Annotated in this window: 97 protein-coding genes and 1 tRNA gene (2 of these 98 only partly in view); 18 read left to right on the top strand and 80 right to left on the bottom strand. The window is 56.6% G+C overall.

The window, feature by feature from the left end:
- From GT003_RS01320 to GT003_RS01205, 24 genes are all read right to left on the bottom strand, one after another.
- A protein-coding gene (locus GT003_RS01320) for an FAD-dependent oxidoreductase (protein WP_161693616.1) crosses the window boundary here: on the bottom strand, window positions 1-2,290 show its 5' portion. The gene continues 1,064 nt to the left of window position 1, outside the view; 2,290 of the gene's 3,354 nt are visible here — the first part of the coding sequence; the start codon lies at window positions 2,288-2,290; its stop codon lies beyond the left edge, outside the window.
- A 47-nt stretch (window positions 2,291-2,337) separates the two neighbouring features.
- A complete protein-coding gene (locus GT003_RS01315) occupies window positions 2,338-4,470 on the bottom strand; it encodes a Sip1-related alpha-galactosidase (protein ID WP_161693614.1) in 2,133 nt (710 codons plus the stop codon).
- 143 nt (window positions 4,471-4,613) lie between these two features.
- Window positions 4,614-5,585 carry an ROK family protein gene (locus GT003_RS01310; RefSeq protein WP_239565652.1) on the bottom strand — a complete coding sequence of 324 codons (972 nt, stop codon included), beginning with the start codon at window positions 5,583-5,585 and terminating at the stop codon, window positions 4,614-4,616.
- Complete coding sequence (locus tag GT003_RS01305) at window positions 5,582-6,211, bottom strand: D-sedoheptulose-7-phosphate isomerase (RefSeq protein ID WP_161693612.1); 630 nt, start codon at window positions 6,209-6,211, stop codon at window positions 5,582-5,584. The genes GT003_RS01310 and GT003_RS01305 overlap by 4 nt, the downstream gene beginning before the upstream one ends.
- Before the next feature lie 244 nt (window positions 6,212-6,455).
- The gene (locus GT003_RS01300; protein ID WP_161693610.1) at window positions 6,456-7,868 is read right to left on the bottom strand and encodes a four-carbon acid sugar kinase family protein; all 1,413 of its coding nucleotides are present in this window, start codon (window positions 7,866-7,868) and stop codon (window positions 6,456-6,458) included.
- Window positions 7,865-8,548: a class II aldolase/adducin family protein gene (locus tag GT003_RS01295; RefSeq protein WP_161693608.1), complete on the bottom strand. Its 684-nt coding sequence runs from the start codon at window positions 8,546-8,548 to the stop codon at window positions 7,865-7,867. Before GT003_RS01295 ends, GT003_RS01300 begins: the two co-directional genes overlap by 4 nt.
- Before the next feature lies 1 nt (window position 8,549).
- Window positions 8,550-10,982 (bottom strand): alpha-mannosidase, encoded by a 2,433-nt coding sequence (locus GT003_RS01290; RefSeq protein ID WP_161693606.1) that lies wholly within the window; start codon window positions 10,980-10,982, stop codon window positions 8,550-8,552.
- A 191-nt stretch (window positions 10,983-11,173) separates the two neighbouring features.
- Window positions 11,174-12,094, bottom strand: coding sequence for a class II fructose-bisphosphate aldolase (locus GT003_RS01285; RefSeq protein ID WP_161693604.1), 921 nt, complete (start codon window positions 12,092-12,094; stop codon window positions 11,174-11,176).
- A 32-nt stretch (window positions 12,095-12,126) separates the two neighbouring features.
- On the bottom strand, window positions 12,127-12,825 hold the full coding sequence (locus tag GT003_RS01280; protein ID WP_161693602.1) for an aspartate/glutamate racemase family protein: 699 nt from the start codon (window positions 12,823-12,825) through the stop codon (window positions 12,127-12,129).
- A 6-nt stretch (window positions 12,826-12,831) separates the two neighbouring features.
- On the bottom strand, window positions 12,832-14,202 hold the full coding sequence (locus tag GT003_RS01275; RefSeq protein WP_161693600.1) for an FGGY family carbohydrate kinase: 1,371 nt from the start codon (window positions 14,200-14,202) through the stop codon (window positions 12,832-12,834).
- 94 nt (window positions 14,203-14,296) lie between these two features.
- Window positions 14,297-16,327 carry a YyaL domain-containing protein gene (locus tag GT003_RS01270; protein WP_161693598.1) on the bottom strand — a complete coding sequence of 677 codons (2,031 nt, stop codon included), beginning with the start codon at window positions 16,325-16,327 and terminating at the stop codon, window positions 14,297-14,299.
- A 20-nt stretch (window positions 16,328-16,347) separates the two neighbouring features.
- Complete coding sequence (locus GT003_RS01265) at window positions 16,348-17,601, bottom strand: amidohydrolase family protein (protein WP_161693596.1); 1,254 nt, start codon at window positions 17,599-17,601, stop codon at window positions 16,348-16,350.
- Window positions 17,602-17,671: 70 nt separating this feature from the next.
- On the bottom strand, window positions 17,672-19,024 hold the full coding sequence (locus GT003_RS01260; protein ID WP_161693594.1) for an ABC transporter substrate-binding protein: 1,353 nt from the start codon (window positions 19,022-19,024) through the stop codon (window positions 17,672-17,674).
- A 131-nt stretch (window positions 19,025-19,155) separates the two neighbouring features.
- Complete coding sequence (locus tag GT003_RS01255; protein ID WP_161693592.1) at window positions 19,156-19,977, bottom strand: carbohydrate ABC transporter permease; 822 nt, start codon at window positions 19,975-19,977, stop codon at window positions 19,156-19,158.
- Window positions 19,978-19,989: 12 nt separating this feature from the next.
- Complete coding sequence (locus GT003_RS01250; protein ID WP_161693590.1) at window positions 19,990-20,862, bottom strand: carbohydrate ABC transporter permease; 873 nt, start codon at window positions 20,860-20,862, stop codon at window positions 19,990-19,992.
- A gap of 15 nt (window positions 20,863-20,877) precedes the next feature.
- Window positions 20,878-21,882, bottom strand: coding sequence for a substrate-binding domain-containing protein (locus tag GT003_RS01245; RefSeq protein ID WP_161693588.1), 1,005 nt, complete (start codon window positions 21,880-21,882; stop codon window positions 20,878-20,880).
- A gap of 470 nt (window positions 21,883-22,352) precedes the next feature.
- Window positions 22,353-22,955, bottom strand: coding sequence for a class I SAM-dependent DNA methyltransferase (locus GT003_RS01240; protein WP_161693586.1), 603 nt, complete (start codon window positions 22,953-22,955; stop codon window positions 22,353-22,355).
- Between the two features lie 267 nt (window positions 22,956-23,222).
- The gene (locus GT003_RS01235) at window positions 23,223-24,260 is read right to left on the bottom strand and encodes a Gfo/Idh/MocA family protein (RefSeq protein ID WP_161693584.1); all 1,038 of its coding nucleotides are present in this window, start codon (window positions 24,258-24,260) and stop codon (window positions 23,223-23,225) included.
- Window positions 24,261-24,697: 437 nt separating this feature from the next.
- On the bottom strand, window positions 24,698-25,468 hold the full coding sequence (locus tag GT003_RS01230; protein ID WP_161693581.1) for a sugar phosphate isomerase/epimerase family protein: 771 nt from the start codon (window positions 25,466-25,468) through the stop codon (window positions 24,698-24,700).
- Between the two features lie 2 nt (window positions 25,469-25,470).
- On the bottom strand, window positions 25,471-26,526 hold the full coding sequence (locus GT003_RS01225) for a Gfo/Idh/MocA family oxidoreductase (RefSeq protein WP_161693579.1): 1,056 nt from the start codon (window positions 26,524-26,526) through the stop codon (window positions 25,471-25,473).
- 87 nt (window positions 26,527-26,613) lie between these two features.
- Window positions 26,614-28,188 carry a DUF3502 domain-containing protein gene (locus GT003_RS01220; protein WP_161693577.1) on the bottom strand — a complete coding sequence of 525 codons (1,575 nt, stop codon included), beginning with the start codon at window positions 28,186-28,188 and terminating at the stop codon, window positions 26,614-26,616.
- Between the two features lie 68 nt (window positions 28,189-28,256).
- Window positions 28,257-29,027, bottom strand: a complete 771-nt coding sequence (locus GT003_RS01215) for a carbohydrate ABC transporter permease (protein ID WP_239565654.1) — start codon at window positions 29,025-29,027, stop codon at window positions 28,257-28,259.
- A gap of 144 nt (window positions 29,028-29,171) precedes the next feature.
- Window positions 29,172-30,116 (bottom strand): ABC transporter permease, encoded by a 945-nt coding sequence (locus GT003_RS01210; RefSeq protein WP_204798874.1) that lies wholly within the window; start codon window positions 30,114-30,116, stop codon window positions 29,172-29,174.
- Between the two features lie 456 nt (window positions 30,117-30,572).
- Complete coding sequence (locus GT003_RS01205) at window positions 30,573-31,556, bottom strand: substrate-binding domain-containing protein (protein ID WP_161693575.1); 984 nt, start codon at window positions 31,554-31,556, stop codon at window positions 30,573-30,575.
- Window positions 31,557-31,934: 378 nt separating this feature from the next.
- On the opposite strand from GT003_RS01205, the gene GT003_RS01200 reads away from it, so the two are divergent.
- The 4 genes from GT003_RS01200 (at window position 31,935) to GT003_RS01185 (ending at window position 36,369) form a co-directional block, all read left to right on the top strand.
- Complete coding sequence (locus GT003_RS01200; RefSeq protein WP_161693573.1) at window positions 31,935-33,254, top strand: extracellular solute-binding protein; 1,320 nt, start codon at window positions 31,935-31,937, stop codon at window positions 33,252-33,254.
- A gap of 208 nt (window positions 33,255-33,462) precedes the next feature.
- Complete coding sequence (locus GT003_RS01195) at window positions 33,463-34,344, top strand: carbohydrate ABC transporter permease (RefSeq protein ID WP_161693571.1); 882 nt, start codon at window positions 33,463-33,465, stop codon at window positions 34,342-34,344.
- 5 nt (window positions 34,345-34,349) lie between these two features.
- Entirely contained in the window at window positions 34,350-35,198 is an 849-nt protein-coding gene (locus GT003_RS01190) for a carbohydrate ABC transporter permease (protein WP_161694263.1), read from the top strand.
- A gap of 520 nt (window positions 35,199-35,718) precedes the next feature.
- Window positions 35,719-36,369, top strand: a complete 651-nt coding sequence (locus GT003_RS01185; RefSeq protein ID WP_161693569.1) for a transcriptional regulator — start codon at window positions 35,719-35,721, stop codon at window positions 36,367-36,369.
- A gap of 608 nt (window positions 36,370-36,977) precedes the next feature.
- Here the strand turns inward: GT003_RS01185 and GT003_RS01180 are convergent.
- From GT003_RS01180 to GT003_RS01140, 9 genes are all read right to left on the bottom strand, one after another.
- Window positions 36,978-38,633 (bottom strand): hypothetical protein, encoded by a 1,656-nt coding sequence (locus GT003_RS01180; protein WP_161693567.1) that lies wholly within the window; start codon window positions 38,631-38,633, stop codon window positions 36,978-36,980.
- A 130-nt stretch (window positions 38,634-38,763) separates the two neighbouring features.
- A complete protein-coding gene (locus tag GT003_RS01175; RefSeq protein ID WP_161693565.1) occupies window positions 38,764-41,199 on the bottom strand; it encodes a family 78 glycoside hydrolase catalytic domain in 2,436 nt (811 codons plus the stop codon).
- 83 nt (window positions 41,200-41,282) lie between these two features.
- Window positions 41,283-42,866 (bottom strand): ABC transporter substrate-binding protein, encoded by a 1,584-nt coding sequence (locus GT003_RS01170; protein WP_161693563.1) that lies wholly within the window; start codon window positions 42,864-42,866, stop codon window positions 41,283-41,285.
- 58 nt (window positions 42,867-42,924) lie between these two features.
- Window positions 42,925-43,830 (bottom strand): carbohydrate ABC transporter permease, encoded by a 906-nt coding sequence (locus GT003_RS01165; RefSeq protein WP_161693561.1) that lies wholly within the window; start codon window positions 43,828-43,830, stop codon window positions 42,925-42,927.
- 19 nt (window positions 43,831-43,849) lie between these two features.
- Entirely contained in the window at window positions 43,850-44,776 is a 927-nt protein-coding gene (locus tag GT003_RS01160) for an ABC transporter permease (protein ID WP_161693559.1), read from the bottom strand.
- A 104-nt stretch (window positions 44,777-44,880) separates the two neighbouring features.
- Window positions 44,881-46,452 (bottom strand): response regulator, encoded by a 1,572-nt coding sequence (locus GT003_RS01155; RefSeq protein WP_161693557.1) that lies wholly within the window; start codon window positions 46,450-46,452, stop codon window positions 44,881-44,883.
- 13 nt (window positions 46,453-46,465) lie between these two features.
- Window positions 46,466-48,226, bottom strand: coding sequence for a sensor histidine kinase (locus tag GT003_RS01150; RefSeq protein WP_161693555.1), 1,761 nt, complete (start codon window positions 48,224-48,226; stop codon window positions 46,466-46,468).
- A 141-nt stretch (window positions 48,227-48,367) separates the two neighbouring features.
- Window positions 48,368-49,900 (bottom strand): RICIN domain-containing protein, encoded by a 1,533-nt coding sequence (locus GT003_RS01145; RefSeq protein ID WP_161693553.1) that lies wholly within the window; start codon window positions 49,898-49,900, stop codon window positions 48,368-48,370.
- Window positions 49,901-50,360: 460 nt separating this feature from the next.
- Window positions 50,361-51,452: a CapA family protein gene (locus tag GT003_RS01140; protein ID WP_161693551.1), complete on the bottom strand. Its 1,092-nt coding sequence runs from the start codon at window positions 51,450-51,452 to the stop codon at window positions 50,361-50,363.
- 706 nt (window positions 51,453-52,158) lie between these two features.
- Here GT003_RS01140 and GT003_RS01135 point away from each other — a divergent pair.
- The gene (locus GT003_RS01135) at window positions 52,159-52,506 is read left to right on the top strand and encodes a putative quinol monooxygenase (protein ID WP_161693549.1); all 348 of its coding nucleotides are present in this window, start codon (window positions 52,159-52,161) and stop codon (window positions 52,504-52,506) included.
- A gap of 158 nt (window positions 52,507-52,664) precedes the next feature.
- On the opposite strand, the gene GT003_RS01130 is transcribed toward GT003_RS01135, so the two are convergent.
- The 12 genes from GT003_RS01130 to nrdR all read right to left on the bottom strand — a co-directional run bounded on the left by GT003_RS01130 (window position 52,665) and on the right by nrdR (window position 64,019).
- Window positions 52,665-53,759, bottom strand: coding sequence for an endospore germination permease (locus GT003_RS01130; RefSeq protein WP_161693547.1), 1,095 nt, complete (start codon window positions 53,757-53,759; stop codon window positions 52,665-52,667).
- Window positions 53,760-53,996: 237 nt separating this feature from the next.
- Entirely contained in the window at window positions 53,997-55,175 is a 1,179-nt protein-coding gene (locus GT003_RS01125) for a Ger(x)C family spore germination protein (protein ID WP_275589141.1), read from the bottom strand.
- Between the two features lie 13 nt (window positions 55,176-55,188).
- A complete protein-coding gene (locus GT003_RS01120; protein ID WP_161693543.1) occupies window positions 55,189-56,733 on the bottom strand; it encodes a spore germination protein in 1,545 nt (514 codons plus the stop codon).
- Between the two features lie 317 nt (window positions 56,734-57,050).
- On the bottom strand, window positions 57,051-57,728 hold the full coding sequence (locus tag GT003_RS01115; RefSeq protein ID WP_239565656.1) for a Crp/Fnr family transcriptional regulator: 678 nt from the start codon (window positions 57,726-57,728) through the stop codon (window positions 57,051-57,053).
- A gap of 26 nt (window positions 57,729-57,754) precedes the next feature.
- A complete protein-coding gene (locus GT003_RS32785; protein WP_275589130.1) occupies window positions 57,755-57,889 on the bottom strand; it encodes a hypothetical protein in 135 nt (44 codons plus the stop codon).
- Between the two features lie 92 nt (window positions 57,890-57,981).
- The gene (locus GT003_RS01110) at window positions 57,982-59,361 is read right to left on the bottom strand and encodes an FAD-dependent oxidoreductase (RefSeq protein WP_161693539.1); all 1,380 of its coding nucleotides are present in this window, start codon (window positions 59,359-59,361) and stop codon (window positions 57,982-57,984) included.
- A 123-nt stretch (window positions 59,362-59,484) separates the two neighbouring features.
- Window positions 59,485-59,844: a nuclear transport factor 2 family protein gene (locus GT003_RS01105; protein WP_161693537.1), complete on the bottom strand. Its 360-nt coding sequence runs from the start codon at window positions 59,842-59,844 to the stop codon at window positions 59,485-59,487.
- Between the two features lie 356 nt (window positions 59,845-60,200).
- Window positions 60,201-61,772, bottom strand: a complete 1,572-nt coding sequence (locus tag GT003_RS01100) for an MDR family MFS transporter (RefSeq protein ID WP_161693535.1) — start codon at window positions 61,770-61,772, stop codon at window positions 60,201-60,203.
- On the bottom strand, window positions 61,769-62,158 hold the full coding sequence (locus tag GT003_RS01095) for a MarR family winged helix-turn-helix transcriptional regulator (protein ID WP_161693533.1): 390 nt from the start codon (window positions 62,156-62,158) through the stop codon (window positions 61,769-61,771). Before GT003_RS01095 ends, GT003_RS01100 begins: the two co-directional genes overlap by 4 nt.
- A 384-nt stretch (window positions 62,159-62,542) precedes the next feature.
- Window positions 62,543-63,061, bottom strand: a complete 519-nt coding sequence (locus tag GT003_RS01090; RefSeq protein ID WP_161693531.1) for an S-layer homology domain-containing protein — start codon at window positions 63,059-63,061, stop codon at window positions 62,543-62,545.
- Window positions 63,062-63,238: 177 nt separating this feature from the next.
- A tRNA-Ala gene (locus GT003_RS01085) sits at window positions 63,239-63,311 on the bottom strand.
- Window positions 63,312-63,554: 243 nt separating this feature from the next.
- Window positions 63,555-64,019: a transcriptional regulator NrdR gene (nrdR, locus tag GT003_RS01080; protein WP_161693529.1), complete on the bottom strand. Its 465-nt coding sequence runs from the start codon at window positions 64,017-64,019 to the stop codon at window positions 63,555-63,557.
- 131 nt (window positions 64,020-64,150) lie between these two features.
- Between nrdR and GT003_RS01075 the strand changes: the two genes are divergently transcribed.
- Complete coding sequence (locus GT003_RS01075) at window positions 64,151-64,366, top strand: alpha/beta-type small acid-soluble spore protein (protein WP_161693527.1); 216 nt, start codon at window positions 64,151-64,153, stop codon at window positions 64,364-64,366.
- Window positions 64,367-64,426: 60 nt separating this feature from the next.
- Here GT003_RS01075 and GT003_RS01070 read toward each other — a convergent pair whose 3' ends face one another.
- The 14 genes from GT003_RS01070 to GT003_RS01005 all read right to left on the bottom strand — a co-directional run bounded on the left by GT003_RS01070 (window position 64,427) and on the right by GT003_RS01005 (window position 82,242).
- Complete coding sequence (locus tag GT003_RS01070; RefSeq protein WP_161693525.1) at window positions 64,427-65,011, bottom strand: lytic transglycosylase domain-containing protein; 585 nt, start codon at window positions 65,009-65,011, stop codon at window positions 64,427-64,429.
- Complete coding sequence (gene coaE, locus GT003_RS01065; protein ID WP_161693523.1) at window positions 65,008-65,604, bottom strand: dephospho-CoA kinase; 597 nt, start codon at window positions 65,602-65,604, stop codon at window positions 65,008-65,010. The genes GT003_RS01070 and coaE overlap by 4 nt, the downstream gene beginning before the upstream one ends.
- Window positions 65,605-65,682: 78 nt before the next feature.
- A complete protein-coding gene (ytaF, locus tag GT003_RS01060; protein ID WP_161693521.1) occupies window positions 65,683-66,384 on the bottom strand; it encodes a sporulation membrane protein YtaF in 702 nt (233 codons plus the stop codon).
- Window positions 66,385-66,480: 96 nt separating this feature from the next.
- A complete protein-coding gene (gene mutM, locus GT003_RS01055) occupies window positions 66,481-67,386 on the bottom strand; it encodes a DNA-formamidopyrimidine glycosylase (protein ID WP_161693518.1) in 906 nt (301 codons plus the stop codon).
- Between the two features lie 65 nt (window positions 67,387-67,451).
- The gene (polA, locus tag GT003_RS01050) at window positions 67,452-70,112 is read right to left on the bottom strand and encodes a DNA polymerase I (protein ID WP_161693516.1); all 2,661 of its coding nucleotides are present in this window, start codon (window positions 70,110-70,112) and stop codon (window positions 67,452-67,454) included.
- Between the two features lie 177 nt (window positions 70,113-70,289).
- On the bottom strand, window positions 70,290-71,492 hold the full coding sequence (locus tag GT003_RS32340; protein WP_161693514.1) for an EAL domain-containing protein: 1,203 nt from the start codon (window positions 71,490-71,492) through the stop codon (window positions 70,290-70,292).
- The gene (locus GT003_RS32945; protein WP_161693512.1) at window positions 71,489-73,078 is read right to left on the bottom strand and encodes a diguanylate cyclase domain-containing protein; all 1,590 of its coding nucleotides are present in this window, start codon (window positions 73,076-73,078) and stop codon (window positions 71,489-71,491) included. Before GT003_RS32945 ends, GT003_RS32340 begins: the two co-directional genes overlap by 4 nt.
- Before the next feature lie 235 nt (window positions 73,079-73,313).
- Window positions 73,314-75,983 (bottom strand): carbohydrate binding domain-containing protein, encoded by a 2,670-nt coding sequence (locus GT003_RS01035; RefSeq protein ID WP_161693510.1) that lies wholly within the window; start codon window positions 75,981-75,983, stop codon window positions 73,314-73,316.
- Between the two features lie 7 nt (window positions 75,984-75,990).
- A complete protein-coding gene (locus tag GT003_RS01030; RefSeq protein WP_161693508.1) occupies window positions 75,991-77,019 on the bottom strand; it encodes an SGNH/GDSL hydrolase family protein in 1,029 nt (342 codons plus the stop codon).
- Window positions 77,016-77,861 carry a carbohydrate ABC transporter permease gene (locus GT003_RS01025; RefSeq protein ID WP_239565657.1) on the bottom strand — a complete coding sequence of 282 codons (846 nt, stop codon included), beginning with the start codon at window positions 77,859-77,861 and terminating at the stop codon, window positions 77,016-77,018. Before GT003_RS01025 ends, GT003_RS01030 begins: the two co-directional genes overlap by 4 nt.
- A 14-nt stretch (window positions 77,862-77,875) precedes the next feature.
- The gene (locus GT003_RS01020) at window positions 77,876-78,769 is read right to left on the bottom strand and encodes a carbohydrate ABC transporter permease (RefSeq protein ID WP_161693506.1); all 894 of its coding nucleotides are present in this window, start codon (window positions 78,767-78,769) and stop codon (window positions 77,876-77,878) included.
- 81 nt (window positions 78,770-78,850) lie between these two features.
- Complete coding sequence (locus GT003_RS01015) at window positions 78,851-80,206, bottom strand: extracellular solute-binding protein (RefSeq protein WP_161693504.1); 1,356 nt, start codon at window positions 80,204-80,206, stop codon at window positions 78,851-78,853.
- A 135-nt stretch (window positions 80,207-80,341) separates the two neighbouring features.
- On the bottom strand, window positions 80,342-81,238 hold the full coding sequence (locus GT003_RS01010; RefSeq protein ID WP_161693502.1) for an NAD-dependent epimerase/dehydratase family protein: 897 nt from the start codon (window positions 81,236-81,238) through the stop codon (window positions 80,342-80,344).
- Window positions 81,235-82,242 carry a zinc-binding dehydrogenase gene (locus GT003_RS01005; protein WP_161693500.1) on the bottom strand — a complete coding sequence of 336 codons (1,008 nt, stop codon included), beginning with the start codon at window positions 82,240-82,242 and terminating at the stop codon, window positions 81,235-81,237. Before GT003_RS01005 ends, GT003_RS01010 begins: the two co-directional genes overlap by 4 nt.
- Before the next feature lie 178 nt (window positions 82,243-82,420).
- On the opposite strand from GT003_RS01005, the gene GT003_RS01000 reads away from it, so the two are divergent.
- Window positions 82,421-83,272 carry an AraC family transcriptional regulator gene (locus GT003_RS01000; RefSeq protein ID WP_161693498.1) on the top strand — a complete coding sequence of 284 codons (852 nt, stop codon included), beginning with the start codon at window positions 82,421-82,423 and terminating at the stop codon, window positions 83,270-83,272.
- Between the two features lie 107 nt (window positions 83,273-83,379).
- Here the strand turns inward: GT003_RS01000 and pstB (GT003_RS00995) are convergent, their stop codons facing one another.
- From pstB (GT003_RS00995) to GT003_RS00980, 4 genes are all read right to left on the bottom strand, one after another.
- On the bottom strand, window positions 83,380-84,138 hold the full coding sequence (gene pstB / locus GT003_RS00995) for a phosphate ABC transporter ATP-binding protein PstB (protein WP_161693496.1): 759 nt from the start codon (window positions 84,136-84,138) through the stop codon (window positions 83,380-83,382).
- 17 nt (window positions 84,139-84,155) lie between these two features.
- Complete coding sequence (pstA, locus tag GT003_RS00990; RefSeq protein ID WP_161693494.1) at window positions 84,156-85,043, bottom strand: phosphate ABC transporter permease PstA; 888 nt, start codon at window positions 85,041-85,043, stop codon at window positions 84,156-84,158.
- On the bottom strand, window positions 85,040-85,900 hold the full coding sequence (gene pstC, locus GT003_RS00985; protein ID WP_420831415.1) for a phosphate ABC transporter permease subunit PstC: 861 nt from the start codon (window positions 85,898-85,900) through the stop codon (window positions 85,040-85,042). Before pstC (GT003_RS00985) ends, pstA (GT003_RS00990) begins: the two co-directional genes overlap by 4 nt.
- A 192-nt stretch (window positions 85,901-86,092) precedes the next feature.
- Window positions 86,093-87,073, bottom strand: coding sequence for a phosphate ABC transporter substrate-binding protein (locus tag GT003_RS00980; protein WP_161693490.1), 981 nt, complete (start codon window positions 87,071-87,073; stop codon window positions 86,093-86,095).
- 187 nt (window positions 87,074-87,260) lie between these two features.
- Here GT003_RS00980 and GT003_RS00975 point away from each other — a divergent pair, with 187 nt between their 5' ends.
- Window positions 87,261-88,151: a LysR family transcriptional regulator gene (locus GT003_RS00975; protein WP_161693488.1), complete on the top strand. Its 891-nt coding sequence runs from the start codon at window positions 87,261-87,263 to the stop codon at window positions 88,149-88,151.
- Here the strand turns inward: GT003_RS00975 and GT003_RS00970 are convergent.
- The 15 genes from GT003_RS00970 to GT003_RS00900 form a co-directional block, all read right to left on the bottom strand.
- Window positions 88,129-88,470, bottom strand: a complete 342-nt coding sequence (locus GT003_RS00970) for a hypothetical protein (RefSeq protein WP_161693486.1) — start codon at window positions 88,468-88,470, stop codon at window positions 88,129-88,131. The two genes, GT003_RS00975 and GT003_RS00970, sit on opposite strands and share 23 nt — an antisense overlap.
- Before the next feature lie 136 nt (window positions 88,471-88,606).
- Complete coding sequence (locus GT003_RS00965) at window positions 88,607-89,284, bottom strand: DUF559 domain-containing protein (protein WP_161693484.1); 678 nt, start codon at window positions 89,282-89,284, stop codon at window positions 88,607-88,609.
- Between the two features lie 242 nt (window positions 89,285-89,526).
- Window positions 89,527-90,186 (bottom strand): phosphate signaling complex protein PhoU, encoded by a 660-nt coding sequence (gene phoU / locus GT003_RS00960; protein WP_161694259.1) that lies wholly within the window; start codon window positions 90,184-90,186, stop codon window positions 89,527-89,529.
- A gap of 93 nt (window positions 90,187-90,279) precedes the next feature.
- Window positions 90,280-91,050, bottom strand: a complete 771-nt coding sequence (pstB, locus tag GT003_RS00955) for a phosphate ABC transporter ATP-binding protein PstB (RefSeq protein ID WP_161693482.1) — start codon at window positions 91,048-91,050, stop codon at window positions 90,280-90,282.
- A gap of 186 nt (window positions 91,051-91,236) precedes the next feature.
- Window positions 91,237-92,322, bottom strand: coding sequence for a methyl-accepting chemotaxis protein (locus tag GT003_RS00950; RefSeq protein WP_161693479.1), 1,086 nt, complete (start codon window positions 92,320-92,322; stop codon window positions 91,237-91,239).
- 188 nt (window positions 92,323-92,510) lie between these two features.
- The gene (gene pstA, locus GT003_RS00945) at window positions 92,511-93,422 is read right to left on the bottom strand and encodes a phosphate ABC transporter permease PstA (protein WP_161693470.1); all 912 of its coding nucleotides are present in this window, start codon (window positions 93,420-93,422) and stop codon (window positions 92,511-92,513) included.
- Window positions 93,419-94,384: a phosphate ABC transporter permease subunit PstC gene (gene pstC, locus GT003_RS00940; protein WP_239565659.1), complete on the bottom strand. Its 966-nt coding sequence runs from the start codon at window positions 94,382-94,384 to the stop codon at window positions 93,419-93,421. The genes pstA (GT003_RS00945) and pstC (GT003_RS00940) overlap by 4 nt, the downstream gene beginning before the upstream one ends.
- Before the next feature lie 117 nt (window positions 94,385-94,501).
- The gene (locus tag GT003_RS00935; RefSeq protein WP_161693468.1) at window positions 94,502-95,365 is read right to left on the bottom strand and encodes a phosphate ABC transporter substrate-binding protein; all 864 of its coding nucleotides are present in this window, start codon (window positions 95,363-95,365) and stop codon (window positions 94,502-94,504) included.
- A 40-nt stretch (window positions 95,366-95,405) separates the two neighbouring features.
- Window positions 95,406-96,809 carry a stalk domain-containing protein gene (locus GT003_RS00930; protein ID WP_161693466.1) on the bottom strand — a complete coding sequence of 468 codons (1,404 nt, stop codon included), beginning with the start codon at window positions 96,807-96,809 and terminating at the stop codon, window positions 95,406-95,408.
- Between the two features lie 361 nt (window positions 96,810-97,170).
- The gene (locus GT003_RS00925; protein WP_161693464.1) at window positions 97,171-98,706 is read right to left on the bottom strand and encodes an MDR family MFS transporter; all 1,536 of its coding nucleotides are present in this window, start codon (window positions 98,704-98,706) and stop codon (window positions 97,171-97,173) included.
- A 178-nt stretch (window positions 98,707-98,884) separates the two neighbouring features.
- The gene (locus tag GT003_RS00920; protein ID WP_161693462.1) at window positions 98,885-99,508 is read right to left on the bottom strand and encodes a PadR family transcriptional regulator; all 624 of its coding nucleotides are present in this window, start codon (window positions 99,506-99,508) and stop codon (window positions 98,885-98,887) included.
- A 264-nt stretch (window positions 99,509-99,772) separates the two neighbouring features.
- Window positions 99,773-100,624 carry an amidohydrolase family protein gene (locus tag GT003_RS00915; protein ID WP_161693460.1) on the bottom strand — a complete coding sequence of 284 codons (852 nt, stop codon included), beginning with the start codon at window positions 100,622-100,624 and terminating at the stop codon, window positions 99,773-99,775.
- Between the two features lie 102 nt (window positions 100,625-100,726).
- Window positions 100,727-101,635: a fumarylacetoacetate hydrolase family protein gene (locus tag GT003_RS00910; protein WP_161693458.1), complete on the bottom strand. Its 909-nt coding sequence runs from the start codon at window positions 101,633-101,635 to the stop codon at window positions 100,727-100,729.
- Between the two features lie 55 nt (window positions 101,636-101,690).
- Entirely contained in the window at window positions 101,691-102,464 is a 774-nt protein-coding gene (locus GT003_RS00905; RefSeq protein ID WP_161693456.1) for an SDR family NAD(P)-dependent oxidoreductase, read from the bottom strand.
- Between the two features lie 21 nt (window positions 102,465-102,485).
- Window positions 102,486-103,244: an IclR family transcriptional regulator domain-containing protein gene (locus GT003_RS00900; RefSeq protein WP_161693454.1), complete on the bottom strand. Its 759-nt coding sequence runs from the start codon at window positions 103,242-103,244 to the stop codon at window positions 102,486-102,488.
- A 319-nt stretch (window positions 103,245-103,563) separates the two neighbouring features.
- Between GT003_RS00900 and GT003_RS00895 the strand changes: the two genes are divergently transcribed.
- The 8 genes from GT003_RS00895 (at window position 103,564) to GT003_RS00860 (ending at window position 111,116) form a co-directional block, all read left to right on the top strand.
- Window positions 103,564-104,460 (top strand): AraC family transcriptional regulator, encoded by an 897-nt coding sequence (locus GT003_RS00895; RefSeq protein WP_161693452.1) that lies wholly within the window; start codon window positions 103,564-103,566, stop codon window positions 104,458-104,460.
- 94 nt (window positions 104,461-104,554) lie between these two features.
- Window positions 104,555-105,547, top strand: coding sequence for a phytanoyl-CoA dioxygenase family protein (locus GT003_RS00890; RefSeq protein ID WP_161693450.1), 993 nt, complete (start codon window positions 104,555-104,557; stop codon window positions 105,545-105,547).
- A gap of 383 nt (window positions 105,548-105,930) precedes the next feature.
- On the top strand, window positions 105,931-106,317 hold the full coding sequence (locus GT003_RS00885) for a DoxX family protein (protein WP_161693448.1): 387 nt from the start codon (window positions 105,931-105,933) through the stop codon (window positions 106,315-106,317).
- Between the two features lie 120 nt (window positions 106,318-106,437).
- The gene (locus GT003_RS00880) at window positions 106,438-107,388 is read left to right on the top strand and encodes a ring-cleaving dioxygenase (protein ID WP_161693446.1); all 951 of its coding nucleotides are present in this window, start codon (window positions 106,438-106,440) and stop codon (window positions 107,386-107,388) included.
- Window positions 107,385-107,996, top strand: a complete 612-nt coding sequence (locus GT003_RS00875) for an alpha/beta hydrolase (RefSeq protein ID WP_161693444.1) — start codon at window positions 107,385-107,387, stop codon at window positions 107,994-107,996. Before GT003_RS00880 ends, GT003_RS00875 begins: the two co-directional genes overlap by 4 nt.
- A 19-nt stretch (window positions 107,997-108,015) precedes the next feature.
- Entirely contained in the window at window positions 108,016-108,630 is a 615-nt protein-coding gene (locus tag GT003_RS00870) for a flavin reductase family protein (RefSeq protein ID WP_161693442.1), read from the top strand.
- A gap of 167 nt (window positions 108,631-108,797) precedes the next feature.
- Entirely contained in the window at window positions 108,798-109,988 is a 1,191-nt protein-coding gene (fabV, locus tag GT003_RS00865) for an enoyl-ACP reductase FabV (protein WP_161693440.1), read from the top strand.
- Between the two features lie 447 nt (window positions 109,989-110,435).
- The gene (locus GT003_RS00860) at window positions 110,436-111,116 is read left to right on the top strand and encodes a hypothetical protein (RefSeq protein ID WP_170312089.1); all 681 of its coding nucleotides are present in this window, start codon (window positions 110,436-110,438) and stop codon (window positions 111,114-111,116) included.
- 663 nt (window positions 111,117-111,779) lie between these two features.
- On the opposite strand, the gene GT003_RS00855 is transcribed toward GT003_RS00860, so the two are convergent.
- Both GT003_RS00855 and GT003_RS00850 read right to left on the bottom strand, forming a co-directional pair.
- Window positions 111,780-112,793: a Gfo/Idh/MocA family protein gene (locus GT003_RS00855; RefSeq protein ID WP_161693438.1), complete on the bottom strand. Its 1,014-nt coding sequence runs from the start codon at window positions 112,791-112,793 to the stop codon at window positions 111,780-111,782.
- Between the two features lie 58 nt (window positions 112,794-112,851).
- Window positions 112,852-113,736, bottom strand: a complete 885-nt coding sequence (locus GT003_RS00850; protein WP_161693436.1) for a sugar phosphate isomerase/epimerase family protein — start codon at window positions 113,734-113,736, stop codon at window positions 112,852-112,854.
- 191 nt (window positions 113,737-113,927) lie between these two features.
- On the opposite strand from GT003_RS00850, the gene GT003_RS00845 reads away from it, so the two are divergent.
- Both GT003_RS00845 and GT003_RS00840 read left to right on the top strand, forming a co-directional pair.
- A complete protein-coding gene (locus GT003_RS00845) occupies window positions 113,928-114,812 on the top strand; it encodes a helix-turn-helix domain-containing protein (protein ID WP_161693434.1) in 885 nt (294 codons plus the stop codon).
- Window positions 114,813-114,846: 34 nt separating this feature from the next.
- Window positions 114,847-115,343 carry the 5' portion of an NUDIX hydrolase gene (locus tag GT003_RS00840; protein ID WP_161693432.1) on the top strand. 61 nt of this gene lie beyond the right edge of the window, so 497 of the gene's 558 nt are visible here — the first part of the coding sequence; the start codon lies at window positions 114,847-114,849; its stop codon lies beyond the right edge, outside the window.

The raw sequence follows: 115,343 nt of genomic DNA, 5'->3' as shown, positions 1-115,343 counted from the left end.
TCGCCGGCAGCGCGTCGTGCGTCGCCGAGACGGCCTTGCCCGCGACAAGCAGGCCGTCGAGTCCTTCCGGCAGCAGCATGCGGTACGGAATTTCGATTTCCAGGTTCGGCGGGATGAGGCCCACGTTCACCCAGTCCGCGCCGCTGACGCCTTTGACGTCGTGATTGCTGAAGTGGACGTTGATCGCGTCCGGCCAGCGCCGGTGCAGCAGCTGATCGGACAGCTTCATGACGACGTCGCCTTTGACGTGCCGGCTCTCGCGGGTCGCGATATACGAACCGTGATCGTGAACGCCGGTCCCGCGCCTGCGCCCGGCCAGAATAGCCCGGGTATAGTCGAGCACGTCCGAGACGTCGACCATGCTCGTGAAATTGTTCTGGATCTTATCCGGAGCCGTGTACTGCGCCAGCGAGTACCACATGACCGTGTGGTCCCGCTCCGAGCCGTACACGTAATCGGCCCCGGCGAAGGCCGCAAGATCGCCGTCGCCGGTCGCGTCGATGACCGCTCCTGCCGTAATCGAAACCGGCCCCCATCGCGTGGCCGCGATGGCGCCGGACACCTTGCTTCCCCGCATGACAGCGCCGAACGCGACGACGTTCAGGAACAGGTCGACGCCGCTTCCGGCGGCCTGCTCGAGCAGCGCGTGCATTTTGGCTTCGATGTTCCACTTATGACCCTTGTAGCGAAGCTCCCGCTGCCGCGCCAGCACGGCGTCCTGAATGCGGGCGGCATAGCCGGCTTTCCGGCCGAACCAGTAGCTGTCTACCCCGCCGAACGTTCCCGTCCCGCCAAGCCCGGGATTCAAATCGACGAGCGCGGTGCGGACGCCTTCGCCGGCCGCCGTGAACGCGGCGCACGCACCGCTGGTGCCGCCGCCCGCGACGAGCACGTCGACGGCAGCACGCACCGGGATCTCCATGGCTCCGACCTCGCGCATGGGGAATACGGCGTCTTGACCACCCAAGACGGGAATGCGCACGGCGAGCTCCGTTTCTTCGGCATGGACAACCGAGGCGCCCAGTACGTCCGCGAAGGCGTCGTTTGCGGCCGGCACGAGGGACGAGCCGGCCGGATGAACGGTCTCGGCGCCGTCTATGGTACCGCAATCGGTTCTTTGCTCTCGGCCTTCCCCGATCGCGGAATCGCCTTCGAATGCCCGGGCTTCGCCGGGTTTAATGACGGCATCGGCTCGGCCGGCAATCGTTGAACCCGCGCCAGCTAACGCCCGGCCAAGCCGCTCGCCCTCGGCAGCCGCGCCGATCGGATCGAGCAGCTCCGTTGCGCCGTGCAGATACACGGCGCGGAATAAAGACCATACGCCCGACGCGACCGTCTCGGCCGTACGTTCGGGCGATGCCGCGGCGATAGGCCTCGCTTCGATCGGCAGCGGTCCCGACAGCTCGTTCGACGATGCGCTGAGCACCGCCTTGACGAAAGCCGGCTCCCGCTGCATCAGGTGGACGGCAAGTCCCATGCTCCTGCGCCTCGCTTCAAGCTCGCGGTTCCGCGCGGCTTCGAGCGTGTTGCCGCTCGGCAGCGTCATCGCGAATTCGGCGTAAACGTGGCCGCGTCCCCGATAGCCCTGTCTCAGGCGGATCTCCCCGCCGTCCGCCCCGATATCGGCGGGTACTGCCATTATTAACGGCTTGGAAACGCCTGGCGCAGAATGCGAGACTTCGTCCAAATCGACATCGACGCCGACGAATTCAAGCGTCCGCATATAACGCGCTTCCCCGCCGCCGCGGTACTCCGTGACCTCTTCGCCGCAGAGCGAGGCCGCGAGGGCCGTCTCCGTCGCGTCGACGACCAGCGGGCCGGCGATCAACTGCCTGCCGGACTTGTTCGCGATCACGACGCCCGCGGCCCGTCCGTCCAGCCGCTCGATACCGACCGGAAGCGAAGCGTACAGGAATCGCACGCCCGCCGCTTCCAGCGCATCCTCCAAGCTCAGCTTGAGCCGGTCCGGATGGAGCGCGGCATACCCGGCTCCTCCCGAATCGGCCGCTCGAATCGAATCCGGTGCTTCATCGTCCTGCCGCTGCGCGTCGAGGATCCGCCCGATCAGCGCAGGGAGCGATTCCCCGGCCGGCGGCAGCTCCAGCCATGGGCGCAGCGTCGCCGTCAGCTCGCTCCCCATGTAGGTTCGCGGCTCGATCAGCCAGACGCGTTTCCCCGCCGCCGCCAGCTCCAGCGCGCAAGCTATGCCCGCCAGCGATCCGCCGATAACGACCGCGTCCGCTTCGCCCAGCACAGGAACCGCCGCGCGCTCCAACTTCAGCTTGTTCATCCGTTCCGCTCCTCCCCGTTCCGCTTCAACGATCGCGGGTTATGCCTTTATGCCGTGACGATCTCGATACGCACGGACCGGTCCGGCGAACCGCCGTCGATCTCGTAGACATAGTCGCTGATCTGTTTGATCGCGGCGGGTTCCCCGTTCACGCTCGCGCGCTCCGGATGCGCCTTGGCGGCAAACGCGAACCGTCCGCCTTCGCGCAGCGTGACGATCGTCCTGTCGCCATCCGCTGCACATGCCGCGATCGAAGCCGGCGAGATGTATTTGTCCGCGAGACCGATCGGCGTCACGCTCCCGGCGACCGGCACGACCGCGAACAGAGCATAGCCGTTTTCTTCCAAACGGATGGCTTCGCGCTGGCCGGCCTTCATGAACGAGCAGCTTTGGGTAAAATGCTCGTACACGGCGAACTCTTCGCCCGCGAGGCCCGGCACGTCGCCAGGTCCGATGAAGCCGTCGACCGGCGCCGCATCCGGATGGATGTGGAACGCCGCCACGACGCCCGCGCCTCCGGCCGTATTCCACAGCTTGAGCGGTACCGGCTGCACGGCCGGATCGGCGAGCAGGCAGTCCGGCGTCGGATTCGCCGTGCCTTCGCAGCGAATGATCGTCCCGCCCGCGTAGATCAACGGCCAGACGTTCGCGGGATTCGTGTTCCCCGGGGCGTCGCTGATATAGATCGGCCCCCCGCTGACCGAACGAAGAACCGCGTTCTGTTTGTCGTCATGGTTGTTGGACCAGTACATATCCCAGTCGCCCCAATAGAACGCTCCGTGGTAATAGGAATTGTAGCCGTTCTGAAGCGCATGCTCCGGGAAGCCCCGCTTCTCCTGGGGAACGAAGTCGTCGCTGTTGCGCGAGATCGCCGATTTCGGCCGGTGCCATACGTTCTCGGACGCCATGCCCATGCAATTGATGATCGTGTCGTTGAAATGCAGCGCGACCGAAGCTTCGAGCGCTTCGTGCGCCGCCGCGGTCGCTTCGCCGACGGAACGGCGTTCCTTCATATAATTGAGCACGGAGCTTTGTCCGTCCACTTTGACGAAATCGATGCCTTGCCGGCGCAGGAAACCATGCCACGCATGCCAGAAGCCGAAACCCCGGCCCGCGTCCGGATATGGCACGAGGTTGCCCCGAGGCACTTGATACAACGACTCGCGGCTCGTCTTGGCGATGCCGCTTTCCTCGTGGATGCCGCCCCAGTACCCGACGATCGTATGCCAGACGCCGACGTGGCGGATGCCGAAGCGCGATTTAAGCGCGGATACGGTCCGCTTCAGTCCGCCTGGAAATTTGACGGGATCGGCTTCGAACGCCATCAGCTTGCCGTCCTTCGTATCGGACCAGCCGTCGTCGATCATCACCCAGCCGACTGGAAGTCCGAGTCCTTGCAGCTCCTCGGCTTTCGCGAGCAGCCCGGCTTCGTCGACCTGATGATAGAACGCGTCCCAGCTGCACCAGCCGAGGCGGTCGAGCGGCTCCGGGTACGTTTTGCCTTCGCGCGAGAGCGTCGGGTAGTCCAGCGCCTTCAGCGCGGCGTCGAGGTTCGACTGCACGAGCCGATAAGGATCGTCGCCGGCCGCTAATGCGAACGCCAGCGTATCGCATCGCCGATGGCCGCTCTCGTAGGCGGACAGCCGCAGCGCGAATCCGCCGTCCGCGCCGGCGGCGTCCGTGCGCCAAGCTGCGCCGACGACCGGCAGCAGATGATAATAACCGCCGGCCGTTTGCCAGACGATAGACTGCGTCCGTGCCGGCAGACGCGCCGGGTCCGTATCGAAGTGGGGACGCGTCCACCAGTCTTTGTGCTGATAATTGGCCATCAGGCCATCGATCGCTTCCAGCGGACGGATCGTCACGACGATGGCGTGCTCCGCCGCGAACGCGCGCTGACTGCCGAAATCGTTGTCGTTCATCGTCTCCGCGCTCACGCTCGCGAGCACGGCGCCATTATCGGCCACGGACACGCGCAGCTGCGCGCGGACCGTGTCGGCTTCGTTTGCGAAGCGGTAGACGACCGCTCCCTGCCCGTTCTCCTGCTCGGTCCCTCTCGGCATCAGCGCCTCCGGTCGATCTTGGCCATCCAGCTTGACAGCGATGTCAAACGGGCCGAACGCGGCCCTCGCAGGTTCCGGGGTTACGCGAAAAGCGCCTTTCTCGTTAAACTCAAACATGGCTGTCGGTCCCTCCTGCCTCTTCCGAATTCATTTCTATGTCTATCTGCAGTTCCATATTGATCTACATTTCTATGTCTATCTGCATTGCTATTCCTATCTGCGCCGCTGCCTCTGGTTCATGCTTTCTTCCCGATTGGCGCCTATCCCAACGCGTATAAGGCCACCGATAAACTCGCCGCGTCGCCGACATGCTCGCCGAGCCCGGAAGGCACGATTTCGCACGCCGCCAGCGACAGCGGCAAGGCTTCGCGAGCCAGCTCTTCCATGACGATCGGTCGCAGCAAGGCTTCCTGCCTCGCGTAAATGCTTCCGATGACGATGCGCTCGGGATTGAGCAGATCGATCAGAAGCGCAAGGCCCCGACCGAGCTTCCGTCCGACGATGCCGACGACCTCAAGCGCCAACGCATCCCCATCGTTCGCGGCGTCGAACACCGCTTTGGCCGTAATGCCTTCCAGACCTGCGGCATCCGGGCAGATCGCGGTCGTCCCGCCCTCCCGAATACGCCGTTCGGCCATGGCGCGTCCCAGCCGCGCGATGCCGCCGCCGCTGCAGAACCCTTCGAAGGAGCCCGCCTTGCCGTACCCGACGGGGCCGTCGTTCTCGAGCCGCATATGGCCCGCTTCCCCCGCCATGTCCGTAATGCCCGCGTACAGGCTGCCGTTCAGGATCAACCCCGCGCCCATGCCCGTTCCGAACGTCAGGAAGACCATGTTCGCGACGCCCTGTCCCGCGCCCCAGCGCCATTCGGCCAGCGCGCAGGCGTTGGCGTCGTTCTGCAGCGCGACGGGTACCCCGAAGCGCTCCCGCAGCGGCGTCACGACATCGATGCCGTCCCAGCCGGGGAGGTTCGGCGGAGACAGCACGAGGCCGCGGCGGCTGTCGAGCGGCCCGCCGCAGCTGATGCCGATTGCCTGCAGCGGACCCGTTTCCGTATGCTTGGACAACAGTTCCCCCAGCGCTTCGCCGAACTGCCGGATCGCCTCGGCCGGCGTCGGCGGCGTCGGGAAGCCGCGCTTCGCCAGGATGTCGACCCTGCCGCCCTCGGCGATGCCGAGCACGGCTGCGCATTTGGTCCCGCCGATATCGAACCCTCCTAGCAGCATGCTCATGCGAAGAAAGCCTCCTCGAGCAGCATGCAGAGCACGTGATAGATCGGAAGATGCCGCTCCTGAATGTCCGGCGTGCCGTCGTACGGGACGCACACCGTAACGTCGCACAGCTCCTTCAGCCGGCCGCCGCCTTGACCCGTCAAGCCGATCGTCGCCATGCCGAGCGATTTGGCCACTTGCACGGCGCGGACGACATTGGCCGAGTTGCCCGACGTGCTGAACACGACGAGCGTGTCTTCCGGTCTTCCATAGCCGTACACCTGCTGCGCGAACACCATGTCCGCGGCGACGTCGTTGATGTACGCCGTCGCGAGCGCGCTCTGGCTGACCAGCGAGATCGCCGGCAGCGCGCCCTGCAGCCGGTCGGCGATATACGCGCCCTCTTCGCCGTGAACGAGCATTTTCTCCCGTTCGGCAGCCGGCAGCGGGCGCTGCGACATGAAGCCCTTCATCAGCTCGCCGACGACGTGCTCGCAGTCCGCGGCGCTGCCGCCGTTGCCCGCCAGCAGCATTTTGCCGCCCTTGCGGAAGGAGGCTTCCATCGCCTCGAACGCCTGCCGGATCTGCTCCCTGCAGGGCTCAAGATCGGGGTATTTCACGAAAAGTCCGTTGAACGTTGCGCTCATCGCAATCCCTTCTTTCTATATAATCGTTAAAGCGCCTAGTCGCTATAGGCGTTGTTATCGTTGCAGTCTGTAGTCGCAGTAAAAAATACAATCATGGCAATCAATGCAATCAATTCAAGCACCGCGATCACTGAATCAATGCAATCACAGCAATTACTGCAATTACTACAATTACAGCAATTACTGCAATTACAGCAATCACAGCAATCACAGCAACCACAGCAATCGTCAACCGCCGGAGCTTTTATTCCGCCGCTTCCTTCAAATGAGCGATCGCCTTGACGAAGAACGGCTCGCTGCCGAAGCTGCCGGATTTGAGCACCAGCCGATACGGCTCGCCGCCTAGCGCGAGGCACGAAGGCAGGCCGGGCTCGATCTCCCTCAGCAGCCGCAAGCCCGCGACGCCAAGCGCGGCGCAGACCGCCGCCGACGTCTCGCCGCCCGCGACGAGCAGCTTCCGCGCGCCGGCCCGCTCCGCGACGGCCGCCACGACCGACGACAGCGCCTCGGATACGTCGCGCGAAATGTCCGTATTGCCGCTGCCGAGCGTCTTCGCGATCCGTTTCGTTTCCGCGACTTTCTCCGGGTCGTTGGAGGCATGCAGCAGCACGTCCCGTCCCGCCCGCAGCTCCGCGCTCGCCTGCTCGATCAGCAGCGCGAGATGCGATTCTTTCTCCGACGGCCGCAGCAGGACGAGCGAGTCGAGCTCGAACGCCGCGATGCCGCTTCGTTTCGCGTACGCGACCTGCGCAGCCGTCTGCGGCATCAGGCTTCCGGCCGCGCACAAGACGCCGCCTTCGGCCGATTTCGGCGATGCTTCGCCGCTCCGAACCGCTTCGCCCGATCGACTGCCTATTGCGTTTGCAGGCGCATCGCTTTCGCCGAGCGCCTCGCTCTTCCCATCGTTTCTCGCTGCTTCGCCGGCCGTTTCACCGTTTCCGGCCAAGCCCTTCCCCGCAAGCAGTACCGCCGACTCCTCCGACAGCGCGGAGCTCCCGCACAGGATCGGTTCATCCTGCGCCGCTTCGGCGATGATCCGCAGCGAGCGTTGGTCGCGAACGTCGAGAATCAGATACGCGCATTCCGAGCGCATCCGGTCGATCTCCGCGCGCAGCGCCGCGGGGCCTTGTTCGATCGTTTCGATCGGCACGAGCGCCACGGGACGTTTCGTCTGCTTCCGCAAAATCGATACGAGGTTGGATTCGGTCATCGGGTGAACGGGATCGCGCCGGAACTCCGATTCCTCCAGCAGCTTGCCGTGGACGTAATGCACGCCGCCGAGCGTCGTCCTGCCGTTCTTCGGGAAGCCGAGCACGACGACGGCGAACGAGGCGCCGAGCGTATCCAGCATGGCATCGAACTCCGGTCCGATATTCCCGCGGAACACGGAGCAGGTTTTATTGACGAACCGGTCGCAGCCGGCCTCCCGCAGTTCTCGCGTCGCGGCTGCGACTTTGCGATAAGCGATCTCCGGGCTGTCGAGCCGGGAGTTCGTATCGATAACGAGCACGTCCGGCCGGTCCGCGGCATCCGCCGCTGCCGGATTCCACGAGTCGAGCGGGTACACGTCCGTCCGCAGGCCAGCCTTCGCGTACATGATGCCGATGTCGTTCGCGCCGGTAATATCGTCCGCGACGATGCCGATCATCGCTTTCATGGCTGCCACGTCCTTCTTGCGCGATAGCCGGAGCGCTCCAGGAAATCGCGTTCGACCGTCTTCGGCAGCCGGTTCAAGGAGATGCCCGCTCCCAACGCCTCCACGACCATCCGGCACGCCATTTCCAGCGTCTGCAAGGCCATCCGCGCTTCCTTCACGTTCACGTCGTACACAAGCACGCCGTGATTGTTCAGCAGCAGCACGTTCGCCGACTTCGCTTTCTCCCGAACCGCCTCGCCGAGCGCGGCCGACCCGGGATGATGGTAGCCGACCCGTTCGATCCGCTCCAGATAATACATCGTCTCCACGAACAAGCCGGATGGAATCGGCTCGGCCGCGCAGGCGAACATCGTGCTGTAGAACGGAGAGGCATGCAGGACGGCGCCGATCTCGGGCCGTTCTTCATATATCGCCGCATGCATCGGCACTTCCTTGGACGGCTTCTTGCCGATTGCGGCCGCCGCTTGCGATGCCGCCCCCGACATGCCGGAAGACAGGGAACACTCGGCGAAATCATCTTCACCGAGTTCTCCCAGAAACGTGCCCGTCGCCGTGATGAGGAAGCTTCCGTCATCGAGGCGCGCGCTGATATTGCCGGCGTTTCCCCACGCCAGCCCGTTGTCCATCATGTACTTCCCTGCCGCGCGAAGCTCGGCGGCCGTCTTCTCCCGCCCCGTCATCCTACTCGAGCTCCCATTCCAGCATGCTCGTCTCCGTTACCGGAAGATCGGCGTTCGCCGGCACGCGGAACGTCTTGATATCCGACGGCTTGAAGTCGGCACGGATCGAGCGGTTCCACTTCGGCAGCTTGATCTCGGCCGAGGTCGCCCGTTTGTCCGTCTCGTAGCAGCGCACGATCAGATCGTCGTTGTCTTCGGCCTTCTTGATGGCGCTCACGATGATGTTGACTTTGTCGACGGAAACGTACGAGTCCGTCTGCGGCAGCTTGCCTTCGTGGAACGTCTCGATGACCGCGACCGGTTTGCAATTCAGCTCCGAAGCGCGGCGCGCCGTGCCCGCCTGCTCCCACGTGCCTTCATGCGGCAACAGCGAATAGTTGAACTGCTGGATGCCTTGGTCGATGAACGCATATTCTCCGTCCGCGTCCGGGACATAAGGGACATGATGCGCGTAGATCGGGCTTCGCAGCACCGTAAGCGCCATTTCCTTGCTGTGCATGCTGTAGCTGTACTTCGCGTCGTTCATGAGGCTGAGGCCGTAGACGTCGTTCGTCGCCTGCACGATGCCCGTGTAATCGACCCAGTTCTGACCCGGCTCTTCCTCGCCGTTATGCTCCCGTTCGATCGTGCCGTACGGAATCTCGTAGGTTTGCTTGCTGAAGATCACGTTCACCGGGAACACGAGCTTCAGCATCTTGAACTTCTCGCGCCAATCGACCGTTACGCTGACGTCGATCTGCTTGCTGCCGGGATACATCGCAAAATCCTGCACCAGCTTCGAGCTGCCGTATTCGCTGACGACGCGGATGACCGACTTGACCGGTCCGTGCTCGATCCGGAGCACCTTCGCCGCCTTGAACGTTTCCGACGGCCCGTTGAAATGAAGCACGTCATGGCTCCACGTATCCGACGTATCTTCGATGACGACCGGTCTCGCGCCGTCCTTCATGACCTCGAAGTCGAGCGCCTTGTCCTTCAGGCTCTTGATGAAGCCCGTGCTCTTGTCGAATTCAAGGCGAAGCAGGTCGTTCTCCAGCACGAGGTCGCTGGCCGTGATCGGCTCGCCGACCGCTTTGATGGAAGCGGACTCCTTCACGAGCTTGTAGACGCGGTAGCCGAGCGGCGGCAGATCCGCCATGAAGCTCAGCCGGAAGCGGCCGCGAGCGGCTGCCTGCGATTTCACCGTCTGGAACGGCACGGGCTTGCCGGAATCGTCCAGCAGCACGCTCGTATCCTTCATGCCGCCGACTTCGAGCTCCACGTTGACGCGGCTCTGCCACGCATGCGGGTTGAACGCGACGATCGGATGCATCGACTCGTCCTGCTCGATGCCGATGTTCCACGACAATGATTGAACGGCATAATTCAAGGAACGGTCCGCGATCGCCATCGCTTCGCCGAACAGATAGCGCGCGTCGTCGTAGGCTGCCTCCAAGCTCGTGCCGGCGAGAATATCGTGGAACTGGTTGAACAGCACGTTCTTCCATGCGCGGCTGAGATCGGCAAGCGGATACGGCTGACCCGTGACCCACGAGGCGAGCGCAGAGAATTTCTCCGCCGCGATCAGCCGGTTCTCCGCCTGGCGGTTCCACTGCTTAATGCCGGAATGCGCCGCGTAGCAGCCGCTGGCATGATGCTGCAGATCGTCGTGCACGACCGGGAACGATAGGCCGGACTTGACCATATCGTCGAAATATCGGTCAGGCGTCGCGAACTCCAGCTTCGGCAGGTCCGCTTCGCCGTTCATTCTGCGGATGCTCTCGATGTTCTCCTTCGTCGGTCCGCCGCCGTGGTTCCCGACGCCGTAGAACAGCATCAGGTCGTTCAGCGGCTCCTTGAACTCGCCGAGACAGCGGCGCACGTGATTCTCCAGATCCTTGCCCCAGGACAAGTATTCGTACATGATGCGGAACGTCAGCACTTGGGAGCCGTCGTCGGACTGCCACCAGAACGTCCGGCCGGGCAGGCCTTTCTCGTTCGGCATCGGGCGCATCATGACGTAGTAATCCATGCCGCTCTTCTTCAGAATCTGCGGCAGCATGCCGTTATGCCCGAAGCTGTCGACGTTGTAGCCGACCTTGGCCGTCACGCCGAGCTTCTCCTTGAAGTAGCGCTGGCCGTACAAGCCCTGCCGGACGAACGATTCGCCGCTCGGAATGTTGCAGTCGGGCTGGATCCACCAGCCGCCGACGATGTTCCAGCGCCCTTCCGTCACGCGCGCCTGAATTTCCTTGAACATGCCGGGATCGTTGTTCTCGATCCATTCGTACATCGCGGCCGAGCTGGACGTGAAGATGAAATCCTCCGATTCCTTCATCCGGTCGAGCGCGGAGCGGAACGTCGCTTTCGCCTCTTGGAAACCCTCCTGCCATTGCCACAGCCATACCGGATCCAGATGCGCGTTGCCGATCATATAAAGCTTCTTGTCTTTCATCTATGAATGTCATCTCCTATTGAACGAGTTGAAATGAATGCGGTACTGCGCCGTCGATGCGGCTGCTGTCATAGGACGACAGCCGCAGTGGCATAATTACGGCCGCCGTTATACAGGTCTACGACCTCGCTTGCGACTCTACGGCTGCTCTTTCAAGCCGCGGCCTCTCCCTTGCAAGACTAGGACCTCTCTTACAGGACGAATCGTCCGGCTTCGCCTGCGCTGCAGACGAAGCCTTCCATTTTGCCGATGACGGTGCGTTTGACCGCTTCGCGGCCGATCGCCAGACGTTCCGGGGAAAGCGACAGGCATTCCAGGTTCGACATCCGCTCTTCGCGGCCGAGCGCCGACAGCAGGGACAGCTCCAGGTCCGTCGCGATATTGACCTTGCTCACGCCGCCGCCCGGCAGACGGAACGCCTGCTGCATCATCTCGGCCGGAACGCCCGAGCCGCCGTGCAGCACGAGATGAACCGGCGTCAACGCACGGATCGCCGACAGGCGCGCATAGTCGATTTTCGGCAGCTTCACGTTGTAGACGCCGTGGGCCGTGCCGCAGGAGACGGCCAGCGCGTCGACGCCGGTCAGACGGACGAATTCCTCCGCTTCGCGCGGATCGGTGTACAGCTCCTCGTCCTTGTCGGTCTCGACGAAGTCCGTCGTGCCGATCATGCCGAGCTCGGCTTCGACCGATACGCCCTTCGCGTGCGCGTACGCGACCACTTCCTTGCTGTCCTTGACGTTGCTGTCGAACGGTTTCTCGGACGCGTCGATCATGACCGACGTGAAGCCGGCATCGATCGCCTCCGCGATCGTCGCCAATTCCTTCGTATGGTCGAGATGCAGCACGACCGGCACCGTGATGTTCAGCTTGCCGACCTGATCGTAAAACTCATCGCCGAATTCCGCCGGCGTAATGCCGTACCGAATCAGCTCTTTATGCGAGATTTGCACGATGATCGGCGAGTTCGCCTCTTGGCCGGCTGAAAGCACGGCCGCGATCATCGGCGTGTAGCGCGGCGAGAACGAGCCGATCGCGAACCGGCCCGCCTCCGCGAATTCCAGCGCCTTCTTCAGCGTAATGACGTTTCGAGGTTTCGTATGGTTGTTCATATGGTTTCTCCATCTCCCGTTTATCTGTCTGTTTAGTTTCTTGCCGCAGCCGCGGCGATCGTTTCCTTCACGCGCTTCATGCCAAGCTCCGGGCTTGTCAGGAATCGCTGGCGTTCTTCCGGTGAGAACCGTTCTGCGACCCGAGCCATCGACGCCTGCGCCAGCACCACGACGTCCGTATCGGCCGCCAACCGGCGCAGCGTCTCCGCCAGCTCGTTGTCGTGGCCGTCCTTGTCGCCTGCGAGCAGCAGCTGATAGGCAGTCGAAGCGACGACCGGCACGAGCTCCACCGTCCTGCCGGCCTGCTCCGCCTTGGCGCGCAGCTGCCGCTGGGTCGGCTCCAGCGTCGTCGCGAGCGTCGCGGCGACGCCGATTTTGGCTGCCGTACCGACGGCGAATTCCGCTACCGCTTCGTCGATGCGGACAATCGGTACGCCGATCTCCGGCTGCACCTGCGCGCACAGCTCGCCGATCGACGAGCAGGCGTTCAGGATGCAGTCGGCGCCGAGACGCTCCGCGATGCGGGCGTACTCGCTCCAGCGTTCGCGAACGTCCGCGATGCGTCCTCCGTTCGCCGCCAGCTGCGGCAGGACGGAGTCGTCGACCAGGTTCACGACTTCAATGCCGGGCATCTGCGCCAGCGCCAGCCCTTTCAACGGCTCCACCGTCAGCGGCGTCGTATGAATAATGACCAGCTTGCGGCCGGTCCAATCCGTTCTGCTCTCTCCCATGATCACTCATCCTTTCTTCATCGCGGCCATCGCCGCGTTCAAATCCGCGCAGGCGCCCGTCGCCGCGGCCGCATGCACGGCAGCGCCGAACGCCGCCTCTTCCTTCGCCTCCGCCAGATGCAGCGGCAGGGTCAGATGCTCGCGAAGCAGCCGCTGCATGACGGGATTGCGGCGAATTCCGTTGCCCGAGCCCGCGGCGCCGGTAACGGCATTTAGCAGCCTTCCGGGCAAAAGGTGAACGAAGCCCATCAGCTCGTCGACGATTCCCGTCAGCACCGCTGCCGCGAAATGGCCCGGCGTGAAATTGTCCGGGCCGATGCCGGCAGCATGCCCGAGTCCTTGCGGATCATAACGTGTGCCGTAAAACTGCGTGCCGAACCGGAGCTGTCCCATGCCCTCTTCAAGCGCTTGCCCGGCCATCGCGTTCATGCGCTCGTAGATATCCGCATCGTCGATCGCGGCATCGCCGAACGACCGGCAGACCGCTTTGAAGAATTGCTCCAGCAGCGCATACGACTTGCCGCCGCTCAGCGGCGCTCCGACGAGCAGGAAGCCGCCGCCCGGGAACGGACGCGTCTCCAATCCGGGGATTTCCTCGTATTGTTCCGTATACACCGACATCTGCGAGCCGGTGCCGATGTTGACGAGCATCGTTCCCGCTAGCTTCGGCACCGCGCCGATGAAGCTCGCTTGGTTGTCGCCGATCGCGCAGGCGACCGCCTTGCCGTCCGGCGTCCTTCCGGCGATGCCGCCTGCCTGGGCGACCGGAGGCAGCATCGACGCGTCCATGCCGGCCTTCGCTACCGCGGCGGCATCGAAGGCCGCCAGCCGGTTCGCGAACAGGCCGAAGCCCGCCGCATTGGACGGGTCCATGACCGGCGACGTGGCTCCCGTCAGCTTCATGGCGATATAATCGCCGATCGTGCAGAGAAACGCCGCATCCTTCGGCACTTCGCCGTTCAGCGTATTGTAGTAATGCGTGACGAGCCCGTAGCCGCTGCTCGCCGAATGTCCCGTTAACCTGCCGAGGTGCTCGGCGTACGTGCCCACGCCGTGCGCCATCGGCAGGTCGCCTCGCCCGTCCTGCCACGTATAGAGCGGGCTGACGCTTCGGCCGTCCAGATTCACGTACAGCATGCCATGCATCTGGCAGGAGATGCCGATCGCGGCAACGTCAGCCCAATAGGGTTCGCTGGCTTCGATCAGCTCGCGGACGATCGCGGCGATCCGCTCCGGCTCCTGAGTCCGCTCCCAGCTCCGTTCGCTTCGCAAGAATGCGTCATTCGCTTTCGTAACTACGCTGATCGTCTCGCCCGCGGACGAGGCGATGACAATGCCGATGGATGTGGTCCCGATATCGATACCTGCAAATTTCACGCTGCGTGAACCTCCGTTCGATGGGTAGAAATCGTATTCGCATTCCCCTGAGCGCGGCTGACTGCCGTCAAGATCGACCAATGTCTTAGCGGGATTACAGCTTCAGGGCATCCGCGTAAGCTTCCGCTTCCTGCGCGGCATACAGAATGAGTCCGATGCACCAGGAATGCGACAGCGTCAGCATCATGCCCTTCGGCTGGAAGCAATTCGTATTATAGAAGCGTTCGGTGACCATGCCCTTGTACGCATTGAAGTCTCCGTCTTCCCGGGCGATGAACTGCAGGAAGCAGGCGATATGGTCCCGCGTGCGGTCGAGATAATAATCGTCCTTCGTGTACGTCCACAGCCGCAGCATCTCCGGCACGCAGAACAGGCCGTAATTATGCAGATGCTGATTGGAGGTCGACGCCTGATCCGCGCCCCGCGATCGAAAATCGTACCGCGCGAGCAGCGTATGCTCCGGAAATTGCAAATTGTACGTCCACCGGAACGTCATCATCCAGTCCGCCGCGCTGGAGGCGAGCGCCAGCCAGCCCGGGCTGCGGTCGAATTCGTACAAATGAACGTACGAGGCAACCGCGTTGTACGCATCCTCGGAGGTCGGCGTCAGATGCACGTCCTCCGGGGCGCCATATATATATTCGTCCTTGATGAATGTCTCGTAATAGCCGCCGGCAAGCACCGCCGCTTCCGAGTAGCGCTTCTCTTCGAAATAAGCCGCGCCCGCAAGCAGCGCGGAGATCCAGAGCATGCCTCCGGCGCCGTCCCATTCCTCGACCTCGCCGCTCCGGCAGTTGTAGTAGGAGCCGAAATTACCGTCCTCCCGTTGACGGGAAGCCGCGAAGTTCAGGTTGGACGACACCGCCGCTTCCCATTCGGGATGCGCGACGCCGCGTTCCCGCTCGAACGCGAGCGCGCGCGTCATGAACAGCGTCGCTTCGGCGATCGTGCGCGCCTGTAGCCAGTCCGACTTCGGATTCCATCCGGCGGTCCAGCCCTTGCCGGCCACCCACGACGCCCAGAAAATGCCGCTCGGCGAGACGCCGCTTGCGATCTTGTCGAGCACCGCGGCGCCCGCTTCCGCGTAAGCCGCGATGCCTTTCTTCCGGCCGTAAGCGAGCAAGGCATATGCGTACGGCGCGCCGCTGACCCAGCCCACGTGCATATGGCGGCGGTCGCCCATGCCCTTCACGTTGTTGTTGAACTCGCGGTCGAACGCCGCCGTCTCGTTCAGAATGCCTTCCTCGGCATCGTAATGCCACGTATAAAGCCCGTGCGCGGTCAGCTCCGCCGCCTCTCCCAAGCCCATCCAAGGGTTCAGCCGGTGCTCGGCGCCATGCAGCCGGTACATTCGGCGCACGAACGGATCGTAGGCATGCGGATCGGCTCCCGCCGCATAGACGTTCAGCTTCAGCGTCGCCTGCTGTCCCGGCTCAAACCGGGCGCAAACGATATCCGCCGGACGCGGAAGCGCGTCTCCGACGAAGGTTACCGGTTCCTCGCGGTACGGGTAGTCCAGCCAGATCGCCGTGCCCGCCTCGTTCCCGCGGAAGCCGATGCCCGTCAGGCCGAGCTCCGACATCTCGTCCGTGCAGAGCGCGCCGCATGCGCCGTCATTCCAGGTGAACACCGCCGGGAGCGCCGCGCGGTCCGAACGGAACGACCAGTAATCGGACACCATTTCATCATGCTTCCCGCCTCGATAGTCGTAACGGGGATACATGCGCAGGTTCTTCTCGAACCGGTTCTCCTTGTAGAACGCGCCTGGAATCATCCAGTCCGGCCGTCCCGGCCCGATCAGCTCGCAGCCGAACGTCAGCCCGAATTCCGCCGGCGCCTCTCCTTTATAAACAAACCGCAGCGTGACGTCGTAGACGCCGGGCTCCTCCGGATCGGCCTTCCAGCGGGCTTCCGCCTCGTACAGCTCCGACGCGCCCGCCATTCGCAGCCCGCCCTCGCCGTCGGAGACGATCTCGCCGATCGGCAGCTCGCCGATTTCGCGCCCCTCGGCATTCCACAACCCGAGCAGCCGGCCGAAGCGCATATAGGCCGCGCCGCCGTCGTTACCGGGCTCGAACACCCGGAGCTCTCTGCCCCTGCCGGTCGATTCCGTTCTCCATCCCATGTGCCATCCGTCCTTTCGGCCTATAGATCCAGTTGATACAGCTCGATCAGATTCTCCCTGAAGATCCGGTCCGCGAAACGCATCGCGTCCTTCTCCTTCAATGCGCCCTCCGCGATCTTCTCGGCCAGCGTGTCGGCGACGATGCCCCGCGCGAGCTTCAAATGCGCGTACGTGCCTTCGACGTGGTTATAATCGCCGCCGAAGCCTTGGATTTTCGTCTGCGGCACCATCTCGATCATCTGGTGAAGAATCGTTTTGGCCGCCGTCGGCGATATGATATACGTCCACGTGAAGTCCGTATACACGTTCGGGTAATTCTTGGCGATGCTTAGATACGTCTCATGATAAGGGAAACCGCAGTGCAGCAGCACGAACTTGGCATCTTGATATTCGGCGAGCAGCGGCAGCAGCAGCGCCGCGTTGGAATTCGGAATCAGGTTGCCGTTGCTCGAGACGCTTGTCTCGTGGTGGCCGGTATGAATTTGAATCGGCAGCTCGTAGGCGGCGGAACGCTGAATGATGAAATGTATGAGATAATCCTGCAGCGATTCCGTCTCCGACTGGGACAGCCCTTCTTCGAGCGTGCAGCCCAGCAGCCGGTTGAAGACCGATTCCGCTTCCTGGAAGGTCGGCTTCCCGCTGGCCAGCGAACGCCAATAGGCGTGCCCGAGCTTCGTCGCGACCATGCCTTCCGTTTTGAATCTATGCAATAAGGCATCCACCGCGTCCAAATAGGCCGAGAACGTGTGCACGTTCGCGCCGGCGTTTCTTTCCACGTCGCGGATATCCTTCCGATTTCGAAGTTTAAAGGTAAAGTCCATGAACATGATCGGACGGAACCGGTCATAGTCCAGCTTCGTCGTCTGAATGAGGGTGAAGGCCAGGTCGATGCCCGACTTCTCGTAAAGCACCTTGTCGTACCAATTCGGGTCGTGCGTCGCCGCCTTGACCTTCTCGTTCACGGCCAGGATTCCCGGAACGCTCCAATCTTGAAAGCCGTACAAATCCTCCATCGCCGTCCGGAACATGCGCGCGTACGTCGTGTTGCGGGTTCGCTCCCAATGCTTCAGAAACGCCGCGGCCCGCTCTTCGTCGCTGCCGGCCTTTCTGCCTAAAGCGTCGCGCGCCATCCCGGCCGTGATCAGATCCGATTCCAAATAATGCATGAGCGAGAAAAAGTCCTGGTTTTCCTTCTTGCGAATTTGCGGGGTCGCCAGATGTTCATGTCCGTCGATGATCCGAAGTTGATTTACGTATTCATGAATGCTGCTCATCGGGCCGATTCTCCTTCCAAAAATGGGCGACTGCCTCTCCGCGAGAAGCAGCCGCGCCTTGTACTGTCGATTAGTCCAGCTTCAATTCGGGGAACGTGTTTTTCACTTCTTTCTTGAAGTCCTTCACGACGTCGTCGTAGCTCTTGTTGTTCGTGATGCCGTCGCCTGCGGCTTTTCTCCATTTGCTGAGAATATCCTCGCCGTATTTATCCGCTTTGATGGCCGGCATTTGTTTCACGGACTCGTAGTAAGGCTTCAAAATGTTTTGATCGCCGAAGAACGCGGATTTGTACGTATCGACGTTCGCCTCGTATACTTTGCCGCTGCCCGGCATGTTGCCCGTTTTCTCCAGGTTGTGCTGCTGCCATTCCGTGCCGGCGATGTACTTGATGAATTCGTACGCCAATTCTTTGTTGTCGGATTTGTCGTAGATGCCGCGGTACGTGCCGCCGACGTAGAAGCCCTCCGGCGTTTTGGCCACGCCGTATTTGCCTTTGGCCTTATCGTCTTTGTTGTCGATCATGAAGCCTGCCCAAGCCGGCATCGACGTCAGTACGACGCTGCCGTCGTTAAGCGCGTTGCCCCAGCCCGCCGACATGAACGGAAGTTTGGCATCCACGTTGTTTTGGCGGATTTTTTGCTGCGTGTCGTACACCGTTTGCCATTTCGGATCGATGTTCAGCTTGCCGTCTTTGACCCACGGCTGCGTGTTGTACGCTTCGATGTCGAACAGGTCGCCGGCGTTTTGGATCAGATGCTCTTTGCCGCCGCTGTCCGCCGCGACTTTTTTGCCGAGCTCGACGATTTTATCCCAGGAGCTGACCATGTCGCTGATTTTGTCCGGGTCGTCCGTGCCCAGGTATTTGGCGGCGATGTCCTTCTGGTACCAGAAGCCGCCCGGCGAAGAGTGGTCGGAAATCGCGCGCAGCTTGTTATCGGACGAGCGTCCGAGCTCTTGCACGTACGGAATGTAGTCCTTCACCAAATCGTCGCCGCCCATTGCGGTCAGGTCCGTCAGGAATTTGGAGTCGATGAATTTGCCGATGTAGCCGCGCTCCAAGTCGAAAATATCGGGGACGTCCCTGCCGGACTGAAGCGCCGTCAGCAGCTTGGTCTGGTATTGGTCGCCAGGGAACATCTTGACGTCGACCGTTACGCCCGGATTTTTCGCATGGAATTGGTCCGCCATGTCCTTGACTTGGTCGAAGAACGTCCAGATGACGAGCTTGCCCGACAGCTCCTTCGTGCCGCCGCCGTTCGCCGCGCCCTCGTTTGCGGAACCGCCGTTATTCGCGGCGCCGTTCGTATCGCCCGCCGTGTTGCCGCCGTTATTTCCATTGCTGCCGTTGCTGCCGCAGCCCGCCAGCAGGCTTGCAGCCAACACGACGGATGTGCCCATCGTCAACCAATTTTTCGTTTTCAAAACCGATCTCCCCTTTTGTCGTAGATTGTAATCGAGACGTTTGAAATGAAACCCCATGATTGCAAAACTCCCTGCCGTCTAGTCGCCGTCGTTAACGAGCATCACCTCTTTCAATGACATGCCATGAAGCATCAGCCTTTCACCGCGCCCGCCGCAACGCCGTCGATGATGCGCTTCGACATGAACGAGAAGAATACCAGCACCGGCACCACCGCGATCACGATGCCGACGTACTGCGCGCCGAAGTCGGAGGTGAACTGCGACTTCAAGCTCGCGATCATGACCGGCAGCGTCTGCAGGTTGTTGTCGAAGAGAATGATGAGCGGAGTCAGGAAGTCGTTCCATTTGCCGATGAAGGCGAAGATGCCCAAGGTCGCCAGCGCGGGACTCATGATCGGAAGCACGATCCGATTGAAGATTTGCAGCTCGTTGTAGCCGTCCATGCGGCCCGACTCGATGATCTCCGTCGGCACCGACGAATCCGCGAACTGGCGCATCAGGAAGATCCCGAAGGCGTTATGAATCGACGGCAGAATGAGCGGCCAGTACGTGTTGAGCATGCGGAACGAGTCCATCAGCTTGTAGAAGCCGATAATGCCGAGCTGACCGGGAATCATCATCGTGCCCAGTACGAGCAGGAACAGCGCGTTGCGGTATTTGAAGTTGTATTTCGAGAAGCCGTAGCCTGCCAGGGCAGCGAAATACACGTTCAAAATCGTCGAGAGTACCGTAATGAAAACCGTATTTCCGAAACCGCGCCAAATGTTGACCGTATCCTTCAGCCGGTTGTAATTGTCGATGAACTGATCGCCCGGAATGAGGAGCAGCTTCCGCGCAATATCCGAATTGGTATGCGTCGAGGTAATGATCATGCTGTAGAACGGGATGAGGCAGGTTGCTGCCACGACGATAAGAAACAGATACAGAATCGATTTGGAAATGACTTTAGCCATGTGCTGCGCCCCCTATTCCTTCAGCCTTGAGGCTCTGGCGGTAATTGCCGTGAAAAACATGACGACGATGAAGATACCGTAAGCGACCGCCGCGCCGTAGCTGTAATCGAAGTTTTTGAATGCCGTCTCGTACAAGTACATCACCATCGTCCGCGAGGTGTTCCCCGGGCCGTCGCCGAGCATGAGCGGCGCGTCGAACAGCTGCAGCCCGCCGATGACGGAGGTAATGAACACGAACAGGAAGACCGGCCGCAGCAGCGGAAGCGTAATATGAACCGCCGTTTGCCTTTTCGTTGCGCCGTCCATCTCCGCCGCTTCGTAAACCTCGTTCGGAATGGACTGCAAGCCGGCGATGAACACGATCATGTTGAAGCCGAAGTACTGCCAGCAGATGACCGCGGAAGCAATGATGCGCGACCACCACGGACTGTTGAACCAGTTGACCGGATCGTGCACGATGCCGAGGTTCATCAGCAGCTTGTTGATGCTTCCCGTCTGCCAGTCGAACATGAGGCTGAAGATGACGCCGAGCGTGACCGGCGTGATGATGTGCGGGAAGAAATAAACGGCTCGGAAGAAATGCTTGCCTCGAATGAATTTCTCGTTCAGGATCAGCGCCAGCAGCAGCGCCAGGATAAGCTGCGGCGTATTCGAGAACACCCAGATGATGAGCGTGTTCCAGATGGTTTGATAGAAGAAGCTGTCATGCAGCAGCCGCGTGTAGTTGGCTACGCCGACATAGACGGGATCGGTGAAGCCGTCCCATTTCATAAAACTTAAGTACAAGGTATACAGAATCGGCGCCAAACCGAATACGGCAAACCCAATAAAGAAAGGCGCGATGAAAAAGTAGCCGTAGTGCGATTTGTTTACCTTCGAGCCCATTCCCCTCACCTCTTTCTACAATTTTCCGCATGAATCGCGAATGATAAGCTTTGGTTTCAATAAATAATGATCGTCCGGATCGGCGTCCTTGACGTTCTCGATCTTCTGGAACAGGCCGTGAGCCGCCTTCATGCCGATATCCTGAAAGGGCTGCCTGACGGTCGTGAGCGATGGATAGACCCATTCGGATATCGTAATGTCGTCGTAGCCGACGATCGACATCTGCTTCGGCACGTTCATCCCATGCTCTTGCGTCGCGCGCAGCGCTCCGATCGCCGTCTCGTCGTTCGAGGCGACGACGGCGGTGAAGCCTTTCGCCTGCAGCAGCTTCTGCATCGCCCGGTACCCGCCTTGATTGCTCCAATCGGACTGAACGACCCATTCGGGATTGTATGTCAGGCCAAGCGTTTCCATCGCCTGCAAATATCCCTTGAACCGGTATTTGTTCGCGGCCGCATGATCGGGACCGGAGATATAGGCGATATCCCGATGGCCGAGGCCATGCAAGTATTCGACGATCTCGTAGATCCCCGCGGCGTTGTCCACGTCGACGGAGAAAATATCGTCCATCTCGCCATGGTCGCCGACAAGCGTAATCGGATACTCGGAATCCCGGATGAGCGCCAGATCTTCCTTGGTCCTCTTCTGGAAGCTGACGAGAATGACGCCATCCACCTGGCCTTCGTACAGCAGGTTAAGAAACGAAATCTCATCCTCGTAGTTGGACGTCCAGCTCAGAAAGATACAGTTGTAACCTTTCATATTCGCAACGTTTTCAATTCCCCGAATGATGCCGGAATAGAAAATGTTAGAGATGTTGTCGACGACGACCGCAATGATGTTCGTTCTGTCCAGCACCAGCCTGCGCGCATTGGCGTTGCGGTGAAAATTCAGTTCCTTGATCGCTTTCTCCAGTGCTTCCTCGGTTGCTTTCTTCACCTGCTGTCCATTCAAATAACGGGACACGGTGCTTTTGGACGTTCCGGCCAATCTGGCCACGTCGTGAATCGTCGGCGCCACGGCTATCACTCTTTTCTGTTATCGTTTCCCTAGATCGCTTAATACTTTCCATCAATTTTGGGAACGTTCCCATTTTAACAAATAACGATGGCCGGAAGATACCATTATTAGTGGGAACGTTCCCGAAATGCATAATGACCCGTACAAGCAGTCCACTTACATGGAATACGCTTGAGCATGCGCAAGCTGCTAACCGATGATTTATAACCGCAGTCCTTTGGAATGAACCAGGATCCGTTTTGGGAACGTTCCCAAAATGGAGAAAAAATAAAATCGTTTCCTCCGTCATGGTCGGATTCGTTACCTTCGCGTCTTCGTATACCGATGACTCCTCGAAATGGGAACGTTCCTATTCACAACTTAAATGATATTGATGTGACAATATTAGCGCTTACATCATGCGCTGTCAACCTTTAATTTGAATTCGGTTCCAAATGTAAATTCCCGGAAATCCGCCCGTCGCCAGGCGATTATTTTCTGGCATCCGCTATAAACATAGTGGCATCTTGATTCATGAAGATTTTGCTGCCGGTATAGATGTTCTTGGACGCTGCGTCCCTATAACCGATCTTGGTCATCAGACCGATCAGATCGTCCTGATCGAAGCCAGGATGGACGAGATCCGATTTTACGTTGTCGTTCTTATCGAAATCGACGATCAACAAATGCCCGCCGGGATTCAGCACCTCGAATAATCGGGTCAATACGGGCTCCACCTCTTTGATGTGAAGCAATACTTGCGCCATGAAAATATAATCGGCCCGCAGATCGGATGCCAATCCGGTCTCCAGATCCAAGCATAACGTCCGTGCATGCCGAATATTGGCGTCAGCCGTCTTCCGATCGATGCGATCCAGCATATTGCGTGAAGTATCCACGAAGACGATGCTGCTGAATGCATCGATCAAATTCAGCCCGACGAGTCCCGTGCCGCATCCGAAGTCGATCGCGATTTTCCGTTGACCGTCCTCGATAAACTCCCGAATCGCGTCCGACGCGATCTTCGCGATTCGAATTCTTTCCGGGGTGTCGTAACCGTGCGCCATCGCTTCGAAAATATCCGTGTTTCCCATGCCCGACCTCCAGTTTTCCGGTTCCCTATCCATGTATGTCCTCCCCTGGCGCTCCCGAAGAATTCGTCAGCATGGGGTTGCAAATGAATTCCATTATAACAAACCGAATGGTCGTAGCAAACAAACGCGTTCGAATTATCCCCCCGCTTCCGTTCGTCGGCACAAGCTCGTGCATAGAGGTTCGTGCAAACCGGTCATCACCTTCAACCCTGACGTAAAAAGGTCCACGAATAATCGTGGACGTGAACGCCATTGGGAATAGAGCCGTTACCGCGCTGCCTTGTCGGCGAATCGCTCCACGATGCCGTCCTCGAACCGGCGGGGCAGTTCGACCTTGCCGCCGTATTCTGCCGTATGGTAGATGGCCATGATGACTTGAAACGACAGCATCGCGTGCGCCAAATCGCAGATGTGGCCGCCCTCGGGATTCGCCAAGTATTCGGGAATGGAATTGACGTAAGCAAGCAAAGCATCGAAGTGATGTTCATCCCAGCTCGACTTCTCGACCGTATGCTCGCCCGTGATATAATTTCTTACTTCCAACGTTTGATTAAGCGCGATCTTCAAGTGGCCTTCCGTGCCGTAAGCATCCACTCCGATATGATAGAACGGGTTCGTCTCGCCTTGAAGCGACCGGGCGAATGCGCCGCATTCCACGGTAGCCCGCACGCCGTTGGCGAACAAAATCGAGGCCATGGCTTCGTCCGGCGCGACGATCGACGAGCTGTCCTTGCCCTCGTAAGGACCGGTCTGACCCATAACCCAAGCAATGGGGCTGAAATCGTTAAAGTACATGACCATGTCGATGACATGCGAGCCTTGCTCCATGATATTGACCTTGGTGGAAGCGCGAATGAACTCGATCTCTCCGATCGCGCCGGCGCGCAGCAATTGCTGCGCCTTATGCCAGGCCGGCAAATATTTATGCTGATGATTGACCAGCGCCAGCTTGCCGTGCGCCTTGCAAAGCGCTTCGATTTCGTAAGCTTCCGATGGGGTCAGCGCCATCGGCTTCTCGATGTTGATCAGCTTCACGCTCGGAAACCGGACAGCCGTCTTGACCAGTTCGAGGCGAGCGTCTGGACTGCTGACGATATCGACGATATCCGGATTCGTCTCGCGCAGCAGCGTTTCCAAATCCAACGTACGGGCCGCGATTCCGTAGCGGTCGGCAAGCGCTTTCAATCTTTCCGTATTCGAATGCCCGCAAATCCCCACGAGCTCGATACGCTCGCTTGCTTGATAGGCCTTGGCATGCGCATCGGCCCAGCCCTTCGTTCCCGCAAGCACGGCTTTCAATTTCATCCTTGGAATCCCCTCTCCGATGTAACGCTCGGCAATCCGCGTCTCATCGTTCGATTGCTTTCATAATTCCACTTTACCATAATTCACCGGATTCGGAGTTCGGAAAGTTAGTTAATCGCCTCCGAAATGCAAGCGCTAACCTTCGCTGAACGAACAGATCCTTATCGGAAAGGCATACTGGAGGAAGAGGCTTTGGGACGCCTGGAGGATGGACGGGGTACGCAGCGGGATCCGCGATTGGCGGGCGTTTTTATTCGGCTCCTGTCCCAGGAAGCCCTCGAGAATGGTACTGCTAAGACCATGCTGACGGCCGGCGTATAGTCGGACAGGAAAAGACCTCTCCCTGCGCCGATGCGCAAGGAGAGGCCTTTTTTTATTTTTCGCAAGCCGTATCGATTCGTTTCTTCGGACTTGGCTTTCATTGTGCCTGATGCAGCCTAAAGCAAGCCCCGCTCTTTTAGGTTCAAATAACTGACGGTCGCCGTCTCGAGCCCCGTAAGGTTGCGAAGCTGGTCCTGCTCCACCGTCATCCATTCCACGCCGATTTCCCGGGCCGCTTCGATGGATTCCTCGATCTTTACGACACCCGTGCCGACCGCCGTCCACTTGCCGACTTCATCCGTTCCGTAGACGTCCTTCAGATGGATAGCCGGCACGCGCCCCGCCATCTTACGGAGGATATGGGCCGGATCTGCGCCGCCAATCGTAATCCAAGCGACATCCAGACGGAAATAGAGATGCGACGGATCGGTATGCTCGGCTAAAATATCCAAGGCGTATACGCCCTTGAAGACGCGTTGGAACTCATGCGCATGGTTATGATAGCAAAAACGGAGACCCTCCGACTTCAATCTGGCTCCCGTGGCATCGTACAATTCCGCATCGCGAAGCAGCTGCTCCCGCGAATCTGCCACGTCCCACCAGAAGGTGACATCCTTCGTTCGGAGCGCGAGCGCCTCGCGGATCACCTTGTCGAGTTCCTTCCCGTCGCGCAGCTGTTCCTTGTTCACGCTATGCGTCGCAACTTGGAGTCCCAATTCCCGGAACCGCGCTGCATTCGCTTCTACGTCGCCTCGAAGCAGCTCGCCTCCGCCCTCGATGCCCTCATAGCCGATCTCGGCTACACGCTGCATCGTTCCCCAGAAATCCTGCTTCGCTTCCTCGTTCACGATTCCGATTAAACCAAGCTTAGGTCTCGACGATGTCATGTTCATGCTCCTTCTTTGGCAAATTGGCCTTGCTCCAGCATCGTGATGAACGGACTGTCCGTTATGCCTTCAAGCGGCAGCTGCACCCGTGCGTGCCGGCGCACCGACTCATAGATCGCGAAGATCATTTCCGAGGCGCGAAGCGCTTTGACATGCGAAACCTCGGGTTCTTCGCCCGTCCCTAAACAATCGATGGCATGGCGGACGTAGCCCTCCATCTGATCGGACATCGAAGACAATTCCATCTCGGGCTTCCAGGACGGATCGTCGTAACGGACGGCTCCGACAAGCTGTCCGTCCCACATGACTTCGATAATGCCCTCGGTGCCGTAGACCCGAACGCCCGCCCATATCTTCGCCTTATCCGCAGTCGGCTCCCACGTATCGATATCCCCGGAGATGACGTTGGCCTGAACGCCATTGGCGAATACGATTCGCCCGGATGCGCCGCATTCGGACGGGACGTTGAACCAGTTATAGGTCTCGGTCGTATCCACGGCGCCAAGGACCCATCGTGCCGGCGTTTCATCCATAAAACTGATGGCCTGGTCGAAGGTATGGATGCCGCAATCCAGCAGGTTCGGCGGGGAATACAAGTCCATTCGAACGATCCGTCCGATCTTCCCTTCCTTGATCAGGCGGCGTACGGATTGATTCCCTTTGGCGAATCGGCGCTGCAGCGAGAAGGTCAACTGGCAGCCATGCGCGTCCGCGATTCGTCCCATCTCCAGGCACTCCCCCCAAGTCGGCGACATCGGTTTCTCGCACAGCACCGCCTTGACTCCGGCTTCCGCGCAATCGCGAAATACCGGCAAATGCAGCGGCGTCCATAGACAGATCAGCACCACGTCAGGCTTCTCCTTCGCCAGCATCTCCTTGTGGTCCGTGTAGATCTTCGCCGCGAAGCCGAAAACGTCATTCATTCCGTCGGCCGACTCGGTCGATAGATCGGACAACGCGACCACTTCGCATCTGCCGTCGGCCAGCACGCCTGCCGCATGCTCGTGCGCGCGTCTGCCGCAGCCGATGAAGGCTGTTCGATATAATGGCTTATCCACTGCCGAATCCTCTCCTTATCATTGAGAGAGAGCTATGGCCATAGGTAAGATCTATGAGCATAACTCTCTCATCGGGTCTAGTTTTCGTTAGTTAACGGGCGTAAAATCGGCTAGCTGTTTCTGCACCTCGGCGATTACCTTGTCGACACCGGCCGCTTGCAGCTGTTTTCGATAATCGGCAACCGCTTCTTTCGGATCTTTTTTCGTTTTGCCGAGCATGAGCTGCATGCCCAATTGCTGATTCACGTTGGAGATAGCCGCGATTTCCGTCGACACGTTCTTCGGATCGAAGCTGAAGCCCATGTACGGATCGTTGATCGCCTCTTTATTCCATTGCTCGTACAGGCTGGCGCGTATCGGATTTTCCGTATCCATCGGCAAATTGTATTTATCGTTCCGCAAGGACCATGCCGCGAAGCCGCCGCCGTCCTTCTTCTCGTCGAAGCCGGCCGGCGTTTTCTTCATGCCGTTCTCGATGTCGTACTGACGGCCTTCGATACCGTATTGAATTAAATTATAATAGCTCGGATCGGTCATGAATTTCTCGATCGCCATGAGCGAACGTTCCGGGTCCGCGGCCGTCGTGCTGATGACCGTGGAGTTCTCGACGCCCAATTTGCGTTTGATCTTGTGGTTGGCTTCCGCGAACGTATAGAAATCCAAATTCGCGTCCGGCTGCGCCTTCGTGTCCATGCCGTACTTGCCGATCCAATCCTGCGCGTGCGTCAGGTAACCCGCGGAGTTCCCCGCTCTGAAGTTCGTGCCGGCATCGACCTTCGAGGACATAATGTCCTTCGACCAATAGCCTTTATCCGCCCACTCGCGCATTTTCACGGCCCAATCCTCGAATTCCTGGGTGAAGGCCGGGTGGAAGACGGTCTTATAATCTTCTGGACTCTTCGTGACGAGATTAAGCTCCGACGTATTGATGCCCGGCGCGTTCAGCCACATTCCCGTCGTGTCGACCAGCATGCGATACATGTTGAAGGCATCGTCGGCATTGCCTTTGATCGGCGGATAAGACTCGTTCGCAACGACGTTGTCCATGTATTTCTCCATGTCTGCTATGCTCGCGATCTTATCCATGCCGTACTTCTTCAACAGGTCGGAACGGTAAGCGAAACCCGTCGGCGTAAATTCGCTGTACAAGGAAGGCACGCCGTAGATTTTGCCGTTGACCTTGGCGGCTTCCCAAGTCGATGCGGGTATTTCCGCTTTCAGCTTGGGGGCAACCTTGTCCAGCATGTCCGTGATATCCGTCAGCGCCCCCTGATTGGCCAGCGTGAAGTACGAAACCGGAGCGCCGGGCGACGCATGAGACATATCGAACTTCTCGCCGGAAGCGAACAGCAGCGGGTATTTGGTCGCAACATCCGGCCAATCGATGTACTTGACCTCGATCGTCGCGTTGATATCTTGCTTCAGCTTCTTGTTGATCTCCGCCAGAATGTCTTTATTGGCGACGCCTTCCGTGCCCCACAAATAGTAAACCAGCTTCGCCTCTTTGGAAATGTCGACGCCGTTGGCCGTTGCGGCAGCGCCAGCCGAATTCTCGGACGGCGCGTTCTTGTTATCGTCGGATGACCCGCACCCCGCCAACAAGCCGCCCATCATCGTAAACGCCAGTAAAATGCCCGAAACTTTCTTGCCCGTGTTTCTCATTTTCTCGCCTCCCTATTTTGGTCGCCTAGCATGCTATAATAGATGTTCTCTTGGGAAAGGAACATGTATTAACCCTTCACCGCGCCGATCGTGAGACCCGATACGAAGTAACGCTGCGCAAACGGGTACAACAGGATAATCGGCCCCGTTGCCAAGACTGCGGTCGCCATCTTGATGGACTGCGACGGCAAATCCGCCGTATTGATGGACGCGCCTTGATTAATGAGCGCTTGCACGTTCGTCTGGTTGATCATGCGCTGCAGCACGTATTGCAACGGGAATTTGTCTGGCGTCTGGATATACAACATCCCGTTATACCATTCGTTCCAGAACCCGAGCGCGGAGAACAGCCCGATGGTCGCGAGCGCGGGGATCGCCAGCGGCATGAAGATTTGCCAGTAGATGCGGAAATCGCCCGCCCCGTCGATGGTAGCCGATTCATACAAGGAATCCGGAATCGACTTCATGAAATTACGCATCAGGAATATCGACCACGCGCCCACGACGCCCGGCAGGATCATCGCGAACAGGCTGTCCTTCAGATGCATGTATTTCACCATCAGGATATAACTCGGTATCAGGCCGCCGGCGAACAGCGTCGTAAAATAGATCAGGAAGGAGAAGAAATGGCGGTACTTGAAATCCTTCCGATTCAGCACGTATCCTGCCATCGACATCATCAACAATCCGGCGACGGTGCCGACGACCGTAATGAAGATCGTCACGCCGTAAGCCTTGGACAAGGTGGACGAGTTATGAAGCAGCAGCTCGTAAGCCTTGATGGAGAAGCTGTTCGGAATCAGCTTGTACCCTTCGCGAATAATCTCTTGCTCGTTCATGAAGGAAGAAGACACCATCAGGAGAAAAGGAAAGACGCAAGCCAAGGCGAAACAGAAAATGCTTGCATAACTAACGATTTTAATGAGCCTGCCGCCAAAATCTTCTTTTCCCACGCGTTGAACGATCAAATTTCCCACTCCCTTCTAAAATAAAGCGCTGTCCGGCTCGATTTTGCGAACGATCAAATTGACCGTTACCACGAGGACCAAACCGAATAGAGATTGATAGAAACCGACTGCCGCGCCCATGGAGAAGTTGAATTGTCCGACGAGGCTGCGGAACACGTACGTATCGATGATGTCCGTCTGCGGATAGAGAACCGAATTCGTGCCGATCAGGTTATAGAACAAATCGAACGATCCCTTGAGAATGCCGCCAAGCCCGAATAGCAGCAGCAGAATAAACGTCGGCTTCAGCATGGGCAGGGTCATATAACGGATTCGCTGCCATTTGCTGGATCCATCCATGTATGCCGCTTCATATAGATCATGGTTAATCCCGGCAATCGTGGCCAAGTAGACGATCATGCCGTAACCCGTCGTACTCCAGATCTTAAAAGCGACGATAATGTACTTCCAAATGCCGGGGTCGGAATAAAACTCGTATCGCTCCATTCCAAGCGACGCAAGGATCGTATTCATGAAGCCGGAATCGTAATTGAACATGTTATACGCGAATACGCCTACGATAACCATCGATATGAAGTACGGCAGCAGCAGCACGGATTGCGAAATCTTTTTGAACCATTTGCCGGAAATTTCGGCGAGCATGATGGCAAAGACGATTTGAACCACGTTCCCCAGCGCAAGGAATACGAAATTGTAAAGCAGCGTATTCTTCGTGATGTTCCACAAGTCGCCGTTTTTGATTAGAAATTGAAAATTGTCCAGCCCGATGAAATGGCTGCCGAAGATGCCTTTGCTGATATTAAAATCGACGAACGCGACGTAAGCCCCGGGCATGACCAAATAATGAAATAGAACAAAGTATACGATGACGGGCGAAAGCATGAAGAACAAAATTTTGTTCTTCCAAAATTCCCGCAGCACATTTCCACTATGAAGTTTGGCTTTTGTCAAGATCTGCATGCCGTTTACCTCCGTTATGTAAGGGTCCCAACGAAAAAAGATTGCGCTTACATGAATAGAAACAATAGATCACCAAAACAATAGAAACGTTTCGATTTTTGAACAAATTTACACGCCGTCTTCTGATCAAAGCAGGAAAATCGAGGAAGAATAAGACATAATTCGCAGCCTCAACTTCCAGCACAGGAAGACATTTCATTGAAACGTTTCTCTAAACCGAATATTACACCATGATTTCGTGGAGCGCAATCCTTTTTTATCCTATATTCTATTCCATTTATCCGGGTTTTTTGCCTAAAAACGTAAATAAACCACATTAATGAAACAATGCGGCTTAACTTATTACCCCGGTATCCGATAAAGGAAACACAATTAGTAGCGAAACGTTTCGATATGACGATAGAGAACCCTGCCTGCAACAACTGCTGCATTCACGAGGCCGGAATCGTCACTCGCTTAATTGCCCGGCCCAACCGATTTCCCCTTCAATAACGTGACGTAGATCCGTTCATGCTCCACCGTATCGCCGTTGATTAGCTTAACTAACTGCTCCGCGGCAAGCGCTCCCCATTTGTGCTTCGAATAATCGATCGTGGTTAAACGCGGCTGGGAATACGAAGCCAGCTCCATGTTATCGAATCCAACGATATGAATATGCTCTCCGATCCGTATGTCCGGGCGGTACTCGGCGAGATAATTGAACATGCCGATCGCCATCTCGTCATTGAAACAAAAGACCGCGGCGGAAACCAGCCCTTCCTCGCTCTCTGCCATGATTCGCTTAGCGGCAAGCTCTCCGCCCTCTTTATTGAAATCGCCTTCCATGACGATAAGTTCAATGCCCGCATTACGTTCCACGACCTGCATGACCGCTTGCAGCCGCTGCTTCGAGTCATACGAGCTTCCAGGGCCTGTTACGGCGTAAATCTTCCGGTGTCCTTCTTCGATCAAATGCTCCGTCGCTAAGGTAGCTCCCGCCTTATTGTCCAACAGCACTTGGTTGATGTTCGCATGCGAGAGTTCCCGGTCCAGCACGACGAGCTTATGCCCGCGGTCCGCATACCGGACCAGTTCTTCGCTTTCGAACGTCACGTCCAATATGATTGCCCCGTCTATCATGCGCTCCGGCAGCATCCAATGCGATTGCTTGCCGCTGCATACGATGAGTTCGTAACCCTTGCGAGCGAGAAAATCCTTCGTACCTTGAAGGAGGTCGCCATAGAATGCACCGTTGAAGTCGGTAAGAAAGATGCCGATAATTTTCGTTTCCCTGGTCTTGAGCGATCTTGCAGCAGCGTTCGGGATATAATTCAATTCCTTGGCGATGGCAAGGATTCTCTCCGTCGTCTCGTTCGTCACTTTGGGGCTTCCGTTAAGCGCATAGGATACCGTCGAGATCGAGACCCCTGCTTGTTTGGCAATATCTTTGATCGTAGCCACCGAGCTCACTCCTAACTCTCGTTAATCTATCCCTATCCAAATTATCGGGGCTGTTCGAATCGAAACGTTTCTATCGTTGTATTGACTGCATTATAAACAATCCGGCGAAGGCCGTCAATGACCGTTTCTTACGGGCGACGACCTTAAGAAATTACCCTGATTCAAGCCAACGGCGGCAGTTCTTAGGAATGAACATCGCTCATGCACCTGTCTATCGTATATGGGTAGCTCGTCCCCCGATTCCCGTTATGTACGATTAGACATATCCAATATTATACAATTTTATCCTCCAATAATTGAAATATATCCCTATTCAAACTAGGCCGATACTCCTATTCTGAAATAGATACATATATCCTATTGGGAGGTAACAATGTCATGAAGAAAAGCCTATTGGTCTCATCTCTCAGCTTGGTCCTTGCCGCTTCAACCGTCTTAAGCACGGCCGGCGCAGCATCGAAAACCGGCACCATCGTGATCAGGCATACGCAATTAGGCGAGGCGAAACAGCAGCGGCTGAATATTCTCAAAGACGTGCTGGCAAGAGTCTCCAAAGAAGTGCCGGGCGTAAAATACAAACTGGACGGCGTCGATTCGGACGTCAATCGCAAGGAGAAATTGCGTTCCGAAATGGTCGTCAACAAAGCGCCGGCGATCTTCGATCTGTTCGGCGGATCCGACACGCAGTTGTATGTCGAGGCCAACCGGTTGCTCGATCTGACGCCGATTCTGAAAGAGCTCGGTTTATCCAATAAATTTATATCTTTAAATGAATTTACCGTTAATGGAAAAATATATGGACTGCCGATCGGCGGGTACCAGGAAGGCTATTTCTACAATAAAGACTATTTCAAAGCCCACGGCCTGAAAGTCCCGACGACGTTAGCCGAGCTCGAGAAAATCGCGGCCGCGGTCAAGAAAGACGGCAAAACGCCTTTCGCCCAAGCTTCCAAAGCCGCATGGGTACCGCTTATGACAGCCAACACGCTGTGGTCCCGTTACGCGGGCCCGGATATTACGAACGGCTTCTCGACCGGCAAAACGAAGTGGAATAGCGCGCCGATGATATCGGCCTTCACGAAGTACCAAGAATGGGTGAAGAAAGGCTACTTCAAGCAAGGCGAGCTCGGTTTGGATTACGCCGAACAGCGCAACCAGCTCATCCGCGGCGAAGCGGTCATGATGTACGACGGATCGTGGGCATCCAGCGTATTCGCGGATAAGGCGCAAGCCGGGGACATGACGGGCAAAGTCGGTTACTTCGCGCTGCCGGCAGTGGCTGGCGGCAAAGGCAACCAAACCTACGTAAACGGCGGCTTCTCCAACGGTTACGGCTTCTCGGCCAAAGTGAAAAACGACAAGAAGCAATTGGCGTTCGTCAAATCGTTCATCAAGAACATGTACAACGACGAAATGCAAATCCGCGGATTGGAAGCGGACGGCGTCCTGCCTTCCATGAAAGTCAGCAGCACGAAACTGGCTAACGCCAAAGTCACGCCGCTCGTGAAGGAAATCATCGCGGTCGGCAACAAAGCCAGCGGCGCTTTCCCGGCGTTCGATTCCTTGGTATCGGCTGACGTCAACACGGCGCTGAGCGAAGGCATTCAAAAATTAATCGGCGGCAAAGTAACGCCCAAGGCCATGCTCGACGCCGTTCAGAAGGCGCAAAACATCGCCAACAGCGACGACGATTTCTAAACGACCGCACGCGCGCAAGGCGAAACGGCTTGCACCGTCCATAGGCGGCGCGGCGCGCTTCATGCCGGAGCATTCCGAGCGCAGCAGCATCGGCTGAAACTTATACCTGCTCGGAACTTGAAGAAGACCACCCTCTTTAGAGTGGTGGTCTTTCTCATAACGGCGGCTTACGGCAAACGTCAGACTATTGCGGAGGATACGATGAACGATGAATAAAACGCTGCGAAAACCATGGACGTACGTCCTCTTTCTGCTCCCGCTCCTCGTGCTCTATATCATGTTTTTCATTTATCCGATGATCTCGGCCGCCATTACGAGCTTCATGAAATGGAACGGCCTGACCGAACCGAAGTTTAATGGGTTGACCAACTACAAGCATGCCTACCACGACGCCAAATTTTGGGATGCCGTACTGAATAACGGCAAGTTTATCCTGTTCTCGGTTTTCGTGCAGGTTCCGATCATCTTATTCTTCTCGCTCTTGATCAGCAACGTCAAAAAACTGAAGGGGTTATATAAAACCGCCGTATTCGTCCCCTCCGTCATGTCGACCGCGGTCATCGGCATCCTGTGGAGCTTCATCTACGAGCCGGATATCGGGTTGTTCAACCTCGCGTTGACCAAAATCGGCTTGCAGCCCGTCATGTGGCTGTCCGATTCGCAATGGGCCATGTTCTCGATCTTGATTACGAACGCCTGGCAGTGGACGGGATTCTACATCGTCATGGTCCTTGCCGCGATCCTGTCGATTCCGCGGGAAATCGACGAGGCCGCGATCGTCGACGGGGCTGGCGCCTTTACGCGCGCGACCCGAATCACGGTACCGCTCATCATGCCCGTCATTTCCGTCGTCATCATGCTGTCCATCGCCGGCGCGATGAAAGCGGCCGATATCATCATCGTCATGACGAAGGGCGGCCCGGGCGGAGTAACGGACGTCATGGCAACCTATCTTATCAAATACGGAATCACGAATGCGAAATACGGGTACGGCAACTCCATCGGGGTGTTGATCTTCGTATTTTCCCTCATGCTCACGGCACTGTATCAGGTGCTGGTTGCCAGAAGAGTCGAAAGGGTCGAATACTGATGACGATGACGAAAAATTCCTTGAAGAGAAGCATTCCGCACATTGTCCTGTTCGCTTTTCTGATCCTGACCTTGTACCCGTTCTTATTCGTCCTCTTCTCCTCCATCAAGTCCGATAACCAGGCGATCGCGAGCAATCCGTTCGGCTTCCCCGCTTCGTTCCACTTCGAGAATTATCGCGAAGCGTGGGTGAACGCGAAGATCAGCGTCTACTTCTTCAATAGTTTGTACATCTCGACGCTCTGCTCGGTCGTGACGATTCTCTTCTCGTCGATGGGAGCTTATGCGATATCGCGCATACGCTACTTGAGAATCAGCAACGTGATGTACCAGGCGATTCTGATCGGCCTGCTCATTCCGGGCAATGCCTTGCTGCTGCCGATCTTCATCATGCTGAACAAAATGGAATTCTTCGGGCACGCCGTATTGGGCACCCATATGGCGCTTATCCTTCCTTACACCGCCGGGGCGATTCCGTTTACGGTGATCATTCTGGTCGCGTTCATGCGATCGATTCCGGGAGAAATTGAAGAGGCGTCCGTCATGGACGGGTTAAGCGCCAAGGGGATTTTTTCCAAAATCATCATGCCGATTACGGTCCCGGCGCTCGTCACCGTCTTCATCATCAACTTCATCGGCAACTGGAACGAGTTCCTGATGGCGAACTTCTTCATCTCCTCGGATAATCTGCGAACGCTGCCCGTCGGCATGGTCGGTTTCCGCGACATCTATAACACGAATTACGCGCAAATGTCGGCGGGCATCGTGTTCAGCATCCTGCCGGTCATGATCATCTACGCCGTCCTGCAGAAACAGATTATCGAAGGGTTAACGGCTGGCGGCGTGAAAGGCTGAGAGTTTGGTGCGTGAGTCTCGGACGGCTGGCGCGTCAGCCAATGTGCGTGAGCTTCGGGTGCCATATTCTAACGGTTATCAGAGCGGCTATTGGCTGGAAATCAGGGGATTTGAAACTCTAACGGTTATGACGAACGTTAATGGCGGCTATCATCGTCGTTTCTCGCCGAATCGCGCCTAATAAGCTCGATGGCAATCGTTAGCCAATAAATAAGGGCAATTTGAGCCGATTAGCGCCTCTCGCAATCGTTAGAATTTGAAGGCAACCGATCTGGCCGCTTCGAACCCGCTCCTGTCGCGCCGCTGCGACTTGTCCCGGTTATTTGCATTCTGCCAGGGTTACGGAGCAAGAAGGTAAAGGGGCACAAGGTTAAAGCAGCACGATTGTAATCTTCCCTCTATCATGGTATAAATAATTCCATATACGGTGTGAAGCACATGCCGCCTCGGAACGTCTTGTTCAGTCGACAAGAACGGAACGAGGCGGCTTTTTTATTCATCGCATGGGGGGCGGAGCGAAATGAGCAGCAAGTTTGAGGAAACATACCGAGACTGGATGAAGCGGCAAATTGCCGAGGAGAAAAGCCCGCGAAGAAGGGAAATGTTGGAGAAGGGGCTGAGCCACGGAACCGTTGAATTTCTGCGCATGATTTGGTTCCCCGCCATCGGCAGCCTGGAGCACCTCTCCGCCGAATACGAGGTCAGGGACTTTAATAACGGCTACCGTTATCTGGACCTTGCCTATACGCCGGGCCATGCAAAAGGTTGCATTGAAATTCAGGATTATCGAAGTCATGCCAGAGATATCGAGGTCAGCCGCTTCAAGGACTTGTGCATGAAACAGTCCCTTCTTGTCCTGGATGACTGGTTTTTCCTGCCCATCGCTTACTTATCGATCCGGGATGACCCTGGCGTCTGCAAACAGCTCGTCCTTTCCTTCGTCGGAAAATTTCTGGCCCGTTCCGCGCCCAACGAACTTAGCTGGGCCGAAGCCGAAATCGTACGTTACGCACACAGACGGTTACGTCCGATTACGCCGACCGAAACCTCGGCGCATTTGCGTCTGTCCGAGAGTCGCGTGCGCGTTATACTCCACGGCCTGTTAGAGAAACAGCTGCTGGAGGTAGCCAGCGGCAACCAAAGGTACCGTACCTATCGACTAATCAAATAATGAGGGGTAATTAAGCGAGGAGCACGGTGATGTTGGAGAACGGTCGGTACGAACTTGCATCGGTTATGACGTAGTTGGTTGGTTGGGGCATTGTCCGCTAGTAGGTGTTTGTAAGTGCGTATGCCGGTCGGTGCGTGCGTCGGTACCCAACTAAACGACGGCCGAGAGTTTCGGCCGCATTCTAACGGTTATCAGAGGTGCTATTTGCCGGAAATTAGGCCATTTGAAATTCTAACGATTATCATAAACGCTATTGACCGTATATCGCTGCATTCTGAGCGAATAATCACACCTTAAGGTCGCTGGCAACCGTTAGCAATTAAAAAGAGGCATTTTGAGCAGATTAACGATTGTCATAATCGTTAGCGCTTTGTGGCGTCGTCCAGCAGCATTCCATCGCTGCTTTAGGATTTTGCAGCATTCCATCGCTGCTTTAGGATTTTGCAGCGTTTCATCGCCGCTTTAGGGTTATGAAGCATTCCACCTGCTGGATGCCGTAAACGCGAGCTCGCCGGAATACCCGCATCGTCAAAGGCAGGATTGGCAGAGGCGCCGCGCAAAAGAAGCCTGCCGGATTAGATCCGGCAAGCTCCTTTCTTACTGCGCGATCAATACTGCACGCTATCATCGCCGGCCTGCACGATATCGTTGTTTCTTCCATAGACCTGCCCGTTCACTTCCGCATCGACCGAGACCGGAATCTCCACGCCTTCGAAGGCGTTGCCGATGAGATAGACCTCATCGCCGTCGACGATATGGACGCCGACCCTGGAGTTCCGCATGACGTTGTTTACGATCAGGATATCGCGATTATGCTTGCCGTGGAAGCCCGCGGAACGAATGCCGACGCACCCCGACGCGCCATACCTTGGGAAGAATCCGCAATTGTCGAACAAGCAGTCCTTGATCACGATATCCGTCGCATGGCCGCCTTCGGCATGCACGGGCAGCTCGGCGCCGAGCAGGATGCCGGGATTCATCGTATTCTTGTACGTGCAGTTCAGGAAGTAGGCATGATCATAACGGACGAGATGACCCGCGCCCGCGATGTTCACGAACGATGAATCCTTGCAGAGGTAGCGATCCGGTTCCCAGCAGGAGGCTGCTCCCAAGATGCCTTCGCGCATGCCTTCGGGCAAATCCTCCTCGAAGACGATTCGGTAATCATGACCGTGCGCCCCCTTGCCCATATGGCTCCAATCGGCGATACGGCGCAGAAAGACTCGTTCGCCGATATGCAGTTCCACTTGGCTGCCGACGACCAGCGGCGCGAACGTATACTTGCAGAAGAACACGGCTTCGCGGGCATGCAGGACTTGTTTCGCCGACAGCCAGTTGCTGTGCATGTTTTGCCCGTCCATCCTTACGCCTTCGACGATCATCTCGCTAATGTCGATCGTGCCGGTGCATTTGAACAGCTTCCAAGCGTCCCGCGGCGCCGTGAACAACCGGTTCCCGTCCGGCCGGAAGACCATCCGCGATGCCGTTATTCCGCGGCAGCTCTCCGTCAGCATGGCGAATCCATTGGCATTCCTCGTCCGGATATTGTCCATGCGCAGCTCGCCGCACCTGGCGAAATACGTTTGAAAGTCCGTTCTCGCCCCTTGGTGCCACGACAGATGCTCGCCGATCCGAACCTTGGCCGCGACCATCGGACTCTCCAGCGTCAACTGCCGTTCGCCCGACTGCCGGAACAGATTGCCCGCGCCATCGCCGTAGGTCACGCTTTCGCCCGTCAGGCTGCCCGTGGCGGGATCGAACCGGTTCATGCAGTACGCGCCCATCCCGTCGCGGCAGGGATTTCCCTCGAATACGCCGACCACGATATGATGCTCGTCCCTGTGAAGCACTACCCCGGCCGAAGCGTACGCCGGCTCCCGAGTGAACGCCAGATTAAGCAGCGTCAGATCCTTGCAGTCTTCGCACCAAAGAATGGCCGGCAAATAGCCGTGTATTTCCTCGTCGTTGTATCCGACCAGCGTCGTCGCCGGCTCGCCTTGCGCGTCCACCGCGCCTTGAAGCGTCAGATTGCCCGCGCCGAGAATGGCGACATGGCATGCCTTGACGCTCTCTTGCGGGCTGCCGGCATCATGCGCGAAGCCTTCCGTCTGAATGGTGACGGCGCTTTTAAGTACATACCGGACCGGTTCGAAAACAACATGATCCGCGCCTATGGCGATTGCGTGCCGGATAGCCGCCCGAATCCGCTCCGCATCGTCTCCTTGTTCAAAATCTTTCACATAAACGGCTGACGTCCCCTGCACTCAAATTGCACCTCCTCGTTAGCGTTGCCGCTGCCTGTAACGGAACTTCGGCTTCTGTTTCCAACGACCCCTTGGTTCGAAAACCACGCTTGCAGTCTGTTTCTCGTTCTATGTCTGTCCGAAGCGCGGCCTAGCTCTCGAATCGAACCGCATGCCTCCCGGCACCGTAGATCCCGTCCCCGCACAAGGCCATCGCGCCATCCGGCACGGTGATGACCGCCTGCATGATTTCGGGACGCTCGGGACTGCGCTCCACGCGTACGGCCATTGCACCGTATGCCGTCGGAACGGAGCCTTCCGCCCACATCATCCCTTCGGGCAGCAGCGGTTTGATCCTTACCAACCTATTGGCGGCTTCGAGCGGGCGAATCCCGAGAATCACATAGCTAAACGCGTATACCGGCATGCTGCCCCAAGCGTGGGAAGCGGAGCTGAAACAAATCTCGCCGGTCTCGTTCGCGTAAAACAAATCCCACCACTCCCAGACCGAGGTAGCGCCGGCGTCGACCATCCTGCCGTACCGCTCCCGCACCAGCTCCAGCAGCCGGTCCTCTCGATTCAGCTTGAGCAGCGCACGGAATACAACCATCATGAAGAACGGACTGGCCTTGACTGCTCGCGCTTCGGCCTCCGGCGCGAAGACGGCTCTGTAGATGGCATCGCACCGCTCGTCTTCTGCTTCATGCAGCAGCACCAAGGCCAGCGCGTTGCACGACTCGGAGTATAAGACGCTGAGCCTGCCGTCCGCACGGCAATCGGAGTAAGCGCCGATACTCGGAAGCCACAAGGTATTCCGAATGCGATCAGCCAAACGGTTGCATGCCTTCTTGTAATGCTTTTCGGCCTCCCGGTCTCTCAGCCGCTCGGCATACGTCGCCGCGGATTGCATGGCTTCCAGATAGAGCAGATTGAGCGAAGTTACGATTCCTCCCCGCTCGACGTCGGGCCATCTGCCCAGCGGCGCTTCCCCGGCGTCCACGTAAGCCCAATAGGGTACGTCCTCGAGAAGTCCCTCGTCGTTCTCGAATCCGGAAAACCAGCGGAGCGCCTGAATGATGTTCGGCCACCACTCCGCGAGCAGGCCATCGTCGCCGTACGCGCTGACATACTCTCCGAAGGAACTGATCCAATGCAGGCAGAACGAGGGAATCGGCGGATAATTATGATGCCCGTCCGGGTACCGCTGGGCTGTCATGCCCTGCCAATCCTGGGATTGGCCGATCTGCTCCAGAAGCTTGCGATGGAGCCTCCCGTCGCCGGAGTACATCGTCTGGTACAGCGCCTGCCAGCGCCCGTCTCCCATCCACTGCTGCTGCTCGCGGCTCGGGGAGTCGACGAAAGCATCCTGCATGCAGATGCGAACGGTATGTTCGGCGATCTCCCATATCCGCTGGAGCTTAGGGTCGCTGCACCGGAAAACGGCCGGCTGCCCGATCGGGTAACGACGCGTCCGGATGCCGACGCGATGCAGGCAGATCGGCCTGCCATCGGCATGCCGGATTCTGAATTGGACGTACCGGCAGGCTTTCCAGCCGAACCGCACTTCCAGCTGCTGGCGGCCTTCCGCGAGAATAAACCGATCCATGGAACGGTTATTGTTCAGGTTCAGGTAAGCCTTTCCCTCCCACAGCTCCTCCGCGTACACGACATCCACGATCGTTCCGGCGGTTCCGGTCACGTCGAGCTGCAGATAGCCCGGTTCGATTCGGCCGAAATCATAGGTCAGCACCTCGGCTTCATCGGAAAGTCCTCCCCGGGACGAGACGTCATATGGAACGGAAGGTCCATCATCTGCCGCAATCCGAATGCCTTGCGTTTCTTGGATCATATCCACGTGCAGTCGTCCGGACGGCGATTGAAGCGGGCGAACCGAACCTCGGCTTGCCAGCCTGACCGCATCCAGCACCCGCTCTTCCAATAACGGAATCGGCCTGGCGGCAAAATTCCAGAACGGCGACAAGCCGATGCCGCGCTTCTTCGCGGGCTGCCAGTTCGTCTCCGCGAAATCAAGCCGGTGCCAGCCATGAAGCTCGCGCCTCCCGTCATAAACCTCCACCGGTCCCTGGCAGCCGTTCACCCGGGGCGCATCGGCGTCGTAAGCGGCGGATTTCAGGCAGGTCCATGCAGAGTCGGTCCCCACGATAAGCGGCTCAGGCCCTTGAACGTCCGCCTTCAACTCCGCTGCCAGCGCGGGGATGCGGTCGATCGACTGACCGGTCCCGTAGCCGTAATACAGGACCATGACGGCCAGCACGTTCCGCCCCGGCCGAAGCAGGCCCGTCACGTCGAGCTCGTCCACGTACTGCCAGCGAGGATCGCTGCGGCAAGGTCCCCTGCCCGCATACGAGCCGTTCACGTAGAGCATGTACTTGGAATCGGCGAAAATGCGAAGCGTTCCCGACGCCGCCCCAACCTCCGGAAGCTCGAAGGATCGACGAAAATAACAATAGGACTGCACGGGATGCTCGTAGTGGGTTTCCACCTCGTCCGGATGCCAGATAATCCCCGTTTGTTCCGCCCAAGCCATGCGCTCGGGGCGTTTCCGGGCAAAGCGCGATACTGTCACGCATGTTCCCTCGCTTTCTATACCGTTCTAAAGAAAACAGGATGCCAAGCGGCTGGCGCTTCGCATCCTGTCGGAATGACAGCTTATCCCTGCTTCGCAAGGAAGGCGTCGATTTGGCTTTGCAGTTCCGTTTTGATTTTGTCGATGCCGGCTGCCTTCAGCTGTTTTTGCAAGGTTTCCAGGCCTTTGGCCGTATCCGGCACGAGCCCGTATTCCAGCGGCACGCCATAGCGCATCATGACGTTGCCTACGTTGGTCACTTCGTTCAGCACCTTCGAGTTGTCGAAGACGAACGTTTCCAGCGGATAGTGGAATACTTGCGCCGCCCATTTCTTCTCTACGTCCTGCGCCGCTTGCGGGTATGTCGTATCCACGCGGTTCAGCGGGGAGTTCCAGGCCCAGTTGGAGAAGGAGTTGAAATTGCCGTATTTGTCCGTCTTCGTGAACTTATCGTCGCCGACCGGCTCGTAGTTCGTGCCGGCGATGCCGTACATGATCAGGTCATGAAGCGATTTGTCGTTTTGGAGCAAATCCAGCACCATCATCGCGCGTTCCGGCTCCTTGGACGTCGCGTGGATCGCGATGCCGTTTTGCGTGGAGATCGCGGCCGATTTGTGGCTGTCCGGCGTCAGGTCGGCCAATGTCGCCTTCCATTCCGGATGCGTCTTGTCGACTTCCGCCAGGATGCCGCCGAGCGCAGTGACGTTATGCGACATCGAAGCGACCTTGCCCGCTTTGAAGTCTCCCGTGGTATCGCCTTTGTTGGTCAAGGCGTTTCTCGACCAGCCGCCGTTGTCCGCGAGGGATTTGTAATACGTCAACAGGTCTTTGAATTCGGGCGTATCGTAGATGCTGAAGACTTGGCCTTTGGCGTCGTCCACCTTGAACGCGAGCGACGTATCGCCGACCGAGAACCAGTTGTTCTTCTGCAGCAGCAGCTGCTTGTCGAGATTGTGCATCTTGGTATCGCTGGCTTCGAGGCCATACGGCGTCATGCCTTTCTCGTTCTTCGCGACCGCTTCCAAATAAGCTTGGTACGTCTCGGGGCTGTCGATCGGCTGCAGCTTGTATTTCTCGAGCAGGTCGCCGCGGTACAGGATCAGCTTGTCCGTGAATTCTTTGCTTTGGTTTTGAGGGACCATGTACACTTTGCCGTTGACGCGGGCTTGGTCCCATTTGACCTTCGGCATCGCTGCCCATGTCTGCGGCATGTACTTGGCCAGCATGTCGTCCGTCAGCTCGAGGAAACCGCCTTTGTTCGATTGATCGTTGTAGTTAGCCCAATTGGACGTATAGATAAGATCGAAATCTTCGCCTGCCGCGAATTTGAGCGGATACTTCTGACCCCAGTCGGACCAGTCCAGGAACTCGGCATCGATGGTCGCATTGACTTTTTCTTTGAGCTGCTTGTTGATCTCGCCGAATACCTGGTCGTAATCGGCCGGCTTAGGTCCGAGCATGACCATCTTCAGATTGACCGCTTTGGACGTATCGATCGCGTCGTTCGCAGCCTGGTTGTTCGCCGCGCCGCCGTCGTCGCTGCCGGAGCCGTTCGCCGCCGCACCGTTATTCGCGCCGTTGTTGCTCTGACCGCAAGCGCTTAGTACCATCGATGCCGCCAGGACGCCGGTCAATACGAGACCGAGCTTTTTCTTCTTCTTCATCATGTTGATTTCCCCCTTGCTTTGAATGAGAAACGCTATAATAAACCGGGTATCCCCGAGCTTATCCTTTGACCGCGCCGATCGTCAGGCCTTGCACGAAATATTTCTGGATGAACGGATAGGCGAACAGGATCGGGCCGCAGGCGACCACCGTCATCGCCATCTTCAGGCTTTCGCCTGGAATGTTCGCGGAAATGTCCGTCCCCGAGCTGAGCATGGCCTTGCGCATGCCCTCCAGATTGCCAAGCATCTGATACAGGTAATACTGCAAAGGCATCAGCTTGTCGTCCGAGATGAAGAGCAGCGCGCTGTACCAGTCGTTCCAATGGCCGAGCGCAAGGAACAATCCCACGGTCGCCAGCGCCGGCTTGGAGAGCGGAAGAATCAGGCTGAGAAAGATTCGGAAGTCGCCGGCGCCGTCGATCTTGGCCGACTCCGAGATCGCATCCGGAATGCCGGCCAGGAACGCCCGCATGACCATGATATAAAACACGTTAACGAGCGTCGGTATAATGAGCGCGGCAAGCGTGTTCTTCATATCCAGGTAATTCACGATCAATAAGTACCACGGCACGAGTCCGCCGCTGAACAGCGTCGTGAAGAAGAAGTAGAAGGCGAAATGATTGCGCCACTTAAAATCCTTGCGGCAGAGCACGTAAGCCGTCATGGCGGTCAGGAATAACCCGAGTGCCGTTCCGATCGCGGTGACGACGAGCGTCACCCCGTAGGCCCGTACGATATCGTCGGGATATTCGAAGATCATCCGGTAGGCTTCCGCGGAGAATACTTTCGGAATCAGCCCGAAGCCGTTCATGCGAATCGTGTTTTCATCGGTTAACGACGACGAAAGGACGATCACGAACGGAACGACGCAGATAAACGCCATAACCCCCAGCATCGCGTAGCCGATGAGAGATAGAAGGAGCCGGTCCTTCTGCCTGCTGCTTCGCACGCTTAGTCCTTGCATAGGTTTGTCCCCTCCCCGATTAGAATAGTGCGCGATCCTTGTCGTACTTGCGTACCGCGTAATTGACGGCCAAGATGGTCACGAAGCCAAGAACCGACTGGTAGACGCCGGCCGCCGAAGACATGCCGAAATCGTTGGTGTTCATGAGAAGCCGGAAGACAAACGTGTCGATGACGTCCGTCGCCGAGAAGAGCATGCCGTTGTTGCCGATCACGTTATAGAACATGCCGAAATCTCCGCGGAAGATGTTGCCCACAGCCAGCAGCGCCAAGATGATGAAGGTCGGAATCAAGTTCGGAATCGTCACCTTCATGATGCGCTGGAAGACGTTCGCGCCGTCCATCTCCGCCGCTTCGTACATCTCCGTATCGATGCTCGTAATGGCGGCCAAATACATGACCGTGCCGTAGCCGAGCAGCTTCCACGTATGGAAGAATACGAGGATATACGGCCAGTAAGCCGGCGTATTGTAGATGTCGATGCGTTCCATTCCTAACGAAGCCAGTACGTTGTTGATTGCGCCGACGTCGTAACTGAAGAAATTGTATGCGATCGAGCCGACCACGACCCACGAGATGAAATACGGAAGGAACAACGCCGATTGAATGATTTTACGGAACCATTTGCCCCCGACCTCGAACAGCAGGACGGCCGCCGCGATCTGCAGCAGGTTGCCGAGCACCATGAAACCGATGTTGTATAACGCGGTATTTCGGGTAACGCGCCAAGCATCGCCGGATTGGAAGAAGAATTTAAAATTGTCGAACCCCGCCCAAGGACTCCCGAACACGCCGCCCGTGTAATTGAACTGCTTGAAGGCGATCACGATCCCGGCCATCGGAATGTACGAGAACAACAAAACCAACAACACGGCCGGCGAGATCATGATCAGAAGCGTTCGATACTTCGCGACGTCGCGCCAGAAGGAATGCCGTTTCTCTGTCATCATGCTCTACTCCTTTCTTATCTACTGGACTCATTATAAGAAAGAGACAGGATTCGACATAAGTAAGCGAGTCAACGATAACTAAAACAATTCAACGATCGGGTTTAGATTTTATTCTTTTTCCGGTATTCGCCCGGCGTCATGCCCATGGCTTGCTTGAACATGCGGTTAAAGTAAATCACGTTGTTGTAGCCGACCTTGTCCGAAATCTCGTAGATCTTCATCAGCGGATCGTCCAGCATGACGCGGGCCTTCTTGATGCGAACGTCGTTGATGTAGTCGCTGAACGTCATGCCCGTCTCCTCCTTGAACAGATAGCCCAAATAATTCGGCGTAAAATCGAAATGCGTCGCGACCTCCCTCAACGTGACCTTGTGCGCCAGCCGCTCTTCCATGTAGCCGATAATCGCCGCGATCAGCTTGCGGTCCTGCTTGCGCCTCTTGGTGATGAGAAGCTCGGACAGCTCGAAGAACCGTCTCCGCAGCCATGATACGAGATCGGCCATCGTCTCGAATTCGAATAACAGCACGGGTTCTTGCGCCTCCCAGTTCAGCAGCTCGTACAGATTTTCGTTCAGCAGCTGCAAGCCGCCGTGCAGCTTGGACGTGATGCGGACGATCAAATCATAGGCCTCGCTCTTGCGAAGCGGTCCCCCGTCCGGCGAGAATAAAGCCTGCAGGCAATCGTCGATCTTGACCAAATCGTATTCGAGCATCGCTTGGAGCATCGCTTGGACAAGCCGTTCCGTATCCGCCGCTGCCGGCTTCCCCGTCGTCCGCGAAGAAGCGTCGCGAATGACCCTGTCTTTGCCCACGAGCCATTTGATGCTTAGCGCGGTCTCGGCCTGGCGATACGACGCATGAAGGTCCTCCGCGCGATAAGCGCGATCGCCGAGGCCGATCGTGATCGTGAACGGAAAAGCTTTGCGAAACGCAAAAATCATCTTGTCCAGCGAAGCGCCAGCCTCGTCCGCAGCCGTAACCAGCAGGATGAACCTGTCGTTGAACCCGTTCATGAATTCCCCCAGCCCCTCGCTCTGGGCAAAATCCGCGAGGAACGATTCCACCCGCGCCCAGAGCGCCCTCCGTTCCTCGAGTGGCATCTCCTTCGCAAGCCGCTCCCTGTCGTCCGGCTCGATCAGCGCGACGGCGGCGCCTTCCCGAAGGCAGGGGGCGAGAAATTCGGATACCCGATCTTCGGCGGAATTCGGCGACGCTTCGCGGAACCAACGAAGAAGCAACTCCCGCTTCACGTAAGGCAGCGCCTCGCTCGCGGCGGAGCGGCTGCGGCGCTCTTCCCTGATTTTCGCGCACAGGCCGGTCAGCGTCTTCTCCAAGTCGTCGTCGTCGACGGGCTTCAACAAATAATCGTACGCATGCAGCTGGATCGCTTCCTTCGCGTACTGAAAATCATCATGCCCGCTGATGAATACGATGCGGACGTCGGGCTGGATCTCCTTCGCTTTCCGCGCGAACTCCATGCCCGACATGATCGGCATGCGAATATCCGTCAGAATCATGTCGATGCGCTCCCGCTCCATCGCGGCCAGCGCGGCGAAGCCGCTCTTCGCCGCGCCCACGACCCGCAGTCCGTCGTAATTGCCGCTCTCCACCCTCACCTGCAGCCATTCCAAATCGATGGCTTCGTCGTCCACGAGCAATATCGTTATCTCCATCTGTCTTCTCCTTTTAGCCTTGATTGCCTGGATAACGCGTATCTTCCGGAAGGTCGGAGCCTTCCGTCCGAATGGGTAGCAGCAGCCGGACGGTCGTTCCTCCGCCGTACACGCTGGCGATCTGCACGCCGTAGTCGGGCCCGTACCGAAGCTTGATCCGTTCCTCCACGTTCTTGAGCCCGTAGGCGTTCGACTGCGCGGCGCCGCGAAGCACCCGCTCGACCGTTTCCGGGCGCATGCCGATGCCGGTGTCGATGACTTTTAATTCCAGATCGTTCCCGGCCCGCTTGGCCGTAAGACGGATCGCGATCGTCTCCCCGAACCAGGCATGCTTGAAGATGTTCTCCACGAACGGCTGCAGGAGCAGTTTAATGATTTTCACGCCTTGGAGCTCGGGCTCCATATCCACGTAGACTTGAAACGCGTCGGCATATTTAACCCGCTGGATATCCAGATAGGCGGACACCTGCTGCAGTTCTTTCTCGAGCGGAATGATGACTTGGCCGTTATTGAGCGTCAGCCGGTAAAATCGCGAAAGCTGCTTCACGGTCGCCGTGACTTCTTTCTTCTTGCCGAGATTATTCAGGCTGCTGATCGTCGACAGCGTATTGTACAGAAAATGCGGATTGATCTGCGCCTGCAGCGCCTCAAGCTCCGCCTGCTTCCTATGAATGCCTTGCCGGTACACGTCTTGGATCAACGTTTGGATGCTGGCCGCCATGCTGTTGAACGAATGGGCGATCAGCCCGAATTCGTCGTTGCCGTTCACTTCGAGCCTTCGGTCCAGCTTGCCGTCCTGGAAGGCGCGGACGAGCGATACGATTCGCTTCATCCTTCGCCCAGACAGGGCAGCCACGGCGAACCCGATGCCCCCCATGACGGCGAAGCTGGCTGCGCAGATCAGGCCAAGCGTCCGCTGCAGTCGCTTCGCGTCCTTGCTCAAGTACTCGCGCGGCACTTGGACCTCGATGGAGAACGGCGTCTCCGCCGCCTCCTCGCGCAGGTTCAAATACGTCTTGCCTGACGCCCGGGGCAGCGCGGAATCGCGTTCGTACATCGCCTTGCCGGTGGCGCGGTCGATGACGCGAATGCCCATGCCCTGCTCTTTCGGATATTTGGTCAGATTGCCGATCAGGCTGTCGATGTTGACGGTAATTCGGACATAACCGATCGCGGTTTGATAATCCCCGTACGAGACCAGCTTGCGAATGAGCGATATGTTGTCCAAATCTTTGTCCGTATCGGCTTGAATCCAGACGTTCGTATCCCTTCCGGAAGCCTGCATCTGACGGAACCACGGACGACTCTTCAGGACGTCAACCGATTGCACGAAGAACTCGCTTCTCGCGATCGGACTTTCGGCATTCGATCTGCCTGCTTCCCCGATTTGGGGATTGACGGCGTACAGCGTCAGACGGATCGGGCTTCCGAACAGCTCAAGCGGCGCCTGCAGCTCCGGGAAAATATCGTCGATCATCGTATAATACATGCTTAGCCGATCGCCGTGATGCTGCAAGGCTCGCTGGAATGCCAAATTACTGAATAGCTGATCGGAGATCCGCCGGATTTCGGTCATCCGGTAATCGACGTTATTCCGGGTCTGCTCGAGCGCCGCCCGGATGCCGGTCTCGGCCACCTCCGTACGCGACTTGACGAGCATTCCGTACGACACGTAGCCGATTACGATGTCCGTGACGAGCACGAGCGCCAAGTAGGCAATCATCATTTTGTACGTGAACGGCAAATCATTGCGAATGGAAAATCGTCGCGCCATAGGGACACCTTGCCTCGTAAGTAAGTGATAGTTCGGGTTCCGTCCGACGACGGAAGCACCGGGGGAAAAACGAGAAAATACCGGAGACGCCTCAAGAGGCCATCCCCGGTACGCTATGCCGGCTTAACGTGACTAGCAAGTTTATGGCGTTACGACGGTCAAGCTCCAGTTCTGATTCAAGGAACCGGTCTCCGCCCACTGGATGCAGGGCGCTCCGTTGTCCTTCGAACCGCCGCTCATGCCAAGCACTTTGCCGCTGTAGACGTTCTTGATTTTGTAATAACCGCCGCCGGCATCGACAAGCAGCCACTGCTGGTTGGCCCCGCCGTTATTCGTCCATTGGGAGGCTTGCGTGCCGACGGCCGTGGAGAAGCCGGAAATCTCCAAAACCTTGCCGCTGTTGATGTTCTGGATGTAATAGCGGCCGGAACCCGCGTCGGTCAGCTTCCACGATTGGCTGGCGGCTCCCGTGTTCGGCTGCTGCTCGACCAGTCCGCCGTCCGACGCGGCATTGTTGACAATGCCCAGCGCCTTGCCGGAATTACGGTTCACGAGGGCATACGATTGCGTCGTATCGAGCGCGGACGAAGGAGACCATGTGCCTGCCGCCGGGTCCACGCTCCATTGCGAGTACCCGTTAATCGTCGGCTTGCCGCTGCCGTCGAAGGTCAGCGGGTACCACTGATTGCGGCCGATGCCCGTGCTTCCTCCCTTATTGTTCCATCGATCGCCGATGTACATGTATACCGTGCCCGCGGTGCCTTGGATCGGCAGCACTTGGTCGATCTGCGTGTCGAAAGAATTGCCCGAATACGGGCTGGTCGCGCATACGTAAGGCGAAGCCCATGTTCCGTTCAAGCTGTCGGCCGAGTAGCACCAGGTTTGACTGGAATTCCAACCGTTCGTCGTGGAGGCCATCATGATGTATTTGGTGCCGTACTTAAACAAGGTCGTCGCTTCTTTGAAAGGTCCCGTCGAAACGAACGTCTTGGTCGTTGCCGCGAGATTCATGAAATCCGGCGTCAGCTTGCTGATCTGGAGTCCGCCGTTCGTGGTGTTATAATCGATCGTGTACGTAATGTAGGTACTGCCGTCGGCATCGGTGAAGATGGATCCCAGATCGCCCATCTTGTAGCCGCCCGGCTGGCTGATGTTCTTCTCGTACGCGAATGGTCCGTTCGGCGAATCGCTCGTGAACAGCGTCAACTTATTGCGATTGCCGTCGCCATTGCTCCATTCGGCGAACATGACGTACTTGCCGGTTAAGCTGTTGTACTTCACGAACGGCCTGCCGACCCATTGGGAGTGGGCAAATCGAATCGTGCTGGTGTCGCCGATCGCATCGAGCTTCGCATTGATCGACGAGAAATCGACAATGTTCTCGTGTTTCGTCCAGTGGTTCAAATCCGTCGACGTATAGACATTGACTTTCTTCACGCCGGACACGGAGAAATCCATGCCATACCAGTAGAACGTGCCGCCTTCCTGCATGACCCAGCCGCCTTGCGCCCAGATCGGATTGCCGTCGACGTCGTACCGATCCGAATTATTGACGACCGTCACGGATGCCGCTTGCGCAGGCTTGGCATACATAAAGGCCGAGATGACGAACAGCGCAGCCAACATGAAGGACAGCAGTTTTCTGGAATTGGTAAACCCTGTTGCATTTATCATGGGAAATACGCACCCTTCCTAATCATTTGTCGTGGTTGAAGTTCGCTTGCATGTGTCATGATCGATCCACGCGTATTCGAGCTGCAGCTTGCCGCCGTATACTGCCCGTTACAACCTGTCCTCCTTTCTGAGTAAAGGCTTTCATAAAACGCTTTCAAAATCGATTTGCTCGTTCAGTGTAGTATAAGAACGATTACGTTGAACACGCATCTTTGCAACGAAAACTAAAACGAATCAACGAAACGGTCGGTTTCTTCCGATAAGGCTGGCTCTTCGCGGTTGGTATTGACGGTTGCGGTTAGCTATATCATCGCAGCCGCTTCGTATTACGGCATTGAACGTCCATCCATCCATCTAGGGAAGAAGCTGGCGAATAGGAGCCTTGCGTTTCTAGCACAGAAAAAACGCCTTCCAGGGAAAGGCGTCGTCGAGCCCACCGAAATCCGCTAGAAGGCGTCCCTCACTCGTCATTCGGAAACGGCAGTACCCCTCTGTACATGCGCAGCGTGCGTTGATAGGCGCGTTTCATTCGGGCCAACTGTTCCTCGGGATATTCGTCCGGTTTGCCGATCGCTTCCTGCAGCGGCACGATGCGGCATTTGCTTTTCTTCGTCATGCCGACCCAGGTAGGGACGCCTTCGATGCCGTCGAGCCGGACCTGGCCGTTCGTGCTGCGCAGCCGAAGCCGAACGATGATACCGGTCAGCGCCGCGTCTTTGCCGTGAAGCCGGGTGGAGACAAAGTTGCCGAGCGAGTAGATGGCGAACCGTTTTCTCGTCCGCCCCGAGACATCCTTCACGATCCGCGTGATCGCGGGCTGGAGGACATGCGGATGCGATCCCAGCACGACGTCCGCGCCGTTTCGGAACAGGAAGCGGACCCATTCCTTCTGGTGGGCGGCAGGGCTTTCCTCGTATTCGAAACCGCAATGCATGCACACGATGATAAAATCCGCGGCTGCCCGCAGCCGTTTCATATCGTTCTTCATCCGCGCGCGCACGAGCTTCTTGACGCCTGCCGGCTGGCCCTTCGGTACGGACATGCCGTTCGTATCCCGCGTATACGACAAGATGCCGATGCGGATGCCCTCGACGTTCCGCACGCAGAGCTTGCGCGATTCCTCCGCGCTCCTGTAGGTTCCGACGTGGCCGAGGCCGTTCTTATCGAGTACGTCCAGCGTCCGTACGAGTCCGCGAACGCCGTAATCCGCGCAATGGTTATTGGCCGTCGCGAACACGTCGAAGCCGGCCGCCGAGAGCGCCGGCGCTAAAGCGTCCGGGCTTTTGAACAACGGGTTCCGGTTCTTTGGATTGCGCTTCGTCTTGTTAAAGTCCGCCTCCCGGCCGCCGGCGAAGGTCGTTTCCAGATTGCCGATCGTCAAGTGCGCGTCCTGCAAATAACGGGCAACCGGTTCGAACATCTGCTCGAATGCATAGTTTGTCCCGCCTTGACTGCCCGTGCCGGCCGCTTGCGCGCCAGTATGCAGCGATTTAATCAGCAGCGGCTTCATCAACAGATCGCCGACCGCCGCGACCACGATTTGTTTGGACATCCGGTCTTCCCCCAATTCTTATGGCAGTCTTCGATACACTACCATATGCCATCAGGGCGAAATTGGTTTGCGGACTGAACAAGGCACCCGATCGCCGCGGATCGGATGCCTTGTGTTCGTAGGAGAGGAGCTCCAAAGCATGAACAGATGTTGCGAAGCCGTAGATTAATTCATATTCAATTTTTCGGTGATTTGACTTACGCATACCCCGACTGCAATAAGATCAGCCCCTTCCCGGAGAGAAAAATGAGTGATCGGATCCTTCAGCCATTCTAAAATTCGAATATGCGCTTCATTGGGAAGCGCCTTGAAAATCTCGATGGAGCTGGTCATGCCGCTATTGTAGATTACAATTTTGCAATATGTCAATTTAGGAATTCCTGCTTCGCTCGCCCGGGCCGCTGCCCCTCACCATGGCCGCCGTCCCAAACGCCGTAACGCCTTCCGCTGCATTATCTCTAGGGCTAGAAACCATAAACGCGGCAAAAAAGAAACTCACTTGCTGGACCTCTTCGACCGACCGCACGACCGATTCATAAATAATTACCATCCAAGCCATGCTATTCGTGATTGACCGTGACAATGGCGGCTCCCATCCGATCCCATCTCATCCCAGGCCGACTGTAATCTAGCATACAGACTCGCGCCTGAAGTTCCTCGTATAATCCGAAGTATCCCCGGAAAATAAAAACAAGGAGTTTTGATCATGAACCAAACCGAACAGTGTGTCATTATTGCGCGTTTTCAGCTAAAGCCAAATTCGGACAAAGCGGCTTTCTTCGATAATTTGAAGCCTTTGTTTGATACGATGTCAAAAGAACCGACATTCGTAAATGGAATTGTTCACGAGAATGTCGATAACCCCGATGAAATCGTCTTTTATGAAATTTGGAACTGCTCTAAAGAGACCTGGCTGGCAGAAGAAGAATCCAAAGCTTACCGTCAAGGTCCCTACACGAAAGCAGCCGAGTTTTTATTGGGACGAGAACTTAGCTTCTATACGCCGATGGGCGAATGGGGAACTGCGATTACAGCGGGTAAGCATTTTTCTTAATTCGGAAACGAAAATACGGCAGCGCTGCAACTAATTAACGCTTACATCCCCATACGATAGACAATGAGAGTTTCATGTGCAATGAAACTCGACCTTGTTGACCGGAGGGGATTTTTCATGGCGATACATCATGCGATTCGTGCTCATCCGCTATTCAATCAAACGTTCCACCGTTTTCGCTTCACCAAAGAGACGAACAGCATGAACAACGGAACGAGAATCAGAAAAGGAATGGAATACAGCGGCCAAATATCTTTTACAAATGCAACGACATCCAACTGATTGGGATGAATAATAATGGATCCGAGAAGCGTCAGCAGTCCGATGGGGATGATATAAAATCGGTAATCCCGGCTTCCGGTCGTCTGCGACAAGGCCAAGGTGGTCGCAAACAAACAGACGCATAGTTTGGTAAATTCATTGAAGATCCAAACCGTAAACCCGAAAGGCTCGATTCGCTCGATAAAATCTCCGACCGCGATATACGTCAAGGCGGTATAGCTTGGAAACAGCTGATCGTTAGTGATCTCCCCTAAAACCAAGACAACGGCGAGCACCTGAATGGCAATAAAAACGCCTACGATGGCAACCATGGAGAGGACGGTTTTTTGTACGGCTGCCGATTGATTGACATACGGAATCAGCATGGAAAACAAGATGGTTTCGCCGAACGTCACGGTGGCGATTTGGCCCGCGCCTTTGAGTATGGACATCCAACCGCTCTCGAAAATCGGCAGTACGGCTTTCGGATCCATATCCGGTATTAATAAGAGTTGGATAACGAGCGTTGAGCCCACGGTAAGCACCAGTAAGATAATCGCGCATCTGCATATGACTTCCACCCCTTTAAATACCGTCCATCCCACTACGCAGATCATCATGCAGCCTATGGTTACGGAAGGCGTCCTCGGCAGCAGCACGGCCCCCGTCAAATCCGTGAAATTGCGCAATACATAAGCCCCGAGAAAAATCCCATACCAGGTATACAATAAACCGACTAATTTACCGGCATAGGGCCCCAATAAGAGGTGTGCGATTTCTACCAACGATTTTTTCGGGTATTTCTCGCATAGGAATGCGTAAATCCAATTGATTCCCAGCCCTGCCGCCGTGCCGATGATGGCAGAAATCCATGAATCATGCCCTGCAGCGTAACCGATTTGCAAGTTAAGCGAGCTGCCCATCGTAAAAACAAACATGAGTATCCATAGTTCCAGTTTCGAAATCCGATCGTTCGGCCCATAAGTCTCCACCTCAAAAACTTCCTCTCCAGCAGGTTCATTCAACAAGCAGCGTTAACCATTTTCTCAGAAGAACCGACGGACTGAGAATGGGTACATGCCAAATTATAAGGAATCCCAGCCATGCGGAACCGAGTAAGAGAATCGAAGCGATCCATAGATCTTTTTTGGAAGCCGAATGGCGCATATAGCGGAACTGAATAATTAGCAGAGCAGCAAATCCTAACAAAAAGAGAAGCGAGCGCATGATCATCTCTTCTCCGCTCCATGATGCTCAAGGGAATTGCCAATGATTCCGGATCGGCGGAGGTTGATTTTTGCCGTTACGACGATGTCGGCTTCGGAAAAAACGGTATCCCATTGCGCGCGAACCTTCTTCCAAGTCTGATAATGGAATTGATGCAGATGCAGTCCAAAACCAAAGATGTCGGCTTTCCATTCCGTTTGGGCTTTTTTTACCGTACGCAGCGTTTGCTGCGAAATTAATTCTCCGAATCGTTTCTCGATGATCGTCATATTGGACAGCTCGCTAAGATTCAAATTCACGTTCGTTTCATTGATCGAGCCTGTACCCAGAAGTTGCACGATTACCCGGGCATGGTTGCCGTTCATGGTGACGTTGACTTTGCTTTTAAAATCATTGATTACGATGCCGATGTTTCCGCTAAGTCCGGGAAGCGTATTTCCGAAATATTCCTCTTTGGATTCGTTTTTGATCCAACGCAAGCTTCGCGTTTCGACGTCGTTTAAATAACCGACTAAACGATAGTCTTTAAAAACGGCCGTCGAGGAAAGCCGGAACATTTTGAATTTGGATGCTGCGCTGTTATTCGGATCGAGCATAGGCGGCACAAGTTCGACGGCTCCCGTCACGGGCACGATTCCATCCCTGTTCTGCATCATCATGAAGTCGCGGAACGTAACGGATGTCCCGACCCCGGAAAGTTCAAGCTCGCGTACTTCCTCTGCCGGAATGCGCTCCGCGGGGTGATCGTTTTGAAGGAGCTCCGATGCTTCGCCGCCTTTGGCTACCACAAGATAAGTCCGTAAACGGCTGCCTGGATCTCTGGAGTAGTAGTCCAGAATATCCTGGATGCCTTTCTTGGCAAGCGCTTCTCCGATAAACACGACTCTACGATGGCCTTTGAAGAAATGGCGGGAATTCCTTTGCTGGATTTGTCTTTCTGCATCGTAAATGTTTATGCCGATCGCCGAAACGGCGTAGTACGTTTTTCCAAAAGCTCCGGTCGATGGCTTGCCGCCCTCGCCGCTGCCGGCTCCCGCGGAAATCGGTATTTGAATCGTCGTTTTCAATTTCCCGTCTTCCGTCGAATCCAAGCCTGAAGCCATAAAAAAAGAGAGATCATTCATTTCGACCCGATCCCAGCAGCCGCTTAGCAGCGGCACGAATATAAGCAAAAGAAGCATGCGCGCAGGCACATCAACCGCTCCCCTTTCTTTTCGCTTTCCTGCCAACCGGCTGCGAACGGAGGTAAAGCGTCCACAAGGGCGCACGGAACAGGGCGTCTTTGAGACCTTGCCAAGTAACGGGCGCCACCGGAAACAGATAGGGAACCCCGAATGATTTTAACCCGCTGAGATGCACCAAGATCACCACCAAGCCAATTGAAATGCCATAAAGACCGAACATGCCTGCAAGGATAATCAAGGGAAACCGCAACAGCCGGAAAGCGATGGAGAAGTTATATCGCGGGATGGTAAACGAAGCGATTCCCGTTAAGGAAACGACGATCACCATGGGAGCCGATACGATGCCTGCCTGCACGGCAGCCTGACCGACGACCAAACCGCCGACGATGCTGACCGCTTGTCCGACCTGCTTCGGCAAGCGGACGCCGGCCTCCCTCAAGCCCTCGAACGTAACTTCCATCAATATCGCTTCCACCAACGCCGGAAAAGGAACCCCTTCACGGGCCGCGGCTATGCTGAGCAGGAGATTCGTCGGAATCATTTGCTGATGGAAGGTCGTTAGCGCAACATAAAGAGATGGCAATAGTAATGCGATCAGAGCAAAGACGAAACGGATCATTCGAATGCCATTGATATACAGTACCCGTTCATAATAATCCTCGCCGGCCTGCATGAACCCCCAAAACGTCATTGGAGCGCTGATCGCAAATGGAGATCCATCCGTAAAAATCGCGACTTGACCTTGCAGCAGGGCCGCAGCAAGATAGTCGGGCCGTTCCGTCACGAGAAACTGAGGGAACGGGGAATAGGTTTTCTCTTCGATTAATTGTTCGATGTAACCCGATTCCAGCACGACGTCGATTTCAATGTCATGAATCCGCGATTTTATTTCCTGCAAGGCGGATTCGTTCGTGATTCCTTTCAAATAGGCGATGGCCACGTCGGTTCGCGTGATTTCACCGACGGTGAGCATTTCGATTTTCAACCGGGAAGATCGAACTCTTCTGCGGATCAAACTCGTATTCGTTCTGAGAATTTCCGTGAACGAGTCCCTTGAACCGCGGACAGTGCTTTCGGAAGCAGGCTCGTCAACGGATCTCGTGTTGCCTCCGGCCAGGCCAACTACAATAGCTTCTGACTGGTTGTCCACGCATATCACTACGGAACCTTTTAAGATTTCGAGTTCGATCTGAGCATATTCTGCCGTCTGACTCACTTGGGAAATCATGATAAGACGATTTTGGAGGAAGGGAAGAAGTTCCGGAATCTCATCGAACGGCTCTGGAAGCGCGCCTGACATAAGCGGCCTTAACAGCGACTCATCCAATTGCGCAGTATCGACTAATCCATCGATATAGAATAGGAAAGCGCGTTGCTGCTGCCCGCCAATATAAAACGAGCGGAAGACAACATCCGAGCAGCTTTCGAATATGGCATGAAGTTTCGTTTCGTTTTCTTCGAGAGACGAAGAAAGACGTTCACTCTGACGAGACGTTGGTTTATCCAGGAGGATCTTTGGTATCCTTGTTCTCTTCCCAAAACCCTTCCCGATCACGAGACTCCCCCCAGTTTATGTCAATGATTATTTTCAACGAATAATTTCCCCTTTCTGCCTGATTTTTATGTATGCCGCGAATGACGCCTTTGGACCCTAGGCAAATAAAAACTCAGGCAGAGGAGCTGTATGCAGACTCCTCTGCCTGAGCACAAAGAAATAAAGATTAGATCCATCGTATGACCGCAAGCATAGCCGCTATCTATAACAACGGCAAGGAAGAGCAGGCTAGGATTTGAGCCATGCCGCCATCGACGAACAGTTCGACGCGACTCGAAACAGTCATCAACCGTAAGAAATGAATGCCGTAATCGAGATCAAGACAGTTCATCCATGGTTTTCTGGACATGAATCATAACCGTTCTTCGGCTGCTCACGATAATGCCTTCGCTGGATAATTGCTGCATGGCAAGCGATACCGCTTCTCTTGTAGCCCCGATCATATTCGCCAATTCTTGATGCGTCAGCGGGATATCTATTTTACGGTACCCGTCTTCCTCGACGCCGAATTTTATGGAAAGCCTGTTGAGAAAGTAGAGCACTTTGCCCCGAAGATCTCGAAAGACCATTTTTTCCACTAATTCATCCTGCGTTCGCAATCGCGTGCTCACTTCCGACAGAAACCTTAAGGCGAGCTCCGAATATTTGCGTAACAGCGGTTCGAGCTGGTCGTTCGGCATCGAATAAATCACCGTTTCTTCCATCGTTTCCACGTACGTCCCGCTCGTACCTAAAGAGAACGATTCGATTTCGCCAAACATTCCGCCCTCGCTAAGAATGCAAACCGTATATTGTTTACCTGCGGAATTGGTTTTATAGAACTGAAGCTTGCCTGCAATTACGAAAAACACGCCTTTTTTCTCGCTGCCCGGCGTTTGGATAATGGTGTTTTTAGGCAGGGTGATCATATTTGATTCGGTTGCCGATCGTTCGAGCTCGTCGATGATGGGTGCCGGAAGCGATTCGAAAAGTTTGATTTGTGATAAACGGAACAACTTATTCTTGTCCTGTTCCATCGCCGTTACTGGTCTGCCGCTGCCGAGGAAGCATCGCGGTTATCGGCGAAGAAGGACTTGTCATTATGCTCGCCGACGATATCTTGGATATCTGGATCCATTCGTTCTTGAAATTGGGCTCGATTTTCGATTCTAATCATCGTGTGTCCCTCCTTGTTATGTGGCCATCTTAGCGCAGCGCGCCGCATTCGATCTGTAATCTACATTACATTGGGAATGGATGTCCTTAAGCTCAAGTCGTAATCGATTTAAATAAATCGTTAAAGGATTCGCTCATCGACGGATGCGTAAAGATATGATCTCTTAGATAGGTATACGGTTGTTTGGCTTCCATCGCCATTTGAACGACATGGATCATCTCGTGGGAATCGGCGCAAAACAAGGAACAACCTAAGATTTCGCCCGTTCGGGAATCGACGACCGCTTTCAGGAGTCCCTCTGTCTCCTCGTTTAACTTGGCTCGCGGTATGGCTGCCGCCGGCAGGATCGCGACTTTCACGTCATGCCCCTTCGAGATCGCTTCTTGTTCGCTCAGTCCCACGCGAGACAACGGAGGATCAATAAAGACGGAGTACGGAACGTATTGACGGTCATGCGTCGACCGGCGTTTATTGCCGAACAAATGATCCAAAATAATCCGCTGGTCATCCAGGGAAATATACGTGAACTGAAGTCCGCCTACGACGTCGCCCATGGCATAGATGTGCGGAACGGTCGTTTGCAAATGCTCGTTCACTTGGATCGCGCCCCGCTCGGTAACGGCAACGCCGGCGTTTTGCAATTGCAGATCATCACTATTCGGTTTTCTTCCCATCGCTGCCAGTACGGCATCTCCGGTTGTTTGTTGCGGGTTATGATCGGCATCGAGATAAGCGACGACGACTCCTTGCTCCGTATCCTGCACGGATTGAATGCAGGCTCCATGATGAAATAGGATCCCTTTCTTCTCTAATGCGTCTTGAACGGCTGTCGCGATATCGCGATCTTCCCGCCCGAGCAAGTCGCGATGGGCATCCAGAACGATAACTTCGGAACCGAAGCCGGCATACATAGAGGCAAATTCCAATCCGATATAACCAGCGCCGAGAATGACAAGCCGCTTCGGAAGAACAGGCTCTTCCATGATCGTGGTGCTTGTATAGACACGACGACTATTCTGAATGCCTTCAATATCGGGAACATGAACGGAAGCCCCGGTATTGATGTAGATACGCTCGCCATGTATCAGGCTCGTGCCTTCATCGGTTTGAATGGAAAGCTCGTGTTCGGATGCAAAAGAAGCTTTCCCCGTATAGAGCGTAACCATGTCGTTATTGTCGAGGTTTTCGAAGTTTTTTTGCCTCAGTGCAGCGATCAAACTCGATTTCTTCTCAATGGCCGCGCGATATTCCGCGGCCTGATCTTCGAAACGCGATAGCTTTTTTAATTGGGAAAGCTTTGAATGATGAACCAACGACTTCGTCGGAATGCACCCGATATTGATACAGGTGCCTCCGTACATGCGTTTGGATTGCTCGATTAGCGCTACTTTGCGACCTCGATCAGCCAAAGCTGCCGCTAACGTTTTTCCGCCTTTTCCGAATCCGATAATAATAGCCTCATAATGGACCATAGTCGTCATCCTCCTCTTCGATTTGCGTACGGAATTTTACCCATTTAGTTTTTCCAAATTCCCCCTCCCTACTCAAATGCAGAAGAAGCCGCCTCGATGGGCGGCTTCTTCTGCTTGGAATCGTCATCCGGACGGCCGGTCAATGTAAATATACATGGTCTGAATGTGGTCGCCTTCAAAGAGCATGAAGTCCTCGCCCGTAACCGCGGGAGGTTCTCCGGGTATTCCGTAGGACCAGCGGAGGCGGACCGATTGATGGTGCGTATCGTAAGATTCGATGCGGAAGACGAATCCAGGAAATTGCATTTGCACGTTATCGATCAAGTCCATTAGCCTGCTGCGCCCCAGGAAAGGATCTTGAAACATGGGATCATATACCAGGCAATCCTTCGCATACACTTCGTCTATAGCCGCTCTTCTCTTTTCCCGATCGGTTTCGCTCCAGACCGAGAACATATGCTTATCAATTATGGCTTGATTCATGTCCATTCCCTCTCTTCGTTCTGATCTTAACCTCTCACAGCTTTTCCCGTTCGCCGGGAAGTATTCCGCACCATCCGGGTCAGAAGAGAAATCGCGTGAATAAGCTTAGTTTACTGCGAAGGCAGCGCGGTTCGCAGTAAGCTGCATTACAAAACGGATTGTTACCCGAAAAAGCAAAACCCCGATATCGCCGGCGATTGCCTGCGATATCGGGGTTTTGCTTTTGATACTAGCGGAACCTGCAAACGGCCCAATACGGCAACGGCCATATTGATCGCCGTGGAAGGGAGCGTCGCGGACAACCCGCTGCCCATACGGAGGAGGCGCTGCTCATGAGGAATTGAACGTCTAGCAGCTTACATCATTTCGGCTTCGGCTTTCATCGGAGCCGCGCCCGCTTCGCGTTTCGGCATGCGCAGCTTGCCATAGAAGACAGAAGCCAGCAAACCGACGAGAACGACGATAATTCCGATCACGAACACGGATGTAACCGCATCGCTCAAAATGCTTTGCATGGCAGCAAGCAGCTTAGGCGGAATTTGCGCCTTCACTTCCGGCTGGAGCAGCGACTGCGGATTGGCCAATTTGGTCAATTGATCGGCAGGAATGTCTTTGAAATCGCCTTGAATGCCGGCGATGCCGTTTGTCATTTTGCTGGACATGATCACGCCCATGATCGCGACGCCGACCGTACCGCCGATGGAACGCGTGAACTGCGTCGTCGATGTGGCAACGCCCCGAAGGTCGTGGCCGACCGCGCTTTGCGCCGCGATGGTAAGCACCGGCATGAGCGCGCCCATCCCGAAACCAATGATGATCATGTAGAAAATAAGTTCCAAGCTGCTCGTATGGACGGACATTTGCGACATGAGGAAATATCCGACCGTCATGATCGCCATCGAGCTCATGACGATGGTCCGGTAGCTGATCTTCGTAATGAGGCGGCCGCCGAGAATGCTGGAGAGAATCAGCGACAGCATAAGCGGCGTTAAAATATACCCGGAATGCGATGCCGAGGTGCCGATGACGGCTTGCGAGAATAACGGAATATACGTGATTGCACCGAACATCCCCATCCCCATCATGAAGCCGACGACGCTGGATACGGAGATCGCGCGCACGCTGAACAGTTTAAGCGGAATGATCGGTTCTTTCACCTTGGATTCGATCCACAGGAACAACAGAACCAGCACGATGCTGGCGCCGAACAAGCCGAGGATTTGCGGGGAATCCCACGGATACTTCGTCATGCCGCCCTCGGATGAACCGCTTCCGCCCATCTCGATGGCAAGGAGGAACGCGACGACCGCGCCGGTAAGCGTTGAAGCGCCGCCCCAGTCGATCGATTTCTTCTCGGTGCTCTTGGACTCTTTCAGCGCGATCGATAGAATAATAGCCGCGAAAATCCCGAACGGCAAATTGATGTAGAAAATCCACTGCCAAGCCATATGATCGACGATAAAGCCGCCGACCGCCGGACCGAGCACGCTGGAGAGTCCGAAGACGGCGCCGAAGATCCCTTGCATCTTGCCGCGGCGGTCCGGAGGGAAAATATCGCCGATAATCGTCATGGCGATCGGCATCAAGGCGCCTGCCCCGATCCCTTGAATGGCGCGGAATACGATCAATTGCGTCATATCATGCGACAACCCGCAAAGGGCCGAACCGACGAGAAACAGCCCCATACCGATTAAGTATACGAGCCGTCTGCCGAACAAATCCGCCAGCTTGCCGAAGATCGGAACGGCCGTCGTCGAGGTTAGCATGTAGATCGTAAATACCCAGCTGTACAAGCTGAAGCCGTTCAATTCCGCGATCACGTGCGGCATCGCGGTCGAGACGATCGTTTGATCGAGCGATCCGAGCAGCAAGCCGAGCATAAGCCCGGTTACGATCCATTTAATTTGTTTAGGGCTGATATTGGTCATGATTCCACTTCCTTGTTCTGATCTTGTTTGTCTTGGATTAAGTCGTACAGCAGCTTGAAAGCTTCCAAAACAACGTCCAATTGCGATTCTTCCAGCTGCCCGACAATGCCGGTAAACCATGCTTTCCGTTGATTCCAGATCTGCCCGACGATCGCTTTGCCTTTCGCCGTTAACGTGAGCAGCACGACTCGGCGGTCTTCTTCCTGGCGGGTCCGCTCGATCAGCTCCAAAGCGACGAGCTTGTCGGTGAGTCCGGTGGCCGCGCCCGAAGTGACGCCGAGGAATTTGGCGACATCGTTGACCTTGCACGTTTTAATCTGGTTCAAGTACATCAACACGGAAATTTGGCCATTGCCCAAACTGAGCGGGTTTTCCAGCGTCTTCAAGCGATTTCTCGCTCTCTGCGACCACTTCTCCATAATGAGTTGAAGTTCGGAGAGCTTAGCGTCTTTGCCGCTCGCTTCTATGGGTCTTCTCCCTCCATTCCTAACAAGCCATTCGCTTCGGCTGCCAATGGCTTAACGTCTAAATAGCTTAGTTACTAAGATATTTACCTTCTGAGATGATATAACAGATTATGGAGGCGGTCAATAGTTTCGATACATAATAAAAAATGGACACCGTATTTCACAGTGTCCACCGCAGCCGTATCGAATCCTAACGCCTAGACATCAAGACCAAGCGATAGCGTTACATTAAGCATCCGAAGAATCATCGCGGCCGCTTCGGAGCGGCTGGCGTTATCGTTCGGCTTGAACAGCTGGTTGCCTTTACCGCCCGACGATACCCGCTGCGTGCAGCTGCTCGATGTACGACTTCGCCCGGCTGTTCGAAATATCCGAGAACGAATTCGTCGTCGGCGCAGGGGTCATCTTCATAACCCGAGCGAGTATCGCGGCGATCTCGGCGCGAGAGATCGGTCGATCTGGCATGAATAAACCATTTCCCTTGCCGTTCACTACGCCTGCATGTTCCAGCGCAGCGATCATGCCTTCCGCCCAATGCCCTTTCGTGTCCGTGAAAGGATGGTTGCCGGCCGTAACGGGAGTAACCAGATGCAAGGCTCTTGCTGTCATAGCAGCAAACTCCACTCGCGTTACGTTCGCATTGCCATGGAATTGACCGTCAGGCATGCCTGCGGCGATCCCCAGCTGCGACGCAATCGCAATGCCCGCCGCGCTCCAGTCCGACGGCCGCACGTCCGGGAACGTGACTTTGGGAGAAGAATCGAGCAATCGGCGCAGCGTGCGCTGCAATTCAGCCGGGCTGGGAGTCACGCTCGGATTCAATACGGGATGCTGCTCTGTCGGAACGGCAGGAAGCTTCGGATCCGCCGGGTCTGCGGTTCATTTCAATGCCGTGCTCCTCCGCCTCCGGCTGCGTGCGCGCGGACTGAACCCCGGGGTTCTCCCCCTATGGAACTCCATGAAAAAAGCGCCACTACCGAAGTAGTGGCGCTTTATTTATGGAGCCTAGGGGGATCGAACCCCTGACCTCATCGCTGCCAGCGATGCGCTCTCCCAGCTGAGCTAAGGCCCCGTATGTAAAGGTGACGACAAGAAAGAGTATAGCATGGATGGACTGGATTAAACAAGCTTTTTATGCAATTTTTTTTGAGCCCGCAGATATGAAGGAAGTAAGAGCCGAAAACCTGTCTCCGCCGGCCGGCAACCCGTCCTCCACCTCCTTGGCCGTCTATGCATAGGCGCTTCCCATCTCACGCCACTTAACAAAATAAAGCCCGCCCGCCGCAAAAAGCGGCGAGCAGGCAGCAGGAACGCGCTAAGCCAACGGATCCTTAGCCAGCAAGCTGTTCAGCTCTTTCATGAACATATCGATGTCCTTGAACTGCCGGTACACCGAAGCGAACCGGACGTAAGCTACCTCATCCACGGGGTAAAGCTGGGACATGACGAGCTCGCCGATCTCGCGGCTCTCGACTTCCGCTTGGGCGGTCGTCCGCAGCTCCTTCTCGGCTTCGGATACGATGATCTCCAGCTGATCGATGGACACCGGCCGCTTCTCGCAAGCGCGGATCAATCCGCGCAAAATTTTGTCGCGGCTGAATTCTTCCCGGCTGCCGTCCTTCTTGATGACGATAAGCGGGGTTTCCTCGATCATTTCGAACGTGGTGAACCGCCGCGTGCATCTCTCGCATTCACGGCGGCGGCGTATCGACTTATTTTCGTTAGCGGGTCTGGAATCGAGCACTTTCGTCCCAGCATTGTCGCAATACGGGCATTTCATCGTCTAACTCCTCCGTTTAATCGCGATGCGAATTTCAATCACCAAGTTAAAAAATTTCCCAAAGGTTACCTGTAATGAAAAGGCCATTAACGCACATAATACATTTACCAACCGCAAGGAGGTGAACGACAATGGCTAACAACAACAGCGGAAGCAACCAACTCGTAGTGCCACAAGCTAGCGCTGCATTGGACCAAATGAAATACGAGGTAGCTCAAGAGCTGGGTATTGCCATCCCGCAAGATGGATATTACGGCAATATTACGACTAAAGATGCCGGTTCCATCGGGGGCAGCATCACTCGTAAACTGGTACAAATCGCAGAGCAATCTCTTGCAGGTCGTTAATAAAGGATAGATCGACAAGCATTGGCTGGCTGCCGCAAGGCAGCCGGTCAATGCTCTTACCTATTCCACGCGAAAATCGGGATACAATTCTTCGTACTTATTATAATAATAAATAACCCGCTGTACATAGTGTCTTGTTTCCCCGTAAGGAATCTGATCCACTGTCCCAATCTCGCCGTCCCAAGTACCGTCGGACAGCCATCGGTTTACCGTCGTCGGGCCCGCGTTATAGGCAGCAATTACCTTAACCATGCTTCCCTCGAACTGATCGTTCAATTCGCCCAAATACCAGGAACCGATTTCAATGCCTGCCTCCGGACGCTTCGCGACCGATTCCGCCGTGATATCCTCGAATCCGCCTTTTTTGATGGCCCAATTCGCGGTGTCCGGCATCAGCTGCATAATGCCGACGGCGCCTTTCCGCGATACCGCTTCAGGCTTGTAATTCGTCTCCACGCGTATGATCGCCGCGACCAAATGAGGATCCAATTCGTACGTATCCGCGCTCGAGACGATCGCCTCGCGATAATGCACCGGATACAGCCAATGGCTCATCCATTCGGAGCGGACAAACAAAAGCGCAAGCAGGCCAAGTACCAAGATGAGAAATACGCGCTTGCGCAATCGTCTTTTCTTCTTCTTCATGACAATCCCTGCTCCAGCCAGAAGCGATCGACTTGCTGCTCCGTGTTCGCAAGCGTGCCGCTGTTATCGATGACGATATCGGCTAGGCCGCGCTTCTCTTCGATATCCATCTGCAAACCGACGCGCTGCTGGGCCTGCTCGTGCGTCAACGAGTTACGGGTCATCAGCCGTTCCATCTGAACGCGCTTTGGCACGTACACGACCATAACCGCATCGTATAAGCCGGCTTGTCCGGTTTCATACAAAAGCGGAATGTCAGCTATGATGAGCTGCTTCGGATCTTCGGCCTCGTACGCGCGGATTTGTTCCCACATCCGATTCCGGATCGCCGGATGGAGGATCCCCTCGAGAGCTGTCAGCCGCTCTCGGTTATCGAACACGAGCCTGCCGACTTCCGCGCGGTTCATCGTCCCGTCTTCGTTTAATACGGCTTGTCCGAACGCCGCGACAATCGCCGCCAAGGCAGGCTCGCCGGGAAGCACGACTTCCCGGGCTGCCTGATCGGCATCGACGAGCTTGGCGCCGCGGGCGACAAGCATTGCGGCCACCGTGCTTTTGCCGCAGGCGATCCCGCCGGTTAATCCAAGTTTCAATGCATTCACCTCATAATTCCGATCTAGAAGCGATTCCTTAAAGAGTTGCTCGGCGGTCCGCAGACCTACCGGTGGTTTTTACATAAGCCGGATCAATCCCATAACGATCAGCATGACGCCGGGCAGCACAGACATCGCCTGCATCCCGCGCCACGCCGCGAATCGAAATCCGAGCCGCATGCCCGCGAGCAGGAAGATGCCGCTTGCGGTGCTGATGACGATTGCCGTTAGCAGCGGATTGAATCCGACCATCGCGGCGCCGAGACCGGCGCCGAAGCTGTCGAGAGACAACGCGAAGCCGAGAAGAATGGCTTCCGAGGACGATATCGCGCCCGACCGGTCCACGTCCGCGATTTGCGGCTTCCGCAGGATTTGAATGACGATTCCGAGCCGCTTGAGCTCCAGGATCACGATCGTGGTAGCCGTGGCTTTCCCATCGTCCGCGTGCATGACGCTGTCCTGGGCGGTCTCGACCGGTTCGTCTTCTTGCGGAACGGCATTCGCGCGCCTGCGCTGCCACCATTGGATGAGCGCGTAAGCGCCGATCAGCATGAGCAGCACGGCTCCGATCCATTTGGCCGTCATCGGCGACATATAACCGGACAACAGCGAACCGATCTGCATCGATAGCCAAACGACGAGTCCCGAACAAAACGCGATAATGGAAATGGATAACAACGGTATACGAATACGTCTTAATCCGTACGTCACGCCGACTCCGAAACCATCCAAGCTGACGGCAAACGCCAGCAGCAGCAACGAAAACGCATGAATAAGCACCTTGATGTCCCTCCCGTGAAGACGAAACTGCAACGTCTGTGCATTCGCCTAGAAACATGAATGGTTCATCATATGCGGTTCATCGCGACTCGTGCCTTATTTAGCGTTCGGCTTGGCTTTCGTCTTGGCTGCCTTGGGACCTTTGACGACCTTCGCGGCTTTGCCCCGTTTGACCGGATGCGGCTGGCAGACCGGACAGGTGTGCGTTCCCCTGCCGCCGACGACGGTCTTGACGATCATCGTTCCGCAGCGCGTGCATGGCGCGTCGTTGCGCCCGTAGATGAGCAGCTGATGCTGGAACATCCCCATCTCGCCTTGTCCGTTGACGTAGGATTTGATCGATGAGCCCCCGGCCTCGACCGCTCTTCCGAGCGTGGCGCGGATCGCATCGTACAGCCGGATCCATTCCGGACTCTTCAGCGTCACCGCTTCGCGTTCGGGATGGATGCCTGCCGTGAACAGCGCCTCATCCACATAGATGTTGCCCAGACCGACGATGTAAGCCTGGTTCAGCAGCAGCGGCTTGACCTTGGTCGTTCGATGCGCGACTTGGCCTTTGAATGCCTGCAGCGTAAACGACTCGTCGAGCGGCTCGATGCCCAGCTTGTTCAGCGGCGGGTTCGTCAAGTCATCGCCAGGCGCGAACAAATGCATCGTGCCGAATTGGCGGACGTCCTTATAACGAAGCTCCGTGCCGTCGTCGAACCGAAACCGCACATGCGTGTGCAGCTCCACGGGCTCGTCCTGCGCGAAGACGCCGTAGCGGCCCTCCATGCGCAGATGCGAGACGAGCACGAGGCCGTCAAGCAGGATTCTCAGAAACTTACCCTTGCGTTCAACGGATTGAATCGTATGTCCGGCAAGCGCCGCCGCGAAAGCCTCGGGCTCCGCCGGGCGCTGAATAATTCTAGGAAGCGTCACGGTTACCCGTTCGATTCGTTTTCCTGCGACTAATTCGTTCAGCGTGCGCCGAACGGTTTCAACTTCCGGTAGTTCCGGCATATGAATGTATCTCCTCCCATGCCCATGGTTCAACCCCCATTATACGACATGAGCGCGAGAAAGTCTTACTTGGCTTCATACCAATTGTCCCCGTAGCTGACGTCCGCTCTCAGCGGCACGTCCAGCTTCAGCGCGCTTTCCATGACTTCCGGGACGAGCGTCTTCATCAGCTCCAGCTCTTCGGCCGGCACTTCGAAGACGAGCTCATCGTGTACTTGCAGCAGCATGCGGCTGCGCAGCCCGCGTTCGCGGAGCTCGTGATCCATCTTGACCATCGCAAGCTTGATGATATCCGCTGCCGTGCCTTGGATCGGCGTGTTCATCGCCGTCCGTTCCGCGAAGGAACGGAGGTTGAAGTTCGACGCTTTGATCTCCGGCAAGTAACGGCGGCGTTCCAACAGCGTCGTCACGAAACCGTCCTTCCGCGCCTGTGCCACGATGTCGTCCATATACTGACGAACCCCTTGGAAGACGGCAAAATATTGCTCGATGAACTTAGCAGCATCCTTCCGCGAGATGCCCAGGTTGTTCGACAGCCCGAAATCGCTGATGCCGTATACGATGCCGAAGTTGACGGCCTTCGCCTGGCGGCGCATGTTCGCATCCACTTCGGAGGCGGAGACGCCGAAGACGTCCATCGCCGTCTTCGTATGAATGTCCGTGTCTTCGATGAACGCTTCCTTCATCTTCTCGTCGCCGGAGATATGCGCGAGAACCCGAAGTTCAATCTGCGAGTAATCCGCCGCGAGAATTTTCCAGCCCGGCTCCGACGGCACGAACGCTTTGCGGATGCGCCTTCCTTCCTCCATCCGGATCGGGATGTTCTGCAGATTGGGGAATTGGCTCGACAAGCGGCCCGTCGCCGCGATCGTCTGCCGGTAATATGTGTGCACCTTGCCCGTATCGCGCCTAATCTCCTTCAGAAGTCCTTCCACGTACGTGGACTGCAGCTTGGTCAGCTGCCTGTAGTGCAGGATCATCTTGACGATCTCGGAATACGGTTCGAGCTTCTCCAGCACCTCGGCATCCGTGGAATAGCCGGTTTTCGTCTTCTTGATGACCGGCAGGCCGAGCTTCTCGAACAGCACCTCGCCCAGCTGCTTCGGCGAACCGATGTTGAATTCCATGCCCGCTTGGGCGTAGATGCCGCTCATGTATTGGGAGATGCCTTTCTCGAGCTCGGCGCCGAGATCTTCCAGCACGCCCGGATTCACTTGAATACCCTGCTTCTCCATGCCGGCGAGCACGACGGCAAGCGGCAGCTCCAGCTCGTCGTTCAGCTTCGTCATTTTGCCGTTATCCAGTTCGTTCGACAGCATCGGCACCAATCTGCGTACGGCATCGGCTTTGGCAGCCAGATGATGGGCCAGCACGTCGGCCTCCGGTACCTGGAGCCGCGCGCCTTTGCCATATACGGCTTCATCCGTCTGAATCGACGCGAGACCGTGACGCTGAATCAGCGCCGCAAGCGATTGGCTCGACTCCGTCGGATCCAGCAGATAGGCGGCCAGCAGCGCATCGAACGTAATGCCGCGCAGGTGGATGCCGATCCAGCCGAGAGCCAGCTCGGCCTTGTGCAGGTCGTAGCCGCGTTTCGGCGCGCTTTCATCCTCCAGCCATGTCCGCACCGGAGCGGATAGCGAAGGATCCATCAGGTCGTCATACGTCAGCACGACGATCCGCTCCCCGCTCGTAACCGCGATGCCGATCAGCCTTGCTTGATGCGGGTTATCTCCGATCGATTCGATATAGAGACTCTCCGAAGTGGCGAGCAGCTTCTCGAGATCCGCCTTGTCCAGGGAGCCGGCCCGAAGCACTTCATAGGTCGGAGGAGCTGCCGGAACGCCGTTATCCGTGCAGCCCGCGTCCGGAAGCGCCAGCCGTTCGATCAGCGACTTGAACTCCAGCTTGCGGAACATGTCCGCCAGCGCATGGGATTCATAGCCGCTGTAAGCCAGCTCTTCTGTCCCCTTCTCCAACGGCACCTCGCGGAAGATCGTCGCCAGCTTCTTGCTCATGATCGCGCTGTCCCGATGCGTCTGGACCTTCTCTTGCATCTTGCCTTTCAAGTCGGATGCATGCTCCAATACGCTCTCGACGGATCCGTATTCGTGCAGCAGCTTCAGTGCAGTCTTCTCGCCCACGCCCGGAATGCCGGGGATATTATCGGACGTATCGCCCATCAGACCCTTCAGGTCGATGATCTGCAGCGGCGTCAGACCGTACTTGTCCTGGATCTCGGCCGGATCGTAGCGGTCGACCTCGCTCACGCCCTTACGCGTCAGCGCGATCGTGACGTGGTCGGAGGCGAGCTGGAGCATATCCTTGTCGCCGGACACGACGACCGTCTCCACCCCTTGCTCGTCGGCGAGGCGGCTCAGCGTGCCGATAATATCGTCGGCCTCATAGCCGGGCAATTCATACTGCGCGATTCCGAAGGATTGCAGAAGCTCCTTCAGCACCGGAAACTGTTCGGACAGCTCCGGCGGCGTCTTCTGCCGTCCGCCCTTGTAATCCTCGTAACCTTCGTGGCGGAACGTTATTTTGCCGGCGTCGAATGCCACGAGCATATGCGTCGGCTTTTCTTCCTCCAGCAGCCTAAGCAGCATCGTCGTGAAGCCGTATACGGCATTCGTATGCAGCCCTGCCGAATTCGTCAGCGGCGGCATGGCGAAGAATGCTCTGTAAATAATGCTATTCCCGTCGATCAATACCCATTTATCCATTGAAAAGGCACACCTCACCCGTTAGTTTCCTAGGCTTATCATAGCACAAAGCAAACAAGCTTTCCCAATGAATCCGCTGCCGCGGACCCTCGGAAAGCTTGATTTCGGTGCTTGTTGACGGCCGAATCCCTCTAATCGCCGCGAGCTTGGAACGCAGCTTGCCAACGCCAGCTTCAATCAGCCGCCATTAACCGCCGTCTCGGACGGATACAAGGCGAACGGCGCCGGACGGCCGAGCAGAAAGCCTTGCGCGTATTGAACGCCGAGCGCCCGAATATACAGAAGCTCCTCGTCCTCCTCGATGCCCTCGGCGATCAGCTTGATGTCCATCTTCGCCGCCAAATCCGCGAACGTCTGAACGAGATGCGCTTTCATGCCGTCCTGGTGGATGCCGCGGATCAGCGAACGGTCGAGCTTGATGTAGTCCGGCTTCAGCTCGACGATCGACTGCAGCGAGGAGTAACCCGCTCCGGCGTCGTCGATTGCGATTTGGTAGCCTTGCGTGCGGTAGTGGTGAAGAATGCGTTTGGCCGCATCGAAATCCTCGATCGACGTCCGTTCCGTAATTTCGAACACGACATGATGCGGGGACAAGCCGTACTGCTGCAGCAGGAGCAGCGTCTGTCCCGGCGAGAAGGACGCATCGTTCATGATCTTGGCCGTAATATTAATGAACAGCTTGCGCCCGCTCGCAAGTCCGGCGCAGCCCTCGATCGCTTTCTCGCGCGCAAGCCGGTCGAGCGCGTACGTCAGTCCCTCTTCGTCGGCGAATTGAAACAGACCGAGCGGCCCGTCGAACCAACGGCTGCCCGGCAGACGGGACAACGCTTCATACCCGAACAACGACGCCTTGTCCCGCTGAAGCGACATGATGGGCTGGTACACCGGCATGATCAGCCGTTCGTCCAAGATATGTTCGAGGGCTCTGCGCTTCAAGCTGCGTTCGGCCGCGCCGATGGATTGACCGTGCACGATGGCGCGTTTGATTCCGTCGTACAGGCGTTCTTCTTCCGATACGATCCCGCCGTCCAGATACGAGACGCCCGTATGCAGGCGCAGCTCGGCCACATGACCGCCGAAGGCCGATTCCACGAACCGCGGCTCCCAGTCCAGCTGCAGCTCGTTCCCGATTTCCAGCAGACGCTCTTCCAGCTTCTCCGCGCGCTCGTCCGGCAGGGAGAAACAGACGAAGAGATCGTCTCGCATCCACATGCGGGTCACCCCGTTCAAGAATGCCTGCCCGTCCTCGTCCAGCGCCTTCTCTGCGAAACGCCGCCAATTCGCGCGCAGCCGGCTTTTGATCTCCGGCTTCTCCTGCGCTTTGCCATGCCAGGCAAAGTAAATGATTCCCATCCCGACGCTGTCTTTTCTCACGTTCACCTTATTCCCTCTCCCAGATGCTTCTCAAATACATGGCCTGTCACATAGGCGCTTCCGCTGATCGCTTTGGCCTGTTTCTTCAGACGCGCCGCCGCCTGCGAGATGATGGAAGTCGTCACATGCTCCGAACCATCCCACAGCAGCAGCGACAAGGACAACGCTACGCCTTCCTGCGCTACGGGGTTCCCGCTCCTGTCCGTAACGGAGGAGACGTCGGCATCGCCGTAGAACGCCGCAACGCCTTCGTTGAACCGGGTAATCATTTGCCGACAATGCAGGTCCGCATCATCGGATTCGATCAGTAGAATGAAGTCATCCCCGCCAATGTGACCGACGAAATCGCCTCTTGGTCCCTCTTGGACGGTCTCCTGCTGCAGCACGTCGGCCAGGAAACGGATCAACTCGTCGCCCTGACTGAATCCGAAGCAGTCATTGTACCATTTGAAATAATCCAGATCGGCATACACGATGGCAAAAGGCCGTCCGGCATCGATCCGCCGCTGCAGCTCGCGCTGAATCGCCGCATTCCCCGGCAGTCCGGTAAGCGGACTAGCGGTTAAAGCCTCTTCCGTCCGCAGTTGCGTAATGCATTCCAGAATGGATCGGACGGACGCGGCGCCGATGAGCCGCTGGTCGCGCATGATGATAACGACGTGATACAGACGGGAAATATCCCGCGCCATCGCCATCTGGGACACTTGCTCTACCGGCCAGCTGGCGTCGACCACGAGCGCCTCTTCGTCCATGATCTTGGCGATGGAGCGATTCCAGTAGAGCGGAAGTCCGAACTGGCCTGCAAGCAGCTGATTCATGTTTTCTTTCATGACCAATCCGAGCGGACGGCCCTCGCTCGCGATGACGGCTCCCTGTACCTGCGGATTCGTCTCGAACATCCGTGCGAGATCGGACACGAGCGCTTCGAGATGAAACGACGGAATCGGCTTGGCGAGCGCGCCGATCGGGAACGGCGAGGGTCCGCCGTGCATCCGGGGGGATGGCGGGCTCAACCGATGCAGCTGGCCGATCGTCGGAGACTGCCCGGGCATGCTCGGGTACGCCCGCCCGCCGAACAGTTCGGCAGCGGTCTCCGACGTCGCCGACTGCTCGAATGTGACGAATTCATCCTCCTGCCGGAAGCGCGATCGCATCACGGCGGTCATCGCTTCTTTCACGGAATTATAGATCGTCGCTTCGGCCGACCGGCCGATACTTGTCGGGTAAGCCAGCGCTTGACCGATGGCAAAATGGGATACGGCCGGCCCCCCGCTTCCCTGCTTGCCGAGGTCTAACTTCGCGTAGACGCGTTTCAACCGCTCGTGCAGGCCGGATACGGCGCGGCGGATCAGCTTGTCCAGCTGCTCTTCCGACTTGCCCCGCTGCAGGAAATAGAAGAAATCCGTCTCCATCCGGTAGCGCCAGATCAGCCGCCGCTGCTCGTTCATCCAGCCTGTCAGCGCCTCGTAGGCGACGGAGGGCGAATTTCCGTACAGATGGACGATAATGACGCCGATCCCACCATGATGCCATTGCTCCATAAGTCGGTTAATCATCGTGCGGTCCAACAGACCATATCCAATTTCATCCACGGGAATCCCTCTTAGGCGTGAGTCGTTTTGACTAGCTTATAGGTCTATTGTAGGTGTTGAATGTGAAGAGAGCGTTGTTCCTCTGTTAAAATGATGTAAAACATGCGCAATCGCAAAAATCGCAGCCAGCTTCTGCTCCATCCCGTCTCGCGCTGCCGACGCCCTCGCGGATGACTTGAAAAACGACAAAGAACCAAGCTCCCGTCGGGATGGCTTGGTTCTCGCGAGTCATGTGTTATTTCGTCAGAGAGAGATCGTCGATGTAGAAGTCTCCGAGCGTGCTTTCCGTCTGCACGTACAAGACCGCCGAATTAAGTTGCCCCGTCCATGTGACATTGTCGAGCTTCGACATCTGGGTCCAACCGCTGCTGCTCACGTTGGTCATATCCGTCTGCGCCCAATGCCTGCCGGCGGAATCGTCGATCTGGATCGCGATCTGCGCCCGGTCCGTGCCCGAGGCAAGCTTAGCCCAGCCGGACAAATCGTAACCGCCCTGCCCCCCGATCCGCAGCACGTTCGTGACGTCTTGCGTCGGGCTTGCGTGCCGGAGCGTGCGGGAGCCGATCTTGCCGCTGGCCGTGCCGCTTCTCTTGGTCGCCGTATCGACGGTAAAGGTGCCGCCGAATCCGTTGGTCCAGCCCGCCGAACCGTTCTCGAAGCCGCCATTGGCAAGCAGCGTGCCGTCTCCCCCGCCCGCAGGCAGCGCGAACAACCGGCCTTCGCCCTTGTCGAGCGTAATCGTCAATTGTCCCGATGCCGCATTGTACGTGAAGCCCGTGCCGGTTTCCAGTCCCGTCGACTTCGATATTTCCGTCAGCGAAGCCGGGCGAGGGAAGAGATTGAAGGTCGCCGTGCGGGCGCTGGCGTAATCGCGGTTCGTCAGCATGACGTATTGGCGTCCGCCTGCGTTCGTGAAGGTACCTAGAATCAGCGGCTGCGAGGCATCGGTCGGCTTGATGTACAGCGAATCGGGAATCGGCTGCGTGCCTCTCGGAATCGACGTGCCCGAATGATACACCGCTTGCGAAGTCAGATCCTTGAGCGTCCCGCTCAAATAATGCATCTCCCGATTAAGCGCCTGGATGTCGTAATAAGCCGTCTGCAGCGTGCCGTTGGTCGATACCGGCGTATCGGCGAAGTATTCATCCCAGCCGACGACGGGCTGCGGCTGCCAATACGTGAACCAGTACATGAGCTTGAAGCCGTACGTCAAATACGTATACACGTTCCAGCGTTTCTCGCCGAGACTCGGATTGCGGTACTTGACGAACGTGCCGTTGGCATTTTGAATCTTGGTGCTCTGCAGGTAGCCGCCGTACTTCACGTCGTGGTCCAGCCCGCGCTCGCGCACCAGCTCGGCGTTAAGGAAGTAGGAAGCGTCGTAGTCGGTACCCGCTCGGAACGGATAGTTATCGAACAGCAGCTCGTCGGTGCCGCTGATGTCCAGCAGATCGTCCATGAAGTTGTCGTAGAAACTGCCGAACGCCACCTTGAAGTAGTAGTCGGTGCCGCCGGCGAGCGCCGTGCCGTTGTTGTAGCCCTGGCCGCCCGCGTACGTGCTCGAAGCGCCCTTGGTCACCCAACCGAGCGGAACGCTGCTGGCGCTCGTAATCTCGAAGTAGTAGGACGTGCTCGGGCTGACGGGCTGGTAGAGCTTGAAGATCGGATAATTGCCGTTGTTCGAGCTGGTGTACGTATCGGACGTCGCGATCAGCTTGGTGCGGGCCGGACTATCCCACAAGGAGAGGGTGATCGGCTGATGTCCGCTGTTCCACTGTCCCGCGTCCATGTTGAGCTGGATGTAATGGATGCGGCGATTGACGCTGGCAGGCGTCGTGAACGTCTGGCCGATGCGGTTCGCATTCGTGACGTAATCGCCGCTCGTGTTGCCGGGCGATATAATGTCCGGCGTGTTATCCCTCGGCTTGTAGAGCCGGAAGAAGTAGTCGTAACTCTGTGCCGCGCCGTTGACGTAACCGGCTCCGTCCGCGTACGAGCTGACATCGGAGCGCTGGACCCAGCCGACGCTGTTGTTGCCTCCGCCGTTATGCGTTAATTCGAGATAGTAGGTCGCGCCCGGAGTGACCGGTGCCTTGAGCTCGAAGTACGGAAAGAACAACCGAAGGTCGCTGCTGCCGTTGCCCGTAATGCTGCTCTGCGCGATCATCGTCGTTCGGGACGGGCTGTCCCACAGCTTGAGCGTCAACGTCTCGGCGGACGACCATTCCCGCATGTCGATTTTGAGATCGACGCCATGCAGCACGCTCATCCCGGCCGGGATTTTGACCGTCTGGCCGAGGCGCTGCGCCGACGTCACGAAATTGCCGTTCTGCTGGGCGCCGGAATTGGAGACAGTCAGCTTGCCTGGCGTCGGGAAGTAGCCGTCCTCCACGTAGACGGGAGCGAGGTTGATGTAATAGTCCAGCTGCGGCGCGAACGCTTTGGCGTGCCGGATCGTGTTCGCGTAGCCTTCGATATTCCAAGCCGCCGGTTCGTCCTTGATATTGATCGCCGATACCCGCGAATCGTTCTTGTAAGGCGTCAGCCTGCTGTCGAGCGTCGCATAATCGTCCGGCGTATAAGACTGATAATCGTATAAGCCGCCGTCGGTCACGAACAGCTGGACGCCCTTCGCATAACTGTTTGCGATGCCGTTCTCGTTTTCAGCCTTGGTGTAATTGATGCCCCCCGACGTTTCGACGGAGACCATGCGATCCAAGTACGCGTTCGCGATATTCTGCCAGTGGGCGCTCGTGTTGTAATCCGTGGGCCGGATCATTGGCTGCTGAAAGGCGCCGATATGGAATTCACCCGTTCCTGCCGCGCTTACGCCGCTTGTGCCCACGGGGAGTGCCATCGACAACGCGAGCAATCCTGCCATTTTGTTGGTCCAGCGCTTCCTCATTAATGAATCACACCCTTTTCGATTGGTTGAATGCCGACTTCATCGCTTCGAAATACAGGTCATGTCCATAGTTGTTCGGATGATTGATATTGTTGAGCAGCAAACTCTCCGGCGTCTTGCCCGCGGCGAGCGCCCGCATCCACGCCGCATGGGCGTCGCCAACGGGGATGCCCCGATCCCGCCCGATGGCCCTAAGCGCCTCCGCATACTCGCCGATCTGGCCGCTTGTATGCTTCCACAACGGATTGGGCTCGCATGGCGTCACCAGTATAACGGCCGCATCGCCGGCTTCGCTGATTGCGTCTACCATCTGCCGAATATTGCGCTTGTAATCTTCGAGCGGGACGCCGTTGCCATGCTCGTATTTGTTCTGGTCGTTCATGCCGTAGCCGACCGTGACGAGGTCCGGGCGCAGCGGCACGATGTCCGTCGCGACGCGCGCGGCGCCGCCTTCGCTGGTCTCCCCGCCGATGGCGCGGTTCTCGATCGTGACGCGGCATCCGGGATGAGTCTCCTCGATCCAAGCCGCCAGCCGCCCGAAGAACGCAAGCGCTGGTTCGCCGGCATCCCCGCCCGCGCTGATGCTGTCCCCGAGCACCGCGTAGACGATCTCGCCGCCGCGGACCAGCTTCTCCCGCAGGCCGGCGAGCGGGTCAGCGGCCAAATCGCCGAAGCCGTTCGCGGCGTGCGATTCCGAATCGCTAACGTCGACCGCTTTAAGCGCTTCTTCGGCTTCCTCATACTGATAAGTTGCATAGACGGTATAGTCGCGGTTCGTATACGAAGGATATTGCGTATGGTCGAACGCCGTTACTCCGCTCAGCGCATGTTCCGACCAGTCCGGGATCCGGCTGGCCGATGTCCGCGCGATATAGCCGGCATCGTAGTCGACCTCGAAGTCGATCCCTTCCTCGAATTTGCCGCCTCCCGCATGCGCGGTCATTCGAACGCCGCCGGACCGCAGCGGGACGTGGCGCATCCGCTGCCTCTCCGATGACGCGAATACGAACGATTCCGCTTCCTGGACCTTTTTCATTTGACCGCCCCCGCTACGAGCCCTTCATTAATCCGGCTCTGGAATATGGCATACAGCAACAAGATGGGAACCATCGAAATAAACAACCCGGCGAACAACGGCCCCCACTCCGTCCGGTACTGCATCTCGCCCTGCATGACGGCCAGTCCGACCGGCAGCGTGTATCGGCCCGGATCGTTCATAAGAATCAAAGCTAACGGGTATTCGTTCCAGAAGCTGAGCGCGTTCACGATGCTGACGGTGATCAGTCCCGGCATGGCAAGCGGCAGCATGATGCGCAGGAAGACCCCGTAATGGGAAGCGCCGTCCATCGTCGCGGATTCCGACAGCTCGCGCGGCAGCGATTTGAAGAAGCCCATGATGACGAAGATGCCGAACGGCAGCGCGCCGATCGCGTAGAGCAGGATCAATCCGGTCAATGAGTTGGTCAAGTGCAGCGTATCGAAGAGGAAGAACATCGGCACGAGGGTCAGGATAGCCGGAATCATAAGCGATGAGATGTAGAAATAGTAGAGCAGCCCGCTGCCCTTGAACGTATATCTGGCCAACACGTAGCCCGTCGTAGCCGACAACAGCAGCGCGAGCGCCATGCTCCCGACCGTCACGACGATGGAATTGACGAAGTAACGGCCGAAGTGGTACGTCTCCCACGTATAGGAGAAGTTGGACCACAGCAGCGGGAACTTGGGCAGGGCCCACGCTTTGCCGTTAAAGAACTGCTGGTTATCCTTCAGCGAACCCATGATCGACCAGAACACCGGATACACGACGCAAAATGCCCATAGGACGAGAACGGCTCCGGATATCCATCTTGGGATACGGTTTACAGCAAATGGTCGCAAACTGAAATCCCCCTTTATGAAAGCTCTACGGAATCCCGCTTCATGATCCGCTGCAGCATGATGGTCGTCACGAGAGACAGCACAAGAATGACGATGCCGATCGCGGAAGCATAGCCCATGTGGTATTGCTTGAAGCCCATTTGGTACAGGTAATACCCAAGCACTTGCGTCGCGTTGTCGGGACCGCCTTCCGTCATGACGCTGACGATGGCGAAGGAACCGTTAAGCGAGGTCAGCATGATCAGCACGATCGACACCTTAATCTGCTCCCAGACCAGAGGCACCGTAATATGCCAGAACTGTTTCCACTGTCTGGCGCCGTCGATCTGAGCCGATTCGTACAATGGTTCCGGAATGCCCTTGATACCGGCGATCAAGAGGATCATGAAAAACCCGACCCCCGCCCATATCGCGGGAGGAAGCAGCGCCAGCAGCGCGTAAGACGAATCTCCCAGCCATGGCGTCTCCACCGGCTTCCCTTGCGTTTCCGACAAGAGCCCGTTCAGAATTCCGAGCTTCGGATTGTAGATGAAGCGCCACAGCACGCCGATGACGACGACGGACATAACGTTCGGGAAGAAAAACGCGAACCGGTAGAATTTAGAGCCGCGCAGCTTGAGCCTGGTCAACGCGACGGCGAAGAAGACGGCCAGCAGCATGATGCCGAAGATCTTTGAAAAAACGAGGAAATAATCGTTGCGAATCGCCTTCGCGATGACCGGATCGCTGGCCATGTCCTTGAAGTTGCGAAGCCCGATATAATCCATGGATTCGGCGGAGCCGGACCAGTCGAACAAGCTGTAATGGAGGCCTCGGAGCACCGGATAGACCGTGAACACGAGGAACAGAATCAACGTCGGCCAAACGAAAGAAGCGATAAACAACCGCCGTTTCCACGCTGCCGTCATGCAATCACCCCGGACATGAAATTCGGGAAGGGACAACTGCATGGTAACTCTCCATGCCGCTATCCCGCTCCCGGTTATGCTTTATTTCTGCGATCTGACTTTCTCCGCTATTTTCTCCATGCGCTCGGCCCACTCGTCCGCTTGAATCTTGTTATCCGTCAGCGCGAGCGTCGCGTTCTCCATCTCCTTGTTGACGTCGGCTTGGATCGGAACCGCCGGCGCGACGATGAGATTGTCGCTGCTGTAGAACTTGATGGCGCCTTTGGACACCTCGCTTGCTTTGGAGCTGTCGAGATCGACCTTCAGATTCATCAGCGCGCCTGTTTTCTCCGCCCACTCGATGGCCGCTTTTTTCGTGAAGATGTATTGAATGAACGCTTTGGCGGCTTCCGGATTCTTGGCTTTGGACGCGATTGCCATCGGGCTCGTATACGGATTGGCGACGTATTTGCCACCCGGCGCTTGGGAGATCGACGGAATATAGCCGAATTCGAAGCCTTCCGGCGTATCCTTGGCCATCTCGTTCGGCAGCCACAGGCCGTTCGGGATAAAGGCATCCTTGTGCTGCAGGAACTGCATTTGCGAATCGGTGTGGTTCAAGGCGACCGCCGCTTTGTCGATCAAGCCTTTGTCGCGCATCGTGACGAGCTGCCCGACCGCTTTCATGACCGGCTCGCTCTTGAAGATGCCCGGCTTCAAATCCGAGACGTCCTGGAGGATGGAAGGATCGTCGCCGTTCGCCGACACCATGGCCGGAAACAGGAAGCCGCCGATCAGATACCCCGTGTAGACGCCGGGGTGAATATACGGCGCGATGCCAGCCGCCTTGATCTTCTCGCTCACCGTCACGAAGCTGTCGAAATCCTTCGGCGCCTCCCAGCCGTTCTTAGAGAAGAGCGCCTTGTCGTAGAACGTCCCCCACGAGCCGAAGACGAGCGGTACCGTATACAGCTTGCCTTCGATCGCCGATGGCTGCGTGATGACCACGTCCGACAGCTTCTCGCCGTCGACGTTCTCGGCGCTCGCGAACCATTCGGTCAGATCCATCAGCTGGCCGTCCTTGACCGCCTGGCCGACGTCCAATCCGCCCGCGCCGTCGATGTAGACGAGGTCCGGCGGATCGTTCTTGATCCAGCGCGGCTTCATCTGATCGTTGATCTTCGGACCCGCGGATTCCTTGATGTTCAGATCGGGGTGAAGCTCTTTGAACCCGGCGATCATCGATTTCCACCAAGCGTCTCCGTAGCCGCCGACGAAATATTGAATCTCGAAATCTCCTTTGAGCTGCGCCGTCTCCGCGGCCCCGTTCTTGGACGTACCGGAAGTCGGCGTCGATGCGTTCTCTTTATTGTTGTCGCCTCCGCCGCATGCGGCAAGTACACCGGACATCAGAAGCATGAGCGCGGTTGCCGTCAAACTTGCTTTTCTCTTGAGCATTCGAAACAACTCCCCTCGATTTGTCTTGCAACTGCCAGAAGCCGGATTGCAGAAACGCCAGAAACATTAGAAACCGCAAGTCCCGAACGGCCGCCGGGCACCGCCCCACCTCCTGCCGTAATTCCAGCCGATCATTTATCCCTCCAAACGGTATGCCGGCTCGAATCCGAACGTCTCGCGCGCCTTCGCGGAAGAAATCAAGGCGTCCCGCCCATGGATCTCCGACGTCAGCGCCCGTAGATAGTCCGGACGAAGCGACCGAATTAGCTCCATCGTCGGCTCCGGACAGCTCGTATCGGACGCGTTAAGCGTGTATGCGCCGTAACCCGGCATTTCTGGTGCTTCCAGCGCTTGTCGTATTCCTTTGGCGATGTCGCGAACGTGAACCCAAGTAAACAGATCGTCGGACCATGCCGCCGTCGGCTGCAAGCCCTGATCCATTGCCCGATCGTAAACGTCGTCGCTCCAGACCCCTCCGAACCGAAGGGCAGTCGTCTGGATGCCGTAGGCTCGGTGAAAGGACGCGCACGTCAATTCGTTGACGAGCTTGCTGAGGCTGTACGGGTCCTGAGGCTCCGGCGGGAACGCCTCCGTCAGCGGCAGGTGGCTGTACCGTATCGGCTGCTCCCTGATCCGCCAGTAAAACGTGCCGAACGCGTTGATGCTCGATGCGGCGACGAACCTCGATACGCCGCCGAGTCGAGCGGCATCGAGCAAAACGTAGGTGCCGCCGGCGTTATAATGAAACGTCTCGCGCCCATGTTCCGGCAACCCCGATGGGATGCCCGCCAGATGCACGATAGCCTCCGATTGCTCCGCGATGCGCCGCATCGCCGCCTGGTCCATGATATCTGCCAGCTCGAAAGGCCACTCCGTCGCAAACGGCGCGCTGACCCTCCCGCCAGGCACGAACATCGTTGCCTCTTCCGGCCGGGTCCGGTCCACGAGCAGCAGCTCGTGTCCGCGCTGCTCCAGCTCGCTAATCAATGTTCTGCCGATAAACCCGCAAGCTCCCGTAATCGTCACTCTCATTGTTCAAGGCTCCAATCGATAAGTATTCCTAGAAAGGGTTCCTTCTTGTCCAGCAGCATCCGGTAAAATCCTGGCGCTTCCGCCGCCGTCCCCCGATGCGTAACGAGCGGTGCCAGCCTCATGCTTCCTTCCGTCAACAGCGACAACGCAGCCTCGTTTCTCTCCCTCGTCCAGTCGGACACGAAATGGCAGGTCAGTCCGCATGCCTGCAGCAGCGACATATCGGCCCAAGCATCGCCGATCGCGTGCCCGCAATAGACGATCTGCCCAGCTCCCTGTTCAAGCAGCGGGACGTATTCCAGCTGGAGCTCTCGCTGCTGCAGCGTGTCAAGCACCGCCGTCGCATGCCGTCCTCCCGTTATCTCTTTCACCTGCCCGCTCAGATCCCCGGCCGAGGAATCGATGACATGATCGGCGCTGTATATCGCTCCCAGCTCAAGCCGCTCTCGTCTCCTGCCGACCAATATCGTCTTGGCTCCTCTGGCCCTCGCTGCTTGCGCGGCGCATTGCCCGATGAGTCCGTCGCCGTAGACGACGATCCAATCGTCGCCGCCAAGCGAAACGCGGGAAGCCGCATTGTACCCGACCTGCGCCACGACGATTCCGGCTGCGTCTTCGTTGCTTAAGCTGTCCGCCACGGGATAAATCTCGCTGCGGCTCGTATTGGCCAGCGCCAGGTGGGCGCCCCAGTACGGGATACTCCCGCCGGTCCAGCTGCCGCTCGTTGCGATGACCCGTTCGCCGATTCGCACGTCCCGCACGTTCGAACCCGTCTTCGTGACGATCCCTACCCGCTGGTATCCCGGGACGCAGGGATATGGCGTACCGGATGCCGAGAAGCGATCAGTCAGAATCCATCTCTCCGTGCCGGTGCTGATCAACGAAGCCGACGTGCGCACCTGCACTTCGTCCGGTCCCGGATCGCCGATTTCAATGCTCCCGAGTCTCGCGTCATGGCGTCCGTAAAACAACACCGCATCCGTTTTCGTTACGATCGCCCCCACCCTCTTCTGTCTAAATCTGTAAGTTCGCCCGTAATAAGTGTATAATAGAAAGCGGTTACAGTCGTTGCACCGGATGTTGCACTTATGCAACCATGAACGGTATTTTTCTGACATTCTTGCGCATTTTCCACGTATTGTATTGCACGTTATCTACTTCTGGCGGGAAAGGGGGGCGTTCATGAGAATTCGAATCTGCAAAGCGCTTACCATCAGCGACAGCGCCGCACCGGCGGGAGGCATTCATGCCGACAATCTGGAAATCTTGTACATTACCAAAGGCCGCGCGAGATTCCAGTGGGCCGGTCATTGTCTGGAACTTCATGCGCCGGCCGTTTTCCTCATCGCCCCTTCCACCCCGCATGTCCTCGAGAGTCTCGATCCGGAGATCGGCTGCATCTTCCTCGAGCTCAGCGAAGCCGACGACCCGTTCCTGACAACCGCCAACATCGACCGATGGAATCTGCTGCAGGCTGCCGCGATCGATGATGCCAGGGCACCGTTCGCCGGCGAGATCGAGCGGTCGCTTCAGTATGTTCATCGGCTGTTCCTCACGAGAGAAGTCCGTCCGAACGACGAGCTCGAACAGGTATGTCTGCTCGAGCTGAATAAGATTATCCGGTTAATCGCCCACATCCTGCGCTACTCCTCGCTCGAAGGCGGCCCGTGCGCGCGGTCGCAAAACAAATGGAGCCCCCAGGAAACCATCGACATCCTCATCGACTTCATGGAATGGCGATATAGCGACGATTTGACGCTCGACATGCTGGCCGAACTCGTCCATCTCAATCCTTCCTATTTGGTCCGCATCTTCAAGAAGCATACCGGCCGTACGCCTTTCGAGTATCTGCAGACGCTGCGGCTCAAAGCGGCCGTCAGTTACCTGCTGCGAAGCGAGCTGCCGCTGCGAGTCATCGCCGAGAAGACCGGCTTCAACAGCATCCATTATTTCTGCCGTCTGTTTCGCAAGACGTACGGGGACAGCCCTATCCGTTGGCGCGACAAGCAGGCCGAACTTGCAGCGGAGAACTAGGCGTGTCCGGGCCAAGGAAGATGCCCAACAAAAAAAAGGGTCCTGCGCCTCAAAAGACGCAAAACCCTTACTATTTCGGTTTCTTCCAAAACTCTTCCCGCCGGCTATCAGCCGAAACGGCCGGAGATATAATCGTCCGTCGCTTTCTGGGATGGATTCGTGAAGATTTTATCGGTCTTGTCGTACTCGACGACCTTGCCCATATAGAAGAAAGCCGTTTTGTCCGAGACGCGCGCTGCCTGATGCATGTTATGCGTCACGATGACGATGCTGTAATCCTGTTTGAGCTCCGCGATCAGCTCTTCGACCTTCGCCGTCGATACGGGATCGAGCGCCGACGCCGGTTCATCCATCAAGATGACCTTCGGCTTGACCGCGATGGAGCGAGCGATGCAGAGCCGCTGCTGCTGTCCGCCGGAAAGCGCCAGCGCCGAAGAATGCAGACGATCCTTCGTCTCTTCCCACAGCGCGGATTTCCGCAGGCATTCCTCCACGATCTCGTCGAGCTGCTTTTTCTTGCGCACGCCGTGGTAGCGCGGACCGAACGCGATATTCTCGTAGATCGATTTGTGAAACGGATTCGGGCGCTGCCATACCATGCCGATCTTCTGGCGAAGCAGGACGACGTCGACGCCGGGCTCGTTGATGTTCTCGCCGTCGATCCAAATCTCGCCTTTGGTACGAACGCCGCCAATCGTGTCGTTCATCCGGTTCAGGCTGCGCAGAAACGTGGATTTGCCGCAGCCGGAAGGCCCGATGAGCGCGGTTACCTCACGGGGCGAGAAAGCAAGCGATACGTTCTTGATGGCTTCCTTCTCCCCATAGAATACGCTGAGGTTGCTGGCTGATAGTCCTGTCTGTTGCATGCTTGTTCACCCTCCCCTTATTTGGTAGCCGTAAATTTGCGGTGTAAGTATCTGCCGAACCATCTTGCCGAGAAATTGAAGATCAGCACCATGATGATCAGTACCGCCGATGCGCCGGCTGCGATTTGGGTCGCGTCCGGTGCCAGGCCTTCGCTGTTGATCTTCCAGATATGAACCGCCAGCGTCTCGGCCGGGCGGAACGGATTAAGCGGAGAGAACGGGCTGAGCGGGTTCCAATTCGTAAAATCAAGCCTTGGCGAACTCATGCCTGCCGTGAACAGCAGCGCCGCCGCTTCGCCGAACACCCGGCCCGCGGCAAGAATGGTGCCCGTAACGATAGCCGGCATCGCGATCGGAAGCATGACCGAAGTGATCGTCTTCCAGCGGGAGAGTCCGAGCGCCAGGCTCGCTTCCTTCTGTTCGCGCGCTACGCCGTTCATGGCTTGCTCCGTAATCCGCACCATCAGGGGCAGATTGAATACCGTCAGCGCAAGCGCGCCGGAGAACAGCGAGAAGCCGAGTCCGAAAATATTGACGATGACGAGCAAGCCGAACAACCCGACGACGATCGAAGGGAAGGAGGACAGCACCTCGACGATCAAACGAATGGAATCCGTCACCCTGCCCGGCTTCGCGTATTGGCTCATGTAAATGCCGGCGCCAAGGCCGACCGGAATGGTTATGATCAGCGTAAGCACCAATAAGAACAAGGAATTGAACAATTGCGGTCCGATGCCCCCGCCCGCTTTGATCGTTTGCGGACCGGATGTTAAGAAATGAAAGCTGATGTTCGGCAATCCCCGGAAGAGAATATACCCAAGCAAGCCTGCCAGCAGGATAACGATGAGGCCGGATACGGCCACGATAACGGCTGTTGCGATGCGATCTGCGGTTTTGGCGCTCATCGGTTATTTCTCCTCTCGAGGAAGCGAACGATAAAGACGAAGATGAAAGTCATGGCAAGCAGAATCAGCGCAAGCGACCAAAGCGCATTGTTATGCGTGGAGCCCGTAATCGTGTTCCCCATGTCCAGCGTAATGACGCTTGTCAGCGTTGAAGCCGATTCGAACAAGGAATGCGGAATGTGCGGCGCGTTGCCGATGACCATTTGCACGGCCAGCGCTTCGCCGAACGCACGCGACATGCCGAGCACGACGCCCGTGAGCAGCGACGGGAGCGTAGTCGGAATGACGATGCGGTAGATCGTCTGCCAGCGGGTCGCGCCAAGGGCGAACGAGCCCTCCTTCAAGCCGCGCTGCAGGTTGGACAACGCATCGGTCGCGATCGTCGTAATCGTCGGCAGAATCATGAACGACAAGACGATCGCGCCCGCCGCGATGCCGATCCCCTGGCCCGGGAATACGGAACGCAGGAAGGGGACGACGATGCTCAGACCGACAAATCCGAATACGACGGACGGAATGCCTGCCAGCAGCTCGATAACCGGCTGAAGCACGCGCTTGCCAAGGCCAGGCATGATCTGCGTCATGAAGACGGCGGCGCAGACTCCGAGCGGTGCGGCGATGATAGCTGCCAGCAGCGAAGTGCTAAAGGAGCCGAAGATGAACGGCAGGGCGCCGTACAGCGGAATATCGCCTTCCGGATCCCATTTCAATCCGCTAAGCAGCCCGCTGAGGCTGACGCCATCCGTAATAAAGGTAGCCAAACCGTGGGAAGCTACGAAATAGACGATGGCGGCGATCGTGACGACAAGCACGGTGACGCACAAGGTCGTGAACACTTTCCCTACCCATTCTTCCATGACGTGAGGCTTGGCTATCGTGCGAGTCGTTCTTTGGTGTACGCGTGGTTGATCATTCACAGCGGGCTGCTCCATCGTTCATCTCTCCTTCAATCCTTCAATACATGCATGAACCTACTCTTGACAGTCAAGAAGAGGCGGAGTGCTCCACCTCTGATGACTGGTTCGTTATTCAATTGCTCGCTGCGATACTTATTTTACGATGGCGCCTGCAGCGTCGCGTTTTACTTTCATGTTGCCAACCGGAATGTAACCCAGTTCGGTAACGTCGCTCTTTTGAACTTCGTCGCTCACCATGTAATCCAGGAAAGCTTTCGTTGCTGCGTCAGGCTCGCCTTTCGTGTACATGTGCTCGTAAGCCCAGATTGGATAGTCGCCGGTCACGATGTTTTCTTCTTTTGGTTCTACGCCTTCGTATTTAACCGTTTTAACGGTGTCGTCCAGGTAGGAAAGCGCCAGGTAACCGATCGCTCCAGGCGTATCCGTTACATATTTCTTGACCGTGCCGGATGCGTCTTCTTGGATGGAGCCCGCTACGTCTTCGGATTTCGTGCCCAGTGCGTATTTTTCGAACGTTTTGCGCGTACCGGAGCTGCTTGGACGGTTGATGATCGTGATTTTCTCGTCTTGGCCGCCTACTTCTTTCCAGTTCTTTACTTTACCCGTGAAAATGTCGACTAGTTGTTGTTTCGTCAGGTTGTCGACCGTTACGCTTTTGTTCACGACAGCTGCCATGGCTACGACCGCAACTTGGTGGTCAACCAGTTCTTTCGCTTTATCCGCATCCGCGTCAACGAATTTCTCTTCCGCGAAGATGTCGGAGTTACCGATGTTCACTTGGCCGCCTTGCACTTGCGTCAGGCCGGTGCCGCTGCCGCCGCCTTGTACTTGAACCGTAACGCCGCTGTATTTAGCGTCTTCCATGAACTTCTTCGATACTTGCTCGACGAGCGGCTGCAGAGCCGTGGAACCCGCTGCCAGTACTTGTCCGCTCACTGTCTCCCCGCCAGCGTTTGCGTTGCCGCCCGCATTCGCGTTGCCGCCCGTGCTGGCATTCCCCGTGTTTTCCGTACCGCTATTTGCATTGCCGCCGTTATTGTCTTTGTTAGAGCCGCAAGCAGCAAGACCGATCGTCAACATCAGTGCCACAACAATGAATAGTGCTTTTCTCATTTCAGTTCGTTTCTCCTTCCGCTGTCCCCGCGGTTATTTGTTTTACAAGACCTATTGTATAGGCTGGTTATTAATTTGATATTTTCTTAGTGTTAACGGAATGCTAAAACTGCATAGAGATTATGAATAAATTATTGATATAATATAAAGGAATTGTATATTCTGGCCGTTTAGGAGCTTAACAATCATGAGTATATTAAGACTGCAGATCTTAGTGCTGCTGGATGAACTAAAAAAAGTGACCGCGGTCGCGGAAGAAATCGGCGTCAAGCAGCCTACCGTCAGCTTTCATATGAAAAAGCTCGAAGAGGAATGGGGCGTCCCGCTCTTCGAAATCAAGACGGGCAAAGTGCTGCTGACGGGTCCGGGCCGGATCCTGCTCCGGTATGCCGTCGAGATCGATCGGCTCTACAGGGAAGCGGAAGCGAGATTTCAATCCTACCGCGAGCATGGCAAGCATGGATTCATCGTCGGCTGCACGGATGCCGCTTCTTCGCTGCTGTTCGGTCTGGATTGGCGGACCAAGGAGACGGACGCCGTGCAAATGCGCTTGGAGCTTCGCACCGGCACCCATGACGACCTGCTGGAGCAGCTGCATGCCGGCGCGATCGATCTGCTCGTCAGCGGGAGCTTTCCCGAGCGCGCTTCAACGGGGCAGCTGCAGTTCCAAGAGCTCGCCCAGGAACGGCTGCTATTGTTCATGAACGACAGCCATCCCTTCGCGGGTACCGCTTCCATCGCGCCTTACAAGCTGGCCGGCCAGCGTTTCGTCGAACTTGCCGATAGCGCGCTTCGTGAAGCGCTTCGCGGCTGGGAGCTTCATGAGAAAGTATCGCTTCCGTTCGAATGGACGACCGATCGGATCGATCTCGTGCTCGGCGCGGCGACGGGCGGCGGCATGCTGGCCGTCCTTCCCGCTTCCGCCGCGGAACGGTGCGGCTCGCGCATGCTGCATGTTCCGCTGCCCGGGCAAGCGGTCTATCTGAAGATCACAGCCGCATGGCGGAGCGATTACTGGAATCCGTCCTTCGTGCAGCGGATCGTTGCGCTGCTGTCTAGGAGCCAGACTCCGGCATAATCGCGCGAGCGAGGGCGAATAATGAGAGAGCCGGCTGCGGCAGCCGGCTCTCGGTCGTTTTGTATAGGCCCTTGGCAAGTTGCGGGGCCGGTTCGGTCGGAAAAGCTGAAAAGCGTTCCGCGTCGATATGACTGGAAAAGCTGCTGTGCTGCAGCTTTTGGCGCGCTTCCGGGCTGGTTCGGTCGGAAAAGCTGCTGTGGTGCAGCTTTAGGCTCGCTTCCGAGCCGGTCCAGCCGGAAAAGCTGCTGTGGTGCAGCTTTTGGCGCGCTTCCCGGGCCAGTTCCCCGGAAAAGCTGCTGTGGTGCAGCTTTTGGCACATCCGGGCCGGTTCCCCCGGAAAAGCTGCTGTGGTGCAGCTTTTGGCGCGCTTCTGGGCCGATCCGGTCGGAAAAGCTGCTGTGCCGCAGCTTTTGGCGCTCCCGATGCCGCTGGTTGCGACAACACGCAAACAGCCGTTACAAATACTTGGCCGCTAACTCATTCACCCGATAGCCGGTAACATAAGCTTCTTTGGCCAGTGGCGTGAGCAGCCCTAGCCCGCTCAGTCGCGCCAGGGGACCGCGCGCGGCACGAAAGCCAAGATTAAACCGTTTCGAAACGTCGCGCGTTCGAATAGGAGCCGTCATTTTACAAGCCATGCGCAACACCTCTTTTTCAAGCGGTGACAATGCCTCTTCCGCCGGTTCTGTCATTCGCAGCACATGCGGCCCGATCGCGAGCTGAAGAAGCATTCGGCAGATTTCCGGTCGTTGCTGGACGTCGTCGAAGGAAAAACGAATCATCTTCCATCCCATCGCGGTTAAGTAGGTGTCACGATTGAGCGAGTAACTGAACCGTTCGCGGTCCATATCCTTCACGTGGCTCTGATAGCCGTCGCACTCAATGCCGAATTGCCCGGTCGGCGTCAGGAACGCGAAATCGAGAAATTGGGATTTGCGGTTCCAATCCATCACCTCGTATTCCGGGTGCAGACGCTCGAAACTCCCGAACAGCGGCCACCATACTTGCTCCAGCAGCAATTTTTCCGCATGGCGGTGACCGCGGATAAGACGGCCCCGCCGTTCGCCCGACCGTATTTCGACGTGACGTTCCATAAACTGTTCGTACGCTGCCTCGAATGTAAGATGTGCCATTTTCATTCCTCCTCGGATGTAGAAAATAAAAAAACGCCCTTCGCGCCGGAAACCGGCAAGGAAGGACGTTCTTCGTCTACTCTAAGTATAGCATGCTCTTGCGCCATGGGTAGAGCGGGAAGCATTGATTTTGACACGGTTATGAATTGGTTCTTCTTTAGCAATGATTTCGCAATGATTTGGTGTTGCATTCGTATTGCTTTGGTGTTTGGTGTTGCGTGTACGATGCTTTGATTGCGCCATTAGGAGTTCAAATCAGGTCGAACCCCCGTGACGAGGTAAACGACGGATTCCCCGATGTTCGTCGCATGATCGGCGAAGCGTTCGATATAACGGCCGACGAAGCTGAGCAGGTTCGCTTGGGAGATGGTCTTCGGATTCTCCATCATCAGCGTGAACAGCTCGCGGGTGATTTGAGAATACAACGCATCGACAAGATCGTCGTCTTTGGCCATCTTGTACGCCATGTTCACGTTCTCCTGCACGAACGACTGGATGGATTCATACGTCATCATTTGCACGATTTGCGACATGCGCGGCAGGTCGATCAGCGGCTTGATCAGCGACTGGCCTTCTAAGCGAATGACGACCTTGGCGACGTCAACGGCGAGATCGCCCATCCGCTCCAAGTCGCTGGCGATTTTGAACGCGACAAGAATGCGGCGCAAGTCCTTCGCGACCGGCTGCTGCGTAGCGATCAAGGTCGCGCCGAGCTCGGAAATCTTCTCCTCGATCTTGTTCAGTTCTTTATCTTCCTTCACGATGCGTCTTGCTTCTACGGCATCGATCGTTTCGAGCGCCGTCATAGCCTGCTCGATCGCCAATTCGACGCGTCGTCCCATTTCCACGATCAGCTCGTTCAGTTCTTCCAGTCCGTGATCGAACTCTTTCCGTCTTGTCATCATCGCTAGTCCGCTCTCCCTCTCCTTATGGTATCCGTTTAAGGCCATGCTGCGTTCTTCCCATTTACTTCAAACGCAACCCGTTGACCTTCATTAACCGAACCGCCCGCTGATATAATCCTCCGTACGTTGATCGCGCGGATTGGAGAACAGCTTCTCCGTGTCGGAAAACTCGACCACTTCCCCATTCAGGAAGAAGACGGTTTGGTTCGATACGCGTGCCGCCTGGTGCATGTTGTGCGTGACCATGACGATCGTGTATTTATCCTTCAGCTCCTGCGCCAGCTCCTCGATCTTGAGCGTCGAGATCGGATCGAGCGCGGATGTCGCTTCATCCATAAGCAGGACGTCGGGGTTAACCGCAATCGCGCGCGCGATGCACAGCCGCTGCTGCTGGCCGCCGGATAGGCTGAGCGCGGAACGTTTCAGATAATCCTTCACTTCATCCCACAAGACTGCGGAGCGAAGGCTTGTCTCGACGATCTCGTCCAGTTTCTGCTTGCTGCGGATGCCGTGCAGGCGAGGACCGTACGCCACGTTGTCGTAGATCGATTTCGGAAACGGATTCGGCTGCTGGAACACCATGCCGACTTTCTTGCGCAGCGTTTCCACGTCGACTTCCTTGGAGTAAATGTCCGCGCCGCCGATCGTGATCTTGCCTTCGATCCGCGTGTTCGGAATCATGTCGTTCATGCGGTTCAGCGTCCGCAGCAGCGTCGATTTGCCGCAGCCGGACGGACCGATGAAGGCCGTGATCGCTTTTTCCGGAATATCCATCGTGACGCTCTTGAGCGCTTGGAAGGAACCGTAGTACAAATTTAATTTATGAATGTCGATTAAGGTTTGCGAAGCGATGGATTGCATGGCGTTTTCCTCCGTATCGGGTGGATTACCGTCCTTGTTGAACGAAACGTCCAACTCGTCGAACTTATCATCCGTTTCACAGCTTTCGGCGAATCGCCGCCGGCAGCCGTTCTTCTCTCGTACACAACCAATAGTAGCTTCCAATTGTCAATCGAATATGTTTGTTTTGTAAACGGAATATTAAAATTAGCGATTTCCCTGCATGTCGCGCATCAGCGATTCCATGCTCTCGGTTACGCGCTGCGCTTGGTCATACGCATCGTCCGACAGCCTGCCGATCTCCGCCGCGCTGCCGCTGTTGTCGGCAGCCGCATGGAATAATTGCTGGAACACGTCGGCCGCTTCCCGGACATAGCCTTGACTGGCATTCGCTTCGGCACGGCCATGGCCGACCAGCTGCACCGTTTCCTTGACCGCGGCCAGGATCGATCCGATCAACCGGTTGATGTCGTCCGCGGACGACTTGGTCTGCGTCGCCAGCAGCCTGACCTCGCTTGCCACGACCGCGAATCCTTTGCCGTGCTCGCCGGCGCGCGCCGCCTCGATCGTCGCATTGACCGCCAGCAGGTTGCAGCGATCCGCCAGCTCGCGAATGAGCCGCGATACCGTTCCGATCGAGCCGGCCCGCTCCTGCAGCTCGCCGATCTGCTCCTCTTGGATGTTCGTGCGCTGCGACATGCTTTGAATCGCGGCGGATACTTTGTCCAGCTCGTTCTTCCCCTTGAGCGTCAGATCCAGCATCGTTTTCGACATCGCCTCGCCCTTGGCCGACGCTTCATGCACCTCGAGCACGGAACGGTCGATATCGGATATCATCGTCTTCGCGCCTTGTATCATCGCGAGTTGAGTTTGAACCGTTCGCTCCTGCAGCAGCCTGGACAGCTTGAGCAGGTCGGACATCGTCAGGATGCCGATGCATCGTCCGCCTTCCGTTACAACGACGCAGTCATAAAGCGTCCGGTCTTCCCGGCTCAGCGCGCGGTCGAGCAGTTCCTGAGGCGAGACATCGCATTCGACCGCGAGCGGCTGCTTGTCCATGAGCTTCGTGATGGATCGGCCGTAATAGATTTCTCTGCCGAAGCGGTGCGTCTGGATAATGGTGAGCCGGTTCTTCATGACGAGACCGAGCGGGCGTTCCTGCCCGTCGCAGACGACGACGCATTCGTTGTCCGGCGCCGAAGCAAACAGTCCGATGATTTCCTCGCACGTCTGGGATGCCGCGATAAACGGCGTTTTGCGAATGAACGAGATGACGAGCCCAGGCTCAGTCATCCTTGCAGCCGGCTCCGTCAACCCCCCGGTAACAACCTCTCTCGATTCCCCTACAGCAACGCTCACGCCCCGCACTCCCTCTCTTAAGCAATGATCTTGCTTAACTATAGGACTTGAGGATTATCGCTGCTGTCGGAAAATGTTAGACGAGTGTTAAATTTAAGGTCATTTGTCGCATATTGCCTGGTTTACCGCATTTTGCGCGCATTCAGCCACATCGGTACCCGGAAGACGATATTGATCATCAGCACGATGAAGACCAGCACGGCCGCCGACTTCTCCGCGATAAGCCGCGCATCGGGAACGATGGCCTCGGATTGCACGTACCAGAGATGCACGGCCAGCGTCGCGCCCGGGTCAAGCGGATTGAAATCCCACATGACGCCCGAGGACGTTACCCCGCCGGTCAGAATGATGACGGCGCTCTCTCCGAATGCCCGTCCTGCCACCAAGCAGATCCCCGTTATAATGCCGTTTAAGGCCACAGGGATCAAGACGCGCCGGATCGTCTGCAGATGCGTGCTGCCGAGGGCGAACGAAGCCTGTTTCATTTCCTGCGGAACCGAACGGATCGCTTCTTCCGTCACGCGGGTCAGGACCGGGAGGTTCAAGAACGCCAAGCTGATCGCCGCGCCGATGACCGTAAGCCCGAGATCGAGCGATTCGACGAATAAGACGATCCCGAACAAGCCGAAAATAATGGACGGCACGGAAGCGAGGCCTTCGACGCAAATCCGGATAAAAGCGATGAATTTGTTCGCCGGCGCGAATTCGGCCAAGTAAATGCCCGAGGCCATGCCGAGCGGAATCGAGATGATCAGCGAGATAAACAGGACGTAGAACGAGTTGAACAGGACGGGGCCGATGCCGCCTCCTTCCTCGATCTCGCTCGGTTCGCCGTATAGAAACCCCCAATCGAGCTGAGGAAGCCCTTTTTGGAGAATCGTGTAGAGCAGGGCGATGATAAAGAGGATCGTGCATATGCCGATGAGCCAGACGATGCCCGTGAACAGCTTGTTCGTCAGCTGATTCATGCTTCTGCGCGCAGCGAACGGATGGCTGCCCGAGATTGCGTTTGCCGATGGTTTCCCCGTACTCATGATTTCACTCCTCTTCCTTGGATCGCCCGCACGACAACGATCATGATCAGCGAGATGACGAGCAGGATGAAGCCCATCATGTACAAGGCATAGTTCCAAGCGGAATCGAACGGCACGTTCGGAATTTGCATGACGATATTGCTCGTCAATACGGACGTCGGTTTGAACAGCGCATCCGCCAGCTGCGGCGTATTGCCGATGACCATAACGACCGCCATCGTTTCGCCGAGGGCGCGGGCCATGCCGAGAATAACGGCGTACATAATCCCGCTTTTGGCTGCCGGAATGACGACGCGCACGACCGTCTGGAAGCGAGTCGAGCCCAGCGCGTAAGAGGCGTCGCGGAATTTCTTCGGTACGGCCACGATCGAGTCATCCGTAATGCGGCTGATCGTCGGCAGCACCATAATGGTCAACACGATTGCAGCAGCTAATATGCCATCGCCCAGGGTGGTTCCCGTAACCGAACGCAGCATCGGAATCAGCACCGTCATGCCAAGGAAGCCATAGACGACGGAAGGAATGCCGACGAGCAGGTCAAGAACGGGACGCAGCGCGTTTTTCAGCCAAGCGGGCGTCATTTCCGATAGGAAAATTGCAATGATCAAGGACAAAGGCACCGAAATGACCATCGTGAGCAACGTGAGGGCAATCGTGCCGAAAATAAAGATGAACGCGCCGTACTGTTCGTTCTCCGGCACCCATTCGGTCGAGAAAAAGAAGGTCTTCAAGGACACGGTCTCGAACGTCAATATCCCGGTCCGTCCCATCAGCAACAAGATGGAGAACAAAATCAAACAAACGAATACCGCGCTGGCGATGCAGACGATCTTGAACGTGCGGTTGTAGAACGACAGCCGCGCTCTGCGACTGAATGCTTTGCCGGACGAACCCTCCAAGCTCCGGCCAAGTTCTTCGCCTGAGTAAACGGTGCCGAGATTCGGCACTTCCATCATACTCATATCTATCTCTTCTCCTCTCCGTTCATAAAGAAAAAGCCAGCTTCCCGCCCAGTTAAGCTGAAGCTGGCTTCCCTTGTTCCCAAGCCTTACTTGAATGAGGCCTTCGGTCGTTACTGCTTATTTTTTCATTGCCGCGAGCGGGATGAATTTCAATTTTTTCAGGGAACCGTTTTGGAATTTCGAGCTTTGCACGTAGTCGATGAACGCTTTAACGGCGCCGGTCGGTTGACCTTTTGTCATGTAGTAGCCGTACGACCATACTTTGTACGTGCCGTTGATGACGTTAGCTTCCGTCGGAGCGACGTTGTTGATGCTGACGGCTTTCATTTTGCTGCCCGATACGTAGACAAGGTCGATGTAGCCGATTGCGCCCGGCGTCGTTTCGATCGCCGTTTTCATGTCGCCGCTCGATTTGACTTCTTTGTAGTTGTCGCCCTTCGTCATGAAGTCCGTGCCGTTCAATGCTTTCAGCTGGAAGTTGACGCGCGTGCCGGATCCGAATGCGCGGTTGACGACGACGATTTTCGCGTCTTTGCCGCCGACGTCTTTCCAGTTCGTGATTTTGCCGGAGAAGATGCCTTGAAGGTCGCTCGTCGACAGGCTGCTTACGCCCACGCTGCCGTTCGTTACGGCCGCGAAAGGAATGACGGCCACTTTGTTAGCTACTTGACCCGAGAAAGCCGCGAAGCCTGGTACGGAAGTCGAAGCATCCCAGTCGCACGCGCCGATATCGGCGATGCCTTTGCGCACGGATTGCGGGCCCGTTACGGAGCCGGCAGCGGATGCGGAAATTTTAACTTTCGGATTCAGCTTCTTGAATTCGTTGGAAGCTTGCAGCGTCAGCGGGAGCAGTGCCGAAGATCCGTTGATCACGATGCGGCCGCTCAGCTTGCTCGACGCGCTGACAGCGGATACGCTGCCGAATGTAAGGGAAAGTGCCATAACTGCCAGACCAAGATTTCTAAACCATTTCGTTTTCATAGATCGTTAGATCTCCTCTCGTCTTGTCGAATCGAATGTATTATTTCGTTACTTTCATCAGGGAACCGCCGTCTACCACATAAGTCATATCGTCGATCACGACGGCTGCCGGCGCGCCCGGAGCCGCCACGACTTCGCTGACATTGCCGTCAAGGTTGGCGATCAGCTTGGATGTACCGGATACCGCATCGACTTCGTACAGGGCCGTTTGCTCGCCTGCATCGGTCAAGGCATAGATCTTGTCGCCCGCGAATGCCGCTTGCAGCACGTCTTTATCGCCGATCAGCTTCGTGACCGTTTTGTCTTGCGCTACCGCAACCAGGGAAGAAGGCTGGCCGTCAACGGCGCTGATGTAGTAGGCTTTGCTGCCGTCGGCCGCTGCGCCGACGAAGATCTTGTCGTCGGTCGAAGACGTCAATTTCGTACCGGCCGCCGCGTCTTTTACCGAAGCGTCGAAGAAGTAGATTTGCGGCTCGGTGCCCGTCGTATCGATGGCTACGTCGTCCACGTCAACCGGTTTGTTGGCATCAGCCGTAACCGCGCCCGGCTTCGATACGACATAGAAGAATTTCGTGCCGTCCGTCGAAACGCTCAGGTTGGATTTGTAATCAACCTTGTCGCTCAGTACTTGCGTCAGCTTGCCGTCGGCGACGTTCAGCTTCTGGATGACCGTTCCTTTGTCGCTTTGCAGGAAGTAGATCGCGCTGCCGTCCGCGGACCAGACCAGCTCGGGCTTGATCGAATTGTCTGCCGTTACGGTTTGGCTGTTGAAGCTCTTGCTCGTCAGGTCGATCACGTAGACTGCGCCGTCGTCGTCCGTGTAAGCGGCTTTCTTGCCGTCCGGCGATACGGACAGCTCGGAAGCGGAGTCGGAGCTCAACACTTTCGTAAATGCGCTTGTTTTCGCGTCGACGATGTAATCCGTGCGGCCTTCGTCGGACAGCGTAGAAGCAAGCAGTTGGCCGGCGTTGATCCAGCTGATCGTGTCCGCATGGATGCGCTCGACGGAATCGATCCATGCTTTGCCCGCATCGTCCATCGCGCCGTCTACGCCGAAGGCCCCTACGAAGTCTTCGATCGAGATATAATAAGAACCATTAACACTTACTACCGCTTGCTGCAGGTCTACTTGCTCGCCGTCTACCATGGCTGCCGCCGAACCGGCATGAAGTTCGACGGAATGACCTTGGATGTACGCCGTAACGCCGGATTTCACGTTGACGACGAACAAGGCGCCGGTCGCGGAACCGATGTCGCGCAGCGATACCAGCGTCGTTCCGTTTGCTTGAATCGAGCGAACCTGGATGGAAGAATCGTTGACCATCACGTTAAACGGTGCCGTTGCGGTCGTTTGCTGCGGCGTTGCGGCGGATGCGACGCCGATGACGGACGTGCTGAGCGCAGCTGCAAGAGCGGAAATCATAAGCGTTTTTTTCATGGACATTTGACTGTGATCACCCTTCTGAAATGGTTTGGTTGTCTGCGTCGTTTATATGTACAAGACCGATTATAGGGAAGCTTTGTTAAGCGGTCGTTAATCATTTACCAGGTATTGTTAAGTGGCCGTTAATCTATTATGTAGAAATTATTAACAATTAGTAGCAGGGGCGCAGAAATTCGGTACGAAAGTCTAAATTCCGACCCCCTCAAACGACAATCTGCCATAATAATCAGCCGGATGCGGTACATTCAGCTCATGCAAGAACACAAAAAAAGCCCGGTGCCAAGCACGAAGCTTGGGTCACCGGACTTAGATGGAGCACTCGAGGCACCTCCAGAAAGATGCTCGTAAACGTGCCCCGATATTAATGGGAAGACGGCGAGTATTCCGACGCATGTTCCATGTCGCTGAGCTTCTTGCGTCCCATGAAGAGGGCGAAGAAGAGCGCCAACGCGGACGGAATGATCGCCCATGCGAACGTGTGCGTGATCGAATAGGACAGGCCGTTCGTAATCTTGTCGAGAATCTCCGCCGGAATGTGTTTTCTGAGCTCCGGTGCCAGGATCGCGCGCGGATCGCTCAAGTTCACGCCCTGCGGAAGCTGGCTTTTCTCGTCCGCTGTAAACAGCGTCCCGAATTTGTTCATCATCGTATGGCTTTGAATAATGCCGAAAACCGTAATGCCGATCGTCATGCCAAGCGAACGCAGGAAGTTCAGCGTCGCGCTTGCCGTTCCCCTCTCCTGCGGAGAGAACGAGAAGATGGCGGCATTGCTGAGCACGGAGAAGGACGCCCCGATGCCAAGACCGATCAGAACCATGAAGATCACGACGGTATAACGATGCGATTCCACGCCCAGCGTCGTCAGCAGAATATTGCCGACCGTCAGCAAGGCCAATGTCGGAACCATCAGCGAACGGAATGACGACTTCATCATCAACGCGCCGCCCATGGTCGCCGTCACGACGGACCCGACCATCATCGGCAAGAGCACGAGACCGGAGTCCGTGGATTTGCCGCCGAATACGCCTTGAATATAGATCGGAATGTAAACCGAAGCCGTTACGAAAGCGGCACCGCTGAACATCGCGATCGCGTTGCTGGTCCAATACAGCCGATTGCGGAACATGCTGAACTTGATGATCGGCTCGTTAACGATCCGCTCGATCATGATAAAGGCGATGACGAGCACCGCGAACCCGCCGAACAAGCTCAAGATGACGCCGGAATCCCAAGCGTAATCCTTGCCGCCCAGCTCCAGCGCGAACATCAGGCAGACTACGGCGCCGACGAGCGTAACCGCGCCGCCCCAGTCGATGCGCTGCTTGCTGTGCTCCACCGATTCTTTATAGAAGAAAGCGATCATAACGAATGCGATCAGGCCAAGAGGCAGGTTGATGTAGAAAATCCATTCCCATTGGATGTAATCCGTAATATACGAGCCGAGCAGCGGTCCGAAGATGCTCGATAAGCCGAATACGGCGCCGAACAGGCCGCCCAGCTTGCCGCGGCTCTCGGCGGGCACGGCATCGAACATAATAGTGAAGGCGATCGGCACGAGCGCGCCGCCCCCGATTCCTTGCACCACGCGATAGATGCTGAGCTCCACGATGGAGTTTGCCGTACCGCAAAGGATCGATCCCAGCATAAACATTAATAGACCGAATATAAAAAACTTCTTGCGTCCGTACATATCGGACAGCTTGCCGAAGATCGGCATGCCCGCCATCTCGGCGACCATGTAGGCCGACGTGACCCATACGAATTTGTCCAGGCCCCCCAGCTCCCCGACGATCGTGCCCATCGCGGTCGCGACGATCGTGTTGTCCATGGAAGCCATCAGAATGCCAAGCAGCAGGCCGGCGACGACGACGCCGACTTTGTTACGTTGTGCGCTCATGCTTTGTTATTCCCTCCTGTACCTTTCTCCATTACCGAATGACAAAATTGCGGATCTGCTGTGAACTGCGTTGCTGTGTTGCTGAATTACAGTGCTCTACGCTGAGTTACAGTGTTTCGAGTTGCTGCGTGACGATTGGCTGAGCTGCCGAAATCACCTGCGAATGCCATTTGCCGAGTTAACGAAGCAGTTCTTCATCCGGAGGCACCGTCATATGCCAGACCGTCTCCCCGTCCGATTGCTCCGTCAAACTGCCATTCTTGATGTCGTCCTTGAACGTCAGCAGCCATCCCAGCTCCGCATGCAGCTGATGGACAATATACTCCGCCTCGATCACGAAGATTCGCGACAATCCTTGCCCGCGTGCCAAGTCGATGCCGGCTTGCCGCTCCGCGATCGACTTGCGGATGAATCCGATCCGCCGCTCGAGCAATTCGTACGTCTCGACGGGCGAGATATGCCCGATGAACGCCAAGGCCGCCGGAAAATGAGCATATTCCTTGACCGGCTCGTAAATCAGCTCGCGAAGCCAGTCGACGAACCCCGATTTCCCCGCTTCCGTCGGCGCGTAAATCGTTCGCTCCGGATGTCTCCCTTCCCGCTGCGTCTCAAGCTCCACGATCCATCCCTGCTTCAGCAAGGCCTCCACGACGGAATACAGAGAGCCGTTGTTCAGCTTGATGACGTCCGGAATGCCGCGCTGCTTCATCGTTGCGGATATCTCATACGGATGCATCGGTTTCTCGTTGAGCAGCGATAAGACGGCAAGAGCCAGCATATTGTTTATTCTTCGATTGGCCATGAGTCTTGATCTCCTTCGAAACGATGTGGCATCGTATAGTCTGTTTCGACTATACGAGATGGAATGATGACTGTCAACGGTCCTGGGATGTAAATGATAGGAAAAATATTTGTCCTCGGATGTTGCATGATTTTGGAACATTACCATGGCAGCTTGAAGTCAATAACCCGGATAAACTTTGAAAAACAATAAAAAACGGGACTGCGCAGCATAAAAGCTCTGCTCATCCCGTTACGAATCCATACCCGAATAATCCGGCCGCAGCTACTCAGCCGGCAGCTTATAGAACGCAGCCGCATTGCCGCCGTATATCGCCGACAGCTGCTGCTCGGACAATCCTTCCGGAAGCGCCGTCTCCAGCACGGCGCGGACGTCCATATAGCTGCCTGCCAGGAGACAGACCGGCCAGTCGCTGCCGAACATGACCCGCTCGGTGCCGAAGCATTCCACGACGTGGCGCACGTACGCGGTAAATTGCTCCGGTTCCCAGGACTCGTGGTCGGCTTCCGTCAGCATGCCGGACAACTTGCAATACAGTCCGGGATGGCTCGCGGCAAGCGCCTTGATCTGGCTCGCCCACGGCTCGAAGACGCCTAGTCCGATCTGCGGCTTGCCGATATGGTCGATCACGGCATGCAGGTTCGGAATCTGCTTCAGCAGCTGAATGGTCTCCGGCAGCTGCTTGGAGTGCATGAGCAGATCGACCGGCAGGCCGATCTCGGCGAGGTAACGCAGCGCTTCCAAGCTCTCCGGCTCGAGCACCTCGGCGGCATCCTTCATTTCTTGGATCATGATCCGAATGCCGACGAATTTGGGATTGGCGCGGAATTTCTCCAGTACCGCCTTCCAATCGGGATCATGAAAATCAAGCCAACCGACGACGCCCGCGATCGAAACCGCGTTGTCCGCGAGCTGCAGCATATAGTCGGTTTCCGCATGGGTAGCAGCCGCCTGCACGACGATCGTCTGCCGAACGCCCGCGCGTTCCAGATCCGGCTCTAGATCCTGCGGGCCATAATCCCGATACAGCACGGGTCCGCCCTCCGGCGTCAGCCAGCCGTAGTCTCCCCGGTCTAGCTTCCAATAATGCTGATGGGCATCGATTGTTCGACTCATTCAGAACACCTCTTCGAATTCATAATAGGAATAGCGAATTATAAACGCCGAAACGCCCGCCGCCATTGTTCGCCAATGAACGGCGGGCGTCTGCCTTCTCGCTTAAGCCGGATCCTTGACGAAACGGTTCGTCAGCTTGCCGAGCTTCTCGATTTCGATCGTCACTTCGTCGCCCGGCTTCAGGTACACCTGTTGATCCTCCGGCAATCCCAATACGACGCCCTCCGGCGTGCCTGTCAGGATCACGTCGCCCGGTACGAGCGTCATGTGCTGCGAGATATAGCTCACGATCTCGTCGCAGCGGAAAATCATATCCGACGTATTGGAGTTTTGGCGCGTCTCGCCGTTCACGATGGCCTTGATGGCCAGATCGTTCGGGTTGCCGACTTCGTCCGCGGTCACGAGATAAGGTCCGAGCGGGCTGAAATCGTCGCAGGATTTGCCGAGCAGCCATTGCTGCGTGCGCAGCTGCAGGTCGCGCGCGGACAAATCGTTCACCGCGCAATAACCGAATACGTGGCCGAGCGCATCTTCCTTGGACACGTACTTCGCCGTTTTGCCGATGACGATGACGAGCTCGGCTTCATAGTCCAGCTTCTGCGTCACTTTCGGGACGGCGATCTCCTTCAGATGACCCGTCAGCGTGTTGTTGAATTTGTTGAACAGAATCGGGAATTGCGGGATCGGCGCATTCGTCTCTTCCGCATGCTTGCGATAGTTCAGTCCGACGCAGATGATTTTGTTCGGCGCCGTTACGCAGGGTCCCCATTCGATCGTTTCTTCGCTCACGACGTAGGTTTCATTGCCCGTTGCGGGGAGCGAAGCGATAAAACCGCGAAGCGAAGCGAGGGCTTGCTCTCCGCCTTCGATTACCGCCATGACATCGGACGGCACCTCCGCGCTTGCGCGGGAAGCCTCGGCCGCCAGCGCCTGCTCGACATCGATAACGCCGTTCTCCGTTACGACGCCAAGCGCGTTCCGGCCTTGTTTGGATATGCTGATCAATTTCATTCGTAGTTCCTCCTTATAGATGAAAAAATAAGTGCATCCAGCTGCAATCCATTCGTTATGCGTTCTTCCCGAATACGACGCCGCCGTCCACGTAAAGCGGTGCGCCCATGACGAACGACGACTCGTCGGAGGCCAGGAACAAGGCTGCCTTCGCGACGTCTTCCGGCAAGCCGAGATCTCCGCTCAGCTGGCGCTTCTGCAGCCCGGCGATCGCTTCTTCCTTGTTGCTGTAAGACTCCTTCAGGTATTTCTCCACGAACGGGGTCATGATCGTACCCGGAAGAAGCGCGTTGACGCGAATCTTGTACGGCGCGTAATCGACTTGCATCGATTTGGTCAGCGCAAGCACGGCACCTTTCGTCGCGGCGTACGAAGCCCGGTTGGCAAGACCGATCTCGGCGATGCATGATGACATGTTGATAATGGAGCCCTTGCCGGCTTTCATCATATGCGGAATCACGTATTTGCTCGGAATGAACACGCCTCGGATATTCACGTTGATGACGCGGTCCCATGTTTCCGGTTCGATCTCATGCAGCACGCCTACGCCGCTGATGCCGGCATTGTTGAACAGCACGTCGATGACGCCGTATTTCGCGATGATCTGGTCGACCATGGCGGATACGTCCGCCGGATCCGTCACGTCGGCGCGGATGAAGATCGCTTCGCCGCCGGCCGCCTCGATTTCCTTCACCGTGTCCGTGCCTTGCTGCTCGGACAGATCGTTGATGATCAGCTTCGCGCCTTCGCTTGCGAACAGCAGCGCCGTCGCTTTGCCGATCCCTGAACCCGAACCCGTAATAAGAATGACTTTGTCTTGCAACCGCATTGTCTTCATCTCCTCTTCCGATTATGAACGCTGTGCGGAGAGCCGCCTTGCCAGCGCGAGCATCTCCGTTCTTGCCTCTGTGCTTTTCGCTTCCCATTGATGCAGCAGCATGGAGCAGCTGACCGCGGCTGCCCCCTGCCCTTCCCCGCCGTGAATCACGGCCGCTACGCAGCGGAACCCCATGACGGACTCCTGGTCGTCCTCGGCATACCCTTGCTCCCGAATCTCGCGCAACTGCTCGAACAACGCTTCGCGCGTAGCGATCGTATGCGGCGTCAATGGCGTCAACGCTTGCTCGGGATACAGACGGTTCAGTTCGTCGTCCGTCAGCTGCGCGAGCATTGATTTGCCGAGAGCGGTCGCATGCGCGGGCAGCAGCATCCCCGGCTCCGATTGAAGCCGAACCGGGGACACCGCCTCCAGTTTGCCTAAGTAACGAACTTGATTGCCCTCCAGCTTAGCCAGCTGAATGGTTTCCTGCAGCCGATCGCGGGCAACCGACGCCTCGGTCTGAAACGAGCGGCTGAGATCGTAGCTCTTCGCATACGACGATCCGTACGCCGCGAAAGCGTGGCCGAGCGAATACGTATCGCCTTCCTCGCGTCTTACCCACTGGAGCGTTTCCATCGTGTTCAGCAGCGAAAACATCGAGCTTTTGTTGATATCCAGCCGCTTGGACAGCTCGGTCAGCTTATGCTTGGCCGGTTCTTCGGCGAGAACCGCAAGCACTTTATCGGCTTTCTCCAGCGCGGGGACCCAGTATTTACGCTCCTCTGACACTCCATCGCCTCGCCTCGAAAATGTCGGTATGTAGTTTTATATACAAAACCAACTTCTGTATAGTAAACCTTCTGTTCTTACTATAGCGCGCCTCCCGCACTATTTCAACATGAAAATAAAGCGTTCTCCTTTCATTCGTTTCCTTCGTACCGAGTAGTTGTGACACCGGCCTTTGCACGGTTTGGAGCTTGTCTTTGTTGCGGCCCGGGCGCAGATCATGGTTGCTTCCATGCCGGCCTTCTTGCCATAATAGAGCCAAAGCCAGCGGATCGTTATCGCATTTGCCGCTCGCAGCATGCCGGGAAGGAAGTGCAGCCTCATGAGTCTCGAACACCATTGGCCTTATGTGCATACCGTGGGCGACATTATCGCGAGCAAAGGCTCGAAACTGGGAATTCGCGAGATCGAGGATTACGAGCTCGTTTATTTTCCGGAAGGTACCGGCACCGTCTACGAATGGGGCGGCGTACCGCATGTGCTCGACTCGCCGTGCTTCGTATTCACGCGACCGCGGGAAAGCCATCAATATTTGTTCGACCGGGAACGCAATACCCGCCATCTGTTCGTGCATTTCGATTATGAGCCGCTGCGCCGCCGCGACGAACGTTTCGCCGCGATGCTGCAGCAGGGCTTTCATATTATCCCTGCCCGCCACAGCAGCCTGGTCGCGGCGATGATGCAGCAGATCATCGTCGTCGCGGGCTATCAATCGCATCATTGGAAGCAGCGGTTATCCTCGCTCGTGGCCGCTGCCATGGAGGAGCTCGCCGCTTACGCCGACAATACGCCGGAATTCGCTTCCGAGAGTTATCCCGTCCAAGTGTCGCGCGGCATTACTTATATCGAAGAACATTTGACGGAACCGATTACGATCGAGCAGGTCGCCCGGCATGCAGGCTGGTCGCATGAGCATTTCACCAGGATGTTCGTCGCCGCGGTCGGCATGTCCCCCAAACGCCTGCTGCTGGAACGCAGGCTGCGCCTTGCCGAGGAATTCATGCTTCTGGGCAGTCAATCGGTGAAGCAGATCGCTTACCAATGCGGCTTCGGGGATGAACATCATTTCTCAAAAATATACAAGCGAATTCGAGGCATCACCGCAACCGAATATTTAGAGCGCTGCAAAGAACCGATATTCCGCCATGCGGCCGTTGAAGTGGACCCCGGAAGAACGTTTGCGAATCGGCATATCCTTGTTAACGCCCCTATCAAATAAAGACATCGTTTATCGCCTTTCTTCCATTGAAACCGCTCCCTCGAATGAGGCAATATAGAAGCATGATCACACTTCATTTGGAGGCTCGATAACCATGGCAACCTATTATACGCCTAAGTCCCGCTCGCACGAAGACCGCTATCTGGTCAGCGTCGAGGACTACGTGCACTATCAGCGCAACGGCTACCTGATCGTAAGAGGATTATTGTCAAAAGAAGACATCGCCGAGCTGTTTGCTCTCGCGGAAGAGACGCGGCTGAAGGCCGAAAGTCTCGTGCAGTCTTACGTACCCGGCTCTTCCGATCCGCTGAAGGAAGAATTCAAAGCGGCGACGCGCGTTCATATGCTGTCCCGAGTAGAGGCGGCCGCCGAACGCGGCATGCTGCATCCCCGCATCCTTGACGTTACGGAAGCGCTCATCGGACCGGACGTCTACGCCGTGCAATCGATGATGTTCCTCAACCCGCCGGGCCGCGGCGGCCAAGGCTGGCATCAGGATTCCTGCTATATCAAGACGCATCCGGATACGCTGGTCGGAGCATGGATCGCGCTGGAGGAAGCGGACGAAGAGAACGGCTGTCTGTGGGTTGCTCCGGGTTCCAACCATGAACCCGTCTACCCGCCCAAGGAAATCGGCGGCGGCAACGTTCATGCGCTGGATGCGTTCTCCGATCTGGACGGCGTCCAGAATGTCAGCCATCTCGACGACGAAGTGAATACGCTGTCGCGCGTCGTGGCCAAATATCCGCCGCCGATCTCGGTACCGCTCCAGCCCGGCGACGTGCTGTTCTTCCACTCGCATCTCTTCCATCGTTCTTATCCGAATAAGACGACGGACCGTTACCGCCGCTCGTACGTCTGCCATTATTGCAACGCGCGTTCTTGGGTGCCTTGGGACCATGACGGCTACGAAGGCGATTCCGGCAACTACCGCCAAATCCTCGCAAGAGGCCGCACGCACCTGCCTTATTCCGAGCCCGCATTCGGAACGGAAGTCTATTTATATGAAGGCGCCGAAAGCGACGGCAGCGTCAGCATGATGGGCATGGACAACGGAATGATGATGCCGGTCGTCCAGAAGAAATAAGTCCGTCGCCTATTTTATGAGCTACACTTCGATACTTTAATTCGCATTACGCCTACAAGCGCATGTGCATGCATCTTGATTGCTTTCATAACGGGCCGCTCCCTCCTCGGAAGCGGCCTTTTTTATGTTCAACTATTTTCATGATGAGGTGTTGACATTGCGAAGTGGATCGCGTATATTTATCTTAAAGTTAAGATTTCAAATTTCGAAGTTGTTGCCGACAAATGAAAACAATGCTTCTGGCGAATCGATTACGGAGGTGCGGGATCATGTAGAACTTGCAGGATCAGAGGAGAAATACAAGCGTAAGGAATTTATTTTTTAGCAAGTATCTTAATTTTAAGATTATTAAAAACAAGCTAATTTATTGGAGGATGATTGCAATGATGGATTTGGGATTGCTTTTGATTCGCGTGGTAATCGGGTTGTTGTTTATCGGGCACGGCGCGCAGAAACTGTTCGGCTGGTTCGGCGGCTATGGCCCGAAAGGCACGGGCGGCTGGCTGGAATCGGTCGGCATTAAGCCGGGCGTTCCGATGGCTGTCGCAGCCGGACTGATGGAATTGGTCGGCGGCCTCCTGTTCGGAGCCGGACTGTTCGTTGAAGTCGGTGCCGTGCTGATCGCGCTGGCTATGCTCGGCGCCATCGTGAAGGTGCATGGCAAGAACGGCATTTGGTCCACCGCGAACGGCTACGAGTACCCGCTGGTGCTTCTTGTCGTCGTCATTGGCGTCGCATTGATCGGCGCAGGCGACTACGCGCTGAATTAAGAAGGCATTCAACTGCTTTTGTCGAACTTGGAACAGACTGCAAACACGTTAGACGTTACGTAATCGAGCATCAATAGCATCGGCCTGACTTGGCCATACTCAAACTAGGAGGGAATTCTAATGACACATCAAACAGCCGGTATTCACCATATTACTTCTTTCGTTCGCCACCCGCAGGACAACGTGGACTTCTATGCAGGGATTCTCGGCCTGCGCCTTGTGAAAAAAACGATCAACTTCGATGCACCGGACGTCTATCACCTCTACTTCGGCAATGAAATCGGCGGACCCGGTACCGTTATGACATTCTTTCCTTCCGAAGGCGCTCGAATCGGCAAAGTGGGCGGCGGCCAAGTCGGCTACACGACGTTTGCCGTTCCGACAGGCGCGCTCCCTTTCTGGGAAGCACGGCTGACCGCATTCGGCGTCGCCTTCGAGCGGACGCAGCGCTTCGGCGAGACCTACCTGCAATTCACGGACCGCGACGGTCTACAGCTCGAGCTTGTCGAGCGCGAGGAAGGCACGCAGAGCGAATGGTCGTTTGGCGGCATTTCGGTGGAGCAGGCTATTAAAGGGTTCGGCGGCGCGATTCTGTACAGCGTGAAACCGGCGCAAACCCAGTCCACGCTCGTCGATGTCCTCGGCCTCGAGAAAGTCGGAGAAGAAAACGGCCTCGTTCGTTACCGCGCTGCCGGCGACATCGGCAACGTTATCGACGTGAATGCCGAACCGATGCCTTGGGGTGCCGGCGGAGCCGGAACCGTGCATCATATCGCTTGGCGCGCGGCCAGCTACGAGGATCATGTCAAATGGCGCGATCACGTCATCGAGCAAGGTTTCCATTCGACGGACATCATCGACCGCCAATACTTCAACGCGATTTATTTCCGCGAGCAAGGCGGCATCTTGTTCGAAATCGCGACCGACGCTCCCGGCTTCCAGCGCGATGAACCGTTCGAGACGCTCGGCGGCAAACTGATGCTGCCTTCGTGGTACGAACCGCAGCGCGACCTGATCGAGCAAAATCTGTTTCCGATCGAGGTTCGGGTATTGGAGGCTGACGGACAATGAAACATATCTTCCAACCCGGTACCGATTCCCACGCACCCGTGCTGCTGATGCTGCACGGTACGGGCGGCGACGAGCATGATTTGCTCCCGCTGGCCAAGCTGCTCTCCCCCTCTTCCGCCGTTCTGAGCGTAAGAGGGAACGTGCTGGAGAACGGGATGCCCCGCTTCTTCCGCAGGCTGGCCGAGGGAATCTTCGATGAAGAGGACCTGCGCTTCAGAACGAAGGAGCTGTATGCATTTCTGGACGAAGCCGCTTCGAAGTACGGCTTCAGCCGCGATAATGTCGTCGCTGTCGGCTACTCCAATGGAGCCAATATCGCGGGAAGCCTGTTATTCCATTATTCCGATGCGCTTCAAGGCGCCGTTCTTCATCATCCCATGGTACCGCTGCGCAACCTCGCGCTGCCGGATCTGACGAACGTGCCCGTATTCATCGGTGCCGGGACGAACGATCCGATCTGCACGGCATCCGAGACCGAGGAGCTGACTTCCCTTCTTCAAGGCGCCGGAGCTGACGTAACCGTGCATTGGGAGCAAAACGGGCATCGACTGTCGTCTACCGAGGTGAATGAAGCCGCGACCTGGTTCGCGTCTGCTTTCACGGAATAAAACCGCGGGAGGGAAGCGCATGATCGCCATCGATCCGTCGAGCCGAAGCGAACGGGACAACTATAAATTCATGACCGGCAGCATCATTCCGCGGCCCATCGCTTGGGTCACGACGATGTCCCCTGCGGGAATCGTCAATGCGGCGCCGTTCAGCTACTTCAACATCGTGACGTCCAACCCCCCGATGATCTCGGTGTCCGTGCAGCGCAAGAATGGGGCGATGAAGGATACGGCCCGCAATGCGGAAGCACTTGGCGAATTCGTCGTTCAGATCGCGGATGAGCATAACGTCGAATCGGTCAATCGGACGGCTGCCAATCTCGGGCCGGAAGAAAGCGAGGCGGACACCTTCGGTTTGGCGCTTGCGCAGAGCGAGGTCGTCCGGGTTCCCGGTCTTGCCGATGCAGCCGTGCGGATGGAGTGCTCGGTCGAAAGGATCTTGACGCTTGGTGGAACGGCCGATACGCCCGCCTGCGATCTCTTGATCGGCCGGATCGTCCGATTCCATATCGACGAGCGCATCTACGACGAGCGAGGCCATGTCGACGCCGAAGGCCTTCGCCCCGTCAGCCGGCTGGCCGGCAACAATTATGCGAAGCTTGGCGGCACCTTTGAATTGGATCGTCCCTCGTGACGGGCCGCAGGAGCGGTTTCGTTTCAGGGGATAGAGGCTGAAAGCCCGCGATTACGCGGGCTTTTTGCTCGTCCAGGTTGCGGTTTGGCCGCATTCAAGGTACTATCGTAACATTGAGTACATAGCCTGCCCCTGACATTCGCATGAGAGGAAATGAATACACAGCCATGATTATTAAACCTAGAACACGCGGTTTTATTTGCACGACAGCGCATCCCGTCGGCTGCGCCGAACAGGTCCAGGAACAAGTGAATTACGTCAAAGAGCGTCCGGCTCTGCAAGGCCCGCGCAACGTGCTCGTGATCGGCGCTTCCGCCGGCTACGGACTTGCCGCCCGAATCGTGGCCGCATTCGGCGCAGGCGCCAATACCGTCGGTATCTATCGTGCCAGCGAAGGAAAACCCGGCCGGACCGCTTCCGCAGGCTGGTATAATTCGGCCGCATTCGAGAAGGCGGCTCAAGAAGCCGGCCTGAAATCGTTCAGCGTCACCGGCGATGCCTTCTCGGCAGAGACCAAGGAGAAAGCCGTCGAGCTTATCCGCCGGGAGCTCGGCAAGGTCGACCTCGTGGTGTACAGCGTCGCTTCGGCGCGCAGAACGGATCCTGCCACGGGAGAGACGTTCAACTCCGTACTGAAGCCGCTTGGCGGCACCTATACAAACAAAACCGTCAACTTCCACTCCGGCGAAGTCAGCCTGATTTCCATCGATCCTGCGAACGAGCAGGAAACGAAGGAGACGGTTGCCGTCATGGGCGGCGACGATTGGCAGCTGTGGATCGACGCGCTGCAAGCAGGCGGCGCGCTGGCGGACGGCGCGACGACGATCTCGTATTCCTATATCGGCTCCGAGATCACGAAGCCGATCTACCGCGAAGGAACGATCGGCCAAGCCAAGGATCACCTGGAAGCGACCGCGAAGCAGCTGAACGAACGGCTTGGCGCCGCCGGCGGCCGCGCGTTCGTCACGGTCAGCAAAGCGCTCGTGACGCAGTCCAGCTCCGCCATCCCTGTCGTGCCGCTGTACATCTCCGCGCTGTACAAGGTCATGAAGGAGAAAGGCATCCACGAGGGCTGCATCGAGCAGACGTACCGTCTGTTCTCCGAGCGCCTTTACGCCGGCGGCGAAGTGCCCGTCGACGCCGAAGGCCGCATCCGCATCGACGACTGGGAGCTGCGCGAAGACGTGCAGAGCGAAGTCGCGAAGCTGTGGGAAGCCGTCACGACTGAGAATATCGAGCAGCTGACGGACCTTGCCGGCTACCGGACGGAGTTTTTCCAGCTGTTCGGCTTCGAGACCGATGGCGTCGACTACGAAGCGGACGTCGATCCGATCGTCGAAGTTCCGAATGTTTATTGATTGAAGCGTGCATGAAGTGACGCTTGCAGATTGCTGAGAGAATGAACTGCATAAAGGCCGGGAACCTCTTGTGGAGGTGCCCGGTTTTTTTGAGCAGCTGAGCTGCGTACGCACTGGCGTATGAACTGAATTCTCTCAGTCCACGGTGGACGTTCCGCGGCGAATGAAATACTTGCCTGCGCCTATGACGACGCACAAAGTCTACGTTTCCCTGAAGCACACCTAGACGGAGACCGGCCATTGCCCTTGTTCCTGCAGCGCAACTGCAATACCCCTTGACCCACCTATTCTGAAACAATTTTCGTCATATTCAACAATTTCGAATGATTTGCTTTATTCAGCTGAAATTGATAGTAGTGCATGCTATACTGAGTTCAGACGAAGAACGTCCTTTCTAGCCGGATTCCGGCCAGAAGGACGTTTTTTTATTTTCAAGGAGGGATATAATTGAAACTTTCAGCATTCGAAGCTGCCCACGAACGATTCATTTCAAATCACGTCGATGAACGAACCGGAGAACGGCGAGGACGGCTTGTCCGCGGTCATCGCCATGCCGAGAAATTGCTGCTCGAGCAGGTGTGGTGGCCGCTGTTCGGCAGCTTTGAGCATCTGCATCCGGAGTACGAGGTCGCAGACTGGAATCGCAAATCGCAGTTTTTGGACTTCGCTTTCCTGCCTCCGAACGGACGATTCGGCATCGAGTGCGACGGATATCAGAGCCACGTGAAAGATATGGACCGCGAACGCTTCAGCTACGCGCTAAACAGGGATACCTATTTGACCGGCATGGGATGGAAGATGATTCACTTCTCGTTCGACGATGTGCAGAACCGACCAGAAATGTGCCGCATGCTGCTGCAGCTGGTGATTGGACCGCATATGCTGCGGGCCTTGGACGCTGATACAACAACATTGACTCCGATGGAAAAAGAAGTGCTTCGTTATGCCTGGAGGTTTGGAGCTTCGATTCGCACAACCGAAATCGCACGGCATTTCGATCTCAACTATCGAACTATACGCAAACCGTTGGAACGTCTGTCTTCGCTGCATTTACTCGAACCCGTCCGACGTGGCAGCTATGTTGTCGGTTATACTGCTACGGAGAAGGCGCTCGAATTTTTGCTCTAACATGGCATTGGATGATTATTTAAAGCTGATGTGCGGAGAATCAATGGTTTCGTTAAGTTGTTTGGGTTGAGCTGGGCCGGGTGGATTTCACTACGTTTGGTGGAGACCGCGGTTGTTTGTTGCAATCGGATGCGGCTGCTCAGTGCATTACCTGCCCCATCTTCGTATGAAAGTTGTATTTTGTACAACATTCAAGCCTAGTTTTCCTCGTTATTATAAGGAATTGTGTAGAACATACAACTTTCTAACCCAAAAACATGCTCAAACTCGCAATTCTGCTAAAATTCTTGCAGATTTTGCAACTTTCCAATGTTTTGATCTAAAAACCCACTAAATTCTTGTACTTTATGCAAAATCATAACTAACGTGATAATGTTCTGCTCTTACTCACGGTTCAAACTACCATAACTAGCAGCATCAATTTAAAAAATACAATGATGCCTGCGCATGCCGCGATCAGCGATCAATTTTTTCCTTTCAGCTGCGAACTCAAACCAAAAAGAGGAGCATCCCTCATCGGGATGCTCCTCTTTTCATTTAAACGTTCAGACAGCTGCTTTTCCATAGCAGTGCACTTCTCGATCCCGATGGCACTTATCCCACGGTTGCCGCTTGATGCAAGGCATCCTTTCGCGTCGCCTAACTCGCCCCTAAATCTCCCGCCTACAGCATGACCTTCTGTCCCGTACGCGCGCTCTCGACGGCCCCGAATACCATGGCTACGCTCTTGATGTTGTCCAGGCAGTCGGTCTCGGCCGGGCGGCCTTCTTCGAGCGCCGCGAACATCTCGTCGAGACAGCCCCAGTGACCTTCGCGGCCTTCCCAGCCCTGGTCGCCTTCGACCGGCAGCATCTCGCGCGTGAAGCCTTCCGCCTTCTCCGGATTCAGCTTCTCGCCGTACGGCATGGCGTGGCCGTCCCATTTGGCTCCGCCGCTGCTGCCGGTCAAGCGCCACTCCGACTCCCACGACGTGTTCAAGCCGTCCGCGCACCACGAACCGTTGTACGAGAAGACGGAGCCGTCGCTCATCTCGAAGATGCAGATGGCCGACGCATTACCCGCATACCATGATCCCGGCGGGTTGTATTCGTGGCAATAGACGGACACGGGATCCGCTCCCGTGATAAACCGCGCCTGATCGAACGTATGGATCGCCATGTCGATGATCAGCGGGTTGTCCATCGCGTCGCGGAAACCGCCGAAATGCGCCCCGAGGAAGAAGTCGGCGTGAATCGATCCGACCGTTCCGATCGCTTCGGATTCGACGATGCTTCGGAAGGCGCGAATTTGCTTCAGGTACCGCCGGTTCTGCATGACCGAATAACGTTTGCCCGTCGCTTGGCTGACTTCGACGATTTCCTGCGCATCCGCGAACGATTCCGCCATCGGTTTCTCGCCGAATACGTTGCAGCCCGCTTTCATCGCCGTCGTCGCGATAAGCTTATGGCTGGCCGGGATCGTGACGTCGAACACGAGATTGGCTCCCGTCGCCGCGAGCGCCGTGCTCAGATCCGTAAACGTCGGCACGTTCAGCCCTTTTCGCTCTGCCATCGCTTTCGCGCTGTCTTCGAAAATATCGACCAAGCCGACGATTTCCGCGTTCTCCCGCTGCAGGGCGTAGTCTACCCACGTATTCGCCATGCCGCCGCAGCCGGCGACAATAATTCGATGCGTCATGTTGTTCAAGCTCCTTTTTGGGAATAAATTCAAACATGAATCTCACGATTACGCCTGTCTAGCCGATCGGATTCGGTACGAAGTCGCCGCCGCGGCAGCGTTTCAAATAATTCAAGCCATGTACCTGGCCCGTCATTTCCAGCTCGTTCTTGTACACCGGATCATGCCAGCCCTCGATATCGATGCTGCCTGCGTAGCCCGCTTGGCGAAGGATGGAAATGATGTCCGTCCAGTTCGTGTCGCCGAAGCCCGGCGTCCGGTGCCAGACGAATTCGCGCGGGCCGTGAATGCCGTATTCTTTCACGATGTCCCAGGCGATCGTAGCGTCCTTGCCGTGTACGTTGAAAATCTTGCCGACCCATTTGCGAAGCTGCGGGATCGGATCGATCAGGCTGACCATCTGGTGGCAGGGCTCCCATTGCAGCCCGATGCTGTCGGACGGAACCGCGTTGAACATCATTTCCCAGGCCGTCGGATTGTGCGCGACGTTCCAGTCGCCATGGCTCCACGTGCCGCCCATGTCGCAGTTCTCGAATGCCAGCCGTACGCCGCGCGACTCTGCGCGCTTGGCAAGCTCGCCGAACACTTCGGCAAAACGCGGCATCGACTCGTCGATGCTGCCGGGCATGCGGCCCGTAAAGCCGTTGATCAGCTTCGTGCCGAACGCTTCCGCGGCGTCGATCAGACGCTCCCAGCTCGCCAGCGTGTCCGCGTTGTCTCCTGCGCCCGTAAGCGGGTTGCCGAATACGCCGATCGCCGATATGGGGATGTTATGCTCATCTACCGTTGCTCGGACCCGTTTGGCCAGCTCGTACAAATCCGTCGTGCCGGTCGACTGCCAGAACGTTAATGCGAACGACTCGAAGCCGTGCGGAATGATTTGCGGAATGATTTTATCTGCCGTTCCTCCGTTAACCAACGTGCCAATGCGTATGTTTTGCATATGCGAATGTCATCACCTTTCAGCGCTTTATCGAACTGACCTAATCGTACTGAAAGAATACCGTTGAGACTAGCATCGAAATTGTGATATATTCGTACAATCTTACGTTTCTCATTTGAAGAAAACGATGACAATGACGATATTCCCAGCCAGCATCGTAAAATCGTGCGTTTTGCCGAGGAGGAACCCCGTTGACGGTAAATCCGCTGAAAGAAAATACGTTCATTCCCGACCGCACTTTTCCCATTAACGTGTTCATGGTACCCGGCGAATTCGGTCGGCATTGGCATGACCATATCGAATGGATCTACGTCCGGAAAGGACAGGCGCGCATCCAGGTGGACGGTTCCTTCGAGCAGCTCGACCAGGGCGAGCTCGCCTTCGTCAATGCCAAGCAGCTGCACAGCGCCGTCAGGCTGGCGCCCGGCACGGAGCTCATCTGCATCGTCTTTAATGAAGCGCTTGTCCGAGGCAGCGGCCTTGACATTACCGAGCATCACTACTTCGTGCCCTATCTGAACCAGCCGATGAAATGGCCCACCTGGATGCGGACGGCCGCTCCTTACATCGAGGAGATGAACGCCGCTTTCTCCCGCCTGCTGGTCGAATTCACGAACAAGCAGCCCGGTTACGAGCTGCTCGTGAAGGCCGAGCTGCTGCGGATCTTCGGCCTCTACTTCCGGTATGCGGAGCAGAGCACCTTGCAATCTCCGACTCGGAGCCAGAAGCCCTATGATTTTTCGAACCTGCTCCAGACGCTGCGCGAGCGGTACCAGGAAACGGTCAGCGTCGGCGAAGCCGCGCGGATGGTCAATCTCAGCCCGAACCATTTTTGTAAAATTTTCAAGAGCGTTACCGGCAAGACGCTGATCGAATACATGCATATGCTGCGCGTTCAGGAAGCCGAACGGCTGCTGCTCGATACCGATTATCCCGTCACGGAGATCGCAAGCCTCGTCGGTTTCTCCAACATGACGTATTTCGGGCGCGTGTTCAAGAAAGTGCGGAGCAAAGCGCCTTCCGCGATTCGCAAAGGCCCGCTGCGGCCGCTGGCGGATGATTCGATCATGAATTAAAAGACGGATTGGCTACGACTAGGGGGGGACTTATATGGAGCTGCTGCACAGAATTACGGATCAGGATATCATGGGAGGAGATCCGGCTTTGCTCCCGGTCGTGAACCGTTATGCGTCACGCGGAATACTATTGGACGAGCAGGCGAATGTCGCGATGATGTACGTGTCCCGATCGGCGATTTACAAGCTCCCGGGCGGAGGCTTAGAGAATAAAGAAACGCCGGATGCGGCTTTCATGCGCGAAATACGAGAGGAAACCGGCTATGATGCCGACATCCTTCACTCGCTCGGCTATATTGAAGAACACAAAAAGCGGAATCATTATTTGCAGTTGTCCTATTGCTTCATCGCGAGAGCCAACCAAGCGTACGAGACGAATCTGACCGAGCACGAGAAGAAGCTCGGCCTGACCACCCGTTGGATGTCGCTGGAACTGGCGCTCGGCGCCATGAATGAACGGATTGCTTCCTGCACCGACTATTCGACGTCCTTCATGCTGCTTCGGGACAAGCTCATCCTCGACGCTGCCGC

The sequence above is a fragment of the Paenibacillus sacheonensis genome (genome assembly GCF_009909195.1).
GTDB lineage: Bacteria > Bacillota > Bacilli > Paenibacillales > Paenibacillaceae > Paenibacillus_Z > Paenibacillus_Z sacheonensis.
This window is presented reverse-complemented; position numbering and strand designations above follow the sequence as displayed.

Excerpts from the sequence above, each read along its gene's own strand:
- GT003_RS01315 (WP_161693614.1), bottom strand. The coding sequence starts at position 4,470 with ATGTTTGAGTTTAACGAGAAAGGCGCTTTTCGCGTAACCCCGGAACCT.
- GT003_RS01310 (WP_239565652.1), bottom strand. The coding sequence starts at position 5,585 with ATGAGCATGCTGCTAGGAGGGTTCGATATCGGCGGGACCAAATGCGCA.
- GT003_RS01305 (WP_161693612.1), bottom strand. The coding sequence starts at position 6,211 with ATGAGCGCAACGTTCAACGGACTTTTCGTGAAATACCCCGATCTTGAG.
- GT003_RS01300 (WP_161693610.1), bottom strand. The coding sequence starts at position 7,868 with ATGAAAGCGATGATCGGCATCGTCGCGGACGATATTACCGGCGCGAAC.
- GT003_RS01295 (WP_161693608.1), bottom strand. The coding sequence starts at position 8,548 with ATGACGGGGCGGGAGAAGACGGCCGCCGAGCTTCGCGCGGCAGGGAAG.
- GT003_RS01290 (WP_161693606.1), bottom strand. The coding sequence starts at position 10,982 with ATGAAAGACAAGAAGCTTTATATGATCGGCAACGCGCATCTGGATCCG.
- GT003_RS01285 (WP_161693604.1), bottom strand. The coding sequence starts at position 12,094 with ATGAACAACCATACGAAACCTCGAAACGTCATTACGCTGAAGAAGGCG.
- GT003_RS01280 (WP_161693602.1), bottom strand. The coding sequence starts at position 12,825 with ATGGGAGAGAGCAGAACGGATTGGACCGGCCGCAAGCTGGTCATTATT.
- GT003_RS01270 (WP_161693598.1), bottom strand. The coding sequence starts at position 16,327 with ATGGGATGGAGAACGGAATCGACCGGCAGGGGCAGAGAGCTCCGGGTG.
- GT003_RS01265 (WP_161693596.1), bottom strand. The coding sequence starts at position 17,601 with ATGAGCAGCATTCATGAATACGTAAATCAACTTCGGATCATCGACGGA.
- GT003_RS01255 (WP_161693592.1), bottom strand. The coding sequence starts at position 19,977 with ATGGCTAAAGTCATTTCCAAATCGATTCTGTATCTGTTTCTTATCGTC.
- GT003_RS01250 (WP_161693590.1), bottom strand. The coding sequence starts at position 20,862 with ATGGGCTCGAAGGTAAACAAATCGCACTACGGCTACTTTTTCATCGCG.
- GT003_RS01240 (WP_161693586.1), bottom strand. The coding sequence starts at position 22,955 with ATGGGAAACACGGATATTTTCGAAGCGATGGCGCACGGTTACGACACC.
- GT003_RS01235 (WP_161693584.1), bottom strand. The coding sequence starts at position 24,260 with ATGAAATTGAAAGCCGTGCTTGCGGGAACGAAGGGCTGGGCCGATGCG.
- GT003_RS01230 (WP_161693581.1), bottom strand. The coding sequence starts at position 25,468 with ATGACATCGTCGAGACCTAAGCTTGGTTTAATCGGAATCGTGAACGAG.
- GT003_RS01220 (WP_161693577.1), bottom strand. The coding sequence starts at position 28,188 with ATGAGAAACACGGGCAAGAAAGTTTCGGGCATTTTACTGGCGTTTACG.
- GT003_RS01215 (WP_239565654.1), bottom strand. The coding sequence starts at position 29,027 with ATGAACGAGCAAGAGATTATTCGCGAAGGGTACAAGCTGATTCCGAAC.
- GT003_RS01210 (WP_204798874.1), bottom strand. The coding sequence starts at position 30,116 with ATGCAGATCTTGACAAAAGCCAAACTTCATAGTGGAAATGTGCTGCGG.
- GT003_RS01200 (WP_161693573.1), top strand. The coding sequence starts at position 31,935 with ATGAAGAAAAGCCTATTGGTCTCATCTCTCAGCTTGGTCCTTGCCGCT.
- GT003_RS01195 (WP_161693571.1), top strand. The coding sequence starts at position 33,463 with ATGAATAAAACGCTGCGAAAACCATGGACGTACGTCCTCTTTCTGCTC.
- GT003_RS01190 (WP_161694263.1), top strand. The coding sequence starts at position 34,350 with ATGACGAAAAATTCCTTGAAGAGAAGCATTCCGCACATTGTCCTGTTC.
- GT003_RS01185 (WP_161693569.1), top strand. The coding sequence starts at position 35,719 with ATGAGCAGCAAGTTTGAGGAAACATACCGAGACTGGATGAAGCGGCAA.
- GT003_RS01170 (WP_161693563.1), bottom strand. The coding sequence starts at position 42,866 with ATGATGAAGAAGAAGAAAAAGCTCGGTCTCGTATTGACCGGCGTCCTG.
- GT003_RS01165 (WP_161693561.1), bottom strand. The coding sequence starts at position 43,830 with ATGCAAGGACTAAGCGTGCGAAGCAGCAGGCAGAAGGACCGGCTCCTT.
- GT003_RS01160 (WP_161693559.1), bottom strand. The coding sequence starts at position 44,776 with ATGACAGAGAAACGGCATTCCTTCTGGCGCGACGTCGCGAAGTATCGA.
- GT003_RS01155 (WP_161693557.1), bottom strand. The coding sequence starts at position 46,452 with ATGGAGATAACGATATTGCTCGTGGACGACGAAGCCATCGATTTGGAA.
- GT003_RS01150 (WP_161693555.1), bottom strand. The coding sequence starts at position 48,226 with ATGGCGCGACGATTTTCCATTCGCAATGATTTGCCGTTCACGTACAAA.
- GT003_RS01145 (WP_161693553.1), bottom strand. The coding sequence starts at position 49,900 with ATGATAAATGCAACAGGGTTTACCAATTCCAGAAAACTGCTGTCCTTC.
- GT003_RS01140 (WP_161693551.1), bottom strand. The coding sequence starts at position 51,452 with ATGTCCAAACAAATCGTGGTCGCGGCGGTCGGCGATCTGTTGATGAAG.
- GT003_RS01135 (WP_161693549.1), top strand. The coding sequence starts at position 52,159 with ATGAACCAAACCGAACAGTGTGTCATTATTGCGCGTTTTCAGCTAAAG.
- GT003_RS01125 (WP_275589141.1), bottom strand. The coding sequence starts at position 55,175 with ATGCTTCTTTTGCTTATATTCGTGCCGCTGCTAAGCGGCTGCTGGGAT.
- GT003_RS32785 (WP_275589130.1), bottom strand. The coding sequence starts at position 57,889 with ATGATTAGAATCGAAAATCGAGCCCAATTTCAAGAACGAATGGATCCA.
- GT003_RS01110 (WP_161693539.1), bottom strand. The coding sequence starts at position 59,361 with ATGGTCCATTATGAGGCTATTATTATCGGATTCGGAAAAGGCGGAAAA.
- GT003_RS01105 (WP_161693537.1), bottom strand. The coding sequence starts at position 59,844 with ATGAATCAAGCCATAATTGATAAGCATATGTTCTCGGTCTGGAGCGAA.
- GT003_RS01100 (WP_161693535.1), bottom strand. The coding sequence starts at position 61,772 with ATGACCAATATCAGCCCTAAACAAATTAAATGGATCGTAACCGGGCTT.
- nrdR (WP_161693529.1), bottom strand. The coding sequence starts at position 64,019 with ATGAAATGCCCGTATTGCGACAATGCTGGGACGAAAGTGCTCGATTCC.
- GT003_RS01075 (WP_161693527.1), top strand. The coding sequence starts at position 64,151 with ATGGCTAACAACAACAGCGGAAGCAACCAACTCGTAGTGCCACAAGCT.
- GT003_RS01070 (WP_161693525.1), bottom strand. The coding sequence starts at position 65,011 with ATGAAGAAGAAGAAAAGACGATTGCGCAAGCGCGTATTTCTCATCTTG.
- mutM (WP_161693518.1), bottom strand. The coding sequence starts at position 67,386 with ATGCCGGAACTACCGGAAGTTGAAACCGTTCGGCGCACGCTGAACGAA.
- polA (WP_161693516.1), bottom strand. The coding sequence starts at position 70,112 with ATGGATAAATGGGTATTGATCGACGGGAATAGCATTATTTACAGAGCA.
- GT003_RS01035 (WP_161693510.1), bottom strand. The coding sequence starts at position 75,983 with ATGAGGAAGCGCTGGACCAACAAAATGGCAGGATTGCTCGCGTTGTCG.
- GT003_RS01030 (WP_161693508.1), bottom strand. The coding sequence starts at position 77,019 with ATGAAAAAGGTCCAGGAAGCGGAATCGTTCGTATTCGCGTCATCGGAG.
- GT003_RS01020 (WP_161693506.1), bottom strand. The coding sequence starts at position 78,769 with ATGACGGCAGCGTGGAAACGGCGGTTGTTTATCGCTTCTTTCGTTTGG.
- GT003_RS01015 (WP_161693504.1), bottom strand. The coding sequence starts at position 80,206 with ATGCTCAAGAGAAAAGCAAGTTTGACGGCAACCGCGCTCATGCTTCTG.
- GT003_RS01010 (WP_161693502.1), bottom strand. The coding sequence starts at position 81,238 with ATGAGAGTGACGATTACGGGAGCTTGCGGGTTTATCGGCAGAACATTG.
- GT003_RS01000 (WP_161693498.1), top strand. The coding sequence starts at position 82,421 with ATGAGAATTCGAATCTGCAAAGCGCTTACCATCAGCGACAGCGCCGCA.
- pstB (WP_161693496.1), bottom strand. The coding sequence starts at position 84,138 with ATGCAACAGACAGGACTATCAGCCAGCAACCTCAGCGTATTCTATGGG.
- pstA (WP_161693494.1), bottom strand. The coding sequence starts at position 85,043 with ATGAGCGCCAAAACCGCAGATCGCATCGCAACAGCCGTTATCGTGGCC.
- pstC (WP_420831415.1), bottom strand. The coding sequence starts at position 85,900 with ATGGAAGAATGGGTAGGGAAAGTGTTCACGACCTTGTGCGTCACCGTG.
- GT003_RS00980 (WP_161693490.1), bottom strand. The coding sequence starts at position 87,073 with ATGAGAAAAGCACTATTCATTGTTGTGGCACTGATGTTGACGATCGGT.
- GT003_RS00975 (WP_161693488.1), top strand. The coding sequence starts at position 87,261 with ATGAGTATATTAAGACTGCAGATCTTAGTGCTGCTGGATGAACTAAAA.
- GT003_RS00970 (WP_161693486.1), bottom strand. The coding sequence starts at position 88,470 with ATGTGCCAAAAGCTGCACCACAGCAGCTTTTCCGGGGAACTGGCCCGG.
- GT003_RS00965 (WP_161693484.1), bottom strand. The coding sequence starts at position 89,284 with ATGGCACATCTTACATTCGAGGCAGCGTACGAACAGTTTATGGAACGT.
- phoU (WP_161694259.1), bottom strand. The coding sequence starts at position 90,186 with ATGACAAGACGGAAAGAGTTCGATCACGGACTGGAAGAACTGAACGAG.
- pstB (WP_161693482.1), bottom strand. The coding sequence starts at position 91,050 with ATGCAATCCATCGCTTCGCAAACCTTAATCGACATTCATAAATTAAAT.
- GT003_RS00950 (WP_161693479.1), bottom strand. The coding sequence starts at position 92,322 with ATGACTGAGCCTGGGCTCGTCATCTCGTTCATTCGCAAAACGCCGTTT.
- pstA (WP_161693470.1), bottom strand. The coding sequence starts at position 93,422 with ATGAGTACGGGGAAACCATCGGCAAACGCAATCTCGGGCAGCCATCCG.
- pstC (WP_239565659.1), bottom strand. The coding sequence starts at position 94,384 with ATGAGTATGATGGAAGTGCCGAATCTCGGCACCGTTTACTCAGGCGAA.
- GT003_RS00935 (WP_161693468.1), bottom strand. The coding sequence starts at position 95,365 with ATGAAAACGAAATGGTTTAGAAATCTTGGTCTGGCAGTTATGGCACTT.
- GT003_RS00930 (WP_161693466.1), bottom strand. The coding sequence starts at position 96,809 with ATGTCCATGAAAAAAACGCTTATGATTTCCGCTCTTGCAGCTGCGCTC.
- GT003_RS00925 (WP_161693464.1), bottom strand. The coding sequence starts at position 98,706 with ATGAGCGCACAACGTAACAAAGTCGGCGTCGTCGTCGCCGGCCTGCTG.
- GT003_RS00920 (WP_161693462.1), bottom strand. The coding sequence starts at position 99,508 with ATGGCCAATCGAAGAATAAACAATATGCTGGCTCTTGCCGTCTTATCG.
- GT003_RS00915 (WP_161693460.1), bottom strand. The coding sequence starts at position 100,624 with ATGAGTCGAACAATCGATGCCCATCAGCATTATTGGAAGCTAGACCGG.
- GT003_RS00910 (WP_161693458.1), bottom strand. The coding sequence starts at position 101,635 with ATGAAATTGATCAGCATATCCAAACAAGGCCGGAACGCGCTTGGCGTC.
- GT003_RS00905 (WP_161693456.1), bottom strand. The coding sequence starts at position 102,464 with ATGCGGTTGCAAGACAAAGTCATTCTTATTACGGGTTCGGGTTCAGGG.
- GT003_RS00895 (WP_161693452.1), top strand. The coding sequence starts at position 103,564 with ATGAGTCTCGAACACCATTGGCCTTATGTGCATACCGTGGGCGACATT.
- GT003_RS00890 (WP_161693450.1), top strand. The coding sequence starts at position 104,555 with ATGGCAACCTATTATACGCCTAAGTCCCGCTCGCACGAAGACCGCTAT.
- GT003_RS00885 (WP_161693448.1), top strand. The coding sequence starts at position 105,931 with ATGATGGATTTGGGATTGCTTTTGATTCGCGTGGTAATCGGGTTGTTG.
- GT003_RS00880 (WP_161693446.1), top strand. The coding sequence starts at position 106,438 with ATGACACATCAAACAGCCGGTATTCACCATATTACTTCTTTCGTTCGC.
- GT003_RS00875 (WP_161693444.1), top strand. The coding sequence starts at position 107,385 with ATGAAACATATCTTCCAACCCGGTACCGATTCCCACGCACCCGTGCTG.
- GT003_RS00870 (WP_161693442.1), top strand. The coding sequence starts at position 108,016 with ATGATCGCCATCGATCCGTCGAGCCGAAGCGAACGGGACAACTATAAA.
- fabV (WP_161693440.1), top strand. The coding sequence starts at position 108,798 with ATGATTATTAAACCTAGAACACGCGGTTTTATTTGCACGACAGCGCAT.
- GT003_RS00855 (WP_161693438.1), bottom strand. The coding sequence starts at position 112,793 with ATGACGCATCGAATTATTGTCGCCGGCTGCGGCGGCATGGCGAATACG.
- GT003_RS00850 (WP_161693436.1), bottom strand. The coding sequence starts at position 113,736 with ATGCAAAACATACGCATTGGCACGTTGGTTAACGGAGGAACGGCAGAT.